Annotated in this window: 100 protein-coding genes, 11 pseudogenes and 1 riboswitch (1 of these 112 running past the window's edge); of the genes and pseudogenes, 27 read left to right on the plus strand and 84 right to left on the minus strand. The window is 35.5% G+C overall.

Going from position 1 to position 115,343, the window contains the following annotated elements; all coding sequences use genetic code 11:
- Positions 1-77: 77 nt before the first annotated feature.
- The 4 genes from aiiA to CQ058_RS08230 form a co-directional block, all read right to left on the minus strand.
- Positions 78-830, minus strand: a complete 753-nt coding sequence (gene aiiA / locus CQ058_RS08215) for a quorum-quenching N-acyl homoserine lactonase AiiA (RefSeq protein ID WP_002190270.1) — start codon at positions 828-830, stop codon at positions 78-80.
- 338 nt (positions 831-1,168) lie between these two features.
- Positions 1,169-2,035 carry a DUF4097 family beta strand repeat-containing protein gene (locus CQ058_RS08220; RefSeq protein ID WP_105589610.1) on the minus strand — a complete coding sequence of 289 codons (867 nt, stop codon included), beginning with the start codon at positions 2,033-2,035 and terminating at the stop codon, positions 1,169-1,171.
- Positions 2,025-2,588: an HAAS signaling domain-containing protein gene (locus tag CQ058_RS08225; RefSeq protein WP_002190272.1), complete on the minus strand. Its 564-nt coding sequence runs from the start codon at positions 2,586-2,588 to the stop codon at positions 2,025-2,027. Before CQ058_RS08225 ends, CQ058_RS08220 begins: the two co-directional genes overlap by 11 nt.
- Complete coding sequence (locus CQ058_RS08230) at positions 2,575-2,904, minus strand: PadR family transcriptional regulator (protein WP_002190274.1); 330 nt, start codon at positions 2,902-2,904, stop codon at positions 2,575-2,577. Before CQ058_RS08230 ends, CQ058_RS08225 begins: the two co-directional genes overlap by 14 nt.
- 305 nt (positions 2,905-3,209) lie before the next feature.
- Between CQ058_RS08230 and CQ058_RS08235 the strand changes: the two genes are divergently transcribed.
- Positions 3,210-4,229, plus strand: a complete 1,020-nt coding sequence (locus CQ058_RS08235; RefSeq protein WP_002190275.1) for a zinc-binding alcohol dehydrogenase family protein — start codon at positions 3,210-3,212, stop codon at positions 4,227-4,229.
- A gap of 48 nt (positions 4,230-4,277) precedes the next feature.
- Here the strand turns inward: CQ058_RS08235 and CQ058_RS08240 are convergent, their stop codons facing one another.
- The 10 genes from CQ058_RS08240 to CQ058_RS08290 form a co-directional block, all read right to left on the minus strand.
- On the minus strand, positions 4,278-5,669 hold the full coding sequence (locus tag CQ058_RS08240) for an amino acid permease (protein ID WP_142396337.1): 1,392 nt from the start codon (positions 5,667-5,669) through the stop codon (positions 4,278-4,280).
- Between the two features lie 534 nt (positions 5,670-6,203).
- Positions 6,204-6,752 carry a hypothetical protein gene (locus tag CQ058_RS08245; protein WP_002167897.1) on the minus strand — a complete coding sequence of 183 codons (549 nt, stop codon included), beginning with the start codon at positions 6,750-6,752 and terminating at the stop codon, positions 6,204-6,206.
- Positions 6,753-6,889: 137 nt separating this feature from the next.
- Positions 6,890-8,089 carry a multidrug effflux MFS transporter gene (locus tag CQ058_RS08250; protein ID WP_002167896.1) on the minus strand — a complete coding sequence of 400 codons (1,200 nt, stop codon included), beginning with the start codon at positions 8,087-8,089 and terminating at the stop codon, positions 6,890-6,892.
- 357 nt (positions 8,090-8,446) lie between these two features.
- A complete protein-coding gene (locus CQ058_RS08255; protein ID WP_002190280.1) occupies positions 8,447-10,066 on the minus strand; it encodes an amidohydrolase in 1,620 nt (539 codons plus the stop codon).
- A 253-nt stretch (positions 10,067-10,319) separates the two neighbouring features.
- Entirely contained in the window at positions 10,320-11,684 is a 1,365-nt protein-coding gene (locus CQ058_RS08265; protein ID WP_181150759.1) for an aspartate aminotransferase family protein, read from the minus strand.
- Positions 11,685-11,714: 30 nt separating this feature from the next.
- Positions 11,715-13,175: a CoA-acylating methylmalonate-semialdehyde dehydrogenase gene (locus tag CQ058_RS08270; RefSeq protein WP_002190282.1), complete on the minus strand. Its 1,461-nt coding sequence runs from the start codon at positions 13,173-13,175 to the stop codon at positions 11,715-11,717.
- A gap of 175 nt (positions 13,176-13,350) precedes the next feature.
- Positions 13,351-13,632 carry a cupin domain-containing protein gene (locus tag CQ058_RS08275; RefSeq protein ID WP_002128394.1) on the minus strand — a complete coding sequence of 94 codons (282 nt, stop codon included), beginning with the start codon at positions 13,630-13,632 and terminating at the stop codon, positions 13,351-13,353.
- Between the two features lie 44 nt (positions 13,633-13,676).
- Entirely contained in the window at positions 13,677-15,095 is a 1,419-nt protein-coding gene (locus CQ058_RS08280) for an MATE family efflux transporter (RefSeq protein ID WP_002128395.1), read from the minus strand.
- 45 nt (positions 15,096-15,140) lie between these two features.
- Complete coding sequence (locus tag CQ058_RS08285; RefSeq protein ID WP_002190283.1) at positions 15,141-16,613, minus strand: aldehyde dehydrogenase family protein; 1,473 nt, start codon at positions 16,611-16,613, stop codon at positions 15,141-15,143.
- A 13-nt stretch (positions 16,614-16,626) separates the two neighbouring features.
- A complete protein-coding gene (locus CQ058_RS08290) occupies positions 16,627-17,913 on the minus strand; it encodes an NAD(P)/FAD-dependent oxidoreductase (RefSeq protein WP_002128397.1) in 1,287 nt (428 codons plus the stop codon).
- A 187-nt stretch (positions 17,914-18,100) separates the two neighbouring features.
- Here CQ058_RS08290 and CQ058_RS08295 point away from each other — a divergent pair, with 187 nt between their 5' ends.
- Positions 18,101-19,333, plus strand: coding sequence for a MerR family transcriptional regulator (locus CQ058_RS08295; protein ID WP_002190284.1), 1,233 nt, complete (start codon positions 18,101-18,103; stop codon positions 19,331-19,333).
- A 69-nt stretch (positions 19,334-19,402) separates the two neighbouring features.
- Here the strand turns inward: CQ058_RS08295 and bshB2 are convergent, their stop codons facing one another.
- Entirely contained in the window at positions 19,403-20,065 is a 663-nt protein-coding gene (gene bshB2 / locus CQ058_RS08300) for a bacillithiol biosynthesis deacetylase BshB2 (RefSeq protein WP_000439465.1), read from the minus strand.
- A 15-nt stretch (positions 20,066-20,080) separates the two neighbouring features.
- Entirely contained in the window at positions 20,081-20,431 is a 351-nt protein-coding gene (locus CQ058_RS08305; protein WP_000407039.1) for a YojF family protein, read from the minus strand.
- Positions 20,432-20,847: 416 nt separating this feature from the next.
- On the opposite strand from CQ058_RS08305, the gene CQ058_RS08310 reads away from it, so the two are divergent.
- Positions 20,848-22,173: an ArsB/NhaD family transporter gene (locus tag CQ058_RS08310; protein ID WP_002014220.1), complete on the plus strand. Its 1,326-nt coding sequence runs from the start codon at positions 20,848-20,850 to the stop codon at positions 22,171-22,173.
- A gap of 71 nt (positions 22,174-22,244) precedes the next feature.
- On the opposite strand, the gene CQ058_RS08315 is transcribed toward CQ058_RS08310, so the two are convergent.
- From CQ058_RS08315 to CQ058_RS08340, 6 genes are all read right to left on the minus strand, one after another.
- The gene (locus CQ058_RS08315; protein ID WP_002111012.1) at positions 22,245-22,472 is read right to left on the minus strand and encodes a coiled-coil domain-containing protein; all 228 of its coding nucleotides are present in this window, start codon (positions 22,470-22,472) and stop codon (positions 22,245-22,247) included.
- Positions 22,473-22,706: 234 nt separating this feature from the next.
- Complete coding sequence (locus CQ058_RS08320; protein WP_002128400.1) at positions 22,707-23,066, minus strand: nuclear transport factor 2 family protein; 360 nt, start codon at positions 23,064-23,066, stop codon at positions 22,707-22,709.
- A 79-nt stretch (positions 23,067-23,145) separates the two neighbouring features.
- A complete protein-coding gene (locus CQ058_RS08325; RefSeq protein ID WP_002128401.1) occupies positions 23,146-23,697 on the minus strand; it encodes a GNAT family N-acetyltransferase in 552 nt (183 codons plus the stop codon).
- 378 nt (positions 23,698-24,075) lie between these two features.
- Complete coding sequence (locus CQ058_RS08330; RefSeq protein ID WP_002190285.1) at positions 24,076-24,984, minus strand: iron-hydroxamate ABC transporter substrate-binding protein; 909 nt, start codon at positions 24,982-24,984, stop codon at positions 24,076-24,078.
- A gap of 21 nt (positions 24,985-25,005) precedes the next feature.
- Complete coding sequence (locus tag CQ058_RS08335; protein ID WP_105589612.1) at positions 25,006-26,022, minus strand: FecCD family ABC transporter permease; 1,017 nt, start codon at positions 26,020-26,022, stop codon at positions 25,006-25,008.
- Positions 26,023-27,057 carry a FecCD family ABC transporter permease gene (locus CQ058_RS08340; protein ID WP_105589613.1) on the minus strand — a complete coding sequence of 345 codons (1,035 nt, stop codon included), beginning with the start codon at positions 27,055-27,057 and terminating at the stop codon, positions 26,023-26,025.
- Between the two features lie 277 nt (positions 27,058-27,334).
- Between CQ058_RS08340 and CQ058_RS08345 the strand changes: the two genes are divergently transcribed.
- Complete coding sequence (locus CQ058_RS08345) at positions 27,335-28,099, plus strand: DUF817 domain-containing protein (RefSeq protein WP_002128404.1); 765 nt, start codon at positions 27,335-27,337, stop codon at positions 28,097-28,099.
- Between the two features lie 146 nt (positions 28,100-28,245).
- Here the strand turns inward: CQ058_RS08345 and CQ058_RS08350 are convergent.
- A pseudogene (locus CQ058_RS08350) lies at positions 28,246-29,282 on the minus strand (DUF4003 domain-containing protein).
- 283 nt (positions 29,283-29,565) lie between these two features.
- Positions 29,566-30,021, minus strand: a complete 456-nt coding sequence (locus CQ058_RS08355; RefSeq protein WP_002033453.1) for a DinB family protein — start codon at positions 30,019-30,021, stop codon at positions 29,566-29,568.
- Between the two features lie 204 nt (positions 30,022-30,225).
- Here CQ058_RS08355 and CQ058_RS08360 point away from each other — a divergent pair, with 204 nt between their 5' ends.
- Positions 30,226-30,714, plus strand: coding sequence for a DinB family protein (locus CQ058_RS08360; RefSeq protein WP_002190289.1), 489 nt, complete (start codon positions 30,226-30,228; stop codon positions 30,712-30,714).
- A gap of 215 nt (positions 30,715-30,929) precedes the next feature.
- Here CQ058_RS08360 and CQ058_RS08365 read toward each other — a convergent pair whose 3' ends face one another.
- Positions 30,930-31,691 (minus strand): CPBP family intramembrane glutamic endopeptidase, encoded by a 762-nt coding sequence (locus CQ058_RS08365; RefSeq protein ID WP_002190290.1) that lies wholly within the window; start codon positions 31,689-31,691, stop codon positions 30,930-30,932.
- 573 nt (positions 31,692-32,264) lie between these two features.
- On the opposite strand from CQ058_RS08365, the gene CQ058_RS08370 reads away from it, so the two are divergent.
- The gene (locus CQ058_RS08370) at positions 32,265-32,798 is read left to right on the plus strand and encodes a GNAT family N-acetyltransferase (RefSeq protein WP_002190291.1); all 534 of its coding nucleotides are present in this window, start codon (positions 32,265-32,267) and stop codon (positions 32,796-32,798) included.
- 87 nt (positions 32,799-32,885) lie between these two features.
- On the opposite strand, the gene CQ058_RS08375 is transcribed toward CQ058_RS08370, so the two are convergent.
- Positions 32,886-33,779 carry a LysR family transcriptional regulator gene (locus CQ058_RS08375; protein ID WP_002190292.1) on the minus strand — a complete coding sequence of 298 codons (894 nt, stop codon included), beginning with the start codon at positions 33,777-33,779 and terminating at the stop codon, positions 32,886-32,888.
- A gap of 123 nt (positions 33,780-33,902) precedes the next feature.
- Between CQ058_RS08375 and CQ058_RS08380 the strand changes: the two genes are divergently transcribed.
- The gene (locus tag CQ058_RS08380) at positions 33,903-34,868 is read left to right on the plus strand and encodes a quinone oxidoreductase family protein (RefSeq protein ID WP_002190294.1); all 966 of its coding nucleotides are present in this window, start codon (positions 33,903-33,905) and stop codon (positions 34,866-34,868) included.
- A gap of 112 nt (positions 34,869-34,980) precedes the next feature.
- Here CQ058_RS08380 and CQ058_RS32265 read toward each other — a convergent pair whose 3' ends face one another.
- The 6 genes and pseudogenes from CQ058_RS32265 to amyS form a co-directional block, all read right to left on the minus strand.
- Positions 34,981-35,238: a hypothetical protein gene (locus CQ058_RS32265; RefSeq protein WP_002192752.1), complete on the minus strand. Its 258-nt coding sequence runs from the start codon at positions 35,236-35,238 to the stop codon at positions 34,981-34,983.
- Between the two features lie 163 nt (positions 35,239-35,401).
- Positions 35,402-36,094, minus strand: a pseudogene (locus CQ058_RS08390) (hypothetical protein).
- 244 nt (positions 36,095-36,338) lie between these two features.
- Positions 36,339-37,049, minus strand: coding sequence for a histidine phosphatase family protein (locus CQ058_RS08395; RefSeq protein WP_002190297.1), 711 nt, complete (start codon positions 37,047-37,049; stop codon positions 36,339-36,341).
- 160 nt (positions 37,050-37,209) lie between these two features.
- Positions 37,210-37,734, minus strand: coding sequence for a GNAT family N-acetyltransferase (locus CQ058_RS08400; RefSeq protein WP_002190298.1), 525 nt, complete (start codon positions 37,732-37,734; stop codon positions 37,210-37,212).
- Between the two features lie 6 nt (positions 37,735-37,740).
- Complete coding sequence (locus tag CQ058_RS08405; RefSeq protein WP_105589614.1) at positions 37,741-39,642, minus strand: endonuclease MutS2; 1,902 nt, start codon at positions 39,640-39,642, stop codon at positions 37,741-37,743.
- Between the two features lie 533 nt (positions 39,643-40,175).
- Positions 40,176-41,717 (minus strand): alpha-amylase, encoded by a 1,542-nt coding sequence (gene amyS / locus CQ058_RS08410; protein ID WP_002190300.1) that lies wholly within the window; start codon positions 41,715-41,717, stop codon positions 40,176-40,178.
- Between the two features lie 216 nt (positions 41,718-41,933).
- On the opposite strand from amyS, the gene CQ058_RS08415 reads away from it, so the two are divergent.
- Both CQ058_RS08415 and pepF read left to right on the plus strand, forming a co-directional pair.
- Entirely contained in the window at positions 41,934-42,725 is a 792-nt protein-coding gene (locus CQ058_RS08415) for an arylamine N-acetyltransferase family protein (protein ID WP_002190301.1), read from the plus strand.
- Between the two features lie 118 nt (positions 42,726-42,843).
- Positions 42,844-44,631 carry an oligoendopeptidase F gene (gene pepF, locus CQ058_RS08420; RefSeq protein ID WP_002142615.1) on the plus strand — a complete coding sequence of 596 codons (1,788 nt, stop codon included), beginning with the start codon at positions 42,844-42,846 and terminating at the stop codon, positions 44,629-44,631.
- A 54-nt stretch (positions 44,632-44,685) separates the two neighbouring features.
- Here the strand turns inward: pepF and CQ058_RS08425 are convergent, their stop codons facing one another.
- From CQ058_RS08425 to CQ058_RS08460, 8 genes and pseudogenes are all read right to left on the minus strand, one after another.
- The gene (locus CQ058_RS08425) at positions 44,686-45,735 is read right to left on the minus strand and encodes an agmatine deiminase family protein (RefSeq protein WP_002190303.1); all 1,050 of its coding nucleotides are present in this window, start codon (positions 45,733-45,735) and stop codon (positions 44,686-44,688) included.
- A 96-nt stretch (positions 45,736-45,831) separates the two neighbouring features.
- The gene (locus tag CQ058_RS08430) at positions 45,832-47,574 is read right to left on the minus strand and encodes an amidohydrolase (protein ID WP_002192748.1); all 1,743 of its coding nucleotides are present in this window, start codon (positions 47,572-47,574) and stop codon (positions 45,832-45,834) included.
- Positions 47,575-47,655: 81 nt separating this feature from the next.
- A complete protein-coding gene (locus CQ058_RS08435) occupies positions 47,656-48,477 on the minus strand; it encodes a MerR family transcriptional regulator (RefSeq protein ID WP_002190306.1) in 822 nt (273 codons plus the stop codon).
- A 44-nt stretch (positions 48,478-48,521) separates the two neighbouring features.
- A complete protein-coding gene (locus CQ058_RS08440; RefSeq protein WP_002128426.1) occupies positions 48,522-49,499 on the minus strand; it encodes an agmatine deiminase family protein in 978 nt (325 codons plus the stop codon).
- 229 nt (positions 49,500-49,728) lie between these two features.
- Positions 49,729-50,641: pseudogene (locus CQ058_RS08445) on the minus strand (bestrophin family protein).
- Between the two features lie 178 nt (positions 50,642-50,819).
- Positions 50,820-51,241: pseudogene (gene psiE / locus CQ058_RS08450) on the minus strand (phosphate-starvation-inducible protein PsiE).
- Between the two features lie 176 nt (positions 51,242-51,417).
- Positions 51,418-52,581, minus strand: a complete 1,164-nt coding sequence (locus CQ058_RS08455; RefSeq protein WP_105589615.1) for an agmatine deiminase family protein — start codon at positions 52,579-52,581, stop codon at positions 51,418-51,420.
- Positions 52,582-52,866: 285 nt separating this feature from the next.
- Positions 52,867-53,994, minus strand: a complete 1,128-nt coding sequence (locus CQ058_RS08460; RefSeq protein WP_002190309.1) for a serine hydrolase domain-containing protein — start codon at positions 53,992-53,994, stop codon at positions 52,867-52,869.
- Positions 53,995-54,255: 261 nt separating this feature from the next.
- Here CQ058_RS08460 and CQ058_RS08465 point away from each other — a divergent pair, with 261 nt between their 5' ends.
- Complete coding sequence (locus tag CQ058_RS08465; protein ID WP_002192744.1) at positions 54,256-54,483, plus strand: hypothetical protein; 228 nt, start codon at positions 54,256-54,258, stop codon at positions 54,481-54,483.
- A gap of 94 nt (positions 54,484-54,577) precedes the next feature.
- On the opposite strand, the pseudogene CQ058_RS08470 reads toward CQ058_RS08465, so the two are convergent.
- Positions 54,578-55,060, minus strand: a pseudogene (locus CQ058_RS08470) (MFS transporter); the annotation flags it as partial.
- 12 nt (positions 55,061-55,072) lie between these two features.
- On the opposite strand from CQ058_RS08470, the gene CQ058_RS08475 reads away from it, so the two are divergent.
- Positions 55,073-55,171 carry a hypothetical protein gene (locus tag CQ058_RS08475; RefSeq protein ID WP_232301877.1) on the plus strand — a complete coding sequence of 33 codons (99 nt, stop codon included), beginning with the start codon at positions 55,073-55,075 and terminating at the stop codon, positions 55,169-55,171.
- 325 nt (positions 55,172-55,496) lie between these two features.
- Here the strand turns inward: CQ058_RS08475 and CQ058_RS08480 are convergent, their stop codons facing one another.
- From CQ058_RS08480 to CQ058_RS08490, 3 genes and pseudogenes are all read right to left on the minus strand, one after another.
- Positions 55,497-56,021: a DUF2695 domain-containing protein gene (locus CQ058_RS08480; protein ID WP_002190312.1), complete on the minus strand. Its 525-nt coding sequence runs from the start codon at positions 56,019-56,021 to the stop codon at positions 55,497-55,499.
- A gap of 201 nt (positions 56,022-56,222) precedes the next feature.
- Positions 56,223-56,774 (minus strand): annotated as a pseudogene (locus CQ058_RS08485) (polymorphic toxin type 8 domain-containing protein); the annotation flags it as partial.
- A pseudogene (locus tag CQ058_RS08490) lies at positions 56,756-57,529 on the minus strand (MFS transporter); the annotation flags it as partial. The pseudogenes CQ058_RS08485 and CQ058_RS08490, both read right to left, overlap by 19 nt.
- A gap of 112 nt (positions 57,530-57,641) precedes the next feature.
- Here CQ058_RS08490 and CQ058_RS08495 point away from each other — a divergent pair.
- From CQ058_RS08495 to CQ058_RS08505, 3 genes and pseudogenes are all read left to right on the plus strand, one after another.
- Positions 57,642-58,493: a LysR family transcriptional regulator gene (locus tag CQ058_RS08495; protein WP_033728128.1), complete on the plus strand. Its 852-nt coding sequence runs from the start codon at positions 57,642-57,644 to the stop codon at positions 58,491-58,493.
- A complete protein-coding gene (locus CQ058_RS08500; RefSeq protein WP_002192741.1) occupies positions 58,486-58,998 on the plus strand; it encodes a DUF3916 domain-containing protein in 513 nt (170 codons plus the stop codon). The genes CQ058_RS08495 and CQ058_RS08500 overlap by 8 nt, the downstream gene beginning before the upstream one ends.
- A gap of 69 nt (positions 58,999-59,067) precedes the next feature.
- Positions 59,068-59,298 (plus strand): annotated as a pseudogene (locus CQ058_RS08505) (hypothetical protein); the annotation flags it as partial.
- 57 nt (positions 59,299-59,355) lie between these two features.
- On the opposite strand, the gene CQ058_RS08510 reads toward CQ058_RS08505, so the two are convergent.
- From CQ058_RS08510 to CQ058_RS08530, 5 genes and pseudogenes are all read right to left on the minus strand, one after another.
- Entirely contained in the window at positions 59,356-59,619 is a 264-nt protein-coding gene (locus CQ058_RS08510; protein WP_002190320.1) for a DUF4176 domain-containing protein, read from the minus strand.
- Entirely contained in the window at positions 59,616-60,404 is a 789-nt protein-coding gene (locus CQ058_RS08515; RefSeq protein WP_181150760.1) for a hypothetical protein, read from the minus strand. Before CQ058_RS08515 ends, CQ058_RS08510 begins: the two co-directional genes overlap by 4 nt.
- Before the next feature lie 6 nt (positions 60,405-60,410).
- Entirely contained in the window at positions 60,411-61,394 is a 984-nt protein-coding gene (locus CQ058_RS08520; protein WP_002190323.1) for a WXG100 family type VII secretion target, read from the minus strand.
- A pseudogene (locus CQ058_RS32270) lies at positions 61,391-62,077 on the minus strand (hypothetical protein). The gene CQ058_RS08520 and the pseudogene CQ058_RS32270 overlap by 4 nt, the downstream one beginning before the upstream one ends.
- A 358-nt stretch (positions 62,078-62,435) precedes the next feature.
- Positions 62,436-64,055, minus strand: a complete 1,620-nt coding sequence (locus CQ058_RS08530) for an FAD-dependent oxidoreductase (protein WP_002190326.1) — start codon at positions 64,053-64,055, stop codon at positions 62,436-62,438.
- A 533-nt stretch (positions 64,056-64,588) separates the two neighbouring features.
- Between CQ058_RS08530 and CQ058_RS08535 the strand changes: the two genes are divergently transcribed.
- The 5 genes from CQ058_RS08535 (at position 64,589) to CQ058_RS08555 (ending at position 69,150) form a co-directional block, all read left to right on the plus strand.
- A complete protein-coding gene (locus CQ058_RS08535) occupies positions 64,589-64,933 on the plus strand; it encodes an ArsR/SmtB family transcription factor (RefSeq protein WP_002033417.1) in 345 nt (114 codons plus the stop codon).
- 18 nt (positions 64,934-64,951) lie between these two features.
- The gene (locus CQ058_RS08540; protein WP_002190327.1) at positions 64,952-65,950 is read left to right on the plus strand and encodes an NADP-dependent oxidoreductase; all 999 of its coding nucleotides are present in this window, start codon (positions 64,952-64,954) and stop codon (positions 65,948-65,950) included.
- A gap of 177 nt (positions 65,951-66,127) precedes the next feature.
- Entirely contained in the window at positions 66,128-67,594 is a 1,467-nt protein-coding gene (locus CQ058_RS08545) for a protein adenylyltransferase SelO (protein ID WP_002190329.1), read from the plus strand.
- 276 nt (positions 67,595-67,870) lie between these two features.
- Positions 67,871-68,965, plus strand: coding sequence for a response regulator aspartate phosphatase (locus CQ058_RS08550; protein WP_002142644.1), 1,095 nt, complete (start codon positions 67,871-67,873; stop codon positions 68,963-68,965).
- The gene (locus CQ058_RS08555) at positions 68,962-69,150 is read left to right on the plus strand and encodes a Phr family secreted Rap phosphatase inhibitor (RefSeq protein WP_002142645.1); all 189 of its coding nucleotides are present in this window, start codon (positions 68,962-68,964) and stop codon (positions 69,148-69,150) included. Before CQ058_RS08550 ends, CQ058_RS08555 begins: the two co-directional genes overlap by 4 nt.
- Before the next feature lie 46 nt (positions 69,151-69,196).
- On the opposite strand, the pseudogene CQ058_RS32725 reads toward CQ058_RS08555, so the two are convergent.
- The 5 genes and pseudogenes from CQ058_RS32725 to CQ058_RS08580 form a co-directional block, all read right to left on the minus strand.
- A pseudogene (locus tag CQ058_RS32725) lies at positions 69,197-69,408 on the minus strand (hypothetical protein).
- A 354-nt stretch (positions 69,409-69,762) separates the two neighbouring features.
- On the minus strand, positions 69,763-70,368 hold the full coding sequence (locus CQ058_RS08565; RefSeq protein ID WP_002190331.1) for an FMN-binding negative transcriptional regulator: 606 nt from the start codon (positions 70,366-70,368) through the stop codon (positions 69,763-69,765).
- A 245-nt stretch (positions 70,369-70,613) separates the two neighbouring features.
- Positions 70,614-70,961: a DUF4260 domain-containing protein gene (locus CQ058_RS08570; protein WP_002190332.1), complete on the minus strand. Its 348-nt coding sequence runs from the start codon at positions 70,959-70,961 to the stop codon at positions 70,614-70,616.
- A 6-nt stretch (positions 70,962-70,967) separates the two neighbouring features.
- Positions 70,968-72,359, minus strand: coding sequence for an FAD-binding oxidoreductase (locus tag CQ058_RS08575; RefSeq protein ID WP_002192738.1), 1,392 nt, complete (start codon positions 72,357-72,359; stop codon positions 70,968-70,970).
- A gap of 135 nt (positions 72,360-72,494) precedes the next feature.
- Entirely contained in the window at positions 72,495-72,893 is a 399-nt protein-coding gene (locus tag CQ058_RS08580) for a DUF2871 family protein (RefSeq protein WP_002033617.1), read from the minus strand.
- Positions 72,894-73,147: 254 nt separating this feature from the next.
- On the opposite strand from CQ058_RS08580, the gene CQ058_RS08585 reads away from it, so the two are divergent.
- Entirely contained in the window at positions 73,148-73,651 is a 504-nt protein-coding gene (locus tag CQ058_RS08585; protein WP_002137638.1) for a GNAT family N-acetyltransferase, read from the plus strand.
- A gap of 35 nt (positions 73,652-73,686) precedes the next feature.
- On the opposite strand, the gene colA is transcribed toward CQ058_RS08585, so the two are convergent.
- Together colA and CQ058_RS08595 are read right to left on the minus strand one after the other, a co-directional pair.
- The gene (gene colA / locus CQ058_RS08590) at positions 73,687-76,602 is read right to left on the minus strand and encodes a collagenase ColA (RefSeq protein WP_105589617.1); all 2,916 of its coding nucleotides are present in this window, start codon (positions 76,600-76,602) and stop codon (positions 73,687-73,689) included.
- A gap of 203 nt (positions 76,603-76,805) precedes the next feature.
- Positions 76,806-77,483, minus strand: a complete 678-nt coding sequence (locus CQ058_RS08595; RefSeq protein WP_002066498.1) for an MgtC/SapB family protein — start codon at positions 77,481-77,483, stop codon at positions 76,806-76,808.
- A gap of 313 nt (positions 77,484-77,796) precedes the next feature.
- Here CQ058_RS08595 and CQ058_RS08600 point away from each other — a divergent pair, with 313 nt between their 5' ends.
- On the plus strand, positions 77,797-78,315 hold the full coding sequence (locus CQ058_RS08600) for a GNAT family N-acetyltransferase (protein WP_002190337.1): 519 nt from the start codon (positions 77,797-77,799) through the stop codon (positions 78,313-78,315).
- Between the two features lie 47 nt (positions 78,316-78,362).
- Here the strand turns inward: CQ058_RS08600 and CQ058_RS08605 are convergent, their stop codons facing one another.
- The 5 genes from CQ058_RS08605 to CQ058_RS08625 all read right to left on the minus strand — a co-directional run bounded on the left by CQ058_RS08605 (position 78,363) and on the right by CQ058_RS08625 (position 82,924).
- Positions 78,363-79,271 carry a VOC family protein gene (locus CQ058_RS08605; protein ID WP_002190338.1) on the minus strand — a complete coding sequence of 303 codons (909 nt, stop codon included), beginning with the start codon at positions 79,269-79,271 and terminating at the stop codon, positions 78,363-78,365.
- A gap of 75 nt (positions 79,272-79,346) precedes the next feature.
- On the minus strand, positions 79,347-80,138 hold the full coding sequence (locus CQ058_RS08610; RefSeq protein ID WP_002066495.1) for an amino acid ABC transporter substrate-binding protein: 792 nt from the start codon (positions 80,136-80,138) through the stop codon (positions 79,347-79,349).
- 11 nt (positions 80,139-80,149) lie between these two features.
- Entirely contained in the window at positions 80,150-80,911 is a 762-nt protein-coding gene (locus CQ058_RS08615) for an amino acid ABC transporter ATP-binding protein (protein WP_002066494.1), read from the minus strand.
- Positions 80,912-80,930: 19 nt separating this feature from the next.
- Complete coding sequence (locus tag CQ058_RS08620) at positions 80,931-81,599, minus strand: amino acid ABC transporter permease (protein WP_002066492.1); 669 nt, start codon at positions 81,597-81,599, stop codon at positions 80,931-80,933.
- A 69-nt stretch (positions 81,600-81,668) separates the two neighbouring features.
- Positions 81,669-81,775: riboswitch (SAM riboswitch) on the minus strand.
- A 237-nt stretch (positions 81,776-82,012) separates the two neighbouring features.
- Positions 82,013-82,924 (minus strand): VanW family protein, encoded by a 912-nt coding sequence (locus CQ058_RS08625; protein WP_002128453.1) that lies wholly within the window; start codon positions 82,922-82,924, stop codon positions 82,013-82,015.
- Between the two features lie 466 nt (positions 82,925-83,390).
- Here CQ058_RS08625 and CQ058_RS08630 point away from each other — a divergent pair, with 466 nt between their 5' ends.
- Both CQ058_RS08630 and CQ058_RS08635 read left to right on the plus strand, forming a co-directional pair.
- Entirely contained in the window at positions 83,391-83,717 is a 327-nt protein-coding gene (locus CQ058_RS08630) for a hypothetical protein (RefSeq protein ID WP_002190339.1), read from the plus strand.
- 115 nt (positions 83,718-83,832) lie between these two features.
- Complete coding sequence (locus CQ058_RS08635) at positions 83,833-84,924, plus strand: DUF3900 domain-containing protein (protein ID WP_105589618.1); 1,092 nt, start codon at positions 83,833-83,835, stop codon at positions 84,922-84,924.
- A 313-nt stretch (positions 84,925-85,237) separates the two neighbouring features.
- Here the strand turns inward: CQ058_RS08635 and CQ058_RS08640 are convergent, their stop codons facing one another.
- The 8 genes and pseudogenes from CQ058_RS08640 to CQ058_RS08680 all read right to left on the minus strand — a co-directional run bounded on the left by CQ058_RS08640 (position 85,238) and on the right by CQ058_RS08680 (position 90,309).
- Entirely contained in the window at positions 85,238-85,585 is a 348-nt protein-coding gene (locus CQ058_RS08640; RefSeq protein ID WP_002087722.1) for a hypothetical protein, read from the minus strand.
- A 341-nt stretch (positions 85,586-85,926) separates the two neighbouring features.
- Positions 85,927-86,772, minus strand: a complete 846-nt coding sequence (locus tag CQ058_RS08650) for an exonuclease (RefSeq protein ID WP_002167856.1) — start codon at positions 86,770-86,772, stop codon at positions 85,927-85,929.
- 188 nt (positions 86,773-86,960) lie between these two features.
- Positions 86,961-87,161, minus strand: a complete 201-nt coding sequence (gene cspB / locus CQ058_RS08655; protein WP_001179147.1) for a cold shock-like protein CspB — start codon at positions 87,159-87,161, stop codon at positions 86,961-86,963.
- A 218-nt stretch (positions 87,162-87,379) separates the two neighbouring features.
- Positions 87,380-88,266 (minus strand): annotated as a pseudogene (locus tag CQ058_RS08660) (WD40/YVTN/BNR-like repeat-containing protein).
- Positions 88,267-88,282: 16 nt separating this feature from the next.
- Entirely contained in the window at positions 88,283-88,726 is a 444-nt protein-coding gene (locus tag CQ058_RS08665) for a flavodoxin (RefSeq protein WP_001062757.1), read from the minus strand.
- Positions 88,727-88,868: 142 nt separating this feature from the next.
- The gene (locus CQ058_RS08670) at positions 88,869-89,489 is read right to left on the minus strand and encodes an acetate uptake transporter (RefSeq protein WP_000070943.1); all 621 of its coding nucleotides are present in this window, start codon (positions 89,487-89,489) and stop codon (positions 88,869-88,871) included.
- Positions 89,490-89,575: 86 nt separating this feature from the next.
- Positions 89,576-89,971: an NUDIX hydrolase gene (locus CQ058_RS08675; RefSeq protein ID WP_002128457.1), complete on the minus strand. Its 396-nt coding sequence runs from the start codon at positions 89,969-89,971 to the stop codon at positions 89,576-89,578.
- Positions 89,968-90,309, minus strand: coding sequence for an ASCH domain-containing protein (locus tag CQ058_RS08680; protein WP_002128458.1), 342 nt, complete (start codon positions 90,307-90,309; stop codon positions 89,968-89,970). The genes CQ058_RS08675 and CQ058_RS08680 overlap by 4 nt, the downstream gene beginning before the upstream one ends.
- 139 nt (positions 90,310-90,448) lie before the next feature.
- Here CQ058_RS08680 and CQ058_RS08685 point away from each other — a divergent pair, with 139 nt between their 5' ends.
- A complete protein-coding gene (locus tag CQ058_RS08685; RefSeq protein WP_002128459.1) occupies positions 90,449-91,006 on the plus strand; it encodes a CatB-related O-acetyltransferase in 558 nt (185 codons plus the stop codon).
- A gap of 47 nt (positions 91,007-91,053) precedes the next feature.
- Here CQ058_RS08685 and CQ058_RS08690 read toward each other — a convergent pair whose 3' ends face one another.
- Positions 91,054-98,526 carry a DUF7507 domain-containing protein gene (locus CQ058_RS08690; RefSeq protein ID WP_002192736.1) on the minus strand — a complete coding sequence of 2,491 codons (7,473 nt, stop codon included), beginning with the start codon at positions 98,524-98,526 and terminating at the stop codon, positions 91,054-91,056.
- Between the two features lie 117 nt (positions 98,527-98,643).
- On the opposite strand from CQ058_RS08690, the gene CQ058_RS08695 reads away from it, so the two are divergent.
- Positions 98,644-99,393 (plus strand): (S)-benzoin forming benzil reductase, encoded by a 750-nt coding sequence (locus tag CQ058_RS08695; protein ID WP_002128461.1) that lies wholly within the window; start codon positions 98,644-98,646, stop codon positions 99,391-99,393.
- A gap of 35 nt (positions 99,394-99,428) precedes the next feature.
- On the opposite strand, the gene CQ058_RS08700 is transcribed toward CQ058_RS08695, so the two are convergent.
- From CQ058_RS08700 to CQ058_RS08725, 6 genes are all read right to left on the minus strand, one after another.
- A complete protein-coding gene (locus tag CQ058_RS08700) occupies positions 99,429-100,262 on the minus strand; it encodes a GNAT family N-acetyltransferase (protein ID WP_033728132.1) in 834 nt (277 codons plus the stop codon).
- Between the two features lie 66 nt (positions 100,263-100,328).
- The gene (gene argH / locus CQ058_RS08705) at positions 100,329-101,837 is read right to left on the minus strand and encodes an argininosuccinate lyase (protein ID WP_002190346.1); all 1,509 of its coding nucleotides are present in this window, start codon (positions 101,835-101,837) and stop codon (positions 100,329-100,331) included.
- Between the two features lie 101 nt (positions 101,838-101,938).
- A complete protein-coding gene (locus CQ058_RS08710; protein WP_002128464.1) occupies positions 101,939-103,048 on the minus strand; it encodes a serine hydrolase in 1,110 nt (369 codons plus the stop codon).
- Positions 103,049-103,165: 117 nt separating this feature from the next.
- Positions 103,166-104,098, minus strand: coding sequence for a nucleoside hydrolase (locus CQ058_RS08715; RefSeq protein ID WP_033733030.1), 933 nt, complete (start codon positions 104,096-104,098; stop codon positions 103,166-103,168).
- Between the two features lie 134 nt (positions 104,099-104,232).
- Positions 104,233-105,666: a sodium/pantothenate symporter gene (gene panF / locus CQ058_RS08720; protein ID WP_002190349.1), complete on the minus strand. Its 1,434-nt coding sequence runs from the start codon at positions 105,664-105,666 to the stop codon at positions 104,233-104,235.
- Positions 105,667-105,669: 3 nt separating this feature from the next.
- Positions 105,670-105,948, minus strand: a complete 279-nt coding sequence (locus CQ058_RS08725) for a YhdT family protein (RefSeq protein ID WP_002014357.1) — start codon at positions 105,946-105,948, stop codon at positions 105,670-105,672.
- A 272-nt stretch (positions 105,949-106,220) separates the two neighbouring features.
- On the opposite strand from CQ058_RS08725, the gene dhaS reads away from it, so the two are divergent.
- Positions 106,221-107,705 carry an aldehyde dehydrogenase DhaS gene (gene dhaS / locus CQ058_RS08730; protein ID WP_002190350.1) on the plus strand — a complete coding sequence of 495 codons (1,485 nt, stop codon included), beginning with the start codon at positions 106,221-106,223 and terminating at the stop codon, positions 107,703-107,705.
- Between the two features lie 50 nt (positions 107,706-107,755).
- Here dhaS and fabG read toward each other — a convergent pair whose 3' ends face one another.
- A complete protein-coding gene (gene fabG, locus CQ058_RS08735) occupies positions 107,756-108,496 on the minus strand; it encodes a 3-oxoacyl-ACP reductase FabG (RefSeq protein WP_002190352.1) in 741 nt (246 codons plus the stop codon).
- Between the two features lie 133 nt (positions 108,497-108,629).
- On the opposite strand from fabG, the gene CQ058_RS08740 reads away from it, so the two are divergent.
- Positions 108,630-108,779: a YfhD family protein gene (locus CQ058_RS08740; RefSeq protein ID WP_002128468.1), complete on the plus strand. Its 150-nt coding sequence runs from the start codon at positions 108,630-108,632 to the stop codon at positions 108,777-108,779.
- A 74-nt stretch (positions 108,780-108,853) separates the two neighbouring features.
- On the opposite strand, the gene CQ058_RS08745 is transcribed toward CQ058_RS08740, so the two are convergent.
- From CQ058_RS08745 to CQ058_RS08775, 7 genes are all read right to left on the minus strand, one after another.
- A complete protein-coding gene (locus tag CQ058_RS08745) occupies positions 108,854-110,707 on the minus strand; it encodes a terpene cyclase/mutase family protein (RefSeq protein ID WP_002185204.1) in 1,854 nt (617 codons plus the stop codon).
- A 102-nt stretch (positions 110,708-110,809) separates the two neighbouring features.
- Positions 110,810-111,235 (minus strand): divergent PAP2 family protein, encoded by a 426-nt coding sequence (locus CQ058_RS08750; RefSeq protein ID WP_000447809.1) that lies wholly within the window; start codon positions 111,233-111,235, stop codon positions 110,810-110,812.
- Positions 111,236-111,315: 80 nt separating this feature from the next.
- The gene (rarD, locus tag CQ058_RS08755; protein WP_002014350.1) at positions 111,316-112,257 is read right to left on the minus strand and encodes an EamA family transporter RarD; all 942 of its coding nucleotides are present in this window, start codon (positions 112,255-112,257) and stop codon (positions 111,316-111,318) included.
- Positions 112,258-112,362: 105 nt separating this feature from the next.
- Positions 112,363-112,611, minus strand: a complete 249-nt coding sequence (locus tag CQ058_RS08760; RefSeq protein WP_002190354.1) for a DUF1294 domain-containing protein — start codon at positions 112,609-112,611, stop codon at positions 112,363-112,365.
- A gap of 112 nt (positions 112,612-112,723) precedes the next feature.
- A complete protein-coding gene (bcaP, locus tag CQ058_RS08765; protein ID WP_002190355.1) occupies positions 112,724-114,100 on the minus strand; it encodes a branched-chain amino acid transporter BcaP in 1,377 nt (458 codons plus the stop codon).
- A gap of 513 nt (positions 114,101-114,613) precedes the next feature.
- Positions 114,614-114,754 carry a hypothetical protein gene (locus CQ058_RS08770; RefSeq protein ID WP_002128471.1) on the minus strand — a complete coding sequence of 47 codons (141 nt, stop codon included), beginning with the start codon at positions 114,752-114,754 and terminating at the stop codon, positions 114,614-114,616.
- Between the two features lie 57 nt (positions 114,755-114,811).
- Positions 114,812-115,343, minus strand: partial view of a tubulin-like doman-containing protein gene (locus tag CQ058_RS08775; protein ID WP_002087746.1) — the final stretch only. It continues 2,831 nt past the right edge of the window; the window shows 532 of its 3,363 coding nt (coding positions 2,832-3,363); the start codon falls outside the window, past its right edge; the stop codon is at positions 114,812-114,814.

Genomic DNA, 115,343 nt, shown 5'->3' on the forward strand with positions numbered 1-115,343 from the left:
ATAAAAAATGCACCTCCAATTGTTAGACCGTGTCTAACAATTGGGGTGCACTTCACTAGGCCCATGACTTTTTCTATTTATATATATTCAGGGAACACTTTACAACTCTTTTCCTGCTCTATATCATGTCCAAAGAAAACAATTGGGTTCTCTTTCCTAACAACTTCTTTTAAACGTTTAATTGAAGATAAAGCTAATTCCGAATCAAATCCAGCGAACGGCACTTCATCTTCAAAATTTTCTTTCGTATACGATGCATCGATCGTTAATAACACTGGGCCAGAGTTCTCTGTCTCAATGAATAGTGACTGATGCCCCGGAGTATGTCCTGGTGTATACAATAATTGAACTCCTGGTACGACTTCATAATCCCCTTCAATGATTTTGTAGTTTAAATTTGGCAAGATACATTCTTTCATATATTCTTCACTATGTTGTGCCGCCTCGTATTCAGCACGCTGCACAATAATCGGTGTATTTGTAAAAGCACCATTTCCTCCTGCATGATCAAAATGTAAGTGAGAACTAATAATATAAAGAAGGTCTTCCGGCTCATAACCAACGCGTTTTAAAATATTCACGATTCTATCTTCTTCAGTCATTTTTGGTAAAATATGTCCTTCAACAAATGTACCGTTAAAAAGGCCTTCATTATTAACCGCACTTTCTGGCATACCTGTATCTACTAAAATAGGTCCTTCTTCAGTCTCCAAAAGATAACACCAAACCGGTAAGTCTAATAATTCCCCTCGTGTTAATGTACTGTTAACAGACGAATGATCCAACATACAACGACCTGCTGGTACGAAATAAAGCTTCTTTACCGTCATTATGTATCCACCTTTACATTTAGTTTTGAATAAAACAATACAGTAAAGAATTCCTCTTGTTAGAAATAAACTCCTTCTCACTTTTCGTTGTTTCAGCTATTATTTTTGAGTCATTCACAAATTCTCCTTACATCGTTAATTACTATTCGTTACTCTCCTAAGAATCGAGAGTAATAAAACCACTGTTTGTATTTTGAAATATGAAAAGGATACAAACTTAAACAAATGTTAAATATAAAAGAACCGACTACCTAGATGTTGAGAAAAGGAGTCGGTTCTTTTTCTTATTTATTATTCCTCTATATGTGTGAAGAGCTGAGATTATAAAAGATAATATGCTATTGTTTTTTCACTGTAATATTTCCGTTATGTGTGTTTAATTTAATTATATTTTCTCCCTTTCCAATAACCGTATTCCCGTTATATTTATTCAGGATATTCGCGTTGCCATTGTCGACAGAAACATTAAATTGAACATTAGTTGGTTCTTTTTCGGTTTCAATATTAATTTTTCCATTGTGAGTCGTAAAATTGAGATTTCGATCCAGTTCATTCGTTTTCAGAGTAAGACTTCCATTTTTAGTTTGCCCCTCTATTTCACCTTCAACATGGTCTAGCATTATTCGTCCGTTGTTCGATTTCACATGAATATTTTGTGCCAATATATCTTTGAAATCCATAATTCCATTGTTTGTTTCCGCGATAATTTTTGGCGAATTGATTTCTCTTAATTCAACACGTCCATTGTTTGTATTGGCATTCAAATGCGTTGTGTTTAATTTTTTTATAGAAACGAAACCATTACTATTAGAAACTTTTAATGAATCATATTGTTTTTCGGGTAGATACACATTTAATGTTAATGGCGCCAATACTTCAGAAATATTAAAATTGAACCAGCTCTGTTGTTTTTCTTTGTAAGAAATAAGAAGCGTCGAATCTTTCTCACCCATAGCTAATGTTCTTTTTACGTTAGGATTAACTTCGCCATCTAATTTTACTTTCATGTTACTATCTGTTGTAGGATTGATGTTAACACGAACGTTATTCGTATCGATAATGACGCTTAACACATTATTATTGTTAATGACCTTTTCTTCTGAAATTGGTACTGCCGCAATTGAACGATAAGTGAATAAACTCCCGATAATACCAATAATGAAAATAATACCTGCAATGATTGAAAGACTCTTTTTATTTATCATGCTTCAAACCACCTTTTACTAGTGCTATATTGAACTTTAAATAACGAACAAATCCATTCTTTGCTAGCTTCGTTAAAAATAACATAGCAATTACAATGAAATATCCAAGTCCACAAAGTGCTAAAGAAACGAAAAGATTAAATAGCAAGAATGTATTTGGATGTATAATAGTATCAACTAGAACAAGTAATGGTGAACCTAAAAATGAGATTCCTAGAACCCATCCTGAAAAAATCAATGCCGCTAATGTAATTGCAGGTCCAAGCACGATTAACAAATTGAAAAAACCTAATCCAATTACTGCCCAAATTGCCCGAAAAACATTTCCTGTTGTTGCACTTGCTGTTACTTTCTCAATATGATAATCTGCTAATAACTCTTTGGCGATTTGAGCTGGAGAACCTAATGAAGCTACAATTTCTTCTTCACTTTTCCCTTCCTCTAATCCGAAAGTAAAATGTTCTTCATAATCTTTTAAAATATCTGTACGCTCTTTTTCAGATAATCTTTTTAGAGATGCATTTAATTGTTGTAAAAATTTATTTTTCGTCATTACGTACACCTTCTTTTATTAATTGATTGACACCTTGTGAAAACTCATTCCATTCCTCCAAAAGTTGATACAAATACGTACTACCTTTATCCGTCAGTGTATAATACTTCCTTGAAGGGCCTTCTGAAGACTCCTGTAAATACGTTGTAAAATATTCTTCTTTAGTTAATCTACGAAGTAAAGGATAAACAGACCCTTCTGATATTTCAATTTGATTGGAAATACTTCGAACTAATTCATACCCATAACGGTCTTGCTTATCAAGTAAGACAAGAACACAAAGTTCTAAAACTCCTTTTTTAAATTGTACATTCAATATTCATTCACCCTATTCTAATTGGCATCTACTACTGTTTATTATTTAGTACTGTTTTATAACAAGTAACTACAAGTATAATATAACACTTGGTATTGTTCATTGCAAGGTACACTGGAAAAATAAGTATACCTTTCATTCGACGCTTATAAAATCAAAACGATGGCTCCTCTCCAGTTACAAAGTTCTAAATGAGGCTGAAACAAGCCTTTAACAAAATGGAAAGGACTCAACTTTTTTACATAATGACACTTTACCTACTATAATAAAAGAGAAAAACTCTTACTTTAATGGAGGGAATAGAAATGAAAGCAATTGGTTTACATGAATACTTACCTATTGAAGAAGAAAACAGTTTAATTGATATTGAAGTTGAAAGACCTGTTGCCACAGGAAGGGATATACTTGTTAAAATTAACGCTATTTCCGTTAATCCAGTTGATACAAAAGTTCGATCTCCGAAAGATAAAAAAGAAGATGTAGCGAAAATACTTGGCTGGGATGCTAGTGGCGTTGTCGTACAAACTGGCGAAAGTTGTACGTTATTTAAAGAAGGCGATGAAGTGTTTTACGCTGGAAGCATTACAAGGCAAGGTACATACAGTGAATACCATCTAGTTGATGAAAGAATTGTTGGTAAAAAACCAAAAACTTTGAGTGATGCTGAATCTGCAGCACTTCCTTTAACAGCCATCACAGCATGGGAAGGTTTGTTTGAACGTTTAGGGATTGATTATAATAAAAAAGATGAAAATTCATTTAAAAACATTTTAATTATCGGCGGAGCTGGTGGTGTTGGCTCGATTGCTATTCAGTTAGCTAAATGGGCTGGACTAAACGTAATCGCAACCGCATCCCGCAACGAAACCATACACTGGGTTGAAAAATTCGGTGCCGATTATATAGTTAATCATCACCAACCTTTAAAAGATCAAATATTAGAATTTGGGCTAAAAGATGTAGATTATATCTTCTGCTTAAACAATACTGATCAACATTGGCACGCGATGGGTGACATCATTAAACCACAAGGGAAAATTTGCTCTATCGTAGAAAATGAACACCCTCTTGAGATGGGGATTTTAAAAAGTAAAAGTGCTACATTCGTTTGGGAGTTTATGTTTACAAAAGCGATGTATGAAACTGGTGATATGAGTACGCAGCACGAACTATTAAATAAAGTAAGCGAGCTATTAGATGAAGGTATTCTTCAAACTACTTTAAATGATACGTTAACACCAATTAATGCAGAAAATCTTAAAAAAGCACATGCATTACTTGAAAGTGGACGTACAATTGGGAAGATTGTATTAGAGAAATTTTAATAACAAAAGTCCGATTTCTAAATAAGAAATCGGACTTTTTTACTATCTTTATTTACTTGAAACCTCTTGATCATTTTGAACGTCTAACGGAGCTCGCTTCCCTATTCCGAAAGCATAGAAACTAATTGTAACGATAGCTAAGAAAACAATACCCACAATTAGTGAAATACGAGTATCATCGTTAAACCACATACCGATTAATACCATAATTAAAAAGGCAATCGTTAAATAGTTTGTTACAGGAGCAAATGGCATTTTGAATGGATGATCTTTCATCTCTGCTCCCTTTTCTTTTCTAAAACGAATTTGACTAATTAAAATAACAAACCATGGCACCATACCAGGAAGTACACTTGCACTATATACATATACGAATAAGTTTTTTGGTGCAATATAACTTAAAACAACACCAACCACTAAACCGATAATTACACCAACTGTACCGAATAAAGGTACACCGTTATTAGAAATCTTCGTAAAGTATTTCGGTGCTTGTCCATTCACACCTAGTGTATAAAGCATACGTCCAGCACTATAAATACCACTGTTACAACCAGACATTGCCGCTGTAATAACAACGAAGTTAATAAGTCCCGCAGCTGCCGTAATACCAACTTTCGCAAAAGTTGCTACGAACGGACTACCAATTGAACTTAATTGATCCCAAGGATAAACAGTTACAATAACGAAAATAGCACCAATATAGAAAATTAGAATACGCCAAATTGTACTTTGAATTGCTCTAGTAAGTGTCTTCTTCGGATCTTTCGCTTCACCAGCAGTAATCCCGATTAATTCCACACCTTGATATGCCCCAACTACAAGTGATAGCGCAAAGAAAAATCCTGAAAAACCACCTGTGAAGAAACCGCCGTTTGCCCAAAGATTAGATATACCGATTGCTTCTCCTCCGTTCCCAATTCCGAAGAAAATGAGGCCGAATCCGGCAATAATCATTAATAAAATCGTAACGATTTTAATCATCGCAAACCAAAATTCAAATTCACCAAATGACTTAACAGAAATTAAGTTAGCCGCACCAAGAATAACCATCGCGATAATACCAGGTATCCAAGCCGGTAAATCTGGGAACCAATATTTCATATACGCTCCAACTGCGATAATCTCTGACATCCCAACAATAACCCACTGGAACCAGTTACTCCACGCTGTCATATAACCAGCTAACGGATGAATATATTTGTGACCAAATGTCGCAAATGAACCTGTGCTTGGCTCCATATACAACATTTCTCCCATGGCACGCATAATAAAGAAGATGAAAACACCTGCGATTGCATATGCAAGCATTACTGACGGACCTGTCCATTTAATCGTGCTGGCTGACCCCATAAACAAACCAACACCAATTGTTCCGCCTAAAGCAATCATTTGAATATGACGTGCTTCTAAACCTCGTTTCAATTCTTTGTTTGCCACTTCATTTCCCCCTCTTAGATGATTCATAGCCGCATTTAAAGTAAGATGGTGTACCCTAATTCCTTTCGGCCCTGAAAATGATGAAACAAACGTCATTTTAGACTAACTTTAAAGCTATCCTAAAATCTCATTTTGCCTCTTATAAAATTTCCCAAACCCCTCATCTTCCTATTTTCTATAAAATTTAAAATTGCTCACTTCATATTAATTCATTTATCTGAAAAGTTCAATTATTTTTTCAGTAAATTATTATATATTAGTTTGATTAATTTTTAACTAAATTAACAATAAAATACATCTATTCAATATGATTCCGGTATAAATATTATTACAATATAAATAACCGAGGAGATCCTATCTTCCTCGGTTTCATACCGCATATACTTCACTATTTATAGTTTGTACCGTAATTGCTTACACATGCGATTAACACCTCTCACATAAATTTAATATATTAGTAAAACAACAAAGTCACTAGCTTCTACATCTCTTATTTATCCCGTTCTCACAACTAAAAATTCTCTATCCCATCTCCTACTTTAAGAAAAATATAACTACACTTAAAACAATCAACAATACACCGGAAAGAGGAAAACTCTTCTCCTCAGCTTTTATCTTTTCCTTAATAATACCTTTAATTTTTGTCTTTATACCCTCTGGGCATTTTCTAAATAAAATATTAGTTGTATGTAATGGTCTATTCAATATTCGAATTTTAACAGGAGATCCTGATAAATATATATTATTTTTATCCAATGTAAATTCTATGTTCGCTTCGGTTAACCCGTCTTTCACTAATATATTCACTCGGCTAGAAGCTAGATTAAATACCGTATAATCGTTAAAAGCGAGCCCTCTAATCTCGAAATGTGAGTATATAAGAATAAAAGTTATCAGCAACAAACATAGTATCAATATGGTTTTTGTTAACGAAAGTTGCTCTAATACGTAGGAAGATGTTGTCATATAAGCACAAAAGAATGCCATTAAATTACAAAGATAGTGGTTTAAAATGAAAGTATTTCTTACAACTATAATAAGTCCGGAAATGATTAGTAGAGCGCATACTAGATTCATTAACATATTTTTACCCTCCCTAAAAACTATAAATATACAATTTTGTTATATTTTAACATTAATTACATATTCATACCTATAGTTATTTTCATAAAATATAAAAGAGTCTCATTAAAAAATGAGACTCTTTTACCATTTCATATTTAAATCGTTTTTGAAGTTTGTTTACCAAAAATAAACACTTTAGTAAATACCATCATGATAACTACTATAGCCAGAAAATAAAGCGGCATCACCATTAACGAGCCCGTATGAAGCTGACTCATTCCCCAAATTGTCATCGTTACAATTACATAGTAGCCTAAGCTAAACAATGCTCCAGCTGTACCAATGACATCTTGAAAATCTACTAATGCTAAACTTAAACAGTTAGGCAATGCTACCCCAATTCCTAATAGCAATATAAACATCGCTACTAAAAATCCAATCATATATATTATGTTTGGATTTGATCCAAATGAATTAATAACAGTTAAGAAGATAGCTCCTCCTGTCATTACAAGACAACCGATATATATAATTTTCTCTGGTTTATAAGTAGCAAGTAACCGCTTTGAAACTTTCGCCCCAATAATAGAAGCGGAAGCAACAACAATTCCTAGAAATCCGTACATACTAGGCGATAACTGAAAGTATTCAATAAAGATAAACGGCGCTTCTGCATAGTAGCTAAATAAAACACCATTCGCTCCTCCAATTATTAACCCATATGTTACTACTTTCGGATTTGTAATCAACCGTTTTAATACAGAAAATACATTTATTTTATCCGTTACTGATTCCGTTTTTGTTTCCGGAAGAGAAACAAACGTATATAACAAAATCCCAACACTCATAACAACTAAACTTAAAAATACTATTTTAAATCCAAACATTTGATCAAGAAAGCCCCCAATTAGTGGACCTATCGCTGGTGTAAAAGCAATGACTGCCGAAATTTGAGCAAACATAACATGACGTTTATGCCCCTCTACACTTTCACGAAGAATCGTTTGTGTCACAACTGAACCAGCACTTGCTCCAAATGCTTGAATAAAACGACTAAACAATAAAAATTCAATAGAATTTGCAATATAGCATAAGAAACTTCCAGCGCCATATACTACAATTCCAAATAACATTGCTGGGCGACGACCAATTATATCTGATAACCATCCAATAAAAAATACACCTAAAGCAAATCCAGCAAAATAAACACTAAGCGTTAACTGTACCTCATTATTACTTACGTGCAACGCCTTTGAAATATCCGGTAAAGACGGTGTGTAAATTGTTTCACTAATTTGCGGAAATGCCACCAGAATGATCATTAACCAAAGTGATGGTACTGAGACTTTTTTCACTTTTAATACCCTCCTATAACTTTGAAAATCTCAGAAATGAATAGACTTTCCTTAGCTATGGAACAGGAGGGGCCATTATAGAAATTCGATCATAAAACAACAAAGAAAACACCTCAATTACGCATGTTAATACTTATAGGAGGGTAATATTAACATTGATTTTAAAATATAGTCTTTCAATTATATGATAGGTTGTGTTCGTTTTCTAGTGTTCATAATCTGAATATTTGTTAGTAGACGAATATCCTTTCAATTCTCTCGGAAAATTAATACGATTTGAAAAGCGCAACTAAACAACTGAAACGCCCCTTCAATTGTTAAAATCATTCTCACAATTGAAGGGGCGTTTTTTTATTGCTACATTTTCACTGATTGTTCTTTTTGATAGATAATTTCACCATCAATAATTGTTGTTTCTACTTTTAAATCTTTAATTTGGTTTGGATTGACACTTAAAATGCTGTCATTTAATATAACTAAATCCGCCAACTTTCCGGCCTCTATGCTTCCTTTTATCTCTTCTTCAAAACTCGCATAAGCACCATTCCATGTGTACAGTTTAATAGCTTCCATTACGCTTATAGATTGATTAGCACCAACCTCTATTCCGGACTTAGTTTTTCTATTGACAGCAACATGAATTCCTAATAAAGGATTATAGTCAGTAACTGGTGCATCCGAACTACCTGCTGCAATGATGCCACGATCAATAAAATCACGAGCAGCGTACATGTGATTAACACGATCACCATAGTGCTCTACATATATCTCTCCGAATTCATATGGAAATGGAGGATTTGGAATAGGAATCATCTCGAGTTTTTTCATTCTCTCTTGTAAATCTGGTGAAGAAATTCCCGCATGCTCGATTCGATGACGGTGATTTTTTCTTGGTGATTCCTCTAGCGCCCTTTCTACACAATTCAAATACATTTCAATAGCTTTATCACCTTGTGCATGTACAGTGATTTGATAGCCTTTTTTATGCGCTTCACCTAAAACCTTATAGATTTCTTCCTCACTATAATAAAGAATGCCGTAATTGTTAGGGTCACTTGAATATGACTTACGGGTTGCAATTGTAGGCCCCGTGCTACTTCCATCTGTAAACAATTTAGCTGGTCCGACTTTGAATCTTTCATCCCCGGTACCAGTTACCACACCAGCCTCGACCATTTTATTAACAAATTCATGAGAGTTATTTATTTGACATATCATTGCATATATTCGGACACGAATATCCCTACTCTTCACAGCTCGTTGTAGTAAACGAAAACTCTCCGGTCCATCTCCACCTGCGTCATGTATACTTGTTATGCCAGCTGCAACGAAATGATCTGATGCAATTTTCACAGCCTTCATCATTTCACTTTCTGTATAACTTGCAACCTCACTCATACTCATATTTGCTGCTTCAATTAACTTTCCTGTAAGCCTTCCTGCCTGATTCTTTTCAATAACTCCCCCATTCGTATCCGGTGTGTTCTCGTTAATTTGCGCAATTTCTAATGCTTTACTGTTCACCACGCTTATGTGGTGACAAGTACGAGTTATAATAATAGGATGTTCAACTGAAATTTCATCCAGCTCAGTAATTGTTGGATAACGCTTTTCCTCCACAGCGGTTTCATTAAAGCCCCAAGCACGTATCCATTCACCTTTTGGCGTTTCTAAGGCCTTCTTTTTCAGATCATCTAATAAAGCATCGATAGAATCAATATGTTCAGCTTTACAACTGACAGCCAACTGATTTAGTCCATGAGAAATGATGTGAAGATGGGAATCAATGAATCCAGGAAGAAGCGTTTTCCCTTGTAGGTCAATTACATCCGTGTTTTCTCCTATAAAACTCTTAACCTCCTGATTTGAGCCAACAACTACGATTTGATTATCTTTTATTGCGACAGCTTCGACTACTGCATTCTTTTGGTCTACTGTAATAACTTCTCCATTTATCAATACAACATCAGCTTTCATAAACTCAACCCTTTCGGAATTACTCTTTTCGAGTAATTCATTCAGTATTTAAAGTTACATCTCCTAATAGGCTCATCCGCTTTTTAACAAGATTTATCAATAATTAATTAAAGTTGAGCTAAAGTGAAACTTTAATCAGTGGGGGGGTTTTTGTTCATCCCCCACTGATTATTAGTTGAACCAATCGGGCTTTTACGGGCAGTTGATCTCCCACCTAACTTCTTTGCTCCAGCCGCATTTTGAGGTGGGAGTTTTACTGCCCGTTAATGCGGGATAAACATTCTTTCATTGTTTTAACGATAAAAGTAAAGTCTTCCTCTGTGATGCTTAATGGAGGAGCAAGCTGTAAAATATTATTGTAACCTGCAACAGTGTCACCATTTTTACCAATAATTAGACCTTTTTCTTTACAAGCATTGATGACTTTGTTCATCTTTTCAATGGAAGCCGGTTCTTTTGTTTGCTTATCTTCCACTAGTTCAATGCCTAAAAGAAGGCCCTTTCCGCGAACATCCCCTACGTTTGGATGCTCTTTTACATCCTCTAGCTCATATAACAGTCGTTCACCCAATTCTTTGGAACGTTCAATGAGTTTCTCATTCTCCATAATTTCTAAATTCTTCAAAGCTAAAGCGCAAGCAGCAGGATTTCCTCCGAACGTATTTACATGGCGGAAGCGATCATAATCATCACTACCTACGAATGCCTCATAAACCTCTCGTCTAACTGCTGTTGCTGACAAAGGAAGATACGCACTTGTAATACCTTTTGCCATTGTTATGATATCTGGTTTGACGCCATAATTCATAAATCCAAACGGCTTCCCTGTTCGTCCAAATCCACATATAACTTCATCACAAATGAGCAACGCACCGTGCTTCTCGCAAATTTCTTTTACTTTTTCCATATATCCATCAGGAGGCATTAAAATTCCACCCCCAGTAATGATTGGCTCCATAATCACACCGGCTACTGTTTGGCTTAACTCCCATGTCATGACACGATCGATTTCCTCAGCACTTGCCAGTGTATGAACATCCTCTGGATTTCGATACGTATCAGGCGGTGCTACATTCAGGAATCCTTGCCCCAATGGTTCATATTTATACTTTCGCTGTGCTTGACCTGTTGCTGCAAGAGCTCCCATTGAGTTACCGTGATAAGCGCGGTAGCGTGAAATGAACTTATAGCGTCCATGATCACCTTTTTGTTGATGATATTGACGAGCAATTTTAAACGCTGTTTCATTCGCTTCCGATCCACTGTTAGAAAAGAAAATAACGTATTCATCATCAAGCCATTCATTCAATTTTTCTGCTAATTTAATAGCAGGAACATGACTTTGAGTCAGAGGGAAATACGGCATTTCTTCAAGCTGCTCAAACGCCGCTCTTGCAAGCTCTTTTCGGCCGTATCCAACATTCACACACCAAAGACCAGACATACCGTCTAAATAACGGTTTCCATCAATATCCGTCACCCATGCCCCTTCTGCTTTTGTGATAATTAAATTCATTGGACTAGGGGCTGCTCCTCTCATCGCATGCCAAAGGTACTTTTCATCTGTTTTTTTCAAACTTTGTGTTTGTTCTGTCGCTTGCACAATCACCAGCTCCATTCTATCTTTTTATGGTTTTACATCACTCTTTCAATAACGAGCCGTAAGCATTTTCTTGCGAGTATAGAATTCTACGCCATCTTTTCCATTTGCATGGAGATCACCATAGAAAGATTTCTTATAACCTGAGAACGGGAAGAATGCCATTGGAGCAGGAACTCCAAGATTAACCCCAAGCATACCTGCATCAATTTCTTCACGGAATTCACGAATAGCTTTCGCGCTATTTGTGTACAGACATGCACCATTTGCGAATGGTGATGCATTAGCAACATGAATCGCTTCCATCAAGTCTTTTACGCGTACAATAGAAAGAACCGGTGCGAAAATTTCATCTTGCCAGATTTTCATTTCCTCTGTCACGTTATCAAAAATCGTTGGGCCAACAAAATAACCTTGGCTGTTTGCTACATCGTCTTCACGTCCGTCACGAATAAGTGTCGCTCCCTGCTCTACACCGGATTGAATGTATCCGAGTGTCCGCTCTTTATGTACTTCACGAATAACGGGACCAAGGAAAACACCTTCTTCCAGACCATTACCAATCTTAATTGCATTAGCCTCTTGAAGCAGTCTATTAACGAGCTCATCTGCAACGTCTTCTTCCACGACAACAACAGCCGCTGCCATGCATCGTTCACCAGCTGAACCGAAGGCAGCACTTGTAATTTCTTTCACTGTAGAACTAAGGTCCGCATCTTTTAATACGATCGAATGATTTTTTGCCCCTGCAAGAGCTTGTACACGTTTACCGTTAGCTGCTGCTGTTTTATATATATACTCAGCCACAGGTTGAGAACCAACGAAAGATACAGCTTTCACATCCTCATTGTCAAGAATGCCGTTAACGACGTCATGTGCACCATGCACAATATTTAGTACTCCATCTGGAAGACCTGCTTCTTTAAACAGTTCAGCTATGCGATTAGCCAATAGCGGTGTTCTTTCAGATGGTTTTAATACAAATGTATTCCCGCATGCAATCGCGAGTGGAAACATCCAGCATGGCACCATCATCGGAAAGTTAAATGGCGTTATTCCTGCGATTACTCCGATCGGATAACGATACATCCCTGATTCAACACCAGTAGCAATATCGGGAAGTTGCTCTCCCATCATTAAAGTGGGTGCGCCTGCGGCAAATTCAACACATTCAATCCCCCGCTGCACTTCACCGTATGCTTCCTTATAACTTTTTCCGTTTTCCAAGGTTACGAGTTTAGCTAACTCTTCCCAGTTTTCAATCAATAGCTGTTGATAGCGAAATAGAATCCGAGCACGCCGAGGCACAGCGACCTTTCTCCATGTTTTGAATGCTTCTTTCGCAGTTGCTACAGCTCTATCTAAATCTTCTTTAGTCGAAAGAGGCACACGAGCAATAATCTCTCCTGTTGCTGGATTTGGTACATCTTCAACTTGCTTACTTGTGGATTCTATCCATTGTCCGCCAATATAATTTTTCAACGTTTGTACATTTTTCATTACTACCATGGTGAAGCCTCCTATTTTAAGATAACCGTCCTATGTTATCGCCCCTAAAAAGAAAGCGCATTCATTTGACGGTATGTAAACTTATTTACATACATTTCTTCAACATTATTAATCTTATTCATTGAATACGCAGGAGCAGTCATCTGCTTAGCATTTGTCCACTCCCCAGTTCACATTATTTCAGATGGATCTCATGGTTCATCTTATAATTCTTTTTCAAAAATACTGGGCAATCCCATTCACAAACAAGGTCCTTGGCCAAGGAAACGATCCAGTCCTTTGTAATATGATACTTTTCCCCATCAACAGTAATAAACACTTCACCATCTGTCACATAGAAAACTTCCTGATCTTCTACATGCCACGTTCCTTTATTCGGTTCGCCTACCCACGGTTCCCATGCGTTGGCACCTAGTTGCTCTGCTTCTTCTGCTGTAAGTTTTTTCGCAAAAAACATGACAATCCTCTCTCTTTCGTATTGATAATTTTGAAGGAATAAGTCTATAAATCTACTGCCTTAACACTTGGATTTTTTAAACGTTTAAACTCTTTTTTCATAAAGTATATGGCAATGAGAACACCTGGAATTTCTGCAGCAGGAGCAGCGTACCATACACCTTCTACACCCCAGAATTTCGGGAAAATAAATAGAAACGGTAACATGAACAACAATATTTTGCTTACACTAATAAACGTTGCGGACCAGTTTCTCTCTTGCGATTCGAAATAACCGGAGATAAGCAGGCTAACTGCACTAAGCGTAAACAAACAATTGAATACAACTGTCGTCCAAATGCCCAGTTTTTGCAATTCAGGATTACCACCGGAAAAAAATGACACAATTGGATCTGCAAAAATGACTAGTATGGCTGTCACGATTACAAAGAAGGAAACTGTAAAAATGAGTCCCATCTTAATTGCTTGTTTCACACGATCAAGGTTGCCCGCACCGTAATTATAACTAATAATCGGTTGAAGCCCTGTCATCCCACCAAGCGCTGCTAAGGCGAGGAGATTTGTAATATAACCGTTTTGAATCGTGAAAGCTGCAACGTGTAGACCACCACCGTAGCTTTGCAGTAAGTTGTTGGTGAAAATAATTGCAATAAACATCATGAACTGACTCGAGAAAGATGCAAAGCCCGTCCAAACCACTTCACCAATCTTCTTGAGATTAATCATCATATCTTTCATTTTTGGCTTAAGTTTTGTTTTACCAAACCAGAAATAAAAGATTAGGAGAACAGGAATCGATTGCGAAATCGTATTAGCCCATGAAGAACCCATCATCCCCATGTCATACTTCACTACCATAATCCATTCCATAGTCCCAGCAACAACCGCTGCGACTAACCAACTGTTCATTGATAATATAGGCTTTTCATCGATATTAGCTAAAATACTTAATACAACGGCCAATATCGTTAATGGCAACGAAATCCATAGCAGTCGGCTATATTGCACCGCATACGGAAGTGCTTCATCACTTGCTCCGAATAAAATCATAATATCATTTTCAAAGACCAACCCAAGTATAGCTAACAAAGAAGACAGGAAAAGAGTAAACCATAAAGTTTGTCCCATAATACTTCTAGCTTCTTCGATTTTCCCTTTCCCCAGTCGAAGTGAAATGACCGCTCCGGCTCCCACACCTAAAAGAACACCAATCATACGGGTAATAACCATGACCGTAAATCCAATTCCGATCCCTTCGACTTCCAGCTCCTGAAAGCCACTGACGAAATAGCCATCAACAACCGATACAACTCCTAAAATTACGTTAGCCATAATTCCCGCCAAAGCAAACCGTAAATATAGTAACGGAATACTTTTGGTTCCTAGCACTGAATCATCCACCGGCTTATTCATTACTTCTGGTTGCTCTATTTTTGATGACGGACCGTTGTCCACTATTTTCATGAGCATATCCCCTTATAAATAATTTATATAGCACGTTTTGCTCAATTAATTCGCATACCACCCTACCGGATTTGCATGCTGGTGGATATTGATTTGCTTCGTTTCCATAAAGTGCTCCAGTCCAACAGTACCTAACGCTCTGCCGATGCCACTTTGCTTATACCCTCCCCAAGGACCTTCCACATAAGCGAGATGATAACTATTAATCCAAGTAATTCCCGCACGCAATTTACTAATGACACGTTTTGCCAGGTCCATATCTTCCGTAAATACAGCACCGGCTAATCCATAAATAGAATCATTCGCTTTTTGGATGGCATCTTCCTCATCTTTAAATTTCTGTACAACAAGGACTGGGCCAAAAATCTCTTCCTTCACAATACACATATTCTCATTTACATCAGCAAAGATTGTTGGTGCAATGAAAAACCCTCGATCGAGCCCATTTTCTGTTAAGCGCTTACCACCACAAACTAATTTTGCACCTTCTTCGATTCCTCTCTGAATATAATGTAAAACTTCATTCATATGAGACTCGTTTGTAAGCGCTCCCATTTCAATATTCTCACTTTCCCCGTTGCCAACTACAATTTTGTTCGCACGCTCGGCCAATCTTTCAACAAACTTATCATAAATAGTCTCTTGTACAAGTAAACGAGATGCAGCTGAACAAACTTGCCCAGCGTTGTGGAAAATACCAAACATCGCATTATCGACTGCGGTTTCAAAATCCACATCGTCGAACACAATAAGTGGAGATTTACCACCTAGTTCAAGTGTGATTTTTTTCATATTGCCTGCAGCTGCGCGCATAATACTTTGACCTGTTTTTGTTCCACCAGTAAAGGCAATTTTGTCGACATCATGGCTCTCTGCAAGCTCATTCCCAACCTTTGAACCAGGTCCCAATACTAAGTTTGCTACTCCATCCGGAAGTCCAACCTCTTCGATAATTTCAAATAATTTGAATACGCTTACAGGAGTGACGTCAGCAGGCTTAATTACAATTGTATTCCCTGCGGCAAGTGCAGGAGCAATTTGCCAAACAGCTAACATAAGCGGGAAATTCCAAGGTACAATAAGTCCACAAACACCAATCGGTTCATGAATAATAATCGTTTCTGAAGCATCATCACGAGTGTAAGATTCCTTTTTCATACCTTTAATCAAGTCAGCATAATAGCGGAAGCATTGAATCGATACAGGAATATCTACATAGGTTGTTGCACGGAGAACCTTACCGTTATTTGCAGTTTCCAAACGGGCAATTTCAGCTGTATTCTCTTCAAGACGGTCTGCAATCTTATATAGATAGTCAGCTCTTTCATCAGCCGATAAATCCGACCAGATCCCGCTATCAAACGCTTTACGAGCCGCCTTAATTGCTATCTTCGCATCATCTGCTGATCCATGAGCAGACATTGCGATAACCTCTTCGGTTGCAGGATTGATAATGTTTCGTCTAGCACCCGATAATGCTTCTACCCATTTCCCGTCAATGAACATGTTAATTTTCATAAACACCTCTCCTTTACGCGATAATATCTACCAGTTTGAAACCAATATGTGCTATATTGACCAGCATCGTTTTCTGATTATAGAATGGGAATGATTTAAGGCGTTCTTTTTCAAATCGATATCCACCTGCACTCCCCGTAACGATCCATTGTGCCAATAACTTACCAAACAATGTCGAGAGAGACGCGCCATGTCCCGTATAACCCGTTGCAAAATATGCGCCTTCTTTGGATCTACCGATAACCGGGAACGTATCAATTGTAACCCCGATAAATCCACCCCACCTGTAATCAATCTTGCTTCCTTCTAGTTTTGGCATTATTTTAACCATGGCATCGTAAACATTTTGATAAACAGCATCACCTAAGTTTGGACGAATATCGCCACCGCCAAATATGATCCGATTATCTGGTGTACGCCTGAAATAGTAAAGGAAACTGCTTGTATCAAAAACCATGCGATCTTTAGGAATGACGCTATTCACCAATGATTCTGGCAGCTGTTCAGTACCAATAATACGTGCCGAAATTGGCAGTACGCCTTTATTCAATTCAGCCATAATTTTTCCGGAGTAACCATCTGTAGCCACAATAATGTCTTTCGCTGTAACAGTACCTTTTTCTGTAATAACTTTCACACTATTTCGGCCGTACTCAATAGATAGTGCTTTCGAATGCTCAAAGATTTTTGCACCGATCGATTTAGCTGCTTCTCCCAAACCAATTGCATAGTTCAGTGGTTGGAACGAGTAACTCGAGTCGTCGACTAAGCAACCATAATATTGCGGGGAATCAATTTCTTGATGCAACTGACTTCGATTAAGCACGCTACAGTCATATCCAAAATTTTTGTTTAAGTATTCACTTTCAAGTTTCAACCCTTCAAAATGCTTGGCTTTGTAAGCCGCCACAATGTGACCTGTCTTTCTGAAGTTACAGTTGATTTGATGCTCGTCAATAATGTTTTTAACTAATTCAACACTAAGCAGAGAAAGATCGTTAAGCTGCCTCGCCTCTTCGGCACCATACTTCTTGGCAAGCTCCTGCATCGTTGACTTATAGCCTGGCAATACCATCCCGCCGTTGCGACCGCTTGCGCCATATCCGATTGTTTCCTGCTCAAGGACAATGACACTCTTCCCTAACTTTTGCAAATGATATGCAGAAGAGAGACCTGTGAAACCTGCGCCAATAATGACAACATCCGCCTCTTCATTTCCTTCAAGAGGTTTTCCTTTGTCATATCTGTTTGCAGTCGCTGTCCATAGTGAGAGTGTATCCATATGATCCATCTTATCCATAGCTAATCCTTCTCCTTTCGTGACATGTATGTTACAATACAGTCAAAAATATTCTTAATATTCAAACTTATTGAGTTAATAATATGACTTGGAGTTTCCTCCAAGTCAATAGCTATTTGAGAGTTTTTTGAATTCATTTTGCGAAAAAAGTGGAGTAACTCCACTTTTTTCATTGGGGGGTACATCTATGAAAATTGGTACATTTGCGAAGCTTTTTCATGTTACGACTGATACCGTTCGTTATTACATTGAACTAGGATTATTAATACCAGACAAAAAAAACACTCAGTATCAAATGAACCAATTGTGTTTCGACGACATGGCTTTTATTACTGAGCTGAAAAAATTTCATTTTTCATTGATAGAAATCCAACGAATTTTATCATATCAACGTGTCACAAACTTCTCGGACCATGAGGATATCGACTACTACAACAACTCGCTCATTGATAAAAAGGACGAGCTAACCAAGAAAAAAGAAGACATATCAAAAGCTATCCAATTGATTGAAAAAGCGGTTCAAACTAGCTCGCCTTCATCCAAAGAAGAAAGTATTACAGGAATCCCGCTTGACTTTGTAAATTTTCTCTATTGTCCAAAATGCCGCATTCCACTTGAAATGAAAGATGTAACGATTAAAAAAGTCTACATTCACACGGGGAGTTTAACTTGTAGCTGTGGATACGAAGCAGCTATCGAGGAGGGTATTATCATTACCGCGAACTTGTACGAGACGTCTCCTTATCCATCTTATTTTTACGATAAAGAAACGATTAAAGAGATCAATCCCAAAATGATTAACTTATTTGAAAAAAGTAATTTTCGATTTCAAAAAGTTCTACAAAATATAGATTTGAAAAACAAATTAATTGTGGAAACAAACGTTGATGCTTTTGTATCACTACCTAAATATATCGATGTTCTTGAACCAAGCGCAAACTATGTATTCAGTGGCTATTCGCTTGCAATGCTCAAGAAGGTGAGAAATAGAATTGAGCGTATGAATCCGAAGCCACGCGTCCTTTATATTTTGAATTCCGATTTAAATCTACCATTGAAACCGCTTAGCATCGATGTTTTTGTGGATAGTTTTACAATAACTGATTTTTCACTGCTCAACCCAGAGTTCCCAAGTCATGTTCTAAAAAACTATTTACATAACAGTTCAACAATTGTCGGTGGATACTCGTATTATGATAACTCGGCCAAATCCTTGAAAAATATTTCAGCCTTATATCCAAATTCCCATGAGCATATTTTACATCCAAAATACTTAGAAGAAAATTTATCAGTTAACGGATTTCAAATCATGCAAAATGAAAATATCGGTTACTGTACAGATCCAGGACCTTATTTCGATTATCATGTAAGAGACGAAAAATTCCACATGCTCATGTATTTGGCTAATACGAAACAATAGCACAAAAAGCGCCATCACAAGTGACGGCGCTTTTTCTATGTAAGAGCTACTAGAAGGTACCCTTCTAGCCTACTCCCATTTATAAGTCCAAAACTGTTCAAGTTGCAGCCATTTTAATGTTGCTGCGTCTTTGTTTTTTATTTTTGCATGCGTTTCTTCTAGCATCGCTTCCGTTTGTGAACGATGCGCGCCTAGTGCAGCTAATTTATGTTCAAATACTTCACTAATATTATTTACAACATCCGGTTCACCGAGTACTGCTTCGCGATTTCTCGTAATCGCAACCGCATGAATGGCTGGACGTTCTTCTTTAGGCATACGTGATACAGCGCGAACTACAGCGCGGCCAAATGCATCATGATCCGGATGTACGCCGTGTTCTGGATAAAATGTAATAATTCGAGATGGATTTACTTCTTGAATAATCGCTTCGATTTTATCGGCAACAAAATCAACATCTTCAAATTCTAACGTTTTATCATGGAAACCGAGCATTCTTAAATCTTGAATCCCCATCGCTTCACATGCATCTTTTAATTCTTTTTCACGTATATTTGGAATCGTTTCACGGTTAGCGAATACGTTTTTCCCCATGTTACGTCCCATTTGTCCAAGAGTACCACATGCGTACGTTACAGGTACTCCTTGATCTGTTAATAAGCGAATTGTTCCTCCCGCAGCAAATGCTTCATCATCTGGATGCGGAAATACAACAAGTACATGTCTCTCCATAAGTTTCCCTCCTTCTTACTTAAATGGCGTTAAGCTTAGCTCAAGCGCTACCGCTAAGCGGCCTTGGTTATCATGCCCTGCTAGTAATAAACGCTCTTTATCGTCTACTTCCCAGTGCGTAATGCCTTCTGCATATACCCAGCCATGATCCATTTTCAAACCAACTCGGTATGGGTTTGTTCCAGTTATTTTCCCACGCTCAAAGCGAATAATTGCATTTCGAATGAATGCTCCTACTGTCATCATCTTTTCATTAAAGTGTGACGCATACGCTCCATTCGTCGTTTCTAAATGAATATATACATCTTTATTTACAAAACGTTCAATTTCATTTTGAATAAGAGAACTATCTTTTACTATTTCCATCGGAATTCACCTCTTTAAACCATTTTACGCAAAAATAATGTAAATTGCTATCTCTATATTAGAGGACAACGCCCACTTTTCCTAATAATTTGCACTGTGTTTTTTATATTTTTTATCCCGCATTAACGGATAGTAAGATTCCCACCCCAAAATCCAGCGAACACACGTCAGCTAGGTGGGAAATCAACTATCCGTAAATGCCCGATTGGTGAGGGCTAATAATCAGTGGGGGATGAACAAAAACCCCCACTGATTAAAGTTTCACTTTATATGATATGTAAAAATCGCATTTTTTCCTTCACTTTGTTAAATAGTTTTCTTTCTTTTTTGAATTTGCTACAATATATTTTATCCCGTATTAATACAGCGAGATACATTTCGACAATTGAATACATACTTTAAAGAAGGTGACATGATTGGAACAATCAGCACATGAAGTAGCAAATTGGCAATATTATTTTACAATTGCCGTATTTTTAGTCACGTACGGTTTTATTATTTCTGAGAAATTGAATCGTGCTGTAATCGCACTATTCGGTGCTGCTATTATGATTATTTTTGGAATTGTAGATTTACATACTGCTTTCACATCGCATATTCAATGGGAAACGATTACCCTTTTAATTGGGATGATGATTCTCGTACATATTACGAGTCAATCAGGCGTATTTGAATTTGTAGCCATAAAAGCAGCAAAAGCAGCTGGCGGAAAACCAATCCGCATTTTATTATTACTATCCCTATTAACTGCTGTCGGTTCTGCATTTTTGGACAACGTAACAACCGTATTATTAATCGTACCTGTTACACTATCCATTACACGTATTTTAAAAGTAAATCCTGTTCCTTATTTAATTTCAGAAGTACTATTTTCAAATATAGGCGGAACAGCAACATTAATTGGTGACCCGCCGAACATTATGATTGGATCAGCTAATAAGCATTTAGACTTTAATGCCTTTTTACTAAACTTAGCTCCAATCGTAATCATTATTTCTATCGTTACACTTGGCATTATTTACTTCATGTATCGCAACAAACTAAAAACAACGCCTGAGCAAATCGAAAAGCTAATGGCATTAAATGAAAAAGATTATATTAAAGATCAGAGCCTCCTTTTAAAATCCATTACGATTTTAGGACTAACTATTTTAGGCTTTGTACTTCATTCTATTATTCATGTAGACGCTGCCGTTATTGCGATGACAGGTGCTACACTTCTTATGTTAATCGGTGTGAAAGAACATGATATTGAAGATGTATTTGCCCACGTTGAATGGGTAACAATTTTCTTCTTCGCTGGACTATTCGTTCTCGTTGGCGGATTAATTGATATCGGACTTATTTCTTCACTCGCAAAAGAAGTACTCGACGTAACAAATGGCGATATCGGTTTCGCTGCTATACTTATCTTATGGGTATCTGGCATCGCATCTGCGACAATTGATAACATCCCATTTGTCGCAACGATGATTCCACTTATTCAAGATTTAGCTACAGGACTCGGACTATCTGTCGATTCTCCGCAAATTGAAGTACTATGGTGGGCGTTATCACTTGGAGCTTGCCTAGGAGGCAACGGAACATTAATTGGAGCATCAGCAAACGTAGTCGTTGCTGGTATTGCAAAACGTGAAGGACATGGGTTCTCTTATATGGACTTCTTAAAAATCGGTTTCCCCTTAACGATCATTGCGCTATTGTTATCACATGCTTACATTTATTTACGTTATTTAATGTAGAAGTTGTATTGCATGAAATTATGTCGTCAAATAAAAAAGGTTTGCAGCACTATGCTACAAACCTTTTTTCATCACCAAAATATACCTATAATTGCCAATCCACCTAAAATCATACCACCAATTTGTCCGATGATTGCTGGTGATAATTGAACACCTTTCCTCACTTCAACAACCGGCCTTTCGTGCCTTAGTTGCTGCACTTCACTTTGAAGTTGATGTACACTTCCATGTAATTCTTTAATTAGTTCTTTTAATTCAGCGACCTCTTCATTTACTGGCTTACTTTTTTCTAAGTTCATCTCGCATAACTCCTTATAAATTCAATCAGTTCACTGTAAAATTTCGCCAATTATCGTTATATCTCCTGCATACTACATATATAATATGGAATGTATCTTTATTAACAAGACCCTTTTAAGAACAAATTTAGATATTTTAGAAAGACAACTTTCATTAGTTCTTTATATATATATAGGACTAATATATTCAACAATTCTATTCTTTATAGTTTCTTTTTCATACAAAAAGCTTCACTAAAATTTAGCAGGTGTACCTTGATGAAAATACATTTGCCATCTTCCTTCTCTAAATTTCCATATCGAACTACGTAACGAGTGTTGATTATTCATTTCATTGAATATTTGATAAGTAGTTAATGCTACATCTTTGGATAATGGATGTACTTCAAAATCACTCAAAGTCATTTTTACCACACCAATTCCATTTTTATCGATATCCTCATTTTTATATAAAACTTTACCAGAACTCCCAAACTCAAAAAAATCAGCGGCAAGTATCTTTTTAAGCTCCTTTTGAGATGTGCGAACCCCTGGTTTAAGTAATCGTTCCTCTAGCTGATATAAACACTCTCTTAATGAAGATAAACCTTCCATTAGTACACTCCTCCGCTCATCATTACCCAAATATTACAACTTTTCACTCTACACTACACAATTATTCTGTATGTTTTTGCTAGTTTTGCAGCTCTATCCATTCATCACGCAATATCCCCATAATCATACGATCAAAACACTTTCCATCTCTTTGAACTGCTTCCCTCATACATCCTTCCATCTGAAATCCCATCTTTTTATACAGTACAATGGCTGCTTTATTATAAGAAATAACATCGAGACCGACGCGGTGTAGATTCATTTCATAGAACGCATACTTTAAAATAAGATGCACTGCTTCTCTCCCAAACCCTTTTCCTCTATCATTTGCCTCTCCTATACCAATTGCTAATAGACCTGTTCTGTTATTCCACTCTATGCCGTGAATTGCAACAAAACCAATTAAGCGATCATCTTGAACTGTTCTTAACATGAAAGAAACACTATTCGATCTCCGTCCCTTTAATAGCCCATCACTCGCTATTTCATGTAACGATTGCGGGAATGCCAAGTCTGTATCTACATTTCTTAAGTACTCACTATCCTCTTGCCACATAGCCATTACTTCAGCATCTGCTTCTCTAATAGCTGATAACTTAATAGTTTTATTTTGAAAAAGATTCATCGTCATCTAAAACTCCCCCTTTTTTAAATAGCGGGGACAATAATTCTAGCCTATTTATCCCGCATTAACGGGCAGTAAGACTCCCACCTCAAAATTCAGCTGGAGCGAAGAAGTTAGGTGGGAGATCAACTGCCCGTAAACGCCCGATTGGTGAAGGCTAATAATCAGTGGGGGATGAACAAAACCCCCACTGATTAAAGTTTCACTTTATCCCCTTGTTCCATAAACTGTTTTTTTAACGGGATACTTACAATAAGCGCTGACATTGGCACATCTCCCTTGCATTGAATTAACTTCATTGTATAATTTTTCATTTATTCTAACAATAACAACAATAAAAAGACCCTCCAAATTTAGAGGGCCTTTCCTAATAGCAAAACTGTATTATTTCGTAAACATTTTCTCTGCTTCATCCATTGCCATTTTGTTACCTAAAGCAGAATAGTCAAGCCATGGTTGATCATTAATAATGTATACGTGCTTACCTTTAACAGCTTTTAAGTCTTTCCAAATTGGTGTTTCTTGCAGTTGTTTAAATGCTGCTTTTGCTTTATCGTCTCTGTTTACGACAACGAAAATAGCATCCGCATCAAAGTCAGGTAATACTTCTTGTGAAATTACTTCGAAAGGACGGTTTCCATCAATTTTCTCTACACCATTTGCAGGTTGTAATCCTAAGTCTTGGAATAGAATTGGTCCCATCGGTCTTTTCGTACTAAATACACGTAATTCTTTTGCAGTAACGCGAATTGCCATTACTTTTTCGTTATTACCTAACTCTTTATCTATTAAACTTTTTACTCGTTTTGATTGTTCTTCATAGTCTTGAATATATTTATCTGCTTCTTTCTCACGGTTTACAAGTTTACCTACTTCTTTTAAATGATCTCTCCACGTACCTTCATCTAAATTAAAAGTATGTGTTTTTGCAATTTTTTCGTATTTCGCTAAATCTTTGCCAGCATATTTTTCATCCACATAAATTTCAGATGGTTTTAATTGTAGTAATGCTTCCATATTCGGATTTGTTACAACGCCCAGTTTCTTCGTATCTTTCAACTGTTCTTTCACGTGAGGTAAGAAATCTTTTAAATCTCCACCAATTACAGAACCTACCGGTGTAATTCCTAATGCAAGTAAGTTATTCGTTAAATGAATAGACATAGAAGCAATTTTTGGATCATTACTTTTTTCAGTTTTTTTAGTTGCCTCTTCACTAGATTTCGTTTGACCACATGCTGATAATACTAAAATAAACATAATGCTAAATAAAATAGTAAGTTTCTTTTTCATATGTTCTCCTCTTTGAAGTATTTATTTTGTTTTTGTAAGTAAATAAAGAAAACATGGCGCACCTAAAGCCGCTACTACTACGCCAGCTGGAATAGAGTTTGGCTCAAATAAAGATCGCCCTATCGTATCCGCGAGTACTAAAATAATCATTCCAATTATGCCAGCTAACGGAAGGAAATGTTGATATGTACTACCTACTAACTTTCTTGCGATATGCGGAGAAACTAAGCCGATAAAGCCAATTCCCCCTGCCATTGATACACTTGCACAAGACAATCCTACCGCTGTAGCTAAAAGCAGTAACCGTTCTTTTTGAACAGATACACCAAGTCCTGCTGCTACACTATCACCTAGTGACAGTGCATTTAACGTTTTGGATTTCAGCCATGCGTACGGAGTTAGTATCAAAATCCAAGGTAATAACGCTAGGACATGAATCCAATCTCTTCCCCACACGTTACCAACTAACCACCTAGAAGCGAATGTATACGTCTCATCATTTAACTTGAGCGAGAAAAATAACGAAAGTGCACTAAAACCAGCTGAAACTGCAATACCAACAAGAATAAGTCTAATGGGAAGTAAACCTTTCGACCGATCACTCGCAAGCAAAACAATAAGAAATGCAGCTAACACTCCTCCGCCAAATGTAAATAACGGTATTAAAATCGATGCACTCTCGTTAATAGAATGAAAGAAAGTAACAAATACAATAAGCCCGAAAGATGCACCCGAGTGTAATCCAAGAATACCAGGATCTGCGAGAGCATTCCGAAATAATCCTTGCAAAATCGCACCGGAAACCCCAAGGCCAATACCTGCTAACATTGTAATTATAATTCTTGGCATACGATAATCGTATAGCACGGTTGCACTCTCAAAATCACCATAGCCAAAAAGCGTTTGAATTACTTTGAATGGTGCAATACTCAGTGTACCTGTATTTAAGCTAATCAAAACTACAGCAATACTTATACATCCGAAAATTGTAGTTACAGTAATAGCCCTCTTTTTATCCTTGTTAAAAAGATTCTTCACTTATAGCTCACTCCCAACTTTACGTGCTATATAGAGGAAGAACGGCACTCCAACAAGAGCTACCATAATCCCTATCGCAAGTTCTTTAGGAGGATTTACTGTTCTTGCCCCTAAATCAGCTAAAACTAATAACATAGCTCCTAATAATGCTGACATAGGAATACTAAGCCGATAATTAACACCTACTAATTTTCTAGCGATGTGCGGAATGACAAGTCCTACAAATCCAATGGAACCAACAGCTGAAACAGACACACCTGCAAGAATGACTACTATAATCATCCCAAGTATTCTCGTTCGGCTCGTTTTTACACCTAAATTCGTAGCAACGTCATCCCCCATTGATATGAGGGAAATAGATCGCCCTAGCACTGTCGCAAAAACAATTGTTATGAGAATAATAGGCACTAAAAATTTCAAGTGTTCCCACTTAACCCCCGCAACACCACCAGCATACCAAAACGCTAAATCTTTGCTTAAGTCATAATAAATCGCGACACCTGAACTTAACGAATGTAAAAGGGCGGCCATAACTGCCCCTGCAATCGTTAACCTCATCGGCGTTAGCCCGCCTGATGTTGCTGATCCAATAATAAAAATGAGTACTGTACTTAAAACTGCTCCAATAAAGGAGACAATCATTAAATAGGAATACGGCATATGCGGGAAAAAAGCAAAACTAAGTGCTACTACAAACATCGCACCTGCATTTATTCCGAGTACACCTGCATCAGCTAAAGGATTTCGTGTTACCCCTTGCATAACAGCTCCAGCGACTGCAAAAGCAGCTCCTACAACTGCTGCGCCAATTACCCTTGGGAGCCTTAATTCATAAATAATTTGATGCTGTGTTAATTTCGGATTATAATCAAAAACCGCTGCCCACACAGTTTGCAAATGGATATCCTTTGCACCAAATGCAACGGCTAAAAATATAGCTCCAATTAAACATATAATTGTTAAGCTCATGAAACATATGAACTTAATATGTATCCAGCGATTATTGCCAGCATGTACAGTAGACTTATGTAACATGTTTCATTTCATCCTTTATATTCAGTTCTTTTTTATAATTATTTTTTATTTATAATCATTATTGATAATGATTATCATTTTCATTTAGATATTATATCCCCATTTTTTTTAAAATAGCAAACTATTTTTTTACTTTGTTAAACTATCAAAATACTTATTACAATTCCCTTCTAAAACTTCCAAATACATGCAAAATGAAGTACTGTTTTATTTTCGAATTTGTAGTATACTAAGTTATTATTTTGATTTTTCAAATAATAATCCTGAAGGTGAAAACATGTTTTATGTAAAACAACTACTCTATTTTACTTATGAACAAGCATTATCCTGTTTGTTCCCTGTCGTTATTTTTTTAACACTTGCTCTTTCAAAAATCATTTCGATTCCAGGGCTGTACCGATATGATTTCATACTCATCGTATGCCTTCTTATGCAGTGGATTATGTACAAGACTGGTCTTGAAACGAAAGACGAACTAAAAGTAATTACTGTCTTCCACCTCATCGGCCTTTTACTAGAAATATATAAAGTACATTTCGGTTCATGGAGTTATCCTGAAGAGGCGTATTCAAAAGTTTTCGGAGTTCCGCTTTACAGCGGTTTTATGTATGCGAGTGTCGCAAGTTACATATGCCAAGCGTGGAGAAGATTGCATTTACAAATGCATCATTGGCCGAAAGCTACTTTTGCAATACCTCTAGGAGCAATGATTTACTTTAATTTTTTTACACATCATTTTCTATATGACTTTAGATGGGTATTAACTTTAATTTTATTCATTGTTTTCTTTCGCACATTTGTGGAATTTTCATTACGAGGCGTTACATATAAAATGCCACTCGTACTCTCATTTTTCCTTATCGGATTCTTTATTTGGATTGCAGAAAACATCGCTACCTTCTTCGGAGCATGGCAATATCCAAATCAACGGGAAACATGGAGCCTCGTTCACTTAAGCAAAATTAGCTCATGGTTTTTACTCGTTGTTATTAGCATTATGATTGTTACACAACTCAAACATTTGAAGCAGTCGAAAAGATAATGCCGATTATGTAAAAACAGTTTAAAAACAGTTAGCCCATCACTCATTAGAGAGTGATAGGCCTTTTTTAATAATATTTTTTAAACCGTCCTCATCAAAGGCATTATAGGTTCATCATAATTTACGAGAGCATAAGCAGTTGCACATTATGAACTAGTACTAGCAGAAGAGGTTGCTGCAGATGAAGCGGCAATCGTTGCTATCATAGCTGCCTGTTGTGCTTGTATGAGGACTTCTATCATTGTTTGTAAACCTGTGTTGGTAGCTTTACTTTCCTCACCTTTCTGACTTACGAACAGTTGAATAGCAATAAGAATATTCGTATCTGTATGCCAACGGAATAATTTCTCCCCCTGCAATTTTTCAATGAATGCTCGAATAGAATGAATCTCTTTTTCTCCATCCTCAAGTAACGCTAGTAGCCCGATAGCTGGATAATGCATCTGTTTCACTTTTATCTTTTCTTGTTTTAACAAATTCCATATGTTTGTACATGTTGCAACTAACATTTCTTCACGGACATCCTTCTTTAGTGAGAGGATATGACTTAAAAACTGAAGATCATTCCCTTTACGCAAACCAGCTTTCGCTAGTTTCTGATAAAGACGTTCTACTCGGTCCATAAGTGTTTCTACATTCTCTGATTGTCCTGCTAGTAAAACCGCGAGTGGATAATCATTTGTACCTGTAAGAAAAAGATGATCCTCTTTCATCCGTTTATATACTTGCATCGAACGCTGAATGTGCGTGCCATGCTGTTCATTTTCTTCTGTTAAAAGCACAGCTGCTGCGAGATAAGTAAATATACTCCGGCTAAAGCCACCAGCGACCAATTGTTCATATAAATCTAAAAATCTCTGAAAAGCTTCCTTGTAATCTGTAAAATGAATATCTAATGTTGCGGACACCACAAAGCGATGATAAGACTTTAAGTATGAAAACATCCCTACCTGATTCTTAATATAACTACTAATTTCTAAAAAACGTCCGAGATCAAACAGTTTATCACTACCTGCATACATAGCAGCAATCATCATACCTGTTCGAGAATCACTCGTTTTCCATTTTAGTTCTCCCTTTAACTGTGCATATGTATGTGTGTATTGCTCCAACTTTTGTTCCAATGTAATCATAGTATTCCCCCATTTTCTAGTTCCTCTCTTTTATTATACGTATATTCCATATTTAGGAATACCCTATTTCATACAGATTTTGCAACCTTATACTTTCTTCTGTATTATTTTCAATATTTTTCTATTAAGTAATACAAAAAAAATAATAACTACCATAAAATTTAGGATGTTTCTTTATCCTAATTGGTTGGTTGGTTTTCTTTCCTTCTTCATCAGCATCACGATGATTAGCGTTCATAATCCTTAATCCTTCAAGAAGTTCAACAACAAAAAAGGATAGATAATAAATTATCTACCCTTTTTTGTCTATATATTATTTAACTTTACCCAAAACTAAAGAGCCTTAATAATACGTTCCATCGCCTTCATTTGCCCAATATGGTCTGCTTCATGATAAAGCATCATACCGTAAAGCTCTCCAACTGTTTCCAACCCTAAAAATGGCTCTGGAAGTTTATTTTCAAATGCTTCTGCTGGAATTTCTTGAATGCGCTTCGCTTGTTCTTTTAATTGAACCGTTAACACTTCTAATGATGGCCCTTCTGTTTTCCATTTAGATGGTCTTGAACCATATCCAAACATACCTGGATATTCAGTTGGTAATTGTTTAAATTCTTTTCCAAACATGAAAACTTCTGCTGCCGTTAACACATGACCGATATGCCAGCGAATTGTATTGTTAAAGCCCTCCGGCTGCGTATCCGCAGTTTTGTCATCTAACGTTTCCATAAATTGAAGTAATGCCCCACGCGTTATTTCAAATTGTTTTAAACCAATTATTCTATTCATTTTATCGTCTCCTTTTTTATGTACAATTTATTATGAACTAAGGATGTTAAACTTATTAGAGTTTCACCTTGTTTAATCTATCAGAAACAATTAAAAAATACATCTAATATGCTTACTGAAAACAATAAAAAAGGACCACTCCTCATATATATAGAAATACTTACTGCACAAATATTACAGTAAACAAAAGAGGAGTGTAATTACATGTTAGATGTTTTAAAACAACAATATAATCTTATTAGTTCTACAAGGGAAAATCTATTTACATTTTTGGAAGAAATTCCACAAGAAAAATTGCACAGTACGGTTCCTAATTTCGGAAGCGGTAGCATTATGAAGACGCATATTCATGTAGCCGATTGCTATCGATACTGGCTTGGAACATTCGCATTTAACCAAAAACGAGCAGATTTCTCATTTGCTAGCGATTATGAAATTGAACATGCAGATGTCACAAAAGTCCGTGCTAGATTTAAGATAGTAGATGAGACTGTACAACGCTTTTTAGATGAATACAATGACCGGTGGCTCGAAAATATAGCAAATGAAGTGAAATGGCAAAAAGAACCTTGGAGCACAACTCCACTATGGCTTTTAACTCATACGGAGACACATGAATTTCATCATAAAGGCCAAATTGTATCAATGACTCGTCACCTTGGATATACTCCTCCTGACACAGACCTTAGTTAATTCAATTGTTCTAACAAATGAATTACTATAACTGTCGTTAGCATTGTTTATGTATACGGAAAGGCTCTTCATTCTTTTTGATATTGTTTATAGTTTTGCAAATTTTTTTACGGCACAAACTTGTATTATATTTTAATTATGTTTGTGTCGTGTTCTTATTAATTAGTTTCATATCCATAAAAAATATATTAATATGTTTCCTTTTATTATTTCAGTTACCTAATCAATAAGAGGTTCTTTCTTTTTATTATGACTTTATACACGATAAATACGAAAATTCCGAAAATAAAAGTTGAAAATGCTGGTAACACTTTATCATTTGGCACGTACACACTCCAAAAAGAATTAAGAAGCGCATGAAAAATTAGACACATAAAAATACTTTTAGTTGCGTTAAAAATTGTAGTTAATAAGAAAGATACGGCAATTGTCGTAATTATAAAGGCTATAAAATCCCTTTGAGTTTGATTTGTGCCTGGAATAAACCATAACGGCCAGTGCCAAATAGCCCATATAACACTCACAATAACCGTACTAAAAAATGCCGAATTTTTTTTCTGAAGGGCAGGTTGTAAAAATCCTCTCCATCCAATTTCTTCAAGACCACCACCAACGATCATTGTTGGAAAACTAAGTAATGCCACGTATAATGGTTTTTGCATCGTTGCTCCACCAAATATCGTTGGAAGATAACAGCTAATAAAAGCTAGAACAACGATTAGAACATACCATACAAAGTGATGCCTAGGATTAACAATATTTTTAATAAACACTCTGAACTCTTCTTTTGATCCATATTTTTTCTTTAAACTAATTGCAACGATTGCCGGCATGATTCCCCCGAAAACAAATAATATCATCGCTAGCGGTGTACCAAATGTCGTAATGTTTAATTTTATTAAGCTAATTAATAGCCCCCATAGTATCCATGTAAATATAAAAGTTCGTATTACATATCGTTTAATCTCATTCCCCATTTACTTGCCTCCTTTATTTTAATTAGAGCATAAATTTAGAGATATGAAAATCACTTATGCTAAATTATTCCAAAACATTAAAGGAACCTCCCTACTCTATCAGGCTTTTCTGGATAAGCCGACTCCTACCTACTTTGCTTCGGTCAAGGTTCGAAGTTGGAGTCTCACTATCCGTTAATACGGGATAAACAAACAAAATGAAGGAGCATGTTTTGAGAACCAATCAAAACATGCTCTTGTAAAGTGACAATAACGTTATTTAATTCTTGTTTAACTACGGTGCAAATTAGTGGGAAAGGCTTATTTTCCACTAAAAATATTTATAAAAAATTCATGTTCATTTAAAAGTGGAATGAAAAGCAATAATAATAGTATTATCAAAAAAATTGTTGATACATTTTGTTGTGTATAAAACTTTTATTATTTGTTTTAGGTATACCATACCATTATAAAATTCATGTAACATCAAAGTAAGATACATACTTTTCAAACGATACACAAAATAAAACTCTTCTTCAATGTATATCAAAAATATTTATATACTCTATCACCAACCTTAAGGAGAAATTTATAATGAGATTAGAGAGTGAAAGAATTTATTTAAGGCCCCTTTGCGAGCTAGATGCGCCCATTATATTAGAAAGTACAATGGATGAAGAAATAAGATATATGACTGGAACCAAGCCTACTTTTTCATTGGAGCAAATTAAAGCACATATAGATAATATAAATAATGATTCAAATCGCTATGATTTCGCTATTTGTTTAAACAGCACTGACGAAATGATTGGAGAGTTATCGATTTTAGATATCGATGAGGAGAACCAAAGAGCTGGATTCAGAATATCTATGCTTTCTATTTCATTAACAGGGAAAGGCTACGGAACTGAAGCTATGAAAATAGTTTTAAGATTTGTTTTTGAACAACTCACATTCAATCGTTTACAGTTAGAAGTATTTAGCCATAATTTACGTGGAATTAGAGCTTATGAAAAGGTTGGGTTTGTAAAAGAAGGAACCTTACGTCAATCCTTATTTTATAATGATACGTACTCGGATGAAATTATTATGGCAATACTTAAAAATGATTATAAAAATATGCTATAAAGAACCGATACTTGTTTCATCCAAGTATCGGTTCTCTCTATACAAAAGTGCCATTTTTTCTTACATATAAAACAAATATTTCTCCACTTAATTCCTTGCAAAAGACTCCCTCGTCACCTCAATAAATTGCTGCAGTGGCGCTGTCATCCATTTATCTTTATGCCAAGCAATTTGCGTATAGATCGGAGTAATTGTATTCTTTAAGACTAATTCCTTTATCGTTCCCTCTCGTATATCTTTTTCTACTACTATTGCTGGCAAAACTGCTATACCTAAATCTGCAATAACGCATTGTTTAATTGCCTCGACACTAACAAATTCAATCTTATTTGCTGGGTATACATCTTCCGCACGGAATAACTCTTCAAATAAAGTCCGATACGAGCAACCTAGTTCTGTTAGTAAAAGTGTTTCGCTTTCTAAATCTTTTGTAGAAACGGAAGGTTGTTCAAGTAAACGATGCGTAGGAGCAGCTACTACTTTTAATTCTTCTTTCATAAGTGGCTCCACATGTAAAACATCCTCTGTTTTACATTCGTCCAAAATAAATACAAGATCTACTTTCCCCTCCATCAATTGTTCCTTCGCATCTTTATTGGAATGTGCAGGTTTAAATATAAGCTTTATTTGGGGAAATTGTGCTTTAAATTTCTTTAATATAGATGGAAGCCTATATGTACATTGACTTTCTTGTGCACCGATTATTAACGTACCCGCTATTTCCTCATCATCTTTCACAGCCATTTTCGCTTCGTTACTGAGTGCAATCATCTTATCAGCATATAGTTGAAACTTCCTGCCTGCTTCAGTTAAGAAAAGACGTTTTCCTAATCTTTCAAATAATGGCGTACCGAGCTCAGCCTCTAACGTTTTAATTTGCGCCGTTACGCTCGATTGTGCAAAGTTTAATTTCTTCGCAGTTTGTGTAAAGTTCAAAGTCTCTGCAGCTACTTTAAATGTAATTAATTGTTTTATCTCCATTTATCATCCCTCTTTTCAATCGATATTTCCGATTGATTTTATCGAAATAATCCTCTTTGCCTATTGATATTTGTATTGTATGATAAAGAACATCGACAAACAATATAAATGGAGGTATTCCATATGAAAGCACTTTGTTTCGAAGCATTCGGAGACGCTGATGTACTACAATATAAAGAAATACCTGATCCAATCATACATCCAAATGAAATTCTTGTTCGCATGCAAGCAATCGGTTTAAATTTCGCTGATATTTATAGACGCCGCGGCGATTATCATCTCGCTGGTAACCCGCCTTATATATTAGGTTATGAAGGCGCTGGTATTGTTGAAAAAGTAGGAGCTAACGTTACTACTATCAATCCCGGAGACCACATTGCATTTGCTGACGTTCCATTCTCAAATGCAAAATTAGTTGCCGTTCCATCTGAAAAAGCAATTACACTTCCAGACTCTATTTCTTTTGAAACAGCCGCTTCTGTCTTATTGCAAGGTCTAACAGCACATTATTTAACGAAAGATAGCTATCAAATAAAACAAGGCGATATAGCTTTAGTACACGCTGCAGCTGGTGGCGTTGGTCAACTTCTCGTTCAAATGATTAAACTACTGGGCGGAACAGTAATCGGTCTTACATCATCAAAAGAAAAAGCACAAGTAGCTACGTTAGCTGGTGCTGATCACGTATTTTTATATACTGAAGCATGGCATACGAAAGTACTTGAGGTGACTAATGGTGCCGGAGTAAATGTTGTGTATGAATCAGTAGGTTCTACACTCGTGGAAAGTTTTAACGCTACTAAAATTGGCGGTACTGTCGTATTTTACGGAATGGCCGGCGGTAATCCTATACCTGTAGATCCACGTATGCTTATGGATACTTCAAAGACTTTAACAGGTGGAGACCTTTGGAACGTGCTTACATCTTATGAAGAGAGAAAAGAACGCTCCTCTCAATTATTCGAATGGATTACGGCCGAAAAATTAAAGATCGCAAGTCCTACTACATTCTCTTTACGAGACGGTGCCCGTGCTCATGAATTATTAGAGAGCAGAAAAAGTACAGGGAAGATTTTATTAATCCCTTAATCGTTCCCATTTAAAAAGGAAGCTAGAATATATTCCATTGCTTCCTTTTTAAATATTATTAATGTTCAATTTCGCTTCTTTTCAATTACCCTGTTATTTATATTTTTTCTGTCTATACTTCTCTTTCTAGGCCCCTCATTTTTAAGTTTATAAAATAAATGAATCTAAATATTAAAGGAAAAAACAAACCTCCCGATATCAACGATCCAATAAATACAGTATCAATAAAAGAAAAAATCCCAAATAATAGCATTCCAAAAAAATAAAATACAACTGCACTCCAATAAATAAACCGTGGAAACTTAGTTTGGAACGAATCACCTTTTTCACACGGTTTTCCAAATAACAAATGAACGAATTTAATCAACATAATCACTTCTCCATATAATTGTTAATATTCTTTTCTCCTTAGAACTGAACATAAATCACATACTATGTATCATTTTCTTTAAGTTTTCCGGCACCGAAGTTATTAGCTATGTCGAATACGGTAGCCTTTTACTCATATATTTCAAAAATGCAACAATATATTTTTATTTAATTACAAATCGTCTATCCCCATTATCATGTTGCAATTCAAACAATACTGGATTACTAACAAATCTTTTTAGCAAAACATACGCCTAATGATCATTTATGTCATTAGGAATATTAATTCCACTAAATGATGTTGAGGAAATTAGTGTATGAAAATCATATTTAAATTCATAATCACCAATATACGCTAGTGCCAATTTCCCTTTCCATTCAATTTGATATGTCTGCCCTTCTAATCTAGTAAACTTAATATTATGAAAGGCTGACGCATCATGTCCAAGTAAATAAACGTCAAATGCAGTTAACTCTAAATCTAAGTCCTTCTGCTCATCTTCCGATAAAAAATCAATTGCAAATCTCTTCCCGTTTAGCATATCCAAATTAAAAGGCGCCTCATCACTTCCTACACGAAACCCTTTAAAATCCCATTCTTCTGATGACAAAGTGCATCTATGGAAGTTGTTCCATACAATCTTAGCGTGCCAATCATCTTCTTCCTCATTCTCTTCATCTTCTTCATCCAAATCTTCCTCATCATAATCCGCGGTCTCTAAATGCAAATCAAAATACAAACCAGCCATACCATTTAACTCTTCTTCCTCTGCATATTTAAAATGTGCACTCCACTTAAAATTAACAATTCGATGACCATTAGGCCACGGGTTGTCCACAAAATATATTCGATCCATATTCACACATTCCTTACTTTGTTTTATTTCTCGTATACTTACTTTAGATTCCGAGATGAAATGTAAGGCTAGACTAATGTCCCTCCAATACACTGCAAACTAATTTGTTGTTCCTACTCTGTAATTATACCATTACAATAATTTTCATAGTTAGTTTTAAACAGAATATTCCGTTTAAAATTAATGAATGATATACTGAAAAATAAAAAGGAAGCTAGATTTCTCTATCTTCCTTTTCTTACCTTTATATTTCCACACTTTCTTTCCCTTTTGCAACATAACTCATATCCCCAACTGATTCGACTGTGTACTTCCCATCTTGATATGCAATTTTCGTCACACTAGCATTTTCCACTCCAAGTTTTGTTTTGGTACTGTCTAACATTTCAATTAATGCAGTAATCAAAAGCCCATGAACGACAACTAGAACGTTGCCACCTCCATTTTTAGCAGCTTCTTCACTAATTTTATCAATCTCTGTTTTTATGCGAGTAGAAAATAATTCCCAATCTTCCGCCTGTTTCGTAGGATCTGCTGCTCTAATAAGATTAATCACTTCTTGAATAGAAAACTTCATGAGTTCTTCTGGTGATGCAACGCCCGCAACTTTTCCAACCACATCCCACATATTTTCAAGTTTTTCACCTTCAAAAATACCAAAATTTAATTCTCGTAAATTTTTCCTTTGCTCAAGTTTTAAGGTGGATTGCTCACTATATTTTAATACTAAATTAGCAGTTTCAATCGCTCGGCCGCTATCACTACTGTACGCATTCGCAAAATGAACATCTTTTAATCCTGTTCCTAAATTAGAGGCAACTTCCACACCTTTTTCTACTAACGGAGAATCTGCCCAACCTTGCGCGCGCTGGTTCGTATTTAATATTGTTTTTCCATGTCTTGTAACATATAACGTAACTACATTCTCATTGCTATCTGTTTCTCGCTTCTTCATTCTATTCTCTCCCTTTACATTTCTATATCAATTTTACCATCTCAATTATTCATTGAGCAAAATATACGTAAGTAGATCTGCTTAATAAAAAAAGCTATCTTTCTGTATATCCCTACAAAAAGATAGCATCTTTTATGATTACATTTCTTAACCAATACTCCTACTCAGCAAAAGCACTCGAATATTGTACAATTCCTTCTACACCTTCAAGAGCACTCCCTCTTAATTCCATCACCATAAACACTTCATCTGGCACTTCAAATGGTGCTTTTATATTCCAATCACTTGCTTTCTTAAATCCGAATTTCGGATAGTACTCTGGATGCCCTAATACCACAACAGATTCATATCCAAGTTCTTCCGCCTTTTCTAAAGCAGAAGCGATTAGTTTTCCGCCGATTCCTTTTTTCTGATGGCCCCTAGCAACTGAAACTGGTGCGAGCGCTAATGATTCTACAGAAGTTCCATCCTGTTCTATCGTAATTTTTGATAACATAATATGCCCGACTATTTCCTCATCTACTGCAACGATTGATAATTCAGGAATAAACGCGTCACATTCTCTAATACGTTTTACAAGTTCATGTTCCTTTTTATCACTAAATTCTTCATTTAAAAATGCTTGTTTTACAACTTCTTCTGTCTTACTATAATCATTTTTTTGTTCTTGTCTAATCGTTACCATTCTATATTACCCTCTGTTCTTTCTTATTTCTTTTTCAATTTTACGAAGCGCTTTTTTCGATCCGCGCTCAATATCATGCTGCATTTTTCTTTCTTTATAATCGACAAATAGTGTATTTAAATCATATCCTTCTGGGTATAATTCTTTCGCCGCTACCTCTAAAGTAATACGTTTTACATTCACTTCAACGAATTCACCGTTATAATATACAACGACATTATAGAAATTATCTTTTTCCTTATAGATGATACCAAAATCATCATGATCCAATAAATTCACACGGTCACCGATTTTATATTCATAGTCATTTTCTCTTTTTTCTTGCACGAATTTCGGTTTTCTAATTTTGCTTTCATTCACTTTTTCTATAGCGTATTCTTTATTTCCCATATACGCTTTCGCTCTTTGCAGTACATGTTCTTTTACATTCATTTTATTTGCAATCCAAAGTGCATTGCTTTCACCAGATTTACCGATCACTAATTTATAAAGAGGCTCCAATGTCTCACTATTAAATTGCATTGCTGCGTTCATAAAATCACCGTGCATTTCTGAAAATCGTTTTATTTCACCGTAATGCGTACTCGCAATTGTAATACATCCCGATAGATAAAACTCTTCTAAAATAGATATCGCAAGCGCCGCACCTTCATTTGGTTCTGTGCCGCTTCCTATTTCGTCAAATAGTAGTAACGTATTATTATTTGACATCCTCATAATTTCAGACAGATTTTTCATATGAGATGAAAATGTACTTAGTGCATTTTCGATACTTTGATTATCACCTATATCTACAAACACATTTTCGAAAATAGCAATTTCTGTTTCTTTATCTCCAGCAATATGAAGGCCTGACATTGTCGCTAATGTTAACAATCCAATTGTTTTTAGCACAATTGTTTTCCCGCCTGCGTTCGGCCCAGTAATAATTAAACTACGGTATTCTTGACCGATTTCAAAGTTTAATGGTACTACTTTTCCACTTAAAAGCGGATGCTTACAATTCATTAAATGAATGTAGCCATGATCATTTAATTTCGGCTCTATTCCATCAATTGATTTACTAAACTTCGCTTTCGCAAATACCATATCATATTGGCTAATCAATTCCATATTAATTTTTATATGATAAATATTTTCTAATACCATTCCTGATAAAGTCGCTAAAATTTGATATTCTTCCATCGCTTCTTCTGCTTTCAAACCCGCGAGTTCCGCATTTAGCTTTGTAACCGTATGCGGTTCTATAAATACAGTAGAACCTTTTGCAGAAGCTTCAACAATACTTCCAGCAACTTGATTTTTATAGGAAGATTTAATCGGAATCGTATAGCGATCATCCTTTTTACTAATAAAGAATTCCTGAATATACTTCTTATTTACACTACTATTTAAAAACTTCGTTAAACGTTCTTTTATTTTTCCATCTACAGAATCAATGTTATTTCGAATTCGTTTTAACTCTTTACTAGCTGCTGCATCAATGCTATTTCCTTTAATTGAAAAGTTAATTTCCTCTTCAATACTTTTAAATTCAGTCATCGAATTTGCATAGGAAGCTAATACTGGTGCAAAAAATTCTTTATCTAACATAAATTTTTTAATCTTTCTACATCCACGTAAAAAGTCTGAAACACTCACTAACTCTGCTGGATCTAAAATCATCCCTTTTTCTAATTTTTGAATTGTACTAGCGATATTAGAAATTCCGAAGAAAGGCACATGCCCTTCTGCATCTACTATAGCTCGTGCTTCTGTCGTTTCATTTAAGCGATTTCTCACTACTTTTATACTCGTACTCGGCTCTAATTTATTTAATAATTCCTTACCTAATCCACTTACACAATAAGATTTCACTATTTCCATTAATTCGTTATATTGTAACTTTTCAAAAGTCATCGTATTCATTTTGTTTCTCCTCACTATGATTGATTTCTATCATCAATGAAGATACCTACTCATTAGATTCCAATGAATTCTACATTATTCAATTACCATTTTTATACATTAAAAACATATACAAAAAAGCTGCGGGGATACCGCAGCTTTTACATTTACAAGGCAAGTGTAATAACATATGAGGAAATAAGCCATAAAAAAACAGATGGCAATCCCCTTATTACACGCTTTATAAAGTATTGTAGGTATCTTCATAGGTTTCGAAATAAATCCATGACAAAATTAGGGGTATGATATACATAAAAATCCCCTGGTCTTATCCGATTTATTTCATTAAATTTTTCCTATTTAGTACCTACCGCACTCACAAAAAGCACCTCTCATTAATTTATATTTTATGTTCATTGAAATCTAATTTATTGAAATCATCATACTATATGTTTTATAAGAAGTAAAGGTGTCATACTTTAATAACTATGCAGAATGTAAAAAAGAAGAGGAGAACTTATATTTCAGTCTGCCCCTTCTTTTTTATCACAAATTTACTGCTGAACATATATGGAAACTGAGCCTCCACTTACATGGAACTGCCCCCATCCGTCCTTATTAATTGTTATAGTATTTGTTTGATTACCCGTAATATCGTACCATACTTCCCCAGCGTTATTCTTTCCAACATCCATCCACTTTGATCCTCCTGGTCCGTCCGAGAGTAATGTCGCTAAACCAGAATTAGCATGTACACCATCGCCTTCTCTTGTCCAGCCAATCACATCTGGATGGTCTAAATAATCACGCTGCGTACCATATGCAAAGTTTTTTCGTGCCGTCAAAATTGGATCAATTTTATCTTTTAACGCTGGAATTTCATAACTACTATTTCCGCTTGTCCCATAGTAATCACCATAGAAAACTGAAGGATAACCTTCTGCACGAGTTAAAATAAATGCATATGCCAGCGGCTTAAACCACGGACTTACTACAGATTCCAATGACTGCCCAGGCTGAGAATCATGATTCTCAACGAGAGTAACTGCGAGTGCAGGGTGATTTTTCATTACTGTTCCATTTAAAATATTTCTCATATCATAATTCCCATTTCCTGTTGAAGCATAATGAAAATTGTAATGAAGCGGTGCATCAAACACAGATTGATTATAATTGACTTTCGCTAAATAATTGTTTAAAGCCTGAACATCATTTTGCCAATATTCAGCTACTGTAAACATTTCTTTCCCCGTTTGCTGTCTGGCATGATTTACCCAATCGCGTAAATATTCATGATCAATATGTTTAACAGCGTCCAAACGAAAGCCATCTAAATTTAATTCATTCGCATACCATGTTCCCCAATTTTTCATCTCATTCGCAACATCAGGATGATCAAAATCAAGATCTGCATACATCAAATAATCATAATTTCCATTTTCGCTAGACACTTCCCAATCCCACGCTTTATCTACACCCCTAAATTTATAAATTCGATTTAATTTCCTTCCTTCATCCCAATCCGTTCCGTCAAAATGATACCATTTCCATTTGAAATTAGAATAAGCATCTCCGCGCCCTGGAAAATTAAACCCCGTCCATGCACTAATTTGATAATCACCTGATACTTCAATATTTCGATTGTTACGGTCTACCTCAACAGCTGTTACGGTTTCAGTATAATCAGCCCCACCTTTATGATTCATAACTACATCACCGTATACGTCGATGTTTTGCTTATGTAATGCGTCAATTGCAGATTTCAACTGTGCTTTTGTCCCATATTTCGTCCGCACCGTTCCTTTTTGATTGAACTCCCCTAAATCATATAAATCATAGGCCCCATACCCTACATCATTTTGCGAAGTCCCTTTATATGCAGGTGGTATCCATACAGATGTGATTCCTTTATGAGCTAAACTTTCAGCATCGGAACGCAAACGATTCCAATGATTCCCATCATTCGGAGCGTACCACTCAAAATACTGCATTAATGTTCCATTGTTCACTGTTGCTGCTTCTGCCTTATTTCCCTCATATATATTAGGAAAAAGCAAAATAAACAATAAACAGACTACCGTAATCCTTTTCAACATATTTACACCATCCCCTTCAAGAAAACGTTTGCATAATTTGTTAAAGTTATTATAATATTCGTTCTACAGTTAGTAAAGTAACAATCTTTTAATCTCTCACATTATTTTTCAAAATATGAATTCAACTATTCCACAAGTACCCCATATAGTTTAAAATTCACATCGGATTCAAAATTGTTTACAATTTATCTATAAAAGCATAACGGAGGGATTTCTATGACCGACTTTCAAAAACAATTTTTTGCAAGATTAAATATAGAAGAAAAACACAAAGTTTCATTTGAAGATTTACCTAACATTATGTACGCAATGGCACAAACTGTCCCTTTTGAAAACTTAAATATTCTCGAAAACAACTTTAAAGAAATATCAAAAGAAAATCTAAAAGAAAAAATTTTAATAAACAACCGTGGCGGCCTTTGTTATGAATTGAATCCGGCTATGTATTACTTCCTTAAAGACTCTAAATTCGATGTCCATCTCGTTTCAGGAACAGTTTATAACGCTGCAAATTCTATATGGGCTGTAGATTCAGGGCATATCGCAACTGTTTTACAACATCATAATGAACTTTACTTAATTGAAGTAGGTTTCGGATCATATTTACCCCTTTCCCCTGTTCCTTTCTCTGGTGAGATCGTTCATTCTGTAACAGGCGACTATCGTATTCGTAAAGAAACGACTGAAAAAGGTAATTATATTTTAGAAATGCGTAAAAGCAATGAGTTTCTAGATCAATCTTCTACTGATGATTGGACAGTAGGTTATGCATTTTACTTGGAAGAAGTGGATGAAACGAAAGCAAATGCAGCACAAAAAATTATTTTTGAACATGAAGGTTCACCATTTAACAAAGTACCTCTTGTTGTAAAACTTACTCATGACGGGCACGCATCATTAACAAAAGATAGCCTTACAGTAACGAAAAATAGAAATAAAACAAAAGAAACAATTACAAAAGAGCAATATACAAACCTCCTTCATTCAACGTTCGGCATTACATTATAACTTTTAAAGCCTCGCCATTTCCGGCAAGGCTTTTCATTTTCCAGCAGGGATTTTTTGCAATTTGTTGTATTTCATAGTTATATAGGAATATAACTACATATTTAGAAAGGAAATGATTATGACTGAACTTAAAGATCGACTACAAGTAGCTGATAAAGAAAAATGGGATTTAACGGATATTTATCATACAATTGAAGATTGGGAAAGCGATTTCCATAAAATTGAAGTATTAACGAATGAATTACACAAGTTTAATGGAAATATTCACGATGGCAATAGTTTATTAGCTTATTTAACAAAGAGTGAAGAAATATCTAGCATAATATCTTTAATGTTCGCTTATGCACGATTACAATCTGATCTTGATACACGCGATACTGACGCTCAATCCCTTGTCGATAAAGTATCACAATTACACGTGAAAGTAAGTGCGGCTAAATCTTTCTTTTCCCCATTCTTACTTAGTGTAGATGAAAACACATTACATTCTTACATAGAAGAAACAGAAGGCTTACACTATTATAAAGAAGACTTATTTGAGCTATACCGTTATAAAAAACACGTTTTGAATAAAGACCAAGAAGAGATTTTATCACAAATGGGTGAAGCACTCTCCTCCCCACAGCATACATTTGGCATGTTAAATAATGCAGATATAATTTTTGGTGAAGTGACTACTGATGATGGAGAAAAAGTAAACTTAACACGTGGAATGTATTCAAAGCTAATAGAAGATGAGAATCGTGAGAAACGTGAAGAAGCCTATAAAGCTTATTACAAACCATACGTTCAATTAAAGAATTCTATCGCTTCTACTTTGTCCGCAGCTATTAAAAACAATGTTACTGTCTCAAAGCTACGAAAATATCCATCAGCTTTAGAAAAATCATTATTTGGCGACATGGTTCCGAAAGAAGTATATGAAAATTTAATTGAGACAACGAAAAAAAACATTCAATCATTACATACGTATAATGAACTTAGAAAAGAAAAATTAAATGTAGATGAACTACGACAATACGACTTGAGTGTTGATTTAGTAAAAGGTGTAAAACAAGACATTCCATACGACGAAGCGTTTGATATAATGATCGCGTCACTAGCTCCTTTAGGTAAAGAATATATCGAAACATTAAAAAACTTTAAAGATAAACGCTATATAGACGTGAGAGAAACACCAGGAAAACGTTCTGGCGCTTATAACTTTGGTGTATACGGTGTTCATCCTTTCATTCTTTTAAATCATCATGATGATTTAAATAGCCTTTTCACCCTTACTCATGAATGCGGGCACGGTATGCATACGCATTACTCACACGGATACCAACCAAGAATTTCTGCACACTATACTATCTTTGTTGCAGAAGTCGCTTCTACAGTAAATGAAGTGTTATTAATTCATTATTTATTAAAAGAAGCAAAAGAAACGAACGTACGTAATCATTTAATTAACTACTTTATCGATAGCTTTAAAGGTACTTTCTTTACACAAATCATGTTTGCAGAATTTGAAAAAATCACACATGAAATGGCCGAACAAGGTAAACCATTAAATGCCAAAGTCTTTAGTGAAATTTACGAAAACTTATTTAGAGAATATAATGGCGACTCTCTCGTATTTGACGAAGAAGTAAAATATGGCTGGTCTAGAATCCCTCATTTCTACCGTCCATTTTACGTATACAAATACGCAACTGGATTCGCTTCTGCCATTCAAATCGCCGATAAATTATTAAGCGGTGATCCAAATGCTCAGAAAAACTATATTGAATTCCTTAAAGGCGGAAGTTCTGACTATCCATTAAACCTACTGAAAAAAGCTGGCGTTGATTTAACTACACCAGAACCGATTGAAAGTGCATTAAATCGATTCACCCAACTTGTTGAAGAGTTTTCAGCATTATAGAAAAAAGCATGCAGATTATAGAATCTGCATGCTTTTTCATATAAAATATACATTTCATTTATTCACTTGTTGCTGCGTCACACAATGAATCATACCACCATACGCATACAGTTCATTTACATAAACACCGACAATTCTTCTTCCTGGAAACTGCCCTTCAATGATTTGAAGTCCTAACTTATCATGTTCATCACCGTATATAGGAACCAATACAACTTCATTTCCAATATAAAAGTTCAAATACGAACCTTTACAGTCTGCCTCTTTTACCACTTTTCTTGTTACAGGTACTGGGATGAGCTGAAATGGATTTCCATCTATATTTCTCGCTTGTCGCAATTCTTGATAATGCTTTTCCTGCGCCTCCAAAAGGTACAACTCTCCTTCCCCAAAAGGATCATATTCATAAAGAATTGTATTTTCATTTACAAAACGCGCTGCCCCATCAATATGGTAATCTGTATCTTCATCATAATTATCCTCTCCGCGAATACCAGTTATCCATATAAAATTCGTTACTCCCAAATACTTCGTTAACTCTATTTCAATCTCTTCCTGATTTAGTGTAGGATTTCGATTTTCATTTATAATAGAAGTTTTTGCCGCCATTAAGGTGCCATTTCCATTTATCTCTATTCCTCCACCTTCTATACAGACACTAGATTTAACTTTTGGAATGCCATACATTTCACTTATTTTTTCCGGAATAACAGCATCATTTTCATACGGATATTTATCCCCCCAACCATTAAATACCCAGTGTGTTAAACAGAGATTGCCTTCCTTATCTTTTACAAAGTTCGGTCCATTATCTCTTATCCAAACATCATCCGTTTCTTCAATTAAAAAATCAATTTTATCCATATCTACATTCGCTTCAATTAACTTCGATTGTACATGTACTTTTTCTTCCTCATCAAATACAACAATATGCACATTCTCACCGTAATAAAGCTCCTTTGCCATCGTTACCCAAATATCATCTAGCTTAGATCTGTAACCTTCACCTCTATGAGCTTTATCATGAGGCCATTGGAGCCATGTCCCCTCATGATTTTCCCACTCAGCAGGCATATAAAACAAACTATTTTCTATATTTCTCATACGTGTTCACCCCTTCTTCGAATGTAAGTTCAGTCTAAACTTTGACATCGTGTTAAGGTCAACAGAAATATATTAACTACTTCATAAACTGATTCTTTATTTTCCCTTGTGATACACTACTTCTCCTTGTAAAACCGTCACTAAAACTTTCGCATTCGGAATCTTATCGACACTCATTTTAGTAATATCTTCATTTAGCAATACCATATCGGCTGATTTACCTACTTCAATTGAACCAGTAATATTATCAAGGCCTAATGCTTTGGCGGGCTTAATTGTATAAGCATCAATAGCTGCATATATATCAGATAAGCCTTTCTCTTCAATACTTAACGCATTCGAAATTGTCACAAGTGGATTCAGTTCGTTTACGTCCCAATCACTACTAAGCGATACATTTGCTCCTGTTTTCCAAATGCGTCCTAACGGCATAATTCGTTTCATCTGTTGATTTGTAAAATACGCACTTGCCCAGCTTTGTTTAGGATCTTCTGCAAAATCATGACCTACTTGGAAATCAGCGCTAATACCTAACTTAGCAAAACGATTTATATCACTATCTTCTACCATTTCCACATGTGTAAGCGTATAAGGTTGATTCGCCCCTTCTTTTTTCGCTGCTTCAATTGCATTTAAACTTTCTCTTACTCCGCCATCTCCAATTGTGTGGATGAGTGCACCGTAACCAATTTTATTGAGTTCACTCAACCACCACTTCATTTTTTCTTCTGGAATATAGTTCAAACCGTACGGTGTTCCTTTAAACCATTCAAATTTATATTTTTCTAGTATTTTAGCTGTGCTGTTAATGCTAATTCCATCACTATACATCTTCACTTGATTAATAAGCATTCGAGATGATACATCATCACGCTTAATTTTTTTGAAATACTCAATTTGTTCTGCTTCATTTAAGTTCGGATATACCCACGGACGAAGTACTACTCGCGATGTTAACTTTTTCTCATCATTAACTTTATTCCAAACATCTAACCAGCCTCGTTTCCAATAAAGACGTCCATCGCCGACTGTAGTAATACCATTCTTCGCAACCTCATCTAGACCATCTAACAAACCTTCATAATTTTTTTCAAAGAGATTTGGCTGAGAATTCCATGCTTTTTCCATCACGATATCCCCAGCTGTATCATACAGAATTCCAAAAGGTTCTCCTGTCTCTGGATCCCGGATGATTCTTCCGCCTTGCGGATCTTTCGTCTCTTTATTTATTCCTGCTGATTCCAATGCCTTTGAGTTAACCCATACAGAATGAGAGGTTCTTTCCATAATTAATACCGGGTTATTAGGAAATAGCTCATCAAGAACTTGTAATGGCGTTTGTTGTTCTGATTTTTCGTCCATATCTTTTAACAGCTCTTCCAAACTAAATCCTGTTCCGCTTATCCATTCGCCATCTTTCACATCTTTTTTACAAGCCTTTAAATACGAGCGTTGTTCTTGCAGCGCAGCATCCGGTGAAACACTACAATTCCCTGCTGCTGGTGATTTCGCCTCAAATATATGATTGTGATTGTCCACAAAACCAGGAAGAATAAAACGTCCTTGTAAATCCACCACTTTCGTATCTTCATTTATAAATCCTTCTACATCTTTGTTTGAACCAACAAATGTAATTTCCCCTTCTTTAACGGCTACAGCCTCTACAATGTCTTGCTTGTCATTTGAAGTATAGATTGTACCATTTTTAAACACTACATTTTTTGGCAACTGATTTGGTAGAACGAAGCTACCATTCTCACCTTCTCCTACTCCAGGAGTACACGCTGAAAACCATGTCATACTTAGAATCAGACAAATAATCATGATTGTTCTTTTCATATTCTTTCTCCTTTTTATTATGATGAATTACTTACATAAATAGAATAAGGATTGACATAATGTTAATGTCAATCCTTATTCTCAGTCTATTTTCATAACTAAAAAACAAATTTGTGTCACATACTCCTCTACTAAACAATCACATTCAGGTCCCTTTATGTAGACCTCATATGGTGAATTATTTATTACATAACCATTTCTTTCAATCCATTTTTCTAACGCAATATAAGCGTAGCCTATATAGTCATAACTTCCATAATGCATAGTAGTAACGATTTGATGTGGATTTAATTTTTTTATTTCATATTCTTGTACTACATCTTTATTGTTCCCATGCATGACCGGAATTCTTAATTCAATATCACTGTGATTTGGAATATACTCTTTATCATAAAAAACTACGGATGGAGAACCGACTATTTGAAAGCTATTTTTTTGTACATTTTCATATAAGTCATAAAAATAATCATCCATATCATCTATATCTATTTGTAGTCTTTGAGTAATTACCGTCATTTCATTTCTCATTCCAATTAATATATCGTAACTTCTATGGCGAGCAATATTTAGACCATGATTCATATTTACCATTTCATTCATTTCTGAAATAACCTGTAAATTTTGTTTCACCTCATGAGACAACTCTATAATTTGTGATTGCATATGTTTAATAAATGAATCTTGATCTGATGATTGAAGAATTATTTTGATTTTCGGTAAAGGAAACTTATACTCCCTTAGCTTTTTAATTTTCAGCGCTATTTCAAGCTGCCCTTGCTCATAATATCTATATCCATTTACCGGATTCACATATGCTGGTTTCAATATTCCCTCTTTATCATAATGCCTTAGCATCCGTGTACTCATTTTACAAATCCGCGAAAACTCAGTAATTGTATACATATAAATACCCCTTGAATACATTCTCTTATATATAAGCTTATTTATTAAAACCAATCAAATATTTTTCTGATTGAAGAACCTTCATTCTGATCGTTCAGCCTTTTCATTTTTGAAGGTAACAAATGACTAGGACAATACCACGTTAAACAATTCATCGCGCCTCCCATTGTCGATATTTCTCCTACATGACTTTGAATAACTTGTTTCTCAGTATGCTGTTGAATATATCTTAAAACTTCCTCATCTTTAGCTAATCCAAACTTAGGAACGTAAAGCGTATCACATGTTTCTAACATATTTATATATAAACCTTTTGCTGACGCTATCTCTTCATCGTATTGACCCTTCTCTGTATATGACGAAGGAACAACTATAAATTCAGCCTCTGGCATTTGCTCTTGAATAATTTCTTGAACCTTATATCTAAATTCATGATCCCCTAAAAAATCACTAATAAACATTGTATGTTCATCAATAAATTTAACCATCCCGTCTGCGTGTGCAAGTACATCTCCCTCTTCAGCAGGAATAATAATAACCCGACTCACATCTAAATCCCATTCCAGTTGCTCTATAATTTCTTCTTCCGTCCAATCATAATTATCATCAAATATGCGTTCCGTTAATATAACGGTATCTTTTTTATTCCAAATAAGATTTCCACCGTCTAATATCAATGGAGATGTCACATATTCAAAATCGTTCTTTTTCAGCCATTTATTAAATTGTTGATCTAAATATCGTCCTTGATCTTTCGGTAAGTAATTCGGTTGATATTTGAATTTAACTAGATGATTTGTTACAACTGGTGCAACATCTCTTAGCCAAATATCATCATACTCAAAAAAGTTTGTATGAAAGTCTTGCTCTTCAACAGATAAAGATATAAGTTGATCGGTAAATGCTTTATTTTCATTTAAGTATTCATTAAAATAAATAATGTCTTCATAAAATGGTCGATAATATTCATTCGATTCATCTGGTATTGCAGTAAAAATAATGCCACTATGTTTTTGTTCCATATTACTTACCTCGCTTTTTAATAATGATTGAATAACTGTTTTCAATAAGCCAACTATTCCCCAATTCATTTCTCTTTTCATTACAATTTTTGAAACGTGCACATTTCATGAATGGATTATAGCACGGAGAAATATTATATATTTATATAAAAAATATAAAGACGTCGTTAAGCCGTAAACTGACTCTTGACAAGATTTTTAAATTTTAATCGTCGTACACAATGAAGGATTAGATGATTTTTTTATCAAGATTCAAATCCATTACTTCTAATAGAGCGTTTTGATTATATAAATTCACTAAATGCGTTTCTACACCAATGCAAATCCCTTCTAGCGGCAGATCGTTTGGATCTTGACCAAATGGATCCTCAATTTCAACTCCTATTGCTTCAATCCCTATAAATGCAAAACTTATAAACGTAGTTGCAAGTACTGTAAACCATCCAAGACTATCAACAAGACCAATCGATAAAGTCCCGCAAAATATGAGCAAAATATGCAAAAGGAATAGGCGTTGTTTTGATCCGATCACATCCACCCACAGCCGTAAGCAGAGTATTCAAATCAGCTTCCATATTAATTATTGCATTTGGGTGAATTTGACCCGTTTTCAAACCTTTTGATAGTATAGTTTTTAACATAAAAACTATACTAATCGGTAAATGAATAGACTCAGCCAACATTTCTTTTTCCTTCTCAGAACAAATATCAAACAATGCTTTTATTTCGGATAAATCTTTTTCGTCTCTCAAATGTCCTTTCGCTATCTTTGGAAAAGCAATTAACAAATGTAAAAATTTTAATTTTTCCTGATCCGTCTTTTTCCCTTCAGACTCCCAATAACATAAAAAACTAACTGCCAAATTTCTAGTACAAGCACCAACCGTGCCAAATAACTTTCTACCTTCCCAATACCTATCATAGGCAGTGTTAGTACGAAAAACTAACAGTAGACCTAAAGCTCCTCCAACAATTACCCAAGGAGTTTGATTAATTTTTATTTCTACATAATAATAATTAATCACAGTTACTATCGTTGAAATACATATATATAATAAAATTTGCGGGAAAATATCTCTTATAACTGTTCCCTTTAATGTAAATATTTGATGTAAACTATTTTGATTATTGTAATGAACCATACTTACAAAAACCTCTTTCCTTATTAACCTTTTATTCTTTTAAATTATGAAAGTATACAATTAAATAGTAGAATCATAAACCCTATTATTATAAAACTGGTTAAGATTATTTCTTTCAATACTGTTACTCCTTTTTACCAAAAGATAAAACATCTTTTTTGATTTAAACAACAAACGTTCACTCTTCTAAATCACGACGCATTATTTTAGAATTTGCAATGAATAAAGCACTAATTAATACAAGAATCGCGCAAGCATATATCAATGAATCCATTGGACTATCATGGTCTATAATAATTAGACGAATAATAGCCGTAATACCTATATATATATAAAATAACGTAATGGAAAATGAAAGTTCATTTGAAAATACTTTATAATCATTACGATGAATTCAAAATATAAAAAGAATACGACAATGCTATCAATTAAATGATAACTAGATTCCTCACTATTTAATTTAAGTTCTTGTATAAATTGAATGACTTCTTTCATAAGAAACACACTTAAAACAATTCCCAAACAGATCAAAGCTACATTTATAATGTACTGTAGAACGATAGGGAAAAACGAAAATACTTTTTTAAAATTCTTTACCACAAACATTTTTCTCCTTTTCCATATAAACCAATAATGACAATATACTTTCATTCAATTATCGTTACATTAAAATTATACATTATACCCTTGTTACAGATGTTAAAACAAGACAAAATAAGTAAAGATAGCATTTCACCTATTTTGTCTATAAAGCAACATAACGAAACTATCATCGATTACTTCAATTGAATCGGTTGTTGCTGTGTCACACAATGGATCATTCCGCCATTTTTATAAAGCTCTCTCACATCAATTCCCACTACTTTACGATCCGGGTATAATTTCTGAATCGTATCGTTTGCGATTTTGTCATTTGGATCATTATAGTTAGGAACCAATACAACTGTATTCCCAACATAATAATTGATATACGACCCCTTATAATCTAGAGTTTTTCCACCTTCTAAAGTAACTTTATCTTTACTAAGCGGTAAGTATTCGTACTTATATTTCTGTCCTGAAGCATTTTTTGCATCTAACAATTTATCCATATCTTTGTTTGACAAGCCCCATTCAGCCAAGTCATCTTCTGCCATCGTTACGATTGTAGATTTATCATGGAATTTAGCAAATCCATCAATATGAAAATCAGTAATATCTAAATTAGGCACTCCATCTAACCAAATAAAGTTTGTCACCCCAAGGTCACTTATATATTTTTCAATTTCCGCTTCTGATAAATCAGGATTTCTATTTTTATTCGTTACTGCGCTTCGAGTTAATAAAGCAGTCCCATTGCTGTCTAATTCAATTGCGCCACCTTCAAGGACAAATTTCCCCCAATCAATTCTTTCAATCCCTAATTGTTTACTAACATTCTCACGTATACGGGCATCATTTTTATATGGAGTTTTCTTTCCCCAACCATTAAATGCTGGATCTAATATTTTTAGATTTTTATTATTGTCATAAACAAAAATCGGTCCACTATCTCTTGCCCACACATCATTAGTAGGAGCGATAAAGAAATCAACTTTATCCATATTCAGCCCCTTATCTATTAAAAGCTTATTGATTCGCTCTTTCTCTTCCCCATCATATGCAACAATGTGGACTTTTTCACCCTCAGTTAAAGCACTTGCCATCTTAATCCAAATAGGTTCAACTTCTTGTTTATACTCTTGACCATATGTGTATTCATGAGGCCATTGTAGCCACGTACCTTCATGTTTATCTTTTTCATCCGGCATCGTATATTTTCCAGCGTTTTTCTGTACCTCTACTTTTTTATCCTCTTTCTCTTTCCCTTTGGCATTTTCATTATTCCCTTCAAAAGAACATCCACTAATAATCGTTGTAGATAATGTAGCTATTAAACAAAACTTTACTATTTTTTTCATTTTTCAACCTCCTGTTCATGTCTACAATACTGTAAGGCTTAACATAGTGTGAAGCTCAAGCTTTTTCATCAATGTAAAAATTACCAATTATTCTTCCGCATGATAATCACATAATTTCAATACAAATAGATGACATTCACAAAATACACTTCCTATATTTAACATCCATATCATTTAACTTCCTTCATAAATTTATTCTAATACTAATCCCCTCTCATACATGCTTGTTCACTAAATAAAAAAATCGGTATTGATAATTTTATATCAATACCGATTTTCAAATATTTATTTTCCTTCTATTAAATCATTCGCTAATTTCCTAAACTCTTGATTAAATGTATCATTCATACCATTTTGTACGTTAGAGAATAATATTACAAACGTTCTTTTATCCCAGTTAAAATTATTAAAAGTGTTCCAGCCAGCTAATACACCATGGTTATGATAATAATCCGGGTAAATATAGAAGCTAAATCCATATTTTCTCGCAGGTGATACTGTAAACATATCTGATAAGCTTTGTTTAGAAATCAGCTTTCCATCCATAATAGCCTCATCTAATCTTTTCATATCTTCAACGGTCGTATACATTTCACCACAACCATACAGCCAGTTCATTTTTAAGCGGGGTGTAGCTATTAACTCATTATCTTTTTTCGTGTAACCTTCTGCTAAGAAAATATCTTCAGGGAGAGTTGCCCCCATACCAGATTCATTCATTTCAACAGGAGTAAAAATGTTTTCTTTCACATATTCAGCAAGCGGTTTATTCGATATCTTTTCTACAATATACGCAAGTACCATATAATTATAATCTGTATATTTCCATCCTGTCCCTGCAGGAAATTGCAACTTTTGCGCTCCAATCCACGTTACTAACTTTAAACGTGATGCCGCATCAACACTACCTTGTCCCTGATCTGGTAACCCGGACGTATGTGTTAACAAATTTCGTAACGTAATGTTTTTATCTGCTGGAAACGATGGAATATACTTATTTACATTGTCTTCAATATTCAATTTCCCTTTTTCTCTTAGCTTTAATATAGATATTGCAACTACTGTTTTCGTTATGGAACCGATGCGATATTTTGTTCTTGGCGTTGTTAAAACTTTATCTTTTACATTCGCATACCCGTAGCCTTTTCGTAAAACCACATTATTTTTATCCGTTACGAGAACCGTCCCGTTAAATCCTTTATCTTTTAAATATTGATCGAGTTTCGTTGCTGCAATATCATAACGTTTTTGCTGATTCGCATCAACTTTCGGGTGAACATTTCCAACCTTATCCTCAAAATTTGAAAATGCCTTCAAACTGTATTTCTTTTCTTTATTTGCATGTATGAGTGCAGCGACACTCCCACAAAAAATAGCAAAAACAAAGAAAGCGATTAACCATTTCTTAAACATATGGGAACCCTCTTTTATCTAGTTTCACTTTATACTTTTCCATTCTATTCTATATCTTTTAGTTTTTAAATATCTTATAATCTATCTACTCTATTATTCCTCATAGTAAACTAGATTCCTTTTTCTAACGTTCAAATTTTAACTACTCTCTATTGTAGTTCTTTTTTACAAAATTTCCACCTTACAATCGGATACATCCAACCTTAATTTAAATTTTTTATGTAACATTCGTTACACATTAACAAGAATGGAGGCGTTAATTTGAAAAAGACCGATAAGCGCAATCGTTTAGATGATATGATGTTTCATTATCGAGTAACAAAAAACAATATAGTTTTAATTGAATATTACGGAAAACAGATTATGATTTTAAAAGGAAATGATGCTGAAAAATTTTTGAAAAAAATAAATCGGGCAAGTAACGAAAAAGAAAAACAGCTTATTATGGCTAAAATTACAGGTAATTTCAAAAGAGGAAATGAGCGTTAATGAAAACGAATCTCATTTCTAAATTGATTATACAGCATATAAAAAAAGAAATGTCACTCTCACGACATTTCTTTAGATTTTCTTCATAAAAGATTTACATTTTTAATATTCGTTTACTTTTACATAAACTCACTACTGAAACGCTTAGTAATGCAGCTATCCCCATCCATGCATATGTGTAGCCTTTTCCATCTACTATATAACCAAACAAAGCAGGTGCAAAGATAATAGCAATTTGATTAAGTGTAAGCGCAAAACTCACTGTTAGACCTACCAATTCCTCACTTGCAGACTCAGCAACTTCAACCATAAAAAGACTAAACCAACCGATCGCAAAGAATCCTAGCAGTCCGCTCATCACAAACAATGCCTCAAGTGTCATTGTGTTTATACTCATTACAACAACGAAAATTAAGCAAAAAGATATACATACAGTTATTAATAAAGGTGTACGACGATCACCTTTGTAATATGTATCACTTATTGTAGCTAATATAATTCGGCCTATCATTCCTGCAACTAGCATAACTGAAAATACTTTCCCTGCTACAATAGGTGTTATCGATTTATGAATAATTGGTTATACGGAATGCATAAAGACGATTTGTTGATCGGTATAAACTGGGATTCTCATTTGATAGGTTTAGAACTTGAGCCCCTTATCTTATTAGAGAGCTTAAAGCAATGAAAAATATTCACACAAATAAATTAGTTTCAATATATTGAAACTAATTTACCTAAAGTATTCTCCTTCCTCAAGCACGTGAAGGGCGATGGTCCCGCGATAGGAGGGAGATACAATTTGATTTGGCAAACTACCTTATAACTTAATATTGAAGAGTTCAAGAAGAAAATATTGTGCGAAAAACTGACCATTCGGTTCCTGCTTAAAAGATCAACCGTATATAGAATATCCAACCTTTTGGTATCTGGGATGGAACGGAGGCACTCCCACTTCCAGCTTTACTAAGTAGTAAGTAGTTCACCAGTAGATGATTCACAACGTCTAAAACTCAATTTATTACATTCATTATAACCTCACAATCACAAAATCCCCCTCGATTTCGCATAGCCCTTATAACATCACGGGATTTAGCTTTTGAAACATGATAAACTAACCATTCCTTTGTGTGCTTAAGCGAATGATCACACCCGTAACTTTTCATACTCTCCTCCAAATGGGCCTCTAACGACTCCAACTGTTCCGTTGATAAGTTTAGTTTTTCAGCTCCATCTCTATACTCTTTAAGCAAGGCTAACTTTTTCAAATCTTTTTTACTTCCTCCCCCAGCCTGAATCGCTTTTTGCAAATTAAATACGGCCGCATGATAATTTAATAAACATTCTTCACATTGTGATAATAACCTCCATGCTAAACTATTATCGGGATTACACTTTATGTATTCATATAATCCTTTCTTTGCGTTTAAAAAATATGGTACTGCCCTTTTATTAGGTTCTTTTCTTTCATAAGAACCTTGCATTGCCAATTTTTGTCCTTCTATTAATTCTTTTTGTAGTTCTTCTAAATTGTTCAACTTAAATTACTCCTTTACATATAAGTTATTTTTCATATACCCTCTATTAAATTCAAGCAACAACACAGGCATTCTCACTAAAAAGCTCGTGTTTTATATAAGTTTATTCCACACTCTCAAAGCAACCCTATCACGATGAGAAAGAAGTTTTTTGTTGTATACTTCTTTCTCATCGTCTATTCAATTTACTTTACAAATGAATTATTTTTTTCTTTTAGTACTATTTTTAGTGCTCTTTTTTGGGGGATTCTTTTTCTTATTACCTTTCCTACCATATCCATCATGTTTATGTTGGGTTCTGTGTGTCTTTATATGCTGTAAATCAGAATGTTCATACCCATAACCATGTCTAGCTTCCTTTCCTCTTCTATGGGCCATCTCATACCCTGGTGGATTGCGTAAATGTTTTTTCTTTTTACGTTTTTTATTATTCAACTCTTGCTTAATCCACCCACGCAGAGATTTAGAAACCTTAGGGTCCCCCGCTAATTCTGTTAACCTAGCATTTTTACCTTTTCTACCTGCCTTTTTCAATGCCGACTTTGCTGCCTTTTTAGCAGCAGCACGAGCTATATGAGGAGCCGCTACTCGTGCACCTATCATCACCAATGGAACTAGAGGAATATGGCCATCTGGATCTGTCAGCATTACTGGATTATTATCTACATACGTATATCCATTTTGTGTGACTGGATCGTCTTCATCACCAGGGTCTGGGTCTATCGATAAGAATAGACCATGGTCCGGATTATATTTTCAATGACTAAAAATTTTATAAAATGTCCGACTAATATCATTTGTAAAGAAATCATGCAAATACCTGTAATAAAAATTGGATACAGCTCTTTTTTACATATTACCTTTTTTAACTGCATCCAAAAAGAAATACTTACATTTTCTTGGCTCGTGTGTTCTCGTACGTACGATTCCTTATAAAATATGAAAAACAATAACCCGCCTATTATACATATAGTTGCAATTACATTTATCGTATAAGCTAAACTAAATTTAATTGTAAGCAAAGGGATCGTTACTCCTGCTAATGCCCCGCCAATAGGTATACCAGCTTGCCGTATTCCCATAGCTAATCCGCGCATTTCTTTCGGAAACCATTTCAAGATTACTTTACTTCCCCCTGGCTGAGATACGCTATAAAAAGTTCCTATTAAAAGAAGGACAAATAATAACCCAATAAAGCCCCTTGCCATATGAGCAAGTAAAAGCGCCCCGCCAAGTAATACAGTGCTCGCTCCAATTAATATTCTTTCGTTATATCGATCAAGTAACCTTCCGGCAAAAAGCATACAAAACAGCGGACCAATATTTACAGAACTTATTAACAACCCAACCTGCATATTCGAAAGTACATATTTCTGTTTCCAAAATAAAGCGAGTACCCCTACTCCATATGTTATAAGTGTTGCACTTGCCTGTGCTACCGTTGCCAAAGTTAACATGATCCATTTATTAGAACTACTGTACTTTTCAATTTTTTCTTCACTTATCAACGTTATCTCCCCCATATCCCTTTCATTGTATGAAGGTTCTGATATCATGTAAAATAAGTGTTAATAATAGAATCCATCAAAAAAATTGATACCTTTTTCGGGGTGATAATAAATAGACATAAAAGATTTAACGGTTTTTTACGAAGTTGCGACAGTAGGAAATATATCTCATGCTGCTAAAAACTTAAACTATGTACAATCAGGTGTAACGATGCGTATAAAACAACTAGAAATTGAGTTAGGTGTGCCTTTATTTTATCGAAATGGAAAAGGCGTTACTTTAACTTCTAACGGAGAAATTTTATTAACATATGCAAAACAAATCATCCATCTAATCGATCAATCCATTCAAGCTGTCCAAAGTAACGGAACCGAGCCAAAAGGCACGTTAAAAATCGGGTGTACAGAATCGACAACAGCCGTTCGTCTCCCGCCTATATTAACGACCTATTATGAAAAGTATCCAGAAGTTGAATTGATTCTAGAAACAAATACGACAGACCAATTAACTCAGCTCGTTTTAGAGCGAAAACTAGACGGGGCTCTTATCGCTGGAAATATTCAGCATACTGAACTTCATACACTTTCATTTCGAGAAGAAGAACTCGTTCTCATTAGCAAGACTCCTCTATCTTCCTTTAAAACAATAGAAGAACTGAATTTACTCGCTTTTAGTCAAGGTTGTTATTACAGAAAACTATTAGAAAACTGGCTTCAAGAAGAAGGGATTTCACCTAAAAGAATACTAGAGTTCGGAACAATTGAAGCAATACTTGCATGTGTAAAATCAGGTATGGGTACGGCTATTATGCTGAAATCTATTATTCCAGATTACGAACATGGTTTATCTTTAAATACATTACCAAATCACTTTAGAAAGGTTCCTACTAATTTTATTATTCGAAAAGATATTTTCCACTCAGCTGCCTTGCAAAAATTTATGGAGATGATCAACAATGCGTGAAAAAAAAATACGCGGAATGAAACGAAAAACAAAAACTCTTATAAAAAGAATTGAAGACTCTACTAAAGCATTTCCGTCTACTTTCTATAACGATGAATACTGGCATATGCCTTTACCAGGCTCTCAAGCTTTTATCGATTCTAGTACAACACCTAGGAAAGTAAAGCGATTGTGCATTCAAACCCTGTTAAATCAAGCGAATCAATTAATGACAATGAAACCGAACGATACAAATACATATCGAGTCGTTGTTATGATCAAAATAGCAAGCTTATGGAACTCACAAATCATCATATTTAAAAACGATGACTACTTTCAAAATTTTTTCAATAGAGATAATGAATTTCAAAAATGGATTCCCCTCTCCAATGCTTCCGACTTCGGGCATGAATGGAAAATATCAATTTCTAACAGCATCCAAACATTGCATTTCCAAGAGATAATCAAGGATGAAGATGAATTTTATGATGAAGTAGAACTTTTGTTTATAGGAGAGTTATCATAAAAGGGGAACTGTCAGATGAAAAACTTCCCTTTTCCCACTAAATAACATCGCTATATAGGAGGTTTTCATATGGTAATCCCTAAATACCCTGAAGTCCCATATCTTACGAAAAAACAAATTGAAGAAATAACCGAAATCACTTTCCTAAAAGAGTCAACACGACAACAGTGTGATGCAATTTTCGGTTCCCATCCTGGTAATTGGCAAGCTCCTCTACATGCTTATCAACAAGGTTTAGGTGCACAAATTATCATCACAGGTGGTACTAGTTTACATGGAATGAAACATCCAAACTGGAATTAAGGAATAATGTAAAAAAAACTGCTTATTTAAACAGTTTTTTCACATTATTTCTTATTATATTTTAGACAATACATTTTCTTGGAAAGTACGTTCTTCTTGATCTTCATATCCTGTTGAAACAACTTCATGAATATCATCATGGTTAAATAAATATGTGAAATTTGGATTAATATAGCCTTCTGGATAAGGACACCCCATATAATCGAACTTCCTTACCTCATCCGTTTCTACTTGTTGTTTCCTCCCAAAAATCATGAGTTTCTTTGTACCTTCTTTTAAAATTACAATAGAACCTATAGAAAAAAGTTGCGAATTCATTGTCTTTTCTCCTTTCTTGTAAGTTTAGGTTTCTTTTGAGAATAGGGTATATTTACATGTCCCGAAGCAGCCGTGGATTGTCTCCTTTCCTTCCTTGACAATCTAGGCTTCTTTTGAGAATGTAATTTTTTTAAATGTCCTGAAGCAATACATTGTTTTTTGAAATCAAAGTAAAAATACAAATGTGTACTTAGCGCTAGGAAAACAACTGAAATAAATGAAAAAATAACGATTAGCACAATCGCCATAGCTTTTTGGCTCAAAATCCCAATAATAACTTGACCAATCATATAACCTAAACCCGAAAAATATACAATTTTAGGAATTTTCACATCTTTATCAGTTGTCCCCCTTAAGCGGGCTGTAAAATATTTAATCCAGAATAATTCAGATTTATAAACAATTAAACTATATGCAATAAGCGATAGAGTAAAAAATAAAGGTGACTCTATTTCTACGAATTCGTAAGCTAACTTTTGCACAGCTATGAAGCTACAAAATGAAATACTTAAAGCAACAAATCCAGAATATAGTAAATGTTGCAATTGAGGCTGCCGAGGCTTATGAATAGAAACCCAAATTCCCCATAGATTACATATCACATAAAATGGAAAAGCTGCGTAAGAGTATATATTGTACGGCGGAAATATGAATAGAATGATAAGTAGCATAAAATTCATAAATAACCATACAAAGCCTACAATATTCCTTATATTAAATGGTATTAATATTCGTATACAATCATCTATGTTGTTGCCATTATATTTGTCCATTACGCACCTCATCAAAAATTAAAAGATTTTATCTAATACAGTTCCGATTCCAGATTTAACTCTATCTTTTACCGAATCCTGTTTGCCATCATGATTCCAATCACCTTTGTTAAATTTGATTCCATCTGTTAACACACTCATCCCTATAGAAATACCAAAGCCAATTCCGGCCCCAACTACAGTTCCAATTGGTCCCCCAATTACTGTACCTATTGCAGCACCAGCCCATGCACTAGTAGCAGTAGAGCCAATCCCGATTGCTGCATCACCAATAATATCACCAGCTATCTTAGTTTTTGACGCTTTATTTTCAATATTTTCCTTTGTATCATTAATTACATCCCATCCTACAGCTGCATAGCCTAAAACATTTGTTTTTAATTTCAATGAATCTTTAAGAATTTCTTTTGGTGATAAAACATGTCTTTTTACATCGTCTATTTGCTTTACTTCGGCTAAAGGTAATTTTGTACGCCTTATCACATTAAGTCCATTTTTATCCTTTAGTACGTTGCGATTTTGAAACCTTACCATTTCTTTTCTTTTTTTATTTGTGTAGGGTGTTACACGCAAACCTTTATTATGTAAAGCTGCCAACTTGTAGGCAGCTGCACCTTCAGTTACAGTACCAAGTAAAGTAAATAATGATCCCGTAGGGTTATCTTTCCAATCACCAATATCGCCACCCAACGGTGCAAACCAATTAACATCAATTGCTTCTTCTCCAAATGAAACTTCTTGTTGATCAGCCTTCTCAAAACGATCAGCAGCTTTTCTTAATGCATCACTATGTTCTTTTAAAACTGTCGTTATAGTAGCTAACACTGAGCCTGCGTATTGGGATTGATTTAACACAGCATCTCTTCCAGATACTTGGAAAGGAATATCAAATAACTGCTGATTGATACGTTGATGTGTTTCAGATAGCTCATGAGCTGTTTGTTCTATATTAGAAGCCAGTTTCCTTAAATGATCAGGAGTAACCTTAATTTCACCGCTCACCTTGTTTTACCGCCTAATGATTTAAGATAAAGTACCATTTTCTTTATCTCTTCAGTAATTGTAAAGGTATCAAGGCAAATAAAATTCGTTTGTGTTTGCTTATTATCTAAAACTTTTTGGATTAGCCAATATTGGTTTTGACTATATAAAAACTGAATACAGTCTGTAGACCATGAGTCCTTTATATAATAATGAACTTGAACAGTATTTAATTCTTCACGATTATGTATAATGTTTGCTAACTCTAAGGAAGCTTCATCATCTAAGTAAAGTTTCAAGTAATCTACTAATTGCTTGTTTGATTGATTTAAAATAGTTTACTTATATGCAGAAGAAGGGATTTTAAATGTATAATTTGGACGAGAGAAAGTATTTTTAGGCTGTAATGCTTGATATATAAATTGCCAAGCTACCTCTGGTGTCACGCATTCTTTAAATGTACATTGTTTTTCACCGTTATCATCTGTTATTGCATTTTGTATAACCTTTTTCTCACTAAAATAGAAAATATTTTTTTCTAAAGCGCTGTTTTTACTTATCTGTACTTCAATAACAAATCCTGTAGTTAAACAAATACGAAAATATTCTAAAAGTTGTTTGTCACATAATGTTTCATCTTCTTTTATTATGAGTAGCTCTTCGTTTGTCCAATTCTCGTACATTACATCTAATTCTTTGTCTATTTCCTAATCTGACCAATTTTCAAAGGGGTTCTCAATTCCAATCATCGTTTCATGGTCAAATATACCAGTTAATACATATACTTCTTTATTTGATAAAATAAGAGGTTCAATAGTCAAATAGTCCCACTCCCTAGCGTAATATATAATCTCTAGGAAATATAATACAATAAAAAAATGATTCAATCTAGTAATTGCCAACACTTATAACTAAAAACTAAAAAAATTCTAATAACAACAAAAAAGGGAATTAATTTACATATATTTTTATAATAATAATGGCTCTTCACTAAACAATTTTATTTTGTAAGCTAAAAAAATAGAAGTATCGTCCTATATAAGACAATACTTCCTTAGTTACTTAAAAATCACATAATAAATTACCCATTACTTCTTCAAGCACTACATCTGGATTTACTACCTCTTTTTCCAAACGCCATCCTATAAAGCCATCTGGTCTAATCAATGCAGCACCTCCATGCCCTATCCCATATAGTTCACTCAAAACATCTTTTTGAGCAACAAAGTCTCCACTTAAACCAACACGATACACTTTTATATTTACTCCTAATTTAGATGAAACGTCACGTGCAGCTTCAGTCCAAGTACTAGGCTCTGCTCCAGTAAGTAACACAAAGTTGCTACCAAATAGATCAAGTATAGAAACTTCTTTTCCTTCATAAGTTCCCCAAAAATGTGGCGCACGCGTTCCCGGGCGTCCGTTCAAGTCAACTATATTCATTCTATGCGGTGTGTTACATTCGTCTATAATTGCTTCTGAGCAATACTGATAACCAGCAGTGACAGCTAAACTATCCATATTACTCAAATTACCTTCCTCTCTGCCCGCAGCACGAAATAATATACTACTCGCATGGTCCGTCGTTAATTTCGCAACAGGGTATCTCTCGTCATGATACGTTTCTAACAATTTTGGATTTGCTTGACCTTTTATTACAGCCGCTAATTTCCAAGCTAAATTATGTGCATCTTGTATTCCTGTATTTGAACCGAATCCTCCTGTTGGCGGCATAATATGTGCCGAGTCACCAACTAAAAAGATGCGATTGTCCTGAAATTTTACCGCTGTACTTTCACTCGCTTCCCACGGTAAAACACTTAATATTTCTGACTTAATATCCATACTTCCAATTGCAGTTTGAATAATTTGTTTACAGCGTTCTATAGAGAAATCCTCTGGTCTCTCTCCTTTTATTGGATCATAAGCTACATGGTAAATCCATTTACTCACGTTATCGACCGGAATAAGCGCACCAAGAACTTCTGGATGTAGGATCATAGTAAAACCAAATGCGTCTCCTTTAATACATTCACTTAAATCTGCTTCAAAATATATGTTCATATAATAACCACCGATTGTACCACGGCCCTCGGTTAAAATACCTAGCTGTTCCCGTATTTTACTTTTCGCTCCATCTGCTGCGATTACATAATCACAATAAATAGTACTCTCTTCTTTCGTGTTACGATTTCGAATAGTTGCTATTACCCCGTTCTCATTTTGCTCATAAGAAACCAGTTCATGATAAAAAGATAGCTCTCCGCCTAATTTTTTCGCGCATTGTAACATCATCTCTTCTAAAGTAATTTGATAACAAGCAGTTTGTTTTGATGGGCTAATCTCTTCCACTTTACGAACTAAATTTTCGTTATTTTCATACTGCGCCGCCCTTATTTGTTCCACCTCTTCATTATTTACTTCAGCTATTGTTTGAACCGCAATTCTCCCGCGACAATTCTCTAACGCTTTACCAGCTAATCTAATCCTTTTTTCTAGACCTAATTCTCGAAATAATTCCATCGTACGAAAAGTGATTCCACCTGCTTTCGGATGAATCGCAGTAGACGGATGCCTTTCAATAAGTAAATAATTGATGTTATGTTTTGCAAGAAATAATGCAGACGATAATCCTGATAATCCTCCTCCAACAATTAAAACTGGTACATGTTTCGATTTCATATATTTTCCCTCCACATATATTCTTCTGAGCTCAGTGACATAAATATAATCAAAAAACCAACAAAAATATAGACTTATATTTCATTTTGAATTATCATATAGATAGATTGCACCCCAAATTACTTTTATCCTTTCATACATCTACAAGTCACTTAATTTGTGTGTGTATGAAAGGATAAAAAAGAAGGCCCTACTTTACTTTGAACTATTCTCTGATATAGACATCAAAAATAATAAAAACATTATAAGCGGTCGTAACCTTGTAAATTATACAAGGTTACGACCGCTTATTTTATTGTTAAATGGCTACCCTTTATCCTCGGCAGACAACGCATTGTTAAATCATTTTCTACCTTTCAACTCCATTATTTTCTATTCCCTATAATAACTACTCCATAATTTTCAATACGTAAAAATGGCTTCGTCTCGATTTTCTTTCTCAATATTGCAGCTCATACAACATTCATGTAGCATTACCGTATCGATGTAATGGTTCATCATCTTAAACCTTTCGACTAATTATTGGAGGTATAGTGATTGAAATGAATAAACAAGAACAATTAAATGTTATTAAAGAAGATTTTATTAATTGTCAAAAAGTATTAGTGGCAATTGGTGACGAAACACGTCAAGCTATTTTGTTAGTTCTAATGAAAACAGAATGTCAAACTGGATTACGTGTTGGCGAAATCACTAAACAAACACACCTTTCTCGACCAGCAGTATCACATCACCTTAAGATTTTACGAGAAGCTGGTATTATTTTAATGCGTAAAGAAGGTACAAAGAACTTTTATTATATTGACATACGTACAAAATTAGGATTGTTAAAAAATCTTGTATTAGATATTGAGAAGCTACTGCAAAACTTTTATTGAACTTTGGAGGTATAAGAAATGAGAGCAATGGTGATTGATAAGTACGGGAAAGTTCCAATGCGTATGACTGAGATGCCCACCCCTGAAATAAATGAGTATGAGGTGCTCGCAGAAATTCATGCAGCTAGCATTAACCCAATTGATTTTAAAATACGCGATGGAAAAGTGAAGTTGTTACTTAAATATAAAATGCCCCTGATTCTTGGTAACGACTTTTCTGGTGTCATTGTAAAAGTCGGAACAAAGGTGACTCAATTTAAAGTTGGTGATGAAATATATGCACGTCCAAGAAAAGATAAGATCGGTACTTTTGCGGAATATATAGCCATTCATGAAGATGATATAGCCTTAAAACCGAAAAATTTAACTTTTGAGGAAGCGGCGTCGATTCCACTCGTTGGCTTAACATCATATCAAGCATTACATGACATTATGCAATTACAAAAAGGACAAAAGATTTTGATTCACGCTGGATCCGGCGGTGTTGGTACTTTCGCAATTCAGTTAGCAAAAATAATGGGTGCCACTGTTGCAACAACTGCTAGTGAAGCTGGTGAAAATTTAGTAAAGTCTCTTGGCGCAGATGAAATTATTAATTACAAAAAAGAAAAGTTTGAAGATATACTGAAAAATTATGATGCGGTATTTGATACACTTGGCGGTACAACACTTGAAAAATCATTCGATATTATAAAAAGCGAAGGGAACATTGTTTCCGTTTCAGGAATGCCGAATGCTCGCTTCGGTAAAGAATTTGGTTCAGGATTTTTCAAAACACTCTTATTTTCATTAGCAAGCAAAAAACTTACTGCACTTGAAAAAAAGCATAATGCTCAATATTCGTTTTTGTTTATGAAACCAAGCGGAGATCAATTACGTATAATTGCAAAGTATATTGAATCTGGACAAATCAAACCTATAATCGATCGCATTTTCCCTTTTGAAGATACTCAAAAAGCAATGGAATATTCAGAGTCTGGAAGAGCAAAAGGAAAGATAATTGTAAAAATCAAATAATAATAAAACTCCATTTTTTAAAAATGGAGTTTTATTATTTGCTGTTAAATAGACATAGTGTAATGAAGTCCTTACAATAGATTTCAAGGGGAAATATCATATTATACTTTTAGCTAATTTTACAAAAAATACATACGTACAAATACATAATAAAAAAATAAACAAGGAGGAGATAAAATGACTAAAAATAATGAAGCAGGTTGGAATTTAGATAATAGTTATACGACTTTACCACAATCATTTTATACAGAAATCCCCCCAACTCCTGTACACTCACCGGAGTTAATTAAACTAAATAATTCTTTAGCAATATCTCTTGGCTTTAATCCTGAGGAACTAAAAAAGGACGCTGAAATCGCCATTTTAGCTGGTAATACTATTCCAGAAGGAGCTCATCCACTAGCTCAAGCGTATGCTGGGCACCAATTTGGTCATTTCAACATGTTAGGAGATGGTCGTGCCCTTTTAATTGGAGAACAAATTACTCCTTCAGGCGAACGGTTTGATATTCAATTGAAAGGTTCCGGTCCAACTCCATATTCGCGCCGTGGTGATGGCCGCGCTGCACTCGGTCCAATGCTACGTGAGTATATTATTAGTGAAGCGATGTACGCGCTTGATATTCCAACTACTCGCAGTTTAGCAGTAGTCTCAACTGGCGAACCAATCTATCGCGAAACGAAGTTACCTGGAGCTATTTTAACTAGAGTTGCAAGCAGTCATATACGCGTTGGAACATTCCAATACGCCGCAGCTCGAGGCTCAATCGAAGATCTCAAAGCTTTAGCTGATTATACGATAAAAAGACATTATCCAGAGGTTGAATCTACTGAAAATCCATATGTCGCACTACTACAAGAAGTCATTAAGAGACAAGCAAGCCTTATCGCAAAATGGCAACTCGTTGGCTTCATTCACGGCGTAATGAACACTGACAATATAACGATTAGCGGTGAAACGATTGATTACGGTCCATGTGCCTTTATGGATAGTTATAATCAAGGAACAGTATTTAGCTCTATTGACACACAAGGCCGTTATGCATACGGAAATCAACCATATATGGCTGCATGGGATCTCGCACGTTTAGCTGAATCTTTAATACCGATACTACATGAAGATGAAGAAGAAGCACTAAAAATTGCACAAGATGAAATTTCAAAGTTTAGCGTGCAGTACGAAAACAATTGGTTCCTCGGAATAAAGAAGAAATTAGGACTATTTAGCAATGAAGAGCATGATCAATCCCTTATTGAGAAACTTTTAAAAGCAATGGAAAAATATAAAGCAGATTATACAAATACATTCCGTGCATTAACTGACACTACATTAGAAAATACACCTTTATTTGAAAGTCCTGAATTTAAAGAATGGTACGAGCTATGGCAATCTCGGTTAGAAAGACAAAAAGAATCGAAAGATGATGCATACAAATTAATGAAAAATAACAACCCAGTAATCATCCCTCGAAACCACCGAGTAGAAGAAGCACTAGAAGCAGCTGTTAAAGATGGAGACTATAGCGTAATGGAGAAACTTCTTCAAGCTTTAGCAAATCCTTATGAATATTCTCAAGAACAAGCGGATTACTGCATGCCTCCAGCGCCGTCGAATCGCCCTTATAGGACTTTTTGCGGGACGTGATTGTTTCATATGTAAAAAGGTGTGTTCATACAAATTGTGTGAACACACTTTTTTTATACACTTCCCTTTTAAACAGATAGACTGAAGCATTTTATAGTTATCCTTACTATATTCCACACTCCCCTCCCTTAAACTAAAGAACAAAACTGACTTTATTCCAATTTGTTTAATAATAAATCCACTAAACAAATATTGAGAAATATAAAACCCCATTTCTAAATATTATTATTTTTGATAATATACTTTATAAGAATATTCAAAAAGTGAGGGGATTTCATGAACGTTCAACTACAAGGTAATGAACAAATTACAAAACTATTTAATGATTGGTATTTAGCTATGCTAAAGCAAGATGTTTCACAGGCAACGAATTTAAAGCATGAAATTGAGGAAAAGGAACTAAACTTTGAAGAAGATGAAAACTTAGCATTATATCATTCATTACTAGACTTTCGATTTAAAGTTTTAGCAGATAGTTTAAGCATTTCAAAACATAGTTTTGATAAGATAGATTCTTATGCAATCTCATCTAACCATTCACTTTCTTACTACTATCATTTATTTAAAGCTATTCATGCTACTTTAACAACAAGTTATAATTTAGCAAGTGAACATTATGAAAAGGCTGGAACACTACTGCTAAATGCCATTGATGATCTAGAAAAAGGTGAATTTAATTATCGAATGGCTATTTTCCATTATCACTTTTACCAGCCAATTGAAGCTATTGAATATGCAACCAAAGCGAAAGAATTCTTCATAAAAGCTGTAGGGTATGAAAAGAACGTCGCCTCTTGTGAAAGCGTATTAGGTGCAGCATTTGTATATTTAAAACAATACGAGCAAGCAGAGGAAAAATATAATTCAGCAATCAATATTTTACAGAAACAGGATGAAGAATCATTACTATTAAGAGTGCGTAATAACTTAGGATGGCTATATGCTAACCAAAACTTATCGACATTAGCTATTCGTCATCTATCTGAAGTGACAACAAAAATGCCGACACATTTTAAAGCAATTTTCTTACAAGCAAGAGAACATTCTAAACTTGGTGAAATAAATATCGCTTCAGAATTTATTAAAAAAGGATTGAAAATTTGTACAGAACTTAAGAATGAAGAATATATGCTTCACTTTAAAATTTTAGAGTCCCTTAACAATAACGAGTCAACTGAAGACTTAGAAAAAATTATTCTTGAAGGAATTACGTATTTCGACAAAGAATCTTTATATAACTACACTCAAGAATATTCAGAAAAGTTAGCCATTAAACTTTACGATGAAAATAATCATATAAAAGCAAGTGAGTATTTTCATAAAGCGTTACAAGCAAAAGAAAAAACATTTGAGAAAGGGGCATTAAAATGATAAAAAAAATTAGTTCTATCGTTTTAGGGTTATCTGTTCTAAGTATTGTATCTATCGGTCTCAATAGTTCATTTACATATCAAGCAGGCCATGCGGATTTCCCGGCACCACAAAGACCTGACTTTGTTCAATCCGTTGAGGTAAGTAAAGACTACAACACAACAACAGCTGAAAAAGCACTTTAAAAAATGAAAGACCTTCAATTAAGAAGGTCTCTTTAAATGCACTTATTTAGTTAATATAATCCAATATTTTTTCATAGCCAAACGGTAACACCCATGATACTAAACAGCCTATCATAATTGAAACACTTAATAAAAAAAAATAAATTTCCGAAATGATATATCATTCCTCTTGTCGCCCGTAAAACAAGCCTTTGTTATAACAAAAACAGTCATCATTATGATAATCGCTGAAAAGATGGCTACTAAAAACACTTCCATTTTGTTTCCCACTATAAAATATCCTAACTTTAATTTTACCATTAAATGAGTATAACAAAGACAAACTATTTCTTAATATACGGTTTTCTATATGCCTCCGACGGGATTCGAACCCGCACTCCTTTCGTAAGCATAGGCTAAGGGGAACACGCTTCCCTACGGAATTTCACCGACAGGAGTTTCACCTGTCTCAGCTTTTTTGCTTTTCGGTGCTTCTGAAACCTTCGCCTTGCGACCCGGTTCTACACTGTTTTCCGGCGCTCTTCCCTTCTATAGCTACGGAGGCAGTTTTTTAAGTAAAATATATTTCTACAAAAATAGAACCATCCCTTTATTTCACATGAATTCTCTCTCTCACTCTATTTCCTTCATCAATTCTGCAATCCCCCTACTTCCTTCACTACCAACTTTCTCAAGTCCCTCCACAACTAATTTCCGTCTTTGCACAGAATGATTTTGACTTAACTTCGCTTTTACTTCTATATTATTTATCTTTATTTTGAACCCAACTATTCCCCTACTTAATCCTTCCATATAATTCGGATCTACATCATTCAGTGAGTACGTGCTCTTTGGATTTTCATATTTATGTACTAAATCTTGAAGAGAATCTATTAATTCCTGTTCATCTTCAACAATTTCTAACTCTCCATATACATGGACCGCAACATAGTTCCATGTTGGTACTGCTTTATTTGTTTCATACCATGACGGAGAGATGTAACTATGTGGCCCTTGAAAAATAGCTAACACTTGTTGATTTCCACTATCTTTCCACTGCTCATTTGGACTTGCAAAATGCCCAGATAAAGTAAGTGTTTCCCTATTTAACAATAACGGTAAATGCGTTGCGTACGGTGCTCCGTTATGTTGAGAAAATAAAGTTGCAAAGCTATTTTGTTCAATCATTTCGTACTTTGTCTCTTCACCTTGTATAGTGAAATGTTTTGGTATGTACATAAGCTCCCTCTTTTCTTATCTTCTTATTTCCCATTATATTTACGAGATTTATTATTTGGCAGGGGCAGATTGTAATTGTTTTATAAGGTCAGTTCATATAGTAAAACCTCTTCTTCAAAAACAATAGGTGGCATTATATGATTTCTGCCACCTTAGTCTATTTTCGTATTGATACAAACTCTTCTATTCAACTATCCTTCATAGCTTTTTCTAATACATATTCAATGAATTCCGTTTTACCTAAGCTATAACCTCTGAATATGCGTATCCTTAAAATCAGTTTCATACTTCAATCCATACCCAAGCATTCGATCCATTCCAATATGCGCTGTCCATATTAAACCAATCATTAAAATCGTATCCATCTTTAAATAGACCCCTATTAAAACAAGTAATATTGATATGATATATGTGTGAAATAGATTATAAATTTGTGCACCAACACGTTTATTAATAGAGTACGCCACCATTGCTAAATCAGGTACAAAAAGTAATACGATAAATAATAACCAACTAAATCCACATAATGCATATATATAAATCGCAGCTAATAAGACGACCAAGCCTTCAAAGTGTATAATTCGTTTCTCCAAAATTCATCATTCCTTATCTGTTAGCTTGAAAATTTTATTCGGATTTAAAATATTTTGCGGATCAAGAGCTTTCTTTATTTTCTCCATTACCAATAATGCCGCACCATGTTCTTCTTCTTGATACTTCTGCTTCCCTATTCCAACGCCGTGCTCTCCTGTACAAGTCCCGCCACGCTTAAGAGCATACAGTACAATACTTTCATTTATTTCGTCCGCTTTTTTCACTTCATCTTTATCATTTGGATCAATCATTAAGAGCACGTGAAAATTCCCGTCTCCTACATGGCCAAGAATACCACCAACAAAGCCCACCTTATCTAACGTCTCTTTCGCATTTTGAATCGCGCCAGCTAACTCTGAAATTGGCACACATACATCTGTACTCATTAGCTTTTTACCAGGATAACTATGAACGTAAGAATAAGCTAAGTTATGTCTTGCATCCCATAATTTATTTCTCGCCGCAGTTTCAGTTTCAAAAGCAACTTCTTTACATTTATGATCAAAAACAATTTCCTTCGTAAACTCGATATCTTGCGTTAGCCCTGCTTCATTTCCGTGAAACTCTAAAAACAGTGTTGGTTCTTCTCTGTAATTTGTTTCATTGTAATGATTTACTTGTTTCATAGATAATTCATCAACAAGTTCTATTCTCGCAATTGGAATGCCAGCTTGCAGTATATTAATAACAGCTTCTACTGCATCATTTATAGTTGGAAACGATGCTCTCGCAGCCATAACATGTTCTGGTATGCCGTATACTTTTAATGTTAGCTCTGTAAAGCATCCAAGCGTACCCTCTGATCCTACGAAAATACCATTTAAATGATAACCTGATGATGACTTCGCCGCTAAATTGCCAGTATGTATCACTTGCCCATCAGCAAGCACCACTTCTAAATCACGAACTTGATCACGCATTACGCCATACTTAACCGCTGTCGTTCCGCTCGCATTCGTAGCAGCCATGCCTCCTAACGTTGCATCTGCACCTGGATCTACACTAAAAAACAAACCGTACTTTTTCAATTCTTTATTGAGCTGAGAACGAGTCACTCCTGGTTGTACTTTCACAAGAAAATCTTTCTCTCTTATTTCAAGTATTTTGTTCATTAATGAAAAATCAACTGTAATCCCCTTTTCATAAGGAATTATATGACCTTCTAAACTAGAACCTACTCCAAATGGAATGACAGGTTTTTTATGCTCACTCGCTACTTTCATTATTGCTCTAACCTCTTCCATTGTTTTTGGAAAAACAACTACATCAGGTAAACTACTATTATGGTAAGATTCATCTTTACTATGTAACTCTCTTACTGTCTTATTAACCACTACTTGATCTTCAGGAAGTACATCCTTTAATTCATTTACTAATCGCTCAATTGTTATTTCCATTACGCACTCTCCTTTTATATTATTTACTCTGCATTAATTATACCATTTTTATACATAATAATCAGAATAGTTAGATTCCTGAGGTTTTATATGAAAAAAGAACTTGCAGTATTCCCTACAAGTTCTTTTTTAAAACTATATTTTAGACGATTTTTTCAATAAAATCATAAACCAAACTAAAGTAAATGCCATCATAGAATGAGAGAACCCTACAATATAAGTTAACCCTTTAAAGTCCGCTCCATTTAGTTGAAGAAGTCCTCTCGCTGCTAGCGAACCTAACATTAAAGTTAATGCGATATTATGTAAAATAAACCAGTTATTAAATCCTTTCACTTCATGAAACGCGAATACTTTCGCTAATCCTAAAGCAATTAAAAAGAAGAAAAAGCCAAGTACTAACGTATGCGTATGCAAAAGATTTAATAAAGTAGAGCCTAAAATCCCTTTATATTTCCCATACTCCCTAGCAAATATTCCTGACAATAAACCGATAATCAAATAAGTAAACGATGCATTATATAATTTCTTCATTATGTACCTCCTTGAGTAGAATGTGTAGTGTGTCATATTTAGTAATAATGATAGTTATATAGTAAAAACTCCTAGTTTCCTAGGAGTCATTGTATAAGTATCTCACTCTTTACAATCAATCCTAATTATAAAATATCCTTTTATACAAAACAATCGAACTTTATGTGAACAGTAACTCTCAATTAAAATAACTTGCACTTTTATTTCGCACAATCCATACTAATTGTTATAACTTTTAAAGGGGGTGCAATAGATTGATAGTTCTTGAAACTGAAAGACTCACTCTTCGCTGGCTCGATGTAAAAGATGCTCCGTTTATTCTTGAATTAGTAAATGATCCTGCATGGATTCAATTTATTGGTGATAAAGGCATTAAAAACTTAGAAGATGCAAAAAAATACATCTTAAACGGACCCGTCGATATGTACAATAAAATGGGCTTTGGTCTTTACTTAGTTGAACGAAAAGAAGATCTCACTCCACTTGGTATGTGCGGCCTTATTAAAAGAGATTCATTAGAAGATGTTGATATCGGCTTTGCTTTTTTAGAAAAATTCCGTTCAAAAGGGTACGGCTATGAATCAGCTGCTGCAGTAATCGAATACGGTGTACAAAAGCTCGGACTGAAACGAATTGTAGCAATTACTTCTATAGATAATGTTGCTTCAGGCACGCTGTTAGAAAAAGTAGGATTGCGATTCGAAAAAATAATTTCAGACTCAGGAGAAGATCTAAAATTATTCGGGTATAACGCATAACAAAAAAGGGTCGCCATTCATGGCGACCCTTTTTTTCACTTCACTTCTACCGTATAATTCCCTGTTCCACCACCATACTGGTATACATGTAAATAGTACTTCCCTGGATACGTATAGTAACTACCTACTAATTTATTTCCTTGTTGCTGTGCATACGTAACATAATTATTTAAATCTGCTTCTGAATAAAGAACCCAGTTTACTCCGATATTATTTTCCTTCGTTACATTAATTTGAAGATTTTTCGCAGTTTCTATATTTATTTCAAAGTAATCACTCGTATCACCGTTTCCTAAACTAGCACGTAAAACTTGATTTAACTGCAGTTTATTTGCCGTTTGGAATGAATTATTTGGCTCTTTTTCTACACTGTTATCTTCTTTCTTTTGAACCGTTACACTTGTTGTAGCAGTATTAGTTAACCCTTTATCTTCTGTTACTGTTAATTTCGCTGTATACGTCCCTTCTTTTGTATAAACGTGAGTTGGATTTTGTTCATTACTTACAGTACCATCACCAAGCTCCCATTTATAAGAAATAATTTTCCCATCTTCATCTTTTGATCCATCGCTTTTAAACGAGATCGCTTCATTCGTATGTCCGCTATACGGACCATTTATAACCGCGACCGGCGCTTTATTCACTGCACCTTCTTCTGTATTAATACCGTGGAACACAACATCATATTCAAATTGCCCTGATGCATTCACACGATAATTCACAAAGTATGCTGTTACAGTTTTATAGCCTGTCCATTCTTTTGCACTTAAACGTTTTAACGTATCATTAACGTTTTGCGTAATTGTTTTCCAGTCTTCATTTTCTCCTTTTGCAGCAGTACCTGTATACGTTCCTTGCAGTGTAAATGTATTGAAGAATTGTGATTTATTTTTCTTTACTGATACATTACTTAATTTTGCTTCCGCTGTAATTTCTGCGGCAATAGCTGAAACTGGTTTCGGTGCATGAGTTGCTAAATAATCATCTGACACTAACGGAACATTATATTTCTCACGGTTGTCTACTAACATTTGCATATAGTCTTGATACTCTTTATTTAAATTCGCATCTTTACTTAAAGCAGAGCGATATGCATCATATGCTGTTACATCATTTTTCCTAATAAGATCATGAACTTTATCAAACATATCGTATCTCTTATTGTACATATACGATTGTAAAGCAAAGGAATAATTATAGAAATCCCACGTTCCATACTTTGCATTTAACGTTCGCTCTGCGGTATAACGTTCTGCTGGATTCGAAGATAGTCCTCCTATAATACTCTTTCTTGGAACGACGTTGTCCGTTCTCGTTGCACCTGCAAAAAACTCAGCATTCCCTTCTTCAAACCAAGATAATCTCTCATTCTCATACATCTTACCTTGTCCCCAAAGTCCTGGCACTTCATATCTACCTTGTAAATAATGCGTGAATTCATGTCGGAACAATTCTTCTAAACTATAAATACTTTCTTCTGGCGTACGTTCATAAGTAAAGAACGTACCTGTTCCTTCTATATAAAGACCGCCGTTATTCGTTTCATACCCGTACAATTGACGATTAAATTGATATTCAGCCGGGCTATTATAAATAACCATCGTTAATACATCATCTGGATTTCCTTTTTCTAACGGTTGGTCACTTTCAACCGTACGATGGAATTGTGCCTTCACTTCTTTTGCTGCCCAATATAAACGTTTAACTTTCTCCTCAGTCACTTTATCTCCCGCTTTTAAAACAATTGCACCATCATCAAACGTATACGTTTTCGGCAAATACTTTTTCTTCCCATCTTCTCGTATTTGATCTAAATTAACAACGTTACCGTTTGCATCTTTCCCGCCATAATTCGTCGTAATTTGCTCAGCTGCTACGAAATATTGCTCACCTAAATAAGGGTAGATTTTCATCGCATCTGTTACAACTTGTAATCCTTTTGTCCCTGTACTATGGAATGTGCCGAGTCTACCTGTATAATAAATGCCATTATTAATAAGCCATCCGTTTTTCTCTGTAATCGTTCCCATTAACGCGAATCTACTTAATTCATTAATATAGCTATCTATTTTTTGGTACCATACTGTATCTTTCGGTGCTTTTCTCGTATCGTACAAATACGATTGAATATCGTAATCAACACCTTGCATAATATCGTAAATCGCATTTCCAGCTGAAAGATTATCTACCAATGTAGAAAAATTATCATTATATTGCTTAAAAATCTTTGCAGCCGATGTTATCGTTTCCACATCACTCGAAGCATTTCCTATTAATTTCCCATATGATGATACAACTTTATTTTGTTCTAACGTACCGAGTTTGAAATTTGGATTGTTCGCAATCGTTTTTAATGCAGGTAAGCACTTGTCATGATAGCTACGTTCATTTAGTTTACTTAATTCTGTATTATAAAACCCTAAATAAAACCCTGATCGCAAAACTTCCACTAATGTCTCAATCCCTTTTGAATCGTCTTGCGTATAAGCCTGTCCTTGCTGCTTCAATTTATCAATAATTGCCTGCATCCTACTATCATTTTGATAGAATGCAAGACTGTCCTTATTAAACTGAAATAGCCCCGTAATTTGCTCCCAATCGATTGTTACAAGTAAATCTACTAATTGTTGATTGCTTAATTGATTTAATTCAGCAATTGTATAAGTTTTCGCTACAGCTAATTGCTTACTTTCCTTTTTTACTTCAGGCGGTCTTTGCGATAAATCAGCAAATTGTAGCCTTTTCTCAAAAGACTTGCTTTCTAATACTTTCGATGAATGAGCTAATTCTTCCACTGGTAGTTGTACACCAACCGGCTCCATTTTTAGCACATTTCGATATGAAACTTGCTCTCCCTTAGTATCTTCCGCCAATATGCTTCCTTGAAAACTCCCTAACATTAAACTAGCAAAACTTACCCCTACTAAAACTTTTTTTGAATAGCCTTTCATGCTCTCCCCTACCTTACATTTTTTAGTGTCCCGCTCCATTATTTTACTATTCTGACTATTTATTCTGTATTGAGAAAAAAGAAGGGAACGTTCACACATGTATCCACTCAAAGCGAAATTAACACTTGACTTCACATGTGATTTATGTCAAAAAAAGATAGATAATAGCGAAATTCCTGCTACATCTATCCTCTATTTCAACACTATGATTTTAACTTTATAAACGTAATTTCCGGCAATGTTTGCATATGCTGAATAAATGCATTCTTTTCTTCTGACGATATATTTTTCAATTGCATTCCTACCTTATAAACTATTTCTGTATCTTGCTGTAAAGCTTCAACTTCATATGAAAGTATTGGAATACCTTTCACTCGTAGAGTCTCTACTATTTGTTGTACCGCTTCGTGTTTATTTATACACATTTGCACTGTTATATTTTGCGGAAATAAAAATTGCACCTTAAAAATACGACTTACAATCTCTAAACCAATCAAAACGAGAATCATCGCTCCAATCCCTACAACATACATACCTGCTCCAATTGCTAGCCCTATTCCTGCTGTAGCCCATAAACCAGCCGCTGTCGTTAATCCTTTCACTGCCTGCTTTTGAATAATGATTGTACCTGCACCTAAAAATCCAACTCCACTAACAACTTGCGCTGCAATCCGGCTCGGATCAAGAGCCATATGTTCTTCAAACACAATATCCGAAAAAGCATATTTCGAAACGACCATTATTAAAGCACTCCCTACGGCTACTAGGAAATGTGTTTTTAATCCAGCTTCTTTTGAGCGAATTTCCCTTTCAATACCGATTATCGCCCCTAACAAACCAGCAACACCGATTCGTATAATAAAATCAATATGTAAGCTCACGAGCACTTCCCCCTTTTATTCATTATAGAGAGATAAAACAAAAATTATCACATGCATCTACCCATCGATATAAAAGCATTTTATTAAAATACATTTAATATCCCAGTGATTTTATGTTAATATTTTAAATATTAACATAAATGAAACAACCTACTTCTCATACAAAAAAACTTTAAAGTTCAACGTCTAACTTATTTTCAGTTAAAAATGGCATATGAGTTGCGTGAAATGAGGTTGAGAAATTCAGGAAACGCTTTCATTTTATATCATAATTTTTGTGAAATAAAACATAAATAAAAGGAGCTTACTAACAATGAACGTCTCTTTACTTACACCTACTACTGATTTACAAGAAGAATACTTAGATTTTTATAACGAATGGAAAGATAGCGGTGAAACGATGATTCCATGGGTTATTTCAAAAAATCCTTCTAATTTCACGGCAATGATTCAAGAATTACACGACGCACATAACGGAATAAATATTCCTGAAACTTGGGTACCAGATTCTACTTATTGGCTTGTTACAAATGAAAATAAAATTGTAGGAGTTGTTAATATTCGTCATAGTTTGACGGAGCATTTATTTAATGCTGGAGGCCATATCGGTTATGGTATTCGCCCTTCTGAAAGAAGAAAAGATTATGCTACAAAGTTACTAGAGTTATCATTAGAAAAAACGAAAGAATTAAACATCACGAAAGCACTTGTCGTTTGCGACGAGGTGAATACTGCTTCAGAGAAAACGATTTTACATAACGGCGGTCTTCGTGATGATGATTTCACTGAAGAAGATGGGAATGTTGTGAGAAGGTATTGGATTGAGCTCTAAATAATCAAAAACAAGCCAGAAAGTGATTAAACACTTTCTGGCTTGTTTTATACTGCTTCTATTTCAAACTGCACTGTAATACCACTTGGATCTACTACAGTAAATCCATTTGTAGTTTCATTTATTTCATGTTGTTTTTCTATTAATCTTTCTTTCACTTCATCTAACGCTTCTTTATGCGGTAGTACTATCGTATACACTTTTAGTCCAGTTGCATGTGCTGGTGGATACGGATTATTTACTCCGTTCCACGTATTTGCACCAATATGGTGATGATAGCCTCCTGCCGAAATAAATAAGCAATCATCTTCACGCTGTTGTACTTCAAAACCTACTGTATCTACATAAAACTCATGTGACTTTCCTACATCAGCTATTCGTAAATGGACGTGCCCAACGACAGTGTCAGCAGGTAATCCATCAAACTCATAATTAACGAGTGTTGCCAGTTCTTTTAAATCTAGTGGCGTACTTCCCCCTGGCCCTTCTCCCCATTGACCTCGAGGGCGATCTGCATAAATCTCGATACCATTCCCCTCTAAATCTTGTAAATAAAACGCCTCACTATACGTATGATCACTTGCACTATTAAATCTTGAAATTGGCAAAATTTCATTTGAATATGTATAACGCCCTTCTTGCTCAGCTGGACTTTCAATGACATTCTTATTGCGAATAACACCAAATAGTGCCGAAGCAAAAGCTTCACGAGTCGGAACTAAAAAGGCTACGTGATATATACCCGTCGTACGCGGTTCTTGTAGCGCTGCATCTTCCAACTGCTCAAGAACAAGTAACGTATTCTTACCATCCTTTCCAGCTAAGTGTGCTTTGTCCTCCTCTTGTTTAATTACTTCTAATCCTACTACATTTTCATAGAAGGCAATTTGACGCTCTAGATCTTTTACTTTAAATGCAACATGACCAATACGTGTTTTCGGATGAATTTGTACCATGAATAACGTCCTCTCCAGTTCCCTTTAGTTTTTTATGTAAGTTGATAGGCAATAGGCCCATTCAACGAATACACCTTAATTTTGTTTTTTTGTAGCATCAACTTTTAGCCATTTTTTCGATATGTCACTTAATGTTCCATCTTGCTCTAATTCTTTTAACGCCTTGTTTATATCTTCTAACTTTTCACTCTTTTTTGCAAATGGAAATGCAATCTCTCCCCATTCAAGTGGGCCAAATCCAACTTTTACATTATCTAGTTTCGCCTTTGTTATTGTTGTTTCCACTTGAACTTTATCATTATAATAAGCATCGACGCGTCCGAATCCTACTTCGTTCAATTCCGCCGTTGGGTCCTCTGAGTACGTTTTAATCGTAAAAGCATTATTTTTATTTAAAGCTTTTAACTCTTGCTCTCCTGCTGTACCAAGTCCAACACCTACAGTCTTTCCTTTTAGATCCTCTAGCGATTTAATTGTATTATTATTTTTCTTCACCGCAAAAACAGAACCTGAATACACATACGGGATCGAAAAGTCATATTTCTTTTTTCTTTCCGGAGAAACGGATAATTCATTTGCAATCGTATCAATACGGCCTGAATCTAATAAACCGAATAATCCTTCAAAATCAGAAACATTCCATTCTACTTTATATCCAGCTTTTTTAGCAGCCGCTTCAATAATTTCAGCATCAAAACCTTTTACTTTCTCACCCTCTTTAAATATAAATGGGCTACGACCTGCAGAAGTCCCAACTTTCACTACTTTTTCATCTGTCTTTTTACTTGCTGCATTAGAACCACATGCAGACAAAGCTCCAACTGATAGTGTTAATGCTAATGTTAGTAATAATGACGATTTTCTCATAACTCTTCCTCCTAAATAACGAAATGATTTCCTTCTTCAGATGCATTTAATTGCCGTAAAAACTTTTTCGTACGTTCATTTTGTGGGTTTCGAAAAATCTCTTCTGGCGTTCCCTGCTCTACGATAATTCCATCAGCCATAAAAATAACGCGATCAGCCACCTCTTTTGCAAAATTCATTTCATGTGTAACAATAACCATCGTTATATGTTGTCTTGCCAAGTCTTTAATAACTTGTAATACCTCATTAACTAATTCTGGATCAAGTGCTGAAGTCGGTTCATCAAACAATAATACAGCTGGATTTAAAGCCATTGCCCTAGCAATCCCTACCCTTTGCTGTTGTCCACCTGATAACATCGTCGGATAAAAATCTTCTTTATCAGCTAAGCCTACTTGTTTTAATATTTCTCTCGCTATTCCATTTGCCTCTTCTTCACTTTTTTTCTGTACAACCGTTAATGCTGTTGTAATATTTTGCAATGCTGTTTTATTTTTAAATAAATTATAGTTTTGAAAAACCATAGCTGTTTTTTGACGTAATTTTATGATTTCTTTTTGATAAAGTTTCTTCGTATGAATCTCTAAATCTTCAATTCTAATACTGCCATCATCCGGTTGTTCTAATAAATTTAAACATCGTAGTAATGTCGATTTCCCTGAACCAGAAGGTCCAATAATTACTACCACTTCCCCTTTTTTGACAGTAAGTGAGATTCCTTTCAGCACTTCATTATGTTTGTAAGATTTATACAAATTTTTTAACTCAATCACATATATCACCTCATTTCTCTTATAAATACGGTGCATCAAGTTTCTTCTCCAACCTTTTCTGTCCCCAGCTGATTACGATTGTAATAATCCAATACACAATCGCTACCGCTAAATAGCTTTCCATATAACGATACGATTGTGCCGCCAGCATTTTCGCTTGTGCCAATATTTCAGCCACTCCAAGTGCAAAAGATAACGAAGATTCTTTTAACAATCCAACAAAATTATTTCCAAGTGACGGCACTGCTACACGAATAGCCTGCGGAAAGATAATTTGTCGCATCGCTTGTGCTTTTGTCATTCCAACTGATAAACAAGCATCCATTTGCCCTGATTCCACAGCATTTAATGAACCTCGAATGATTTCTGACAAATAAGCAGCATTATTTAAACTGAGGCCAATTAAAGTTGCTTGCATAGCTGTAAGTACTGTAAAAGCCGGAGATATTTGTGGCAATCCGAAGTACAACACAAACAATTGAACCAATAACGGTGTTCCTCTAAAGAAAGAGATATACACCCTTGCAATTGGATATAAAAATTTCGTTTTGTTTTTTGTAATGATCGCCAAGCCAATCCCTATAAAGAAAGAAATAATCATTGAAACTACAGTAATCCCTAAAGTTATGTATACATACTTAAATAATTGCGGAAAACTTTCTAAAAAATACGCTACATCAAATTTCACTCTATCCCCCCTCTCTAAACAAAAAACTCTTCTTACACATATAAGAAGAGTTGAATGTTAATCCACTTCCCTTCATCTTCCAAACGCCTTTTACGTTTGCTGGAATTAGCACAGTGCTTTTTTAGCCTGTTGCTGAGATTTCACCGGGCCAGTCCCTCCATCTCTCTTGATAAGAAAACTAATAAATTTTTCCATTTATTTAGTTGTTATTATGAAGAATACAGTTAAAATTAAACAATGTCAATAGGAAAACTAAGAATTAAACTCAACCCTTTTTCGAACATACTAGTAATACATCAATTTACTATTCTTAATAAACTGTACACAAAAGCCATCTCCTCTGAAATTCAGAAGAGATGGCTTCAATTATAGAAACTATAAATATTTTACTTTCTTATCCTTTAACTACATATTTATTTCATCTTATGTACTTCAGCAACTAACTTTCCGCCTTGAATGCCCATATAAAGCTTAACAGGAGCATCATTCGTATTTTCAAATACTAAGTCTAAATATGGATAAGCAATTGTAGCATCTCTTCCCTGAGGGACATAACCTACTGTTTTAGAATGTGTAGTTCTCTCTACCATTTTCAAACCAGCTTGATCTGCTGCATTGTATAGCGTTGATGATGTTTGACAAACGCCACCACCATAACCATCTACTAATTTACCATCTACAATTTCTTTACCTAATTGATATCCTTTATCTGGCGTTGTATCACCGATTAATGCATTGAAAGAGAAACTGTCTCCTTTTGCTAATACAACTCCATTTATGCTCGCTGCCGACAAACGAATATTCTCAATACGGCCACCTGCTGATCCACCTAAATTCGTTTCATATCTACCAATTACCGTGCCACTTCCTTGCGCATCACTTAATGTTGCGGTAGGCTTTTTCTCAACGATAGGTAACTGATATGAAGAATCCCACATACCAACGTTTAATAATTTATCTACTAATTCTTTTTCCATTAATTCAAAAGAAGGCTTTCCTTCTTGCCATGATCCATCAGATGCTATACGTGAAGGGACCATCTTTTTGTCAACACTTTTCCCGACTTCACCTGCAACCTTCGTTACGGATTTTTTGAATTTCGCCTCATCTTCAAAATAACCTAAACTCGATAAGTCTATTTTTTTCACTTCAGTACCAGTACGCCCATCCACTAAGCTAATTGAATCCTGTACATCAGCCTTAGCCTCTACAACATTCCCACCAAAATCACTTACTAATGCCACATCACTTACTTTTGTACCACAACCACTTACTACAGCTACGCATAGCACCCCTACTAATATACCCTTTATTTTTCGGAACAATATACTCTCTCCTTTTCCCCAACATTATTTCTTATGTATTATTTCATTTTTATGTATCTTTTGTTACAATCATTTTACAATATATTTAGAAAATGTTACAAGTTGTTTTTTACTCTATTAAAATTACTCTTTTCTTTTGTAAATGTCTATACATATTTATATAAATTTTCGAGTTTGATAAAATTGTAACTTTTATGCAACCTATCTCCATCCAGTATATACCATTCAACAGATGAAATACAAATGTAACACTCTTTCATTTCACCTCTCTATTCATCTGCATGCTTTAGAAACCGTAATACCGATTTTTCATATGTGATCATTATTAAACAACTTAAACCGAGCTTTTATAGGTAAAAACAATCATTCGCTTCAGTGTATATAGGTATTTGCCGTGCCATTACTCCGCTTTTGCACATACATTATGATGAATTTAACCTATTATAAAGAAATGGAGGATGTTTTTATGTATCCCTACAATCCTTATGATTCATATAACCAATATGGTTACCAACCTCAGTATGATTTACAGGCACAATACCAACAATATATAGATCAAACAGAACAATTTAATCCATATGATCAAAATCGACAATTTCAACTTCCAATCTCTTTCCCTGGTACTGGAAACCGTCAATTAGAAAGACGAGTAAATGAGCTTGAGCAAAGAGTACGTCAACTAGAAAACACAGTTGAGCGTCATACGCGTAGATTAAACCGCTTAAATCAGCGTTTACGTACAGTAGAAAATAGGCTAAATATTCCATTTTCAGCATTAGAAGACGGATTTTAATTTCGAAAATAACAAATATATAAGGAAGGGGCTCCCCCTTCCTTATATAAATTGACGAAAGTTTTTTCCATCTCTATACTGATAAGAGTTAATGAAATGAAACAAGGTGATAAATATGGATTTTGAAATAAATTTTCTTTCCTTTTATGTAGTACAAGTAGAAGGAAAAGGTGAAGCAGTTGATAAGCGCTATAAACATTTTCAAACATTAGACGCTGAAGAGTATGAAGATAGCTCTTTAAAAGAATTTTTGAATGGTGAATTATTAAAAATTTCAAAGCGAAAAGTAGAACGTCACGCAAAAGCAGAACAAGCCCCAACGAAGATCGGTCGCTTTATTGTAGAAGAAGGGCATGAACTCGATTCAAACCCTCATTACAACTTATTTAATCGTATTCGCTTTGCAGAAACAAAAGAAAACTTCAAAGATATGAGCGAACCTCTCGTTTATACATACCTTGACACAAGCGCTGTACGTGGTGGTGTGTTTTTAATCGCTCAAGCAAAACTACGCAAATACTTTGATGATCCATTCGTATTCGTAATGAAATGTGACTTCGAACCAAAGGTTGCTTCCATTTCTGATGAATCAACACTTATTCGTAACGTTGAAATGGCCATCACAACAAAGAATATGAAATCTATCCAGTACCCATACATGCCTGAAGAAGGTATGGTGGAGCCTGGCGAACTAAAAATACACCAAGCATCACACGCTCGCTACTTTGAAGACTTCTTAAAATTCGTCGAATACGAACGCTCTATGCCTGAAATTATGAAAACACAAGTAATGGACATGGTATACGACCAAATTGAAGATGTATTTGAAGAAGGTACTGAAGAACGTGAACAGTTCGACCAAGCGATGGAAGTATGGGCTGCCAGTCCGAAACGCGAAATTATGGAACAATTTTCAACAGAAGAAGTAATGGAAGCTACCGCTCAAATCGTCGAGCACGCCCCTGAAGTGGAATTAAAGCTAAAAGCAGATCATATCTCTGTGAAGGCTTTGCTTGCTGATTTCGGAGACCTAATACATATTGCAAAGGTAAACGACCGATATGTATTAATGATTGAGGCTGATACACTTACGTTTGAGAAAGGCTTCTCTCCAATTGAGTTTTTGAAGCCGGATGAATTACAAGACGTAATTGAGCGGATTGAGAATAAACAGCAGTATTCTTATGATCCGAATGGGATCGAATAAATGCTTCCATATACCTATTTTTACTGAGCTCTATTAACAAGCGCTCTTTTATTTGGGACATAGTTGACATTTATACTAAAAACCGATTCTACTAAGAATCGGTTTTTCTTCTTTATAACAAATATGCTTATTTTCAAAAAATATTTTTGCTCCAAGATGACATTTCTTGTAGAATCAAGCCGATTCCTTCCTTGTTGTACAAGCGTATTTCCATGAGAGACATCTACTTCAATATTCCTAGTTGACCAAGTCCTTCTATAAGTTTTTGGTGTTTTTCCTTTTAGTCATTATGTATGTTGTTAAAATGAAAATTTCACTTTACTACCTCAAATTTATTGTACTCGTAAAAAGATAATTGAAAACGATATTCCGGATGCTCTCTCACCCAATCGTAGGCTTCTTCTAAAATATCCATTTTATTTTGCACGTCATTAAGTTCACTACATTCGTTCCTTTTCTGTTTACATAGAGGACAGAACCCACCCACTATCTCGGCATTCATCGCACGAATCGTTTTACTTTCTAAGTCAACTACTAGACGAAGAATAAGAGAATGCTCCGCTTTTGTAGTCACCATCATTTCAGCAATTCCATCCTCATTCCAAAAGACACCATTTAATTCCATCTGTACGGTGACATCTTTGATTTCCAAGTCTATCACTATCACACCTCCCTTGTATAAGACTCTTACCTTACTCTTCGATTTTAATCTTTAATACACCACGAGCTAAAGATATATTAAGCTTTTTCCAATTCTTCTTCTTTGCTATGAAAGGAAGTGTAATTAGTGCAAATAGTGTGGTAAATATTATCAAAAAAACTAAAACGGTTAAAATGTTAAAGATTGCTTCCATTAAACTACACTCTTTTCTATGTATATCCGTACTAAAAACAACAAAATATTCCATTAACAATACAGGACAAGCCGTGAATTTTCCAACTAAACTTCAGCAACTTAATCCTGAAGTCTAGTTGTACATATGAATAAAATAAATTTTATTACTAACTTTCTTCTACTACTTTCTCCATCTCAGCCAAATACCTAAGCTGCCGCTCCGCTTTTCTCACCGCAGTAGGAAAGTGTTTTTTCAGAAGTTCTACTGCTGATTCACTTATATAATATCTTTCCGTTATACCTTCCCACGTGTCACTACTTTCAAATGCACTCCATACAAAAGGACGCTCTGTATTTTTTCTCAGTTCTTTAAACACCCATTTCCGCATCCTTTTTTTCGCTTTTTCTGTTAGTTTTCCGTTCTTTACAAGTTCAAGCTCACCATGTCTCTTGTATCGCTTGTTAATATCTCTCTCGCCATATACTTTCAGAAAGATATTTGCTGTATTCTCAGCATCTGCTAAAGCCCGGTGCTGCTTCCCTTCCCACGTTAAGCCGAGCTGATCCACTGCTAATTGTAAACTTGGTGTATGCTCAAATAATTCTTCATACGCCTGAAAAACAAATTTTTGCACATCAAATCTACTCTCTTTTTCCATACATGGGCATTCTACACCGTATAATGTACAATCTTGAGATAGAAAACGGTAATCTTCTTTTCCCCATGAAACAAATATTGAATCTTCTCCGATGAACTGAATAAATTTCTCTATAATTTGAGGGAAATTCCCTACACCTATTAAATCTTTCTTTGTAATTCCAGTTAATTTTGTTGTATGACGAGTTAATGGGGCACTTGGTTTTACTAACTCTGAAAATTCTCCAATAACCTTCATTGTACTCACATCTATTTTTACAGCTCCAATATCAACTATTTCTGACGGATCTTCTGATTTATACGGCCTAAAATTCCTTTCAATATCAAACACAATGAAGTGTGTAGCGTTTTTCAATTTATTTACCTCTTTCTAAATTCCTTTTCACACACATACTTTATTTTCAGTATTTATTTATTAATGCACTTTATGCATGAAAAACTTCGCATAAAAATCAAAAATTCAGTCTTATTATTACATGTACATAGGAGGATATTCAATAAAAACGCAAAAAAAAGAAGGGCAAGCCCTTCTTTTTTTCATAATTACTTCTTGTTTACGTTTGTAGCTTGAGGTCCACGGTTACCTTGTTCTACTTCGAAAGTAACTTCTTGACCTTCTTCTAAAGATTTGAAGCCGTCGCCTTGGATAGCTGAGAAATGAACGAATACGTCTTCTCCGCCTTCAACCTCGATGAAACCGAAACCTTTTTCTGCGTTAAACCATTTTACTTTACCGTTTTGCATTTAAAAAATCCTCCTACAATGTACCTATATGTACATATTCATTTTCAACCACTTTACAATAATACATCATATATTAAAAAACTGCAACCCCAGAGGAGATTTAACATTGCTATCCTCCTCGGAAGTTACAGCTCATTTAAATCTCTATATTATTAAAAGTAAAATGGTTTAAAGTAACTATATCATACCAATATAATAAAAGTAAAGTTTTTTTAAAGTTATACAGCTTTTTTTTTCCACTGCATCGTTTTTAATTCACCTGATCCAGCTACAACATAGCCTTCTTTTTCATTAACAATGCGCCAACCATGCCCTTTAACCGAATCACATACTGTAACAATTCCTTCTTCAAGAAGCACACGGCAAACAGTGCTAATTCCCGCCTTATTTTGCGTTGACGTTGTATATAACACATGTTGATCCACACTTAAATCTAAATAACTACTCGCTTTTTGTTCACTTTGACATGTATGCCAACCTATTTTATCACTTTCGATACTCTCATTTATTCTGCAAAAAGAAATATTTCCGCTAATCCCCTTGCCGCTACTAAATAGGAATTATGTATAGTCAACGCAGAAATCATCTGATTCATCGCTATTTTAATCCTTTTTAATTTACGTGTCTCTAAATCAAAAAGCCAAACACCACCATATTTAGTATGTATTTTCGTACCGATAAATAAGTAATGTTTATATAAAAATAATGATCGAATAGATGGTGCCTCACTACCGTAATTAAGAAATGGCTGAATAGTCTCCCATGTGGAACCAAAATTATTAGAATGATACAGTGTTTTATCTCCATGAGCAATTACTGTTCCATTCTCATTACTACATACATTCCAGCTCGTTGCTTTCGTTGGAAAGCGCTGGATCGTCCACGTTTCTCCACCATTCATACTACGAATAAAAACTCCTTCGTCTCCTACTCCGTAAACTACGTTACCTTCACTATGTAAATCTCGAATTCGTTTTTGGAAACCAGTTAAAGCCTGTTTCCATTCTCCATCTTTTTCAATGAATAAACCATTATATGTAGTAGCTAACAAAAGCTTTCCATCTCTTAACTTTGTAATAGCAGTTGCACTTAACATTGTTTCCACGTTGACACTCCCGTTCCTAGAACTTCTCGGCAAAAGCAATTGCAAAATCACTGCATTTTTCAACGTCTTCTTTATCTTCTGGAGCTAATTCAATTTTCAATCCTTCTTGTACAAGTTCTGCCCCACATTTTACAAGACGTTCTTCAAATATCGTTACCGCTTCACAAAACAGCTCATACGCCGTATCACCTGATCCAAAAACAGCCACTTTTTTACCCGTTAAATCTATATTTTCTAACTCATCATGGAAATCTTCCGCTTCAAATGGTAATTCACCATCACCCCACGTATAAGATCCTAAAATGATTCCATCATAAGCTAATAATTCTTCAGCATCCATACCTTCCATCTCTTGTAATACTACTTCATGATCAAAGGCATCTAAACTTACTTTAATTAAATCAGCAATACTCTCTGTATTCCCTGACATACTTGCATACGCTATTAAAATTTTCGCCACTTTGGCATCCCCCTCTTACAATAAATGATTCTCATTCTCATTATATTAATAATGAGAATCAATTTCAATTATATTTTTTGCTATTTTATTTTATTCCATAAAAAAAAGAACAGATGACTATACAATCATCTGTTCTTTTTTATTACTTTTTAAAAATACCAAAGGGTTTTCCAACTGGTAATACAACTTTTCCGAAGTGTGTATTTAACACAGCTGCTGCTGAACCATAGAAAGATAATAATGAAATACATAGTTCAGAATACGCTGCTAAATTATGCATTGCGTGCGGCATAACACCTAAAGTACTTAATGAAAGACCGATAAATAAGAAATCAATAAGGACGAAAATCATAAATAATACTTTATGTGTTTCCATTGCACCAATTGTCATAAAGATCGTGAAAATCAAGTATCCGATAAAGGCTACACCGAGCTGTTTTGAATCTGCAGTTTGGGCTAATTTTTCGCCAAATACTCCAAGTTGAATTAACCAAGTCATTCCAACACCTAACCAAAATAGGCCGTACGCACCAAATGCTGTTGTACCGAACGTATTGTTGTGCTTTGCATCGTGAATGCATGCAAAGATTTGTGCAAATCCTCCTAAAAAGATTGCCCATGGTAATACAAGTGAAACGCCATCTGTTAAGCCTAACTTTTGAGACGATGCTACAAGTGTTACCATCGCTAATCCAAATAGACCGATTCCAGATGGATCTGCTGTTGTCATTTTCACATGATGTGTAGTAGTTTGATTGCTCATATAAACCTCCTGATTATAAACATACTCGAATACAATACTTAAATCAGAAGGCTATGTCAATGGTTTTTTTTGTATGTTGTCAGACCTTATATTCCATAATAATCAAATACACATTTGGCCACATCATAAGGTTTTACATTTAAATTTGGCAACTCATTTACCGGCATCCATAAAGGAATATAACTCCCTCTATCTTTCAGCTCGAACTCCTCGCCTTTACCACTTCCGAAAACTCCACCTATAATATGGGCATTATAATAATACTCCGTACCTTTATACTCCACCTTTGCAATCAGATGCTCCACTTGTATATGTACCCCTAATTCTTCATAAACCTCTCGCTTCGTTGCTTCTTCAGGCGTTTCTCCTTCTTCAATTCCCCCGCCTGGAAAAACAAAATACATCTCACCTTCTCGAACACGTTTTATAAGAGCGATTTTACCACCTTGTATAATTATAGCTGCACCGCGATTTCTTCTCACTTTATTACCTCAACACCAATCGCAACTGTTCCCCATTCTTTTTCTTGTTCTTTCGTATATATTCCGTATGTACTTTCTAACATTTCTTTTATACTAAGTTCTTCACAATCAAATAATTTTTTATCAATTTGTTCGTACATTGCTTTAAAGCTTTCGTATCGTTTTATCTCCGTTACTTTTACAGCCATCGTTTCTGCTGTCGTAAGGTTCGTAAATACAATTTCATCGTCTTGTTTTATAAGTTGACGTTTTTTATCGTATAAGCGTACTTCATATACTTTTTTTCCTAATTGAATCGACTGAAAAGGTTTATTATATAATCCCATTTCGTATCTCATACATTTCACTCCCTTTTATTCATCTTGCCTACTAACATTTTTGCACATTACCATTTCATACAACATAGTTCGCCTTACTTCACCTTACATATAATGTTCCATATCCATTACTTTCTTTAGAGAGGATGCTAAAATTGGTATGTTATATTTAAATCAAAAACCTGAATATAATAAATATGATATCGGTGATTATACTTACAGTAAAGTAGGCCCTATTATTTTTTCTTGGAATGATGAAACAAAATTAAAAATAGGTAAGTTTTGTTCATTAGGAGAAGAAGTCGTTTTCGTACTTGGCGGTGAACATCGTGCTGATTGGATAACAACTTATCCATTTAATGTCCTCTTCGAAGAAGGAGCACACATTACTGGTCATCCTTCTTCAAAAGGTGATATCGTAGTCGGCAATGATGTATGGATTGGTTATCAATCCTGCATTTTATCTGGTGTTACAATTGGTAACGGGGCCATTATCGGGGCCAAGAGTGTTGTTACAAAAGACGTACCTCCATATGCAATCGTCGCTGGTAATCCTGCCAAACTAGTTCGATATCGTTTTCCGCAAGAAATCATTGAAAAACTAGAAAACCTTGCATGGTGGGACTGGGACATTTCCGTTATAAAAGGAGCTATTCCATTTCTACTCTCCAACAAAGTCAACGAATTTTTCACTTCTCCCGAAGAAGAAGCTACTTGATCTAAACAAAAAGAGCATCCTATTCTTTCAGGATGCTCTTTTTGTGTTTATTTTTTATTTATTCGCAACTGATTACACGGAGAACAGTGAAATGGAATTTTGTCTAAACAATTAAAGTTTGTTTCACAAATTTGTTCTATAGTTGGAACAAATGGAATGACAACTATGTTACTATCTATTATTTGTGTAACAGGTGGCAATACTGTGCCTACTTGATGTTCGAAGCGAATACTCGCTTGATTAATATAATTTCCTGAACCACTTGGTGCACTCTGAACTGTTACTTGGAACGAAACTGTCCGTGCTTCACCTGGATTTAAACTTCCTATAAGAAACCCTGATACTGGGCTTACATTTGGCACTGGCGTATTATCAACAGTTACACTTCCAGGAACAAATCGAAAACTACTATCTAACATATCTTGAAAACGAATATTTTGTATCGCTGTATCCCCCGTATTCGTAATAACTGTCGTAAACGTAATAACATCTCCAATTGTTGCTGATTGAAGATCTGCCGTTTTTACGACTGTTGTTGAAACATTTTGAGGAATAAACGGGATAACAACTGTATTACTATCGCCTTCAACTACTACTGGCGGCTCATTAGGATTTACAGTTGCAAGCCCATTCGCTGTAGCTGTATTTGTTACTAAGTTATTTATTTGCCCTCCTGTTATTACAACTTGGAAATTAATAATTGCTGCATCATTCGGCTGAAAATCACCTAAAAGGATACCGGTATTCGGATTGGCAAATGGAAAAGGTACATCATTTACCGTTACCGTGCCATTTATAAATAACGTATTTGGGTCAATGATGTCTGTTAAAATAATATTCGTCACAGGAACTGTACTATCATTTATAACAGCAATTCCGTAAGTGACAACATCTCCTACCATTGCTACTTCAAAGTTTGCTCCTTTTGCAACAAATAAGATTGCAGTATTTACCGTTACAATAACTGTATTACTCGTGTCCATCACTGTAACTGGCGGTTCCCCTGGTACTAAAATATATTCTGCCGATGCCCCAGCAACGTTCACTACTGTACCACCATCTGGAAAACTTGTAATTGTAGCTTCATATGTTACTATCGCCGTCTCACCGACTGGAATGTCTAAAATCGTAAATCCAACCTGCGGATTTACTCCTGGACGTGCTACTCCATTTACCGTTACACTATTTGGTACAAAAGCCGCTTCCGGAGATAACACATCAATAAATTGAACATTCATTGCATCAGCCGTACCAGTATTTAATATGCGAACACGGTACGTTACCGTTTCTCCTACTCCAACAATTGAATGATCTACTTCTTTCAGCATATCTAAACTGCCTCTATTTACTGGTGTGACTGTCGTATTACTTGAATTCGTAATTGTAAACGGTGGTTCTCCTGGAATCAATTCAAAATCTCCAGTTACTCTCACTGTATTCATAATGCTACTAGAAGGCGGAATTACGATTACATTTACTTCAAATGTGATTAGTATGCTATCTCCTACTGCAAGATCCGGTAATGAAAAGCCTACAAAAGGATCTAAACCTACTTGTGGAATCCCATTTATCTGTACACTCCCTGGAACGAATTCTAAACTAGGTGATGGAACGTCAATAAATTGCACATTTGTCGCTGTTACCGTTCCTGTATTTGTAACTTGCACACTATACGTTAACGTATCTCCTAATCGTGTCGCCTGTTTGTTGACAGTTTTTATAACATTGAATCGCCCTCTATTTACCCTTGTTATTGTCGTATTACTCGGCTCTGTTACTACAACTGGTGGTTCTCCTGGTACTAAAGTAAAACTTCCTGTTATATTTGCAACATTCGTTATCGTTCCTGAAGATGGAATATTTGTCACTATCGCTTGGAACGTCACTATAGTCGTATTGCCAACAAGTATATCGCCAATTCCAAACCCAGTAATCGGATTCAAACCAGGTTGCAGAGTTCCATTTACCGTTACACTATTTGGTACAAATGACGCTCCTGCTGAAATCGTATCAATAAACTGAACATCGTTAGCTGTTACTGTTCCTGTATTCGTTATTTGCACTGTATACGTTAATACATCTCCAACTAAGGTAGCAGCTCTATTGACTTGTTTAATAACATTAAAGCGTCCTCTATTTACAGTTGTGAGCGTTGTGTTACTTGGCTGATTTACTATAACTGGTGGTTCTCCTGGTACTAATATAAAGCTTCCAGTAACATTTGCCGTATTGGCAATTGTTCCGTTTGATGGAACACTAACAACGGTTACTTGGAATGTGACTTCTACACTTCCCCCTGAATTTATATCTGGAAGTGGGAATCCATTATTAGGATTGAACCCAGGTTGTATCACACCACCTATCGTTACACTATTCGGCACGAATGCTATAGAGGAAGGTAATACATCACTATATTGAATATTCGTCGCTGTCACTGTCCCTGTATTTTGAACTACTGTCGTATATGTGATTGTATCGCCTACTGCAACAATTGGCTCACTTACTGATTTTAAAACATTCAAACCAGGTTCATTTATTTCGGTTAATGTCGTGTTACTTGTCGTTGTTTCAGTAATAGGCGGCTCTGTTTCACTTACAGCAAATGTAGCCGTAACATCTACAAAGTTAACAACTGTTCCACCTTCTGGTATGCTCGTTACCATCTCTTGATATGTGACAAGTACAAAATCATCTACAGGTATATCTGGAACTGTAAAACCGATAAAAGGATCTAATCCTGGTGCTGGTACCCCGTTTATGCTCACACTTCCTGGTACAAATGCTACACCCGCGGAAGTAGTATCTATAAATTGAACATTCGTCGCTGCCACTGTTCCAAAATTAAAAATCAATACATCATACGTTAAAATTTCTCCTACAGTCGCTACTTCTTTATCTACTAGTTTTAACGGAAAAATAAACGCTATATTAATTGTCGTAACGACTAAATTTGTTAATATCGTTTCCGTAATCGGTGGTTCCTGCGGATTTGGTTGTGAAGTAAATGTAACGTCTGCATCATTTAATATGACTTCATTATCTGGAATTTCTGTAATCGTCACTCGGAACGTTACCTCAATACTTCCACCATTAATTAATAATGGAGTAACTGTAAATCCTATTTCTGGATTTAAACCAAGTTGCTGCACCCCACCTATCGTTACACTATCTTCTACAAATGTCGTTCCTTCTGGTATGACATCTTGGAAGAACACATCTGTAACAGGTATAATTCCTATGTTTGAAATTAGCACGGTATACGTTAATACATCCCCAACCGCTCCAGTTGCAACGTCAACTGTTTTGGTTGCTGTTACTTCACCAGGAGGAGGTAACGGTATCGTAACTACTGTCGTATTACTTGAATTTGTCGTTGTTACAGGGGGCTGTAAAGGATTTAATAAAAAAGTGGCCGTAGCAGCTGCCGTGTTTAGTACGGCTCCACGCGTGGATGGCGCAACTACTGTTACTTGGAACGCTACAGTCAATGATGTGCCAGCAGCTATATTAGGAAGCGTAAAACCTATATTTGGATCAAATCCAGGTTGAGGAGTTCCATTTATCGTTACACTATTTGCTACAAATGTTGTTTCTGGAGCAATTGGATCAATGAAAGAGACATTCGTTGCTGTTACCGTTCCATTATTTCTAATGACAACAGAATACGTGTAGATTTCTCCAAGTGCCGCTTGTTGTACAGATGAAGATTTTTGTATATTTAACTGTGCTGTGTTTACTTGCGTCACGACGAAATTGCTATTCGTAACAGTCGTTATTGGAGGATTAGCTGGATTTATAAGAAAACTTGCAGTAACGTTTGATTGGTTTCTAATATTTCCACCACTCGGGACACTCGTCACTATAACTTGAAACGTAACTGTAACGGTTTGCCCAACTGGAATATTCGGAACTGGAAAACCTACCACAGGGTCTGCACCTTGCTGAACAACTCCATTTATCGTGACACTATTCGCTACAAACGCAGTTCCAACAGGAATCGGATCTTGAAAAATAATATTTGTTGCAGGAACAGTTCCTGTATTTTGAATAAGAATCGTATACGTTAACGTATCTCCTACACCTGCTTGCGGTGTGTTTACACTCTTTATTACATTAATTGATCCTACATTCACTCGCGTCACAACAATATTACTAATCGTTACAATTGTAATTGGTGGCTGGAGAGGACTTACTTGGAAATCCGCAGTTACATTCGCATTATTCGGAAGAACTCTATTTGGTGGTACACTCGTGATCGTCACTTGAAAAGTAACTGTTACCATCCCTCCTACTGGAATATTAGCAAGTGGAAATCCAGTTGTTGGGTTTAAACCGGGTTGAGATATCCCGTTTATTGTTACACTATTCGCAACAAACGTTGTTCCAGATGGAATTGGATCAAGGAATGACACATTTGTCGCTGCTACCGTTCCACTATTTTGTATACGAACTGTATACGTTAACGTATCTCCTACTCCTGCTTCAGTAGCGCTTACGCTCTTCATTACATTTAACCCTGAAGAATTCACCACTGTCATAATAGTATTACTTGGTACTGTTACAGTAATCGGTGGCTCTGTTGGATTTACAAGGAAATCTCCAGTTACATTCGCATTATTTACGACATTATTTCCTTGGGGAATTTCATCAATTAATACTTCAAACGTAACAATTACACTCGCGCCAGTAGGCAAATTATTTAATGGGAATCCAAGTTCTGGATCTGCCCCTTCTTGTAAAACACCATTAACAAATACACTGTTTTCAATAAATAATGTCCCTTGTGGAATTGAATCTTGGAAAAATACATTTGTAGCTGGTACACTACCTGCATTTATGACTTCGATTGTATATACTAAAACATCCCCTACCGTTGCAACATCCGTATTGACTGATTTCACAATTTCAAAATTCCCTGATTGTACAGTTGTATTCACAATGTTACTAGGAACATTAATTGTTACTGGCGGTTCGCTCGGATTCACTTGAAAACTTGCTGTTACATTTGCTTGATTTAAAATATCTTCATTTGGCGGATCCTGCTCAATTAATACTTCAAATGTAACTACAACTGTCTGAGCCGCAGAGATATTCGGAAGAGAAAATCCTGAATTTGGATTTAGTCCACTTTGTGGTGTTCCATTAATTGTTACAGAGTTTGCAACGAAAGAAACCGCTGAAGAAGTAGTGTCTTGGAAAAATACATTTGTTAACGGAACGTTACCTGTATTTTGGACGGCAATCGTGTATGTTAAAGTATCACCTACTGCCGCTTGAGCTGTATTTACTTCTTTTATTACATTTAAACCACCTGTATTAACTTGTGTTACAACGGTATTCGTTTGCCTATTAATCGTTACTGGCGGTTGATTCGGAATAACGACGAAATTAGCAGCTACATTACCGCGATTCGCAATCGTGCCTCCTGATGGGGTAGATGTAACTCGTACTTGAAAAGTCACCGTTCTACTTCCACCTGGAGATATATTCGCTACCGTAAACCCAGTCGCTGGATTTGCCCCAGGTTGCGAAACTCCATCAACAGTTACACTATTTGGTATAAAAGTCGTTCCAATTGGGGTTGGATCTTGAAAAATAACGTTCGTCGCCAGTACATTTCCTGTATTTTCAATTATAACGGTATACGTAAGAACGTCATTAATTGTCGCAAAAGCTCTATCTACTGTTTTTCTCGTTCTTATATCGGCTATATTTATTGTAGTAAATACTGTATTACTTGTCGCTTGGCCTGAAACCGGTTGTTGACCAGGAACCGGAATAAAGTTAAACGTTGCACTTGCACGGTTCGGAATTGGATTTACAAGAGGATTAGATGTCACTCGAACTTGAAAGCGTACTACAGTCGTTTGCGAAGCATTAATACTTCCAAGATTAATACTACTTGCTGGATTCGCTCCTGGTCGAGCTACTCCATTTACCGTAACACTATTTGTTACAAACGTTGTTCCAGCAGGTATACTATCAACAAAAATCACATTATTTGCAGCGACATTCCCATTATTCGTCACATTAACTGTGTACGTTAATACATCATTAAGTGTTGCCGTCTGTAAATCTACAGATTTTTGCAAACTTACATTTGCGCGATTTACCGTCGTCTGTACTGTATTTGAAGAAGCTGTACTTGTGATAGGAGGACTTCCAACAAAAGGACGGAATTGGTATGACACCATTGCACGATTTGGAATAGGGTTTGGGTTCGGGAACGATGTTATTCGAACTTGAAATGTAACAATTCTTTGCGTGTTATTTGGGATTGTACCTAAATTAATTCCATTCGCTGGATTCGCACTCGGTTGTGTTACTCCACCTACCGTTACACTACCAGCTACAAATGTCGTTCCGTTCGGAATACTATCTTGTAATACAACGTTTTCTGCACTTCCTGTTCCTGTGTTCGGGACCGTAATCGTATAGGTGAGAGTATCCCCTACCCCTGCAACTGTTCTATTAACCGATTTAACAGGATTAATGATTGGACCTGTCGCATCAATTTGAACACCAAAACCAGCTGCAGCGTATCCATCTCCATTTGTGACAAAGCGAACAGTTGCTGACGTTTGATTGTTTACTAAAGAAGATGAGGCATCTACATTCGTAATATCCCACCCTTGTCTTCGGACCGCTAAAGCGATTCCTAACGGCTGATTCAAATCTCCAAATGTGCCGCTCGTATCTAGATTGCCACTATCATTACAAATTTGTGATTGAAAGAAATTATTCGCGGGGTTTCTCGGACCGAATAATGCGACTGTAGCATTTGCATTCGGTCCAAAGCGAAGCTGATCTCCAACAATGTTAGAATCACCTTCTTGAGCAGTTACGAGCACTCTTCCTGTAACAGCTCCTGTTGCCGGAGTAGCAAACCCTGAAATAGTAGCATCAACTGGCGGGGATGAAGCATCGATAATCTCTTGACCTGCATATACTGACAAATTCCGAAGTGGTAAACTTGCATTTTGATAAACTACCTCAAGCGTCCAGCCAGCTGAACGACTGATTGTTGGATCAGCTGAAGTTCTTGCAGCTGGCACGGCACCTGTTGTATATGTGCCTGCCCCACCTGTATTAACAAGATTCGTTACATTAGCAGAGCGAACATAATAAAACTGGTTCCCAACTGAACCTTGCTGCGCAGTTGCAGGATCTGGTGCAACAGAAAATGTTCCTGCTGGTGTTGTAAATGAAATATTATCATTTAAAAATGCTGTAACATCCTCTGTATCGGTCCGGTATGTGCCGGCCCATACTAGTTCTGCGTATAAAACACTACTCCCTGCTGGAAGGTTCAAAATTGCACTTGAAGAATTTAATGGCCAGTCATTCGTTGTTCCTGCCGGGAATCCAGGCACTTGAAGCGATGTATTTATCGTTGTAAACACATCAATCGTGCCGAAGTTATTGTTTGGTGCAGGTGATGTAGGACTTAGTCCCAACGTGTTCCCAGTGAACGTGACAGCACCAGTTACTGTTGTTGTAAAACGATTCATAAAAGGCACACAATCATCTCATTTCATTTATAGTAAAAAGTGCTCTATACTATAAAATGTAGACAAACTATATAATGTACGTTGTCCAACAAAATTCCACATATATGGAGAGGAGTTTACTATACTATGCGCTACGTTATCGTAACAGGAACTTCACAAGGTTTAGGTGAGGCAATCGCCGTGCAATTGTTAGAAGAAAATACAACCGTTATCTCTATTTCTAGGAGAGAAAATAAACAGCTTGCAAAACTCGCAGAGCAAAACGACAGCAATTATATTTTCCATTCCATAGATCTTCAAGATGTACATAATTTAGAAACTCATTTTAACGAAGTCTTTTCATCTATTCAAAAAGACAATGTCTCATCGATTCATTTAATTAATAATGCAGGAACACTTGCACCAATGAAACCTATTGAAAAGTCAGAAAGTGAACAATTCATTACGAACGTTCATATTAATTTAATCGCACCAATGATTCTTACTTCCACTTTCATGAAACATACGAAAGACTGGAAAGTAGAAAAACGCATTATAAATATTTCATCTGGAGCAGGAAAAAATCCTTATTTCGGATGGGGAGCTTATTGTACAACGAAAGCCGGTGTAAATATGTTTACACAGTGCGTAGCTACTGAAGAAGTGGAGAAAGAATATCCTGTAAAAACTGTCGCTTTCGCACCCGGTGTTGTTGATACAAATATGCAAGCACAAATTCGTGAAACAAATAAGGAAGACTTTATTAACTTAGATCGATTCACCGCATTAAAAGAAGAAGGAAAGCTGCTGTCACCTGAATATGTTGCGAAAGCTATTCGTAACTTACTAGAAACTGAGAATTTCCCGCAGGGTGAAGTAATTCGAATTGATGAATAACAAAGAGGCACGCTATAATAGCGTGCCTTTTCATTCTATTTCTCTAAAAATATAAGTACAGACTCCATAATCTTCTCATAACCAATTTCTTGATAAATTTTATTTGATGTCGGATTTTCCAGGTCCGTATATAATGTCGTTGTTTTGTAGCCTTCATCTAACATACGTTGACTAAGTGCAGCGACACAACTAGATGCGTACCCTTTTTTCCGAGCTTCTTTCGGTGTATATACAAAATTAACTGTTATATTGTTTGTAGTCGGTCTCGTTTTTGCAGCTACAGAAACAATCTTCCCGTCTACTTCTAAACCAAATAGACGACGATTAGTAATTAATGTATGAGCAGTTTGTTTCGCTTCTTCTTTCGTAGTAGGAAGCTTCACATCTTCGCAAAATTGATATATCCACTGCTCTATTAATGTTAGCTCATCACTACTTACTTCTCGAAAGATTCCATCTCCGTTCCACTTTTTCTTTACTTGTTTTAATTCATATATACCTTGCTCCATTGCAACATTAGTTTTCTTATTCTCTAACACTGCAATCTCTTCCGCTAATTTCTGTACGATTTTTTTATTACCAATCAATCCAGGAATATGTGGATATACTTTCGTTAACTCTTTTGCAAGTTCCTTAATAGCTACTGCCGAAATCTCAGACGTAGCAACAATTATTTGTTTCTTTTCTTCTGTTTGAAGAAATACACCTGCAATTTCTTCCTCTTGTTTTGCTACTCCTATAAATATCGGTTCTTGGACCATTTGTAATACACCTAATATGAGATTATTTTCCTGCTCATTCTTCTCTAAAAATGGTGTAACCTCTTCTTTAAAATTAAGAATCTCTTCATATACATGTAATTGAATCATCGACAATCTCTTCCCTCGATTTATATTTAAATTAAGTATTGGCGATTAATTCATTAAATCCCTCTTTTACGATTCAATAATGTTCGAAGCTAACGTATTCAAATCATTTTCAGCTTGTAAAATTCTTTGTTTTTCCTTTTCAAATACCTCTTCTTCTTTTTGAAATGACTCTTTTCGATTTTTAATCATACGCTCCATCTCTTTTTTACTCGGTCCACCATATACATTTCTTTTTTGAATAAAAGCTTCTGGTGATATAATTTCTTTCCACTCTTCTTCTAATAAATTTACTTTCAAATTTTCTTGTAAGTATACATTTATGTCTTTGAAATTTAATTCATGTAACTCCTTTTTCTGCTCCAATGACATATTCGCAATCGCACTTGCTGCATGATGTGCATGCCGAAATGGTATTTCATAGTTTTTTGTTAAAACATCTGCGAAATCTGTAATCGTAATCGCGTGTTTATATGAACGACTTTTTAACGTTTCCTCTTCTACTTTCATCGTTCGAATAACTGCGTTCATCATACAAAAAACACGAATCGCCTTTTCGATTCCTTTATATAAATACGGCTGCAAGTCATCCTCCGTATCGACAATATCGCCAAATGGTGTATTATGAATCATTTGAAATACAGTAAATGCTTCCCCTAAAGCACTACTCGTAATAGCACGGGCATGTTCTATTGAAACAGGATTTCGTTTTTGCGGCATAATACTACTTATTTGCACATATGGCTTCGCTACAGTAATCCCATCATATTCTTTCGTCGCTAATAGTAAAAAATCATGAATCCATCTACTCGTATTCGTCATAATAACCATTAGTAACGAGCTAACTTCTAATAAATAATCTGCTCCAGCAACAGCATCATATGAGTTCTCAATTACATTTGTAAACCCAAGTAACTGTGCCACTCGTTTTCTCTTAATTGGGAAGCTTGTTGTAGAAAGCGCAGCTGCCCCCATTGGAGAATGATTTAAAAGATGATACGCTTTTTTCATTCTTTCTAAATCTCGTTGCATCGTATCATGAATTGCCAAAATATAATGACCAAATGTTGTCGGCTGCGCCGGTTGTGTATGTGTATACGCGGGCATAATTGTTTCCATATGTTCACCGGCGAGCTCCAGCATACTTTCTTGCAGCAATAAATGATGTTCCATTAACCGCAATACAAATTGCCGTAAACTCATGCGATACATCGTTACACCCATATCATTTCTACTTCTACCGATATGCATATTACTTACAAATTCACACTTTGCTTCTTGAGAAAGCAAATGTTCAACTAAGAAAAAAAGATCTTCATGTTGCTCTTTATATAGCAACTTCTCCTTTGGAATCCCCTCTACTTTTTTAAGTGCGATTAATATAACTTTCGCTTCTTCTCTTTTCATTAACTTCTCTTCAGTTAACATAGTAATATGTGCCCTATGCACTTGAAACATATCTTTTAATAAATAATTACGCTGAAAATTAAATACGTGCTGTAATACACAATCTACATATGTTTTCCCAGGGAAATCAGCGCCTTCATTCTTAATAAACTCTTCTTTACTCTGTTTCATCACCTTTTCCCCTTTCGCCTAAGTGTTACTACCCATCATACCCAAGGATGGTGAAAAAGTGCTTGTACATAAAAATAAACTCGGCGCTCATAGCACCGAGTTTATTTAATAAAAGTCGCATCATACTTATCACTTTGCAACACTTGAAAGTGTAGATTTGCTAAATGTTTACGTATTTCAGCACTGTCATCTTCATTTAAATTATTTGCCAAGAAAACAATTTCTGTACAGTTTCCGCGTTTATCCATTGCATAAACTGCTTTTGTTACCGTCCATGGTGTATAACCATTCTTTTGTCCAGCATGCCTGAATGTTTTACGATATTTCTTTGCGCTCATATCTGTTTCAACGATATTCGCCCACACTTTTTCTTCCGCTTCTGTAAGACCACCTTGATGATTTGCCTTTTGAAGCAGTACCATATAATCGTTAGCGGAAGCAGCCGGCAATCTATCCGACCAAATTTTGTCGTAACGTTCCTCTAAATACAGAGGAATTTCCTTCTGTAATAATGGTCCCTTCTTTTTTAAGCGTTCATGAATAATCATAGCATATTCACGATATTGCTCTTGAGACATTTCTTTTAACTTTTTCTCTATTTTATATTTTGGAACATGTAATTCTTTATGCAAATATCCCGGAATGTATAAAGATGAAACAATCGGAAATAGCGGTTGATGTGCAGGAAGTGCTAAACTTTGTAAATTCCGATTAATATTGTCTAATCCTAATACCTCCATTAAATATTCAGTATTTGCATTAGAACTAAACTTAACCATTCCTTTTGCAACTTCTTCTAAAGAAACCGCTCCTTCAGTTATCTTTTCTTTTTTTTGCAAATAATTTTGCCATCTATCTTGTGCACCACCATCTGTACCTGGCACATAATAACGATTCACATCATTAATTGAAACGAAACTAGACGGATCGATTTTCCCCTCTGTAACTTGTTTCGTATATTCAAGCGCCACAATTAACTTCATCGTACTAGCAACTGGCAATACAACATCCGGATTTACAGAATACACGACTTTATCATTTCTTTTTATTAAAAGTGCACTATTCTTTTCATCTTTATGTTCTTCAATAAAGGATGCTATGTACTGCGCATCATCATTATTTGAACTCCACACTTTTTTCACTAAAAAGTTACCTGATATCAGCAAAACAAAAATACCCACAATCACTGCGCATACTATAGTTTTTTTCAAGTAAAATTCCTCTCCTATTGTGTAACTCTTCTCTATTTATCTCTTAAAAACAAAATAATGGAGATGATTATTTAAACAATCATCTCCATTATTTTAACTTGTATGCTACTATTATGTCTACGTCATAATTTTCACAAAATCCTCTAGAAACTTTTTATAATGTAAAGACCAGCCAATTTTAACCCAATTTTTCAACGCTTTTGCTTCAGGTTGCGGGCGAAAATCAGCGATACTTTCCCCTTTCGCAACTCCAACCGTATCTACATCAACACGACGATACACGTAATCTAAAAGAGATGGATTTGCCGCTACCATCATCGTTACTACATCATGCACTGGGCTCCCTGTTATTTTAGGATTCAGATTTTTATAAGCTTTATAATAATAATCGAAAATCGGTTCTATTAATTTCTTGAAATTCGTTTTAGAATGTTTCGTAATGTATTTCACCATCTCCGGTGTAATAATCGCTTCTGATGTAACGTTAAGCGGTATTAATGTCACATTTTTCGCATTTTGCATAACTAATTGTGATGCAATTGGGTCACCATGAAAATTGGCTTCCGCGACCGGTGTAACATTTCCGGGCATTAAAAAAGCTCCGCCCATTATATAATATTCTTTCACATACTTCATCATTGGTTTTTCTAAAATAAATGCCGTCGCTAATGTTGTTGATCTGCCGGCATCAACAATTATTAGTTCTCCTTTATATTTTTCAATGATATCGAAAAATGCACAAAAAGGTTTAATATTGGGAGAAAAATTTTTAGGAGGCTTAATAGGTCCCAAACCGTCTACCCCATGAATTTCCGGATAATATGTTACAAAATCCCCAGATAAAGGAATTTTCGCTCCATTAATAACAGGTATATCTTCCCGGCTCGCCATTTGCAATAAATACGCCGCATTACTCGTCGCCTTTTCCTGCGTTACATTCCCATATCCTGTTACTACTCCAACAATATCAATATCAGGATGCAATAATCCATACATAATTGCTAAAGAGTCATCAATTCCTGGGTCTCCTAAAAATAATATTTTTTTCATAGACCTCAACTCCATCCCATCAATTGTTATTACTTTATGAATACATGACGGAATACAGAATGAAAAAGATAAATTTTGTATAAACAAAAAACGTAGGAACTTCATATTAGAAGTTCCTACGTTTTTCTATATTTTTATGCTACTTTTTTCATCGTAACCATACTACCAATTATATAAGAGATAAATGCAAAGCAAATCGGGAAAACAACTGTATGTATACCGAATGGATTAGGGTAGCAAAGGTGAATAAACATATAGGAACCTACTCCAACTAAAATAGATGCGAGAGCTCCAGTTGCATTTCCTTTTTTCCAATATAAACCTAACACAATCGGCCAAATGAACGCTGCTTCTAAACCACCGAAAGAAAATAAATTTAACCAAATTAAAAAGTCTGGCGGCTTAATAGCGGCAGCATATACGAGTAATCCTACGATACCAGTAATCAATAGGCTACCTTTCTTTATCGTACTATCCGCGGCATCTTTATTTATGTAGTTCACATATATATCTTTAATAATTGACGAACTTACAAGTAATAATAATGAGTTCACAGTAGACATTATCGCTGCCATTGGTGCAGCTAAGAAAACTCCAGCTAACCAAGGTGGCAACACTTCCATTGCGAGTAGCGGCATTACTTTATCTGGTACCGTTATGCCTGGAAGGACTACTCTTGCAAACACACCTGTTAAATGCATACCAATCATAATTGTACCGACGACAACCGTTCCAATGATTAATGCTTGGTGCATAGCTTTTGAATTTTTATAAGACATAGCACGCACACTAATTTGCGGTAATCCCACGACACCAATCCCAATTAAAATCCAAAATGATGTGACATATGATTTCGTTAAACTTCCATCCGCTCCGAACGGTGTTATTAGATTCGGATTAATTTGAATAAGTTCCTGCATAATCTTTTCAACTCCGCCACCAGCAATGACAGTAGCAATTAAAATGATTGTTGTTCCGACTAACATAATGATTCCTAATAACGTATCTGATAAAGCGACTGCACGAAATCCACCAATTAACACATACACAAGTACAGAAAATGTAAATAAAAATAGTGCCGTTGTGTAGGAAAGTCCTGTTAGCGACTCAATTAATCGTCCGCCGCCAACCCACTGGGCTACTGTTGCTGAGAACAAAAAGATTATAATACATAACGCAGAAAGAACAACTACCGCTTTATTATTGTATCTGCCCTTTAAATAATCAATAAGCGTAATTGCTTCCATCTTTCTAGCGATAATAGCAAACTTTTTACCAATAACCGTTAAAACGATATATCCTGTTACAACTTGAATCGCTGATAACAGCACCCATCCAAGACCCATATTGTAAGCAATACCAGGCCCGCCGATAAAGCTACTTGCACTACCGTACGTAGCAATCATCGTCATAGCTAATAATAAGCCACCAAGTTCACGCCCACCAAGAAAATATTCTTGTAAAAATTTATTATTAGCGGTTGCTTGTACACGTCTTGATGCATATACACCAATTAAAAACACAATGATAAAAGAAATTATCATTGGGATTATTACATACCAATTCATCTATCATTCCTCACTTTTTTCTTCCTCATCGAGTGAAATATCTTGAAATAAAAAACGAACAACTAAAATAAGCAAAATAACCATTACGATAAATCCAACGATACAGCTATAAAAAAACCATGCTGGAAAACCTAATACATATGTATATTCACTCGGATCCTTACTTCCAAGCCCATAAGCAAATCCATACCATATTATAAAATTAATAATAGCTAATCCAAGACCAATTAACGCTTCTCTATGGGCAACTCGAAAGCGCGGATCATCATGATAATTCTTCATTTTCCCCCTCCTCTCACGATGTATAATTGTACCACTGTTTTTCTAGTTTTTCCTACTAGAAAACAAAAACGCGCAGGATTTTTTGTAATTATATAGAATACAATGTTTCATTACATATTTTTTACAATTGTAACGGAAATGAAATTTGAATTTTCAGCATTTTTTATTTATGATTTTAAGTAGAGGCTTTTCATCTAGTTCCCACATCCTTGATTTCGGAATAAACGCCGTCTCGTACTGCGTTTAAATTATATTTTCAAGGGGGTTATACAATGAGTCAACTAGCTGTAAATCTTCATGAAAAGGTAGAGAAATTTCTTCAGGGCACAAAGAAACTATATGTGAACGGAGCGTTCATTGAAAGCGCTTCCGGAAAAACATTTAAAACTCCTAACCCAGCAAATGGTGAAACACTCGCTATCGTTGCTGAAGCTGGTCGCGAAGACATTCATAAAGCTGTGGTAGCTGCTCGAATGGCTTTCGATGAAGGTCCTTGGTCACGCATGAGCACTGCTGAACGCAGCCGTCTTATGTACAAGCTCGCTGATTTAATGGAAGAGCATAAAGAAGAGCTCGCACAGCTCGAAACGTTAGATAACGGAAAGCCAATCCGTGAAACAATGGCGGCAGACATACCACTTGCAATTGAGCATATGCGCTATTATGCTGGCTGGGCGACGAAAATTGTTGGTCAAACAATTCCTGTTTCCGGTGATTACTTTAACTATACACGCCATGAGGCTGTTGGTGTCGTCGGTCAAATTATCCCTTGGAACTTCCCACTTCTTATGGCAATGTGGAAAATGGGAGCTGCGCTTGCTACAGGATGTACAATCGTTTTAAAACCTGCAGAACAAACTCCACTATCCGCTCTATACTTAGCTGAATTAATTGAAGAAGCTGGATTCCCGAAAGGTGTTATTAATATCGTTCCTGGATTCGGTGAATCAGCTGGACAAGCACTTGTTAATCATCCACTCGTTGATAAAATTGCATTTACTGGTTCTACTCCAGTCGGTAAACAAATTATGCGACAAGCATCTGAATCATTGAAACGTGTTACTTTAGAGCTTGGCGGTAAATCACCGAACATTATTTTACCAGACGCCGACTTATCTCGCGCGATTCCTGGTGCACTTTCTGGTGTTATGTTTAACCAAGGACAAGTATGCTCTGCTGGATCACGCTTATTTATCCCAAAGAAAATGTATGATAATGTCATGGCTGATCTCGTCCTCTATTCTAAAAAACTAAATCAAGGTGCCGGTCTTAACCCTGAAACAACAATCGGTCCTCTCGTTTCCGAAGAACAACAAAAACGTGTAATGAGCTACATTGAAAAAGGGATTGAAGAAGGCGCTGAAGTACTTTGCGGAGGAAGTAATCCATTCGATCAAGGCTACTTCGTTTCTCCTACAGTATTCGCTGACGTAAATGACGAAATGACGATCGCAAAAGAAGAAATTTTCGGTCCAGTTATTTCTGCAATACCTTTTAACGATATTGATGAAGTGATTGAACGTGCAAATAAATCACAATTCGGCTTAGCGGCTGGTGTGTGGACAGAAAATGTTAAAACAGCACACTATGTTGCAAGTAAAGTACGTGCTGGTACTGTATGGGTAAACTGTTATAACGTCTTTGATGCAGCATCTCCATTTGGAGGATTTAAACAATCCGGTCTTGGCCGCGAAATGGGATCTTACGCGCTGAACAACTATACAGAAGTGAAGAGCGTTTGGATTAACTTAAATTAACGAGAAAGAACCTGACCTACTCGGTCAGGTTCTTTTCATTATGTATTCATTTACACTTGCAACCCACCGCTCACATTTAATACCTCTCCTGTAATGTAAGACGCATACTCTGATGCTAAAAAGGCAGCTGCGTTTGCAATATCTTCCGGCGTTCCGATTCTTCCAACTGGAATCGCTCCAACCATTTTCTCTCTTACTTTATCCGGTATTGTTTTTGTCATATCAGTATCCATAAATCCTGGACAAATCGCATTACACGTAATACCAAAACTTCCAACCTCTTTCGCTGCTGTTTTTGTTAAACCTACAACCCCTGCTTTTGTAGCCGCATAATTTGCTTGTCCAATATTTCCTTCCCTACTAATAGAAGAAATATTAATAATCCGCCCATACCCTTGTTGCCTCATATAAAGAAGCGCTGGCTGCATACAGTAAAAAACGCCAGTTAAGTTCACTTGTAATACTTGTTCCCAAGCTGATTTCTCCATCTTATGTAACATTGCATCTTTTGTAATTCCAGCGTTATTCACTAAAATATGTAATGTACCAAATTTTTGCACCGCATATTCAATTAACGACTTCGCTTCATTTTGATTACTCACATCACATCGATATAAACTCACATCATACCCTTCATCTGATAATTCACGTGTCGTTTTTTGTAGCTTCTCTTCATTTACATCACTAATTAATACTTTGGCCCCTAGTTTTGCAAAAACTCGTGCGATTTCTTTTCCAATCCCCTGCGCAGCACCCGTTACAACAGCTGTTTTCCCATTCAACAAGTCCATCCCTATCCCCCATTTCTATTAGTTATATTGTATATTTCGGCTCTATGCTTTCCAAATCCTCTTTGTATAAAAAAGTCTATTTGTGTCAAACTAACTTTGCAACGCCGCATAAAACACAAGGAGATTGTTTCGAATGAAAAAAAAGAATGTAGATCGAAACAAAGCTGCCGATGGCATTGATGTTGAGTTCGCTCGCGAACTCGCTGACCACAATGACTTAGAAGCAAACGCACGTGCAAATGCCGCTGATGCACGTCAAAAACGCCAATCAACAGAAAAATAAGGAACTACAACGTTCCTTATTCTTTTCAACAGGGACCTACTACCCATCAAAATAAACCGAGAGTATCTCTCGGTTTATTTTCTATATTTCTTTACGTAGTGCGCTAAAGCAAGTAACGGATATATATGTCCATAACTATGATAGCGAATATAAAAGCCCCCCGGTAACCCTGTACCAGTAGGATATTTTTCATTCATAGTAGACTGCGCGAGCAAATATGAAATTCCTTTTCGAATAATCGGTGTTTCTTGATCGTAGTAAGAAATGAGTGCATCAAGTGCCCACGCTGTTTGTGACGGCGTACTAAAAGGTAAAGAAATAAATTTTTTCTCTACACTACTTTGACAGGATTCTCCCCACCCTCCGTCTTCATGCTGCAAATGTTCGAGCCATGAAGCGGCTTTTTTCAACGCTGGATGAGTAGAAGGCACTCCTAATGCACGTAAGCCTGTCATCGTTGCCCATGTCCCATATATATAACATATCCCCCATTTTCCATACCATGATCCATTCTGTTCCTGTACATCCATTAACCATTTGATAGCTTTCTTTTTTTGCTCTTCAAGCAACTCATTCGGTGCATACGTTCCGAATAATTCTAACACCCTACCTGTAATATCTGGTGTGGACGGATCGGTTATCATATCACTCGCATTTTCAATCGGCAAATTCGATAGTAACTTGCTCGTTACCCCTCGTTCAAAAGCTCCCCAGCCCCCATCATTGTTTTGCAATCCTTTCACCCATTCCACGCCTCTTCCCCACGCATCATCTACTCTATCATTCCCTCTACTTCGCGCTAACGCTCTAAGGGCAGCTGTAGTATCGTCTATATCAGGGATCGTCGTATTAACATCTGAAAATCCCCAACCGCCAGCTACAAGTGATGATGCATGTACGCTCCAATCTACCTTTTTAGTTTGTTGTTTTTGCAATAAATACTCCGTCGCCCTTTGAATCATCTTATTTTCATTTGTAACTTTAGCTTCTTGCAATGAATAGCTAAGTAAAGCGGTATCCCATACGGTAGAAGGAGAATTTTGCAAATGACTTCCTCTGTCCATCTTCCATATATAAGATTTTAATCCTGTCACAGCTTTCTCAATAATTGGAGACTGAATAGAGTGTCCTAATGCAAGCAAAGCATAAATCATATAAAACGTAGCACTGGCGTAACTATATAATGTTCCATTTTCATCTATACGCTCCTTCATAAAGCGCTCTACTTCTTCGTATCCTTTATGATGTAACGATAATGGATAAGATATTACCTTTTTCACATCACCTAAAAACGATTGAAACAGCGGAGACCGCTCCTCTCGAAACCATTGCCCACCCCCGCCTGCAATATGATTTAAATTTGGCAATAACTTTTTCTCTACACGGAATCTCTTATTCATACAAATCATCATCGGAATTAAATGTATACGCGCTGAGCTGCTTAGCCCAAATATACTGAGGGGGGAGTCATCTTGTAAAAATAAGATTGGCGTTGGAAAGTGAAAAAGCGCAGGAAATTCATATTCTCCATGAATCGCTAATAAAAATTTCGTCATAAAATGAGCACGAGAAACTCCCCCGTGTTCCTTAATAAACATTTCAGCTCGCCTCATATTCATAGCTTCTTTCGAATATCTTTCCGAAGCAAGTAAAGCAGCATATGCTTGAATCGTCGCGGATAAATTCCCTCCCTTTTCATCTTCGTATAATTTCCAAGTCCCTTCATTTGTTTGAAGAGATACTAACCTTTTCACAAACGGTTCTATTTCGTCATTTCGCCCTAATAATTTGAGTAAAAAAATCATGTGACAATCCGTTAGCAAAGCTCCTTCAAAACAAAATTGCCACGTTCCGTCTTGCCTTTGCATCGTTTGAAGTGCAGTCGTTCTCCGCTCTATCTCCTCATGCACTTTGTCATATAGTAGCACACCGCTCACCCACCCTTTCTAAGTCCGTATACGATATTCGAAAACTCATCTAAATATGTATGAAAACAAAGAAAAGCAGAACGTGCATTACACACATTCTGCTTACAAACAATACCCAACCCCGACAACAATTCCTAATAGTGCACCAACAACAACTTGATACGGTGTATGTCCAACGAGCTCATTTAACTTTTTATATTCTGTTTGTCTACCATGAAAAAAATCATTCAATATTTTCGCTTGCTTACTTACCGCAAGCCTTACTCCTGAAGCATCGTACATAACAATAATGGCAAAAATAGCGGCAACCGCAAATATTGGACTCTCCACACCTTCCACCACTCCGACACCTGTAGCAAGTGCAGTAACAGTCGAAGCATGCGAACTTGGCATTCCACCTGAAGCAAAGAACTTAGCAAAATCAAACTCGCCTGTTTTTATTAATTTAAAAACGACTTTCGTTAACTGTGCTAAAAACCAAGAAATTATAGCTGCTATAAGTGGATCATTATGTAAAATTGTTTCCATGTTTTTCAGCTCCTCACTGACTATAATGGAATTTCTATATAATATAAGTATAAAGAAAAATGCGTAGAAAATACTACGCATTATGATACTTTTGCTGATTTATTTTTAATAAATTTTGGTTGCTTCTGTAGTAGAAACTTTGTTTTCGCCATTGAAAAGACAAATAAAGCAATCCATATACAGAAAAACGCAATCATATGAGTAGATGTGAAATGTTCACCAAAAACGAACACACCTAAAATTAAACTAATAGTCGGCGCGATGTATTGTAAAAATCCTATCATATAGAGCGGAATAAGTTGTGCTCCTTTAGCAAAATAAAAGAGTGGTAACGCTGTAACAATACCTGCCCCTATTAAAAGAAACGTTGATATTGCCGAAATAGAACCGAACGAACCAAAGCCATGAACTCCTGTCATAAACAAATATATAAGTGCAAATGGCGTCACTAACATCGTTTCCATCGTAAGCCCAATTGTTGCATCATAATTTAATAATTTTTTTGTTAATCCATATAATCCAAATGAAAAAGCAAGTGAAAGAGAAACCCATGGAATTGATCCGAAACGTATCGTTAAAATAACAACGCCCAATCCAGCTAAACCAACCGCAACATATTGCCAAAAATTAAGCTTCTCTTTTAAAACAACTGTACCAAGTAAAATACTTATAAGTGGATTAATATAATACCCAAGACTTGCTTCGATTACATGGTTATGATTTACGGCCCATATGTATACAAACCAGTTTCCACTAATAAGTACCGAAGCAATTGTTAATGACATTAATAATTTAGGTCGTTTAAAAAGGGCCACTAACTCCCCACCAAACTGACGAAACCTCTTCGTTACTCCTAAAACTAACAACATAAAAACAAATGCCCAAACGATGCGATGCGCTAATATTTCATCTGCCGGTACTTCCTCCACCCATTTCCAATAAATCGGAAGGACTCCCCACATCGTATACGCACCTGCTGCATATATAATCCCCTGCTTTTGCTCTGCTGTTTGACTCCCCATCTTCCTTTTTCTCCTCTTCTCTTTTTTTCTTCATTATAAAGTCTCACATGCTTACTTTACCAATATTCAATCTGCATTTCTTTCGACATTCCTCTTGCAAATCCTTTATATGTATAAAAACACTCCTACTGTTATAATAATGAGCACTGGAATACCGAAGACAAATTTACTTTTATGTGTCTTATGATGAAACATATACATACCAATCCAAGCTCCAACCGCTCCTCCAGCTGCAGCTGATAAAAACAACGTACTTTCTGGCGTTCTCCACTGCTTTTTCTTTGCTTTTCGCTTATCAAGCCCCATCATACTAAATGCTATAACGTTGATAATAATAAAATAAATCCATTTCATCTCTTTCTCTCCCTTAAAAAATCCGCTTTATGTTAACACGAAAATAAGGTGCGCACAAATAAAAATGGCTATAGGTAAAAAAACTTTAGCCTACAGCCATAATTGTAATACCTTATACTCTATTTCTAATCTTACTATGTTTTTTCGCGTATATAAAATAAATAAAAATACCTACAATAACCCAAACTGCAAAACTGATTAAAGTGGTTTTAGAAAGATTTAATGCTAAATATAAACAACTTACTATCGCAAGTATAGGTAAGAATGGAACTAACGGAGCACGGAACGGTCTTTTCAAATTAGGATGTGTCTTCCTTAATACAATTACAGCTATAGATACAAATATGAAAGCTGTTATCGTTCCCACATTCACTAAATTTGCCAACAAATTCAAGTCCAATAAACCTGCTAATACAGCCGCAAGAATACCCGTAATCCATGTATTAAAAAATGGTGTTTGATAACGTTTATGAACACTCGAAAATCTTTTTGGTAACAATCCATCTCGGCTCATCGAGTATGATACTCGAACAAATGCGAACATAGCAACTAACAGAACTGTTGTTAAACCAGCTATCGCTCCAACTGATAATAGACCAGCAATTCTATCCTCTCCTACAATACGCAGTGCATATGCAACTGGATCAGCTACATTCAGATCCGTAAATGGAACCATTCCAGTTAACACGAATGAAACACCAACATAAAGAATTGTACAAATGCATAAAGAGACAAGTAATCCAATTGGAACGTTACGTTGTGGGCGTTTCACTTCCTCTGCTGCTGTTGCAACTGCATCGAAACCTAAAAAGGCAAAAAATACAGTAGCAGCTCCTCCAATAACACCATGGTATCCAAAAGGAAGAAACGGCTGCCAATTCTCTGGCTTTACATAGTTTGCTCCTACAATAATAAATACTAAAATAACAGCCAGTTTAATAATAACCATTATATTATTTATACGTGCACTTTCTTTCACACCACGACTTAGTAAAAATGTAACAATTAAAATAATAATAACCGCTGGCAAGTCGATAATCCCGCCATTCCCCATCCCTGGTGCAGAAGCAATGATTGCCGGAATATGAATATTAAACCCTAGTAGCAATGACTGAAAATAGGCTGACCATCCCGCCGCCACCGCAGAAGTAGCTAATAAGTACTCTAACATGACACACCAGCCAACTATAAAAGCAAAAATCTCACCTAATGTCATATACGTATACGAATACACACTTCCTGAGACCGGGACTGTAGATGCAAATTCAGCATAACAAAAGGCTACACAAGCACATACAATTGCAGCTAACATAAAAGATAATACAATTGCTGGACCAGCATGTTTCGCAGCTACAATACCTGTTAATACGAAAATACCTGTACCAATAATTGCTCCAATTCCTAAAAGCGTTAAATCAATTGCTCCTAAAGTTTGCTTTAACACTTTTTTCTTTTCTTCATTCATTGCTTTCTTTATAAATAAACTCATTCGTAGAAACCTCTTTTTCAAAATTATCCCTTACTCATTACAATCTTTATTACTGTTGCTATTACACATTAATAATATTCATGCTTTACTTTCACTCCCTATATAGACTCCACAAATTACATAATTTAAAATCAGAAAAATCAATCTTCTAAAAACAAGCTTGTTAACAGGCTTGTTTTTAGAAGATTGATTGAATTTATCACAGGATTAATTATATTGTCAACAATATAATTAATTCACCCGAATTGAATAATTATAAATAAAATAGCATTCCAAAATATACGATACCACTCACGAACACTGCTGATTCCCATTTTAATACAATTTTCATTATTCCAAAATTCATTTTTATACATTTAACTCAATGTAATCCCCGTATGCAAACATGATAAAATCAGTCGATTTGTTATACAAAAATAACTATCCATCTTATTAGAGCAATTAACTTTCCTGCAAATTACAAACAGTATTTTCACTTAAGACAATAAAAAAGCGCAGATGTTCATCTGCGCTTTATTCTTCCGCTTCAATTTCTGTACTATTATTATCGATATGTTCCTTTTGAGCTTCTTCTTGCAGCTCTGCTGAAATCATTCCATAATAAATTTCTGGATATAATCCAAATATTTGATATACACTTCCTAAAAATGGCATCGGAATCCCTCATTTCTAAAGTTGTATTGTCATTCTTAAGGATTCCCTTTTCACTCATTATACATTCGTTTTTGGCACTTCTTCTTCATCGGGAACATGTAATATATTTTGCCATTTTTTATAAGGCGCACTATTTGGATCCACATACCCTTTCGCATACGAACGATCCCACAATTGTTTCATAAACATCTCTTTCTCTTTCTTCGCAACCATATCTGCACCTGTTCCGTAATAGTTTTGGAAATACAGCTCAATTTCATCAAGGAATAGCCTTAACAAATCGTCAGATGTTTCTTCTAACGTCGGGTCATATTTTGCCTCACGGTCATACATTAAAATCATATCTAAAATATTATGAACATGCTCTTTACGGAGCCATCTTATATCTTGAGCGCCTAATACAAATGCATGTGTATATAAATGTCCACCTTGTATCATTGCCTTTTCTTGTTCTTCTTCAAATCGTGACAAGATGTTTTCATAAATAAAAGGATTATGAAGCAATGCTCTGTGCAACTTATAACTTTCACTTGAAATATTTTTCCCCATCGACTGAATTAAAAAGCTACGGCCAACACCATTATATTGA

It is taken from the genome of Bacillus sp. MYb56 (assembly GCF_002976445.1).
Classification (GTDB): Bacteria; Bacillota; Bacilli; order Bacillales; family Bacillaceae_G; genus Bacillus_A; species Bacillus_A mycoides.

Coding starts and splice junctions, on each gene's coding strand:
- aiiA (WP_002190270.1), bottom strand. CDS start 830: ATGACGGTAAAGAAGCTTTATTTCGTACCAGCAGGTCGTTGTATGTTG.
- CQ058_RS08220 (WP_105589610.1), bottom strand. CDS start 2,035: ATGATAAATAAAAAGAGTCTTTCAATCATTGCAGGTATTATTTTCATT.
- CQ058_RS08225 (WP_002190272.1), bottom strand. CDS start 2,588: ATGACGAAAAATAAATTTTTACAACAATTAAATGCATCTCTAAAAAGA.
- CQ058_RS08235 (WP_002190275.1), top strand. CDS start 3,210: ATGAAAGCAATTGGTTTACATGAATACTTACCTATTGAAGAAGAAAAC.
- CQ058_RS08245 (WP_002167897.1), bottom strand. CDS start 6,752: ATGTTAATGAATCTAGTATGCGCTCTACTAATCATTTCCGGACTTATT.
- CQ058_RS08255 (WP_002190280.1), bottom strand. CDS start 10,066: ATGAAAGCTGATGTTGTATTGATAAATGGAGAAGTTATTACAGTAGAC.
- CQ058_RS08265 (WP_181150759.1), bottom strand. CDS start 11,684: ATGGAGCTGGTGATTGTGCAAGCGACAGAACAAACACAAAGTTTGAAA.
- CQ058_RS08270 (WP_002190282.1), bottom strand. CDS start 13,175: ATGGTAGTAATGAAAAATGTACAAACGTTGAAAAATTATATTGGCGGA.
- CQ058_RS08275 (WP_002128394.1), bottom strand. CDS start 13,632: ATGTTTTTTGCGAAAAAACTTACAGCAGAAGAAGCAGAGCAACTAGGT.
- CQ058_RS08280 (WP_002128395.1), bottom strand. CDS start 15,095: ATGAAAATAGTGGACAACGGTCCGTCATCAAAAATAGAGCAACCAGAA.
- CQ058_RS08285 (WP_002190283.1), bottom strand. CDS start 16,613: ATGAAAATTAACATGTTCATTGACGGGAAATGGGTAGAAGCATTATCG.
- CQ058_RS08290 (WP_002128397.1), bottom strand. CDS start 17,913: ATGGATAAGATGGATCATATGGATACACTCTCACTATGGACAGCGACT.
- CQ058_RS08295 (WP_002190284.1), top strand. CDS start 18,101: ATGAAAATTGGTACATTTGCGAAGCTTTTTCATGTTACGACTGATACC.
- bshB2 (WP_000439465.1), bottom strand. CDS start 20,065: ATGGAGAGACATGTACTTGTTGTATTTCCGCATCCAGATGATGAAGCA.
- CQ058_RS08305 (WP_000407039.1), bottom strand. CDS start 20,431: ATGGAAATAGTAAAAGATAGTTCTCTTATTCAAAATGAAATTGAACGT.
- CQ058_RS08315 (WP_002111012.1), bottom strand. CDS start 22,472: ATGAACTTAGAAAAAAGTAAGCCAGTAAATGAAGAGGTCGCTGAATTA.
- CQ058_RS08320 (WP_002128400.1), bottom strand. CDS start 23,066: ATGGAAGGTTTATCTTCATTAAGAGAGTGTTTATATCAGCTAGAGGAA.
- CQ058_RS08325 (WP_002128401.1), bottom strand. CDS start 23,697: ATGACGATGAATCTTTTTCAAAATAAAACTATTAAGTTATCAGCTATT.
- CQ058_RS08330 (WP_002190285.1), bottom strand. CDS start 24,984: ATGAAAAAGAAACTTACTATTTTATTTAGCATTATGTTTATTTTAGTA.
- CQ058_RS08340 (WP_105589613.1), bottom strand. CDS start 27,057: ATGTTACATAAGTCTACTGTACATGCTGGCAATAATCGCTGGATACAT.
- CQ058_RS08345 (WP_002128404.1), top strand. CDS start 27,335: ATGTTTTATGTAAAACAACTACTCTATTTTACTTATGAACAAGCATTA.
- CQ058_RS08355 (WP_002033453.1), bottom strand. CDS start 30,021: ATGAATAGAATAATTGGTTTAAAACAATTTGAAATAACGCGTGGGGCA.
- CQ058_RS08360 (WP_002190289.1), top strand. CDS start 30,226: ATGTTAGATGTTTTAAAACAACAATATAATCTTATTAGTTCTACAAGG.
- CQ058_RS08365 (WP_002190290.1), bottom strand. CDS start 31,691: ATGGGGAATGAGATTAAACGATATGTAATACGAACTTTTATATTTACA.
- CQ058_RS08370 (WP_002190291.1), top strand. CDS start 32,265: ATGAGATTAGAGAGTGAAAGAATTTATTTAAGGCCCCTTTGCGAGCTA.
- CQ058_RS08375 (WP_002190292.1), bottom strand. CDS start 33,779: ATGGAGATAAAACAATTAATTACATTTAAAGTAGCTGCAGAGACTTTG.
- CQ058_RS08380 (WP_002190294.1), top strand. CDS start 33,903: ATGAAAGCACTTTGTTTCGAAGCATTCGGAGACGCTGATGTACTACAA.
- CQ058_RS32265 (WP_002192752.1), bottom strand. CDS start 35,238: ATGTTGATTAAATTCGTTCATTTGTTATTTGGAAAACCGTGTGAAAAA.
- CQ058_RS08395 (WP_002190297.1), bottom strand. CDS start 37,049: ATGAAGAAGCGAGAAACAGATAGCAATGAGAATGTAGTTACGTTATAT.
- CQ058_RS08400 (WP_002190298.1), bottom strand. CDS start 37,734: ATGGTAACGATTAGACAAGAACAAAAAAATGATTATAGTAAGACAGAA.
- CQ058_RS08405 (WP_105589614.1), bottom strand. CDS start 39,642: ATGAATACGATGACTTTTGAAAAGTTACAATATAACGAATTAATGGAA.
- amyS (WP_002190300.1), bottom strand. CDS start 41,717: ATGTTGAAAAGGATTACGGTAGTCTGTTTATTGTTTATTTTGCTTTTT.
- CQ058_RS08415 (WP_002190301.1), top strand. CDS start 41,934: ATGACCGACTTTCAAAAACAATTTTTTGCAAGATTAAATATAGAAGAA.
- pepF (WP_002142615.1), top strand. CDS start 42,844: ATGACTGAACTTAAAGATCGACTACAAGTAGCTGATAAAGAAAAATGG.
- CQ058_RS08425 (WP_002190303.1), bottom strand. CDS start 45,735: ATGAGAAATATAGAAAATAGTTTGTTTTATATGCCTGCTGAGTGGGAA.
- CQ058_RS08430 (WP_002192748.1), bottom strand. CDS start 47,574: ATGAAAAGAACAATCATGATTATTTGTCTGATTCTAAGTATGACATGG.
- CQ058_RS08435 (WP_002190306.1), bottom strand. CDS start 48,477: ATGTATACAATTACTGAGTTTTCGCGGATTTGTAAAATGAGTACACGG.
- CQ058_RS08440 (WP_002128426.1), bottom strand. CDS start 49,499: ATGGAACAAAAACATAGTGGCATTATTTTTACTGCAATACCAGATGAA.
- CQ058_RS08455 (WP_105589615.1), bottom strand. CDS start 52,581: ATGAAAAAAATAGTAAAGTTTTGTTTAATAGCTACATTATCTACAACG.
- CQ058_RS08460 (WP_002190309.1), bottom strand. CDS start 53,994: ATGTTTAAGAAATGGTTAATCGCTTTCTTTGTTTTTGCTATTTTTTGT.
- CQ058_RS08475 (WP_232301877.1), top strand. CDS start 55,073: ATGCATAAAGACGATTTGTTGATCGGTATAAACTGGGATTCTCATTTG.
- CQ058_RS08500 (WP_002192741.1), top strand. CDS start 58,486: ATGCGTGAAAAAAAAATACGCGGAATGAAACGAAAAACAAAAACTCTT.
- CQ058_RS08510 (WP_002190320.1), bottom strand. CDS start 59,619: ATGAATTCGCAACTTTTTTCTATAGGTTCTATTGTAATTTTAAAAGAA.
- CQ058_RS08515 (WP_181150760.1), bottom strand. CDS start 60,404: ATGAGGTGCGTAATGGACAAATATAATGGCAACAACATAGATGATTGT.
- CQ058_RS08530 (WP_002190326.1), bottom strand. CDS start 64,055: ATGAAATCGAAACATGTACCAGTTTTAATTGTTGGAGGAGGATTATCA.
- CQ058_RS08540 (WP_002190327.1), top strand. CDS start 64,952: ATGAGAGCAATGGTGATTGATAAGTACGGGAAAGTTCCAATGCGTATG.
- CQ058_RS08545 (WP_002190329.1), top strand. CDS start 66,128: ATGACTAAAAATAATGAAGCAGGTTGGAATTTAGATAATAGTTATACG.
- CQ058_RS08550 (WP_002142644.1), top strand. CDS start 67,871: ATGAACGTTCAACTACAAGGTAATGAACAAATTACAAAACTATTTAAT.
- CQ058_RS08555 (WP_002142645.1), top strand. CDS start 68,962: ATGATAAAAAAAATTAGTTCTATCGTTTTAGGGTTATCTGTTCTAAGT.
- CQ058_RS08565 (WP_002190331.1), bottom strand. CDS start 70,368: ATGTACATACCAAAACATTTCACTATACAAGGTGAAGAGACAAAGTAC.
- CQ058_RS08575 (WP_002192738.1), bottom strand. CDS start 72,359: ATGGAAATAACAATTGAGCGATTAGTAAATGAATTAAAGGATGTACTT.
- CQ058_RS08580 (WP_002033617.1), bottom strand. CDS start 72,893: ATGAAGAAATTATATAATGCATCGTTTACTTATTTGATTATCGGTTTA.
- colA (WP_105589617.1), bottom strand. CDS start 76,602: ATGAAAGGCTATTCAAAAAAAGTTTTAGTAGGGGTAAGTTTTGCTAGT.
- CQ058_RS08600 (WP_002190337.1), top strand. CDS start 77,797: ATGAACGTCTCTTTACTTACACCTACTACTGATTTACAAGAAGAATAC.
- CQ058_RS08605 (WP_002190338.1), bottom strand. CDS start 79,271: ATGGTACAAATTCATCCGAAAACACGTATTGGTCATGTTGCATTTAAA.
- CQ058_RS08610 (WP_002066495.1), bottom strand. CDS start 80,138: ATGAGAAAATCGTCATTATTACTAACATTAGCATTAACACTATCAGTT.
- CQ058_RS08630 (WP_002190339.1), top strand. CDS start 83,391: ATGTATCCCTACAATCCTTATGATTCATATAACCAATATGGTTACCAA.
- CQ058_RS08635 (WP_105589618.1), top strand. CDS start 83,833: ATGGATTTTGAAATAAATTTTCTTTCCTTTTATGTAGTACAAGTAGAA.
- cspB (WP_001179147.1), bottom strand. CDS start 87,161: ATGCAAAACGGTAAAGTAAAATGGTTTAACGCAGAAAAAGGTTTCGGT.
- CQ058_RS08670 (WP_000070943.1), bottom strand. CDS start 89,489: ATGAGCAATCAAACTACTACACATCATGTGAAAATGACAACAGCAGAT.
- CQ058_RS08680 (WP_002128458.1), bottom strand. CDS start 90,309: ATGAGATACGAAATGGGATTATATAATAAACCTTTTCAGTCGATTCAA.
- CQ058_RS08685 (WP_002128459.1), top strand. CDS start 90,449: ATGTTATATTTAAATCAAAAACCTGAATATAATAAATATGATATCGGT.
- CQ058_RS08695 (WP_002128461.1), top strand. CDS start 98,644: ATGCGCTACGTTATCGTAACAGGAACTTCACAAGGTTTAGGTGAGGCA.
- CQ058_RS08700 (WP_033728132.1), bottom strand. CDS start 100,262: ATGATTCAATTACATGTATATGAAGAGATTCTTAATTTTAAAGAAGAG.
- argH (WP_002190346.1), bottom strand. CDS start 101,837: ATGAAACAGAGTAAAGAAGAGTTTATTAAGAATGAAGGCGCTGATTTC.
- CQ058_RS08715 (WP_033733030.1), bottom strand. CDS start 104,098: ATGAAAAAAATATTATTTTTAGGAGACCCAGGAATTGATGACTCTTTA.
- panF (WP_002190349.1), bottom strand. CDS start 105,666: ATGAATTGGTATGTAATAATCCCAATGATAATTTCTTTTATCATTGTG.
- CQ058_RS08725 (WP_002014357.1), bottom strand. CDS start 105,948: ATGAAGAATTATCATGATGATCCGCGCTTTCGAGTTGCCCATAGAGAA.
- dhaS (WP_002190350.1), top strand. CDS start 106,221: ATGAGTCAACTAGCTGTAAATCTTCATGAAAAGGTAGAGAAATTTCTT.
- fabG (WP_002190352.1), bottom strand. CDS start 108,496: ATGGACTTGTTGAATGGGAAAACAGCTGTTGTAACGGGTGCTGCGCAG.
- CQ058_RS08740 (WP_002128468.1), top strand. CDS start 108,630: ATGAAAAAAAAGAATGTAGATCGAAACAAAGCTGCCGATGGCATTGAT.
- CQ058_RS08750 (WP_000447809.1), bottom strand. CDS start 111,235: ATGGAAACAATTTTACATAATGATCCACTTATAGCAGCTATAATTTCT.
- rarD (WP_002014350.1), bottom strand. CDS start 112,257: ATGGGGAGTCAAACAGCAGAGCAAAAGCAGGGGATTATATATGCAGCA.
- CQ058_RS08760 (WP_002190354.1), bottom strand. CDS start 112,611: ATGAAATGGATTTATTTTATTATTATCAACGTTATAGCATTTAGTATG.
- bcaP (WP_002190355.1), bottom strand. CDS start 114,100: ATGAGTTTATTTATAAAGAAAGCAATGAATGAAGAAAAGAAAAAAGTG.
- CQ058_RS08770 (WP_002128471.1), bottom strand. CDS start 114,754: ATGCCATTTTTAGGAAGTGTATATCAAATATTTGGATTATATCCAGAA.